Annotated in this window: 94 protein-coding genes and 5 pseudogenes (1 of these 99 running past the window's edge); 62 read left to right on the forward strand and 37 right to left on the reverse strand. The window is 58.0% G+C overall.

Annotation, left to right across the window (positions count from 1 at the left end; genetic code table 11):
* Positions 1-1,110, forward strand: a 1,110-nt coding sequence (locus ATY76_RS31840) for a glycosyltransferase (protein WP_088678624.1), incomplete at its 5' end; no start/stop codon positions are given.
* A 161-nt stretch (positions 1,111-1,271) separates the two neighbouring features.
* A complete protein-coding gene (locus tag ATY76_RS31845) occupies positions 1,272-2,819 on the forward strand; it encodes an aminoacyl--tRNA ligase-related protein (protein WP_088678625.1) in 1,548 nt (515 codons plus the stop codon).
* 171 nt (positions 2,820-2,990) lie between these two features.
* Here ATY76_RS31845 and ATY76_RS34400 read toward each other — a convergent pair.
* Positions 2,991-3,154, reverse strand: a pseudogene (locus ATY76_RS34400) (ISL3 family transposase); the annotation flags it as partial.
* A 472-nt stretch (positions 3,155-3,626) separates the two neighbouring features.
* Here ATY76_RS34400 and ATY76_RS31855 point away from each other — a divergent pair.
* The 9 genes and pseudogenes from ATY76_RS31855 to ATY76_RS31890 form a co-directional block, all read left to right on the forward strand.
* A complete protein-coding gene (locus ATY76_RS31855) occupies positions 3,627-4,838 on the forward strand; it encodes a TIR domain-containing protein (RefSeq protein ID WP_088678626.1) in 1,212 nt (403 codons plus the stop codon).
* Between the two features lie 279 nt (positions 4,839-5,117).
* A complete protein-coding gene (locus tag ATY76_RS31860) occupies positions 5,118-5,519 on the forward strand; it encodes a transposase (protein WP_088678627.1) in 402 nt (133 codons plus the stop codon).
* Between the two features lie 113 nt (positions 5,520-5,632).
* Positions 5,633-5,845: pseudogene (locus ATY76_RS34405) on the forward strand (transposase); the annotation flags it as partial.
* A 169-nt stretch (positions 5,846-6,014) separates the two neighbouring features.
* A complete protein-coding gene (gene tnpB, locus ATY76_RS33500) occupies positions 6,015-6,368 on the forward strand; it encodes an IS66 family insertion sequence element accessory protein TnpB (RefSeq protein WP_141105069.1) in 354 nt (117 codons plus the stop codon).
* A gap of 68 nt (positions 6,369-6,436) precedes the next feature.
* Positions 6,437-7,970: pseudogene (locus ATY76_RS31870) on the forward strand (IS66 family transposase).
* Between the two features lie 351 nt (positions 7,971-8,321).
* Positions 8,322-9,059 carry an SIS domain-containing protein gene (locus ATY76_RS31875; protein ID WP_210199525.1) on the forward strand — a complete coding sequence of 246 codons (738 nt, stop codon included), beginning with the start codon at positions 8,322-8,324 and terminating at the stop codon, positions 9,057-9,059.
* Between the two features lie 208 nt (positions 9,060-9,267).
* Complete coding sequence (locus tag ATY76_RS31880) at positions 9,268-9,471, forward strand: cold-shock protein (protein WP_088678628.1); 204 nt, start codon at positions 9,268-9,270, stop codon at positions 9,469-9,471.
* Between the two features lie 23 nt (positions 9,472-9,494).
* Positions 9,495-9,962, forward strand: coding sequence for a GNAT family N-acetyltransferase (locus tag ATY76_RS31885; protein ID WP_245310210.1), 468 nt, complete (start codon positions 9,495-9,497; stop codon positions 9,960-9,962).
* 182 nt (positions 9,963-10,144) lie between these two features.
* Positions 10,145-10,581 (forward strand): annotated as a pseudogene (locus ATY76_RS31890) (transposase); the annotation flags it as partial.
* Between the two features lie 1,066 nt (positions 10,582-11,647).
* On the opposite strand, the gene ATY76_RS33900 reads toward ATY76_RS31890, so the two are convergent.
* The 21 genes from ATY76_RS33900 to ATY76_RS31995 form a co-directional block, all read right to left on the reverse strand.
* Positions 11,648-11,878 (reverse strand): hypothetical protein, encoded by a 231-nt coding sequence (locus ATY76_RS33900; protein ID WP_190233780.1) that lies wholly within the window; start codon positions 11,876-11,878, stop codon positions 11,648-11,650.
* 352 nt (positions 11,879-12,230) lie between these two features.
* Positions 12,231-12,977 (reverse strand): hypothetical protein, encoded by a 747-nt coding sequence (locus ATY76_RS31900; protein WP_088678630.1) that lies wholly within the window; start codon positions 12,975-12,977, stop codon positions 12,231-12,233.
* Between the two features lie 14 nt (positions 12,978-12,991).
* A complete protein-coding gene (locus tag ATY76_RS31905) occupies positions 12,992-13,483 on the reverse strand; it encodes an OmpA family protein (protein ID WP_210199526.1) in 492 nt (163 codons plus the stop codon).
* On the reverse strand, positions 13,480-17,124 hold the full coding sequence (locus tag ATY76_RS31910; RefSeq protein WP_141105070.1) for a tetratricopeptide repeat protein: 3,645 nt from the start codon (positions 17,122-17,124) through the stop codon (positions 13,480-13,482). The genes ATY76_RS31905 and ATY76_RS31910 overlap by 4 nt, the downstream gene beginning before the upstream one ends.
* A gap of 107 nt (positions 17,125-17,231) precedes the next feature.
* A complete protein-coding gene (locus ATY76_RS31915; protein WP_141105071.1) occupies positions 17,232-21,104 on the reverse strand; it encodes a hypothetical protein in 3,873 nt (1,290 codons plus the stop codon).
* A gap of 861 nt (positions 21,105-21,965) precedes the next feature.
* Complete coding sequence (locus tag ATY76_RS31920; protein WP_165914053.1) at positions 21,966-22,913, reverse strand: TRAP transporter substrate-binding protein; 948 nt, start codon at positions 22,911-22,913, stop codon at positions 21,966-21,968.
* A 124-nt stretch (positions 22,914-23,037) separates the two neighbouring features.
* On the reverse strand, positions 23,038-24,855 hold the full coding sequence (locus tag ATY76_RS31925; protein ID WP_013984654.1) for a TRAP transporter large permease subunit: 1,818 nt from the start codon (positions 24,853-24,855) through the stop codon (positions 23,038-23,040).
* 830 nt (positions 24,856-25,685) lie between these two features.
* Positions 25,686-27,527, reverse strand: a complete 1,842-nt coding sequence (locus tag ATY76_RS31930) for a methyl-accepting chemotaxis protein (RefSeq protein ID WP_245310213.1) — start codon at positions 27,525-27,527, stop codon at positions 25,686-25,688.
* A 438-nt stretch (positions 27,528-27,965) separates the two neighbouring features.
* Complete coding sequence (locus tag ATY76_RS31935) at positions 27,966-29,243, reverse strand: DUF3422 domain-containing protein (RefSeq protein WP_088678635.1); 1,278 nt, start codon at positions 29,241-29,243, stop codon at positions 27,966-27,968.
* Between the two features lie 462 nt (positions 29,244-29,705).
* Complete coding sequence (locus ATY76_RS33985; protein ID WP_210199527.1) at positions 29,706-30,146, reverse strand: NAD(P)-dependent oxidoreductase; 441 nt, start codon at positions 30,144-30,146, stop codon at positions 29,706-29,708.
* A 194-nt stretch (positions 30,147-30,340) separates the two neighbouring features.
* Positions 30,341-30,988 carry a 3-oxo-tetronate 4-phosphate decarboxylase gene (gene otnC / locus ATY76_RS31945; RefSeq protein WP_088678636.1) on the reverse strand — a complete coding sequence of 216 codons (648 nt, stop codon included), beginning with the start codon at positions 30,986-30,988 and terminating at the stop codon, positions 30,341-30,343.
* On the reverse strand, positions 30,985-32,259 hold the full coding sequence (gene otnK, locus ATY76_RS31950) for a 3-oxo-tetronate kinase (protein ID WP_088678637.1): 1,275 nt from the start codon (positions 32,257-32,259) through the stop codon (positions 30,985-30,987). Before otnK ends, otnC begins: the two co-directional genes overlap by 4 nt.
* A gap of 3 nt (positions 32,260-32,262) precedes the next feature.
* A complete protein-coding gene (locus tag ATY76_RS31955; protein WP_013984657.1) occupies positions 32,263-33,741 on the reverse strand; it encodes an aldehyde dehydrogenase in 1,479 nt (492 codons plus the stop codon).
* A gap of 14 nt (positions 33,742-33,755) precedes the next feature.
* Complete coding sequence (locus ATY76_RS31960; protein ID WP_013984658.1) at positions 33,756-34,466, reverse strand: haloacid dehalogenase type II; 711 nt, start codon at positions 34,464-34,466, stop codon at positions 33,756-33,758.
* Positions 34,463-34,792, reverse strand: coding sequence for a putative quinol monooxygenase (locus ATY76_RS31965; protein ID WP_013984659.1), 330 nt, complete (start codon positions 34,790-34,792; stop codon positions 34,463-34,465). Before ATY76_RS31965 ends, ATY76_RS31960 begins: the two co-directional genes overlap by 4 nt.
* Positions 34,789-35,904 (reverse strand): isocitrate/isopropylmalate dehydrogenase family protein, encoded by a 1,116-nt coding sequence (locus ATY76_RS31970; protein ID WP_013984660.1) that lies wholly within the window; start codon positions 35,902-35,904, stop codon positions 34,789-34,791. Before ATY76_RS31970 ends, ATY76_RS31965 begins: the two co-directional genes overlap by 4 nt.
* A 12-nt stretch (positions 35,905-35,916) precedes the next feature.
* The gene (locus tag ATY76_RS31975; protein ID WP_245310214.1) at positions 35,917-36,642 is read right to left on the reverse strand and encodes a GntR family transcriptional regulator; all 726 of its coding nucleotides are present in this window, start codon (positions 36,640-36,642) and stop codon (positions 35,917-35,919) included.
* Positions 36,643-36,655: 13 nt separating this feature from the next.
* The gene (locus ATY76_RS31980; protein WP_088678638.1) at positions 36,656-37,516 is read right to left on the reverse strand and encodes an NAD(P)-dependent oxidoreductase; all 861 of its coding nucleotides are present in this window, start codon (positions 37,514-37,516) and stop codon (positions 36,656-36,658) included.
* A gap of 29 nt (positions 37,517-37,545) precedes the next feature.
* Entirely contained in the window at positions 37,546-38,523 is a 978-nt protein-coding gene (locus ATY76_RS31985; protein WP_088678639.1) for an ABC transporter permease, read from the reverse strand.
* Positions 38,513-40,096 (reverse strand): sugar ABC transporter ATP-binding protein, encoded by a 1,584-nt coding sequence (locus tag ATY76_RS31990; RefSeq protein WP_088678640.1) that lies wholly within the window; start codon positions 40,094-40,096, stop codon positions 38,513-38,515. Before ATY76_RS31990 ends, ATY76_RS31985 begins: the two co-directional genes overlap by 11 nt.
* A 55-nt stretch (positions 40,097-40,151) precedes the next feature.
* On the reverse strand, positions 40,152-41,276 hold the full coding sequence (locus ATY76_RS31995; RefSeq protein WP_245310216.1) for a substrate-binding domain-containing protein: 1,125 nt from the start codon (positions 41,274-41,276) through the stop codon (positions 40,152-40,154).
* A 465-nt stretch (positions 41,277-41,741) separates the two neighbouring features.
* On the opposite strand from ATY76_RS31995, the gene tkt reads away from it, so the two are divergent.
* The 5 genes from tkt to ATY76_RS32020 are packed head-to-tail and all read left to right on the forward strand — an operon-like array spanning position 41,742 to position 47,092.
* Entirely contained in the window at positions 41,742-43,736 is a 1,995-nt protein-coding gene (gene tkt, locus ATY76_RS32000; protein WP_013984666.1) for a transketolase, read from the forward strand.
* Positions 43,733-44,755 carry a class 1 fructose-bisphosphatase gene (locus ATY76_RS32005; protein ID WP_088678641.1) on the forward strand — a complete coding sequence of 341 codons (1,023 nt, stop codon included), beginning with the start codon at positions 43,733-43,735 and terminating at the stop codon, positions 44,753-44,755. Before tkt ends, ATY76_RS32005 begins: the two co-directional genes overlap by 4 nt.
* A gap of 6 nt (positions 44,756-44,761) precedes the next feature.
* On the forward strand, positions 44,762-45,811 hold the full coding sequence (fba, locus tag ATY76_RS32010; RefSeq protein ID WP_088678642.1) for a class II fructose-bisphosphate aldolase: 1,050 nt from the start codon (positions 44,762-44,764) through the stop codon (positions 45,809-45,811).
* 42 nt (positions 45,812-45,853) lie between these two features.
* Positions 45,854-46,624: a triose-phosphate isomerase gene (locus ATY76_RS32015; RefSeq protein WP_088678643.1), complete on the forward strand. Its 771-nt coding sequence runs from the start codon at positions 45,854-45,856 to the stop codon at positions 46,622-46,624.
* A 12-nt stretch (positions 46,625-46,636) separates the two neighbouring features.
* Positions 46,637-47,092 carry an RpiB/LacA/LacB family sugar-phosphate isomerase gene (locus ATY76_RS32020; protein ID WP_088678742.1) on the forward strand — a complete coding sequence of 152 codons (456 nt, stop codon included), beginning with the start codon at positions 46,637-46,639 and terminating at the stop codon, positions 47,090-47,092.
* Positions 47,093-47,306: 214 nt separating this feature from the next.
* Here the strand turns inward: ATY76_RS32020 and ATY76_RS32025 are convergent, their stop codons facing one another.
* Both ATY76_RS32025 and ATY76_RS32030 read right to left on the reverse strand, forming a co-directional pair.
* A complete protein-coding gene (locus tag ATY76_RS32025; protein WP_004129783.1) occupies positions 47,307-48,008 on the reverse strand; it encodes a GntR family transcriptional regulator in 702 nt (233 codons plus the stop codon).
* Between the two features lie 100 nt (positions 48,009-48,108).
* Positions 48,109-48,903 carry a 3-oxoacyl-ACP reductase family protein gene (locus ATY76_RS32030; RefSeq protein ID WP_004129782.1) on the reverse strand — a complete coding sequence of 265 codons (795 nt, stop codon included), beginning with the start codon at positions 48,901-48,903 and terminating at the stop codon, positions 48,109-48,111.
* 152 nt (positions 48,904-49,055) lie between these two features.
* Here ATY76_RS32030 and ATY76_RS32035 point away from each other — a divergent pair, with 152 nt between their 5' ends.
* From ATY76_RS32035 to ATY76_RS32100, 13 genes are all read left to right on the forward strand, one after another.
* A complete protein-coding gene (locus ATY76_RS32035) occupies positions 49,056-50,408 on the forward strand; it encodes a four-carbon acid sugar kinase family protein (protein ID WP_088678743.1) in 1,353 nt (450 codons plus the stop codon).
* Positions 50,409-50,418: 10 nt separating this feature from the next.
* Positions 50,419-51,306 (forward strand): 3-keto-5-aminohexanoate cleavage protein, encoded by an 888-nt coding sequence (locus ATY76_RS32040; RefSeq protein WP_004129780.1) that lies wholly within the window; start codon positions 50,419-50,421, stop codon positions 51,304-51,306.
* A gap of 69 nt (positions 51,307-51,375) precedes the next feature.
* A complete protein-coding gene (locus ATY76_RS32045; protein ID WP_004129779.1) occupies positions 51,376-52,908 on the forward strand; it encodes a sugar ABC transporter ATP-binding protein in 1,533 nt (510 codons plus the stop codon).
* Positions 52,909-52,946: 38 nt separating this feature from the next.
* A complete protein-coding gene (locus ATY76_RS32050; protein WP_004129777.1) occupies positions 52,947-53,909 on the forward strand; it encodes a ribose ABC transporter permease in 963 nt (320 codons plus the stop codon).
* 95 nt (positions 53,910-54,004) lie between these two features.
* Positions 54,005-55,003 (forward strand): substrate-binding domain-containing protein, encoded by a 999-nt coding sequence (locus tag ATY76_RS32055; RefSeq protein ID WP_004129775.1) that lies wholly within the window; start codon positions 54,005-54,007, stop codon positions 55,001-55,003.
* A 64-nt stretch (positions 55,004-55,067) separates the two neighbouring features.
* Entirely contained in the window at positions 55,068-56,102 is a 1,035-nt protein-coding gene (locus ATY76_RS32060; RefSeq protein WP_013984674.1) for an aldo/keto reductase, read from the forward strand.
* Positions 56,103-56,107: 5 nt separating this feature from the next.
* Positions 56,108-57,391: a 3-oxo-isoapionate-4-phosphate decarboxylase OiaX gene (gene oiaX / locus ATY76_RS32065; RefSeq protein ID WP_088678644.1), complete on the forward strand. Its 1,284-nt coding sequence runs from the start codon at positions 56,108-56,110 to the stop codon at positions 57,389-57,391.
* A gap of 3 nt (positions 57,392-57,394) precedes the next feature.
* Positions 57,395-58,375, forward strand: a complete 981-nt coding sequence (locus ATY76_RS32070) for an aldo/keto reductase (protein ID WP_088678645.1) — start codon at positions 57,395-57,397, stop codon at positions 58,373-58,375.
* Between the two features lie 121 nt (positions 58,376-58,496).
* Positions 58,497-59,453 (forward strand): L-threonylcarbamoyladenylate synthase, encoded by a 957-nt coding sequence (locus ATY76_RS32075; RefSeq protein WP_088678646.1) that lies wholly within the window; start codon positions 58,497-58,499, stop codon positions 59,451-59,453.
* Positions 59,454-59,700: 247 nt separating this feature from the next.
* Positions 59,701-60,744 (forward strand): aldo/keto reductase, encoded by a 1,044-nt coding sequence (locus tag ATY76_RS32080; RefSeq protein WP_088678647.1) that lies wholly within the window; start codon positions 59,701-59,703, stop codon positions 60,742-60,744.
* On the forward strand, positions 60,741-61,244 hold the full coding sequence (locus tag ATY76_RS32085) for a hypothetical protein (RefSeq protein ID WP_245306865.1): 504 nt from the start codon (positions 60,741-60,743) through the stop codon (positions 61,242-61,244). Before ATY76_RS32080 ends, ATY76_RS32085 begins: the two co-directional genes overlap by 4 nt.
* Complete coding sequence (locus ATY76_RS32090) at positions 61,216-62,082, forward strand: N-acyl homoserine lactonase family protein (protein ID WP_088678648.1); 867 nt, start codon at positions 61,216-61,218, stop codon at positions 62,080-62,082. Before ATY76_RS32085 ends, ATY76_RS32090 begins: the two co-directional genes overlap by 29 nt.
* A 502-nt stretch (positions 62,083-62,584) precedes the next feature.
* Positions 62,585-63,358, forward strand: a complete 774-nt coding sequence (locus ATY76_RS32100; RefSeq protein ID WP_088678650.1) for a DeoR/GlpR family DNA-binding transcription regulator — start codon at positions 62,585-62,587, stop codon at positions 63,356-63,358.
* A 127-nt stretch (positions 63,359-63,485) separates the two neighbouring features.
* Here ATY76_RS32100 and ATY76_RS32105 read toward each other — a convergent pair whose 3' ends face one another.
* Positions 63,486-64,187 carry a RibD family protein gene (locus ATY76_RS32105; RefSeq protein ID WP_088678651.1) on the reverse strand — a complete coding sequence of 234 codons (702 nt, stop codon included), beginning with the start codon at positions 64,185-64,187 and terminating at the stop codon, positions 63,486-63,488.
* 29 nt (positions 64,188-64,216) lie between these two features.
* Complete coding sequence (locus ATY76_RS32110) at positions 64,217-65,068, reverse strand: SDR family NAD(P)-dependent oxidoreductase (RefSeq protein ID WP_088678652.1); 852 nt, start codon at positions 65,066-65,068, stop codon at positions 64,217-64,219.
* A 449-nt stretch (positions 65,069-65,517) separates the two neighbouring features.
* On the opposite strand from ATY76_RS32110, the gene ATY76_RS32115 reads away from it, so the two are divergent.
* The 22 genes from ATY76_RS32115 (at position 65,518) to ATY76_RS32220 (ending at position 88,346) form a co-directional block, all read left to right on the forward strand.
* Positions 65,518-66,300 (forward strand): SDR family NAD(P)-dependent oxidoreductase, encoded by a 783-nt coding sequence (locus ATY76_RS32115; RefSeq protein ID WP_176439446.1) that lies wholly within the window; start codon positions 65,518-65,520, stop codon positions 66,298-66,300.
* Between the two features lie 11 nt (positions 66,301-66,311).
* Entirely contained in the window at positions 66,312-67,055 is a 744-nt protein-coding gene (locus ATY76_RS32120; protein WP_004129750.1) for an SDR family oxidoreductase, read from the forward strand.
* A 349-nt stretch (positions 67,056-67,404) separates the two neighbouring features.
* Positions 67,405-68,310, forward strand: a complete 906-nt coding sequence (locus ATY76_RS32125; RefSeq protein ID WP_004129742.1) for a LysR family transcriptional regulator — start codon at positions 67,405-67,407, stop codon at positions 68,308-68,310.
* 314 nt (positions 68,311-68,624) lie between these two features.
* A complete protein-coding gene (locus ATY76_RS32130) occupies positions 68,625-70,127 on the forward strand; it encodes an aminoacyl-histidine dipeptidase (RefSeq protein WP_013984685.1) in 1,503 nt (500 codons plus the stop codon).
* A 9-nt stretch (positions 70,128-70,136) separates the two neighbouring features.
* Positions 70,137-70,604 (forward strand): cupin domain-containing protein, encoded by a 468-nt coding sequence (locus ATY76_RS32135; RefSeq protein ID WP_004129736.1) that lies wholly within the window; start codon positions 70,137-70,139, stop codon positions 70,602-70,604.
* Positions 70,604-71,008, forward strand: coding sequence for a cupin domain-containing protein (locus ATY76_RS32140; protein WP_088678653.1), 405 nt, complete (start codon positions 70,604-70,606; stop codon positions 71,006-71,008). Before ATY76_RS32135 ends, ATY76_RS32140 begins: the two co-directional genes overlap by 1 nt.
* A gap of 218 nt (positions 71,009-71,226) precedes the next feature.
* The gene (locus ATY76_RS32145) at positions 71,227-72,177 is read left to right on the forward strand and encodes a sugar ABC transporter substrate-binding protein (protein ID WP_234705230.1); all 951 of its coding nucleotides are present in this window, start codon (positions 71,227-71,229) and stop codon (positions 72,175-72,177) included.
* A gap of 59 nt (positions 72,178-72,236) precedes the next feature.
* Complete coding sequence (locus ATY76_RS32150) at positions 72,237-73,772, forward strand: sugar ABC transporter ATP-binding protein (RefSeq protein ID WP_013984688.1); 1,536 nt, start codon at positions 72,237-72,239, stop codon at positions 73,770-73,772.
* Positions 73,765-74,739, forward strand: coding sequence for a ribose ABC transporter (gene rbsC, locus ATY76_RS32155; protein WP_013984689.1), 975 nt, complete (start codon positions 73,765-73,767; stop codon positions 74,737-74,739). The genes ATY76_RS32150 and rbsC overlap by 8 nt, the downstream gene beginning before the upstream one ends.
* A 10-nt stretch (positions 74,740-74,749) precedes the next feature.
* Positions 74,750-75,454 carry an L-ribulose-5-phosphate 4-epimerase AraD gene (araD, locus tag ATY76_RS32160; protein ID WP_013984690.1) on the forward strand — a complete coding sequence of 235 codons (705 nt, stop codon included), beginning with the start codon at positions 74,750-74,752 and terminating at the stop codon, positions 75,452-75,454.
* Positions 75,455-75,461: 7 nt separating this feature from the next.
* Positions 75,462-77,078, forward strand: a complete 1,617-nt coding sequence (locus ATY76_RS32165; RefSeq protein ID WP_004129717.1) for a ribulokinase — start codon at positions 75,462-75,464, stop codon at positions 77,076-77,078.
* A gap of 43 nt (positions 77,079-77,121) precedes the next feature.
* A complete protein-coding gene (locus tag ATY76_RS32170) occupies positions 77,122-78,039 on the forward strand; it encodes a LysR substrate-binding domain-containing protein (protein WP_013984691.1) in 918 nt (305 codons plus the stop codon).
* A 423-nt stretch (positions 78,040-78,462) separates the two neighbouring features.
* Entirely contained in the window at positions 78,463-79,146 is a 684-nt protein-coding gene (locus ATY76_RS32175) for a GntR family transcriptional regulator (RefSeq protein ID WP_013984692.1), read from the forward strand.
* 88 nt (positions 79,147-79,234) lie between these two features.
* Positions 79,235-80,122, forward strand: coding sequence for an NAD(P)-dependent oxidoreductase (locus ATY76_RS32180; protein ID WP_013984693.1), 888 nt, complete (start codon positions 79,235-79,237; stop codon positions 80,120-80,122).
* A gap of 91 nt (positions 80,123-80,213) precedes the next feature.
* Entirely contained in the window at positions 80,214-80,642 is a 429-nt protein-coding gene (locus ATY76_RS32185) for a carboxymuconolactone decarboxylase family protein (protein WP_004129705.1), read from the forward strand.
* A 79-nt stretch (positions 80,643-80,721) separates the two neighbouring features.
* Positions 80,722-81,105 (forward strand): hypothetical protein, encoded by a 384-nt coding sequence (locus ATY76_RS32190; RefSeq protein WP_004129699.1) that lies wholly within the window; start codon positions 80,722-80,724, stop codon positions 81,103-81,105.
* The gene (locus ATY76_RS32195; protein WP_004129697.1) at positions 81,102-81,998 is read left to right on the forward strand and encodes an alpha/beta hydrolase; all 897 of its coding nucleotides are present in this window, start codon (positions 81,102-81,104) and stop codon (positions 81,996-81,998) included. The genes ATY76_RS32190 and ATY76_RS32195 overlap by 4 nt, the downstream gene beginning before the upstream one ends.
* A gap of 49 nt (positions 81,999-82,047) precedes the next feature.
* Positions 82,048-83,190, forward strand: coding sequence for an ABC transporter substrate-binding protein (locus tag ATY76_RS32200; protein WP_013984694.1), 1,143 nt, complete (start codon positions 82,048-82,050; stop codon positions 83,188-83,190).
* Positions 83,191-83,279: 89 nt separating this feature from the next.
* Positions 83,280-84,833: a sugar ABC transporter ATP-binding protein gene (locus ATY76_RS32205; protein ID WP_088678654.1), complete on the forward strand. Its 1,554-nt coding sequence runs from the start codon at positions 83,280-83,282 to the stop codon at positions 84,831-84,833.
* The gene (locus ATY76_RS32210) at positions 84,830-85,804 is read left to right on the forward strand and encodes an ABC transporter permease (protein WP_050577727.1); all 975 of its coding nucleotides are present in this window, start codon (positions 84,830-84,832) and stop codon (positions 85,802-85,804) included. The genes ATY76_RS32205 and ATY76_RS32210 overlap by 4 nt, the downstream gene beginning before the upstream one ends.
* A gap of 11 nt (positions 85,805-85,815) precedes the next feature.
* Entirely contained in the window at positions 85,816-86,835 is a 1,020-nt protein-coding gene (locus ATY76_RS32215) for an ABC transporter permease (protein WP_013984697.1), read from the forward strand.
* Positions 86,836-86,858: 23 nt separating this feature from the next.
* Complete coding sequence (locus tag ATY76_RS32220) at positions 86,859-88,346, forward strand: NAD-dependent succinate-semialdehyde dehydrogenase (RefSeq protein ID WP_013984698.1); 1,488 nt, start codon at positions 86,859-86,861, stop codon at positions 88,344-88,346.
* Between the two features lie 739 nt (positions 88,347-89,085).
* On the opposite strand, the gene ATY76_RS32230 is transcribed toward ATY76_RS32220, so the two are convergent.
* Positions 89,086-90,192, reverse strand: coding sequence for an NAD(P)-dependent alcohol dehydrogenase (locus tag ATY76_RS32230; RefSeq protein WP_064843739.1), 1,107 nt, complete (start codon positions 90,190-90,192; stop codon positions 89,086-89,088).
* 666 nt (positions 90,193-90,858) lie between these two features.
* On the opposite strand from ATY76_RS32230, the gene ATY76_RS32235 reads away from it, so the two are divergent.
* The 11 genes from ATY76_RS32235 (at position 90,859) to ATY76_RS32285 (ending at position 103,713) form a co-directional block, all read left to right on the forward strand.
* Positions 90,859-91,947, forward strand: coding sequence for a substrate-binding domain-containing protein (locus ATY76_RS32235; protein ID WP_013984701.1), 1,089 nt, complete (start codon positions 90,859-90,861; stop codon positions 91,945-91,947).
* A gap of 56 nt (positions 91,948-92,003) precedes the next feature.
* Positions 92,004-93,530 carry a sugar ABC transporter ATP-binding protein gene (locus ATY76_RS32240; protein WP_170961474.1) on the forward strand — a complete coding sequence of 509 codons (1,527 nt, stop codon included), beginning with the start codon at positions 92,004-92,006 and terminating at the stop codon, positions 93,528-93,530.
* A gap of 9 nt (positions 93,531-93,539) precedes the next feature.
* Complete coding sequence (locus ATY76_RS32245; protein ID WP_013984703.1) at positions 93,540-94,481, forward strand: ABC transporter permease; 942 nt, start codon at positions 93,540-93,542, stop codon at positions 94,479-94,481.
* A gap of 5 nt (positions 94,482-94,486) precedes the next feature.
* On the forward strand, positions 94,487-95,485 hold the full coding sequence (locus ATY76_RS32250; RefSeq protein ID WP_013984704.1) for an ABC transporter permease: 999 nt from the start codon (positions 94,487-94,489) through the stop codon (positions 95,483-95,485).
* Positions 95,486-95,547: 62 nt separating this feature from the next.
* Positions 95,548-96,699, forward strand: coding sequence for an NAD(P)-dependent alcohol dehydrogenase (locus ATY76_RS32255; RefSeq protein WP_013984705.1), 1,152 nt, complete (start codon positions 95,548-95,550; stop codon positions 96,697-96,699).
* Positions 96,659-96,970 (forward strand): putative quinol monooxygenase, encoded by a 312-nt coding sequence (locus ATY76_RS32260; protein ID WP_013984706.1) that lies wholly within the window; start codon positions 96,659-96,661, stop codon positions 96,968-96,970. Before ATY76_RS32255 ends, ATY76_RS32260 begins: the two co-directional genes overlap by 41 nt.
* 77 nt (positions 96,971-97,047) lie before the next feature.
* Complete coding sequence (locus tag ATY76_RS32265) at positions 97,048-98,310, forward strand: NAD(P)/FAD-dependent oxidoreductase (RefSeq protein ID WP_013984707.1); 1,263 nt, start codon at positions 97,048-97,050, stop codon at positions 98,308-98,310.
* Positions 98,311-98,405: 95 nt separating this feature from the next.
* Positions 98,406-98,591, forward strand: a complete 186-nt coding sequence (locus ATY76_RS32270) for a hypothetical protein (protein ID WP_013984708.1) — start codon at positions 98,406-98,408, stop codon at positions 98,589-98,591.
* Positions 98,592-98,967: 376 nt separating this feature from the next.
* Positions 98,968-99,624, forward strand: a complete 657-nt coding sequence (locus ATY76_RS32275; protein WP_183621733.1) for an SDR family oxidoreductase — start codon at positions 98,968-98,970, stop codon at positions 99,622-99,624.
* Positions 99,625-99,807: 183 nt separating this feature from the next.
* Complete coding sequence (locus ATY76_RS32280; protein ID WP_088395853.1) at positions 99,808-102,324, forward strand: HAMP domain-containing methyl-accepting chemotaxis protein; 2,517 nt, start codon at positions 99,808-99,810, stop codon at positions 102,322-102,324.
* Positions 102,325-102,594: 270 nt separating this feature from the next.
* Positions 102,595-103,713: an ABC transporter substrate-binding protein gene (locus ATY76_RS32285; protein WP_088678744.1), complete on the forward strand. Its 1,119-nt coding sequence runs from the start codon at positions 102,595-102,597 to the stop codon at positions 103,711-103,713.
* Positions 103,714-104,176: 463 nt separating this feature from the next.
* Here the strand turns inward: ATY76_RS32285 and ATY76_RS34410 are convergent.
* From ATY76_RS34410 to ATY76_RS32335, 10 genes and pseudogenes are all read right to left on the reverse strand, one after another.
* Positions 104,177-104,488 (reverse strand): annotated as a pseudogene (locus tag ATY76_RS34410) (IS6 family transposase); the annotation flags it as partial.
* Between the two features lie 43 nt (positions 104,489-104,531).
* A complete protein-coding gene (locus tag ATY76_RS32295; protein ID WP_088678745.1) occupies positions 104,532-107,246 on the reverse strand; it encodes a bifunctional diguanylate cyclase/phosphodiesterase in 2,715 nt (904 codons plus the stop codon).
* A 176-nt stretch (positions 107,247-107,422) separates the two neighbouring features.
* Complete coding sequence (locus ATY76_RS32300) at positions 107,423-109,690, reverse strand: methyl-accepting chemotaxis protein (RefSeq protein WP_013984714.1); 2,268 nt, start codon at positions 109,688-109,690, stop codon at positions 107,423-107,425.
* 271 nt (positions 109,691-109,961) lie between these two features.
* On the reverse strand, positions 109,962-110,993 hold the full coding sequence (locus tag ATY76_RS32305; protein ID WP_176536668.1) for a helix-turn-helix domain-containing protein: 1,032 nt from the start codon (positions 110,991-110,993) through the stop codon (positions 109,962-109,964).
* 327 nt (positions 110,994-111,320) lie between these two features.
* Positions 111,321-111,473 (reverse strand): hypothetical protein, encoded by a 153-nt coding sequence (locus ATY76_RS34525; protein ID WP_317853151.1) that lies wholly within the window; start codon positions 111,471-111,473, stop codon positions 111,321-111,323.
* 16 nt (positions 111,474-111,489) lie between these two features.
* Positions 111,490-112,293: a 3,4-dihydroxy-2-butanone-4-phosphate synthase gene (gene ribB / locus ATY76_RS32315; protein ID WP_013984717.1), complete on the reverse strand. Its 804-nt coding sequence runs from the start codon at positions 112,291-112,293 to the stop codon at positions 111,490-111,492.
* Positions 112,294-112,308: 15 nt separating this feature from the next.
* Entirely contained in the window at positions 112,309-112,818 is a 510-nt protein-coding gene (locus tag ATY76_RS32320; protein ID WP_013984718.1) for an NADPH-dependent FMN reductase, read from the reverse strand.
* A gap of 16 nt (positions 112,819-112,834) precedes the next feature.
* A complete protein-coding gene (locus ATY76_RS32325) occupies positions 112,835-113,824 on the reverse strand; it encodes an ABC transporter permease (protein ID WP_234705217.1) in 990 nt (329 codons plus the stop codon).
* Between the two features lie 39 nt (positions 113,825-113,863).
* Positions 113,864-114,832, reverse strand: coding sequence for an ABC transporter permease (locus ATY76_RS32330; protein ID WP_013984720.1), 969 nt, complete (start codon positions 114,830-114,832; stop codon positions 113,864-113,866).
* Positions 114,832-115,343 carry the 3' end of a sugar ABC transporter ATP-binding protein gene (locus ATY76_RS32335; RefSeq protein ID WP_013984721.1) on the reverse strand. 1,048 nt of this gene lie beyond the right edge of the window, so the window shows 512 of its 1,560 coding nt (coding positions 1,049-1,560); the start codon falls outside the window, past its right edge; the stop codon is at positions 114,832-114,834. The genes ATY76_RS32330 and ATY76_RS32335 overlap by 1 nt, the downstream gene beginning before the upstream one ends.

Raw genomic sequence — 115,343 nt, forward strand, 5'->3', positions numbered from 1 at the left:
CTCAATATCCTGATCATTTCGGGTGCCACGATCGCCGGCGCCTTCGACTACCGCGCCCGCGTCGACTTCGTGAAGATCCCGAGCGTCATCAAGCTGCGCAACGGCGAATATACGTCGCTCGCCAGCCACATCGACCTGCACGAAACGCTGAAGATGCGCGAATCCAGCATTCGCCATACCGCCGAGACCTTCCAGCCCGACATCTTCATCGTCGACAAGGAGCCGATGGGGCTGAAGGGCGAGGTCGAGGATACGCTTGCCTATCTGAAGGCCCGCGGCACCGTGCTGGTGCTAGGCCTGCGCGAGATCATGGATGCGCCGCATCTGCTCGAGGCCGAGTGGAAGAAGAACAGCATCATGCAGAAGATCGACCAGTATTACGACAGCGTTTGGGTTTACGGTCCGCCCGACTTCTATGACCCGCTGATCGGTCTCGACGTGCCGGCCAGCCTGCGCCGGAAGATGGATTTCGTCGGCTTCCTTCAGCGCAGCGTCTCCAGGGGCAAGAGCTCGATCAACGCCCGCAAGGATAATTACCTCCTCGTCACCACGGGCGGCGGCGGCGACGGCTCCGATCTCGTCCACGACGTCATGAACGCCTACGAGGCCGACCCGACGCTGACGCAGAAGGCGCTAGTCGTGCTCGGACCCTATATGCCGGCGGCCGAGCGCGCCAAGCTGGTGCAGAAGGGCGAAGCGATCCCCTATATCGAGGTGATCGAGTTCGACAATCACATGGAAGAACTGATCGCCGGTGCCACCGGCGTCGTCGCCATGGGCGGCTACAACACCTATTGCGAGATCCTTTCCTTCGACAAGCCGGCGCTGATCGTACCGCGCGTCAAGCCGCGCGAGGAACAGCTGCTGCGCGCCAAGCGCGCCAGCGAACTCGGCCTCGTCGATATGCTGCTGCCGGAGCAATCGGCCGATCCGACCGTGATGTCCGAGGCGCTGAAGCGTCTGCCCTCCCGCCTGCCGCCGTCGAAGAGCGGCAGCAACATGCATCTCGAGGGGCTGACTCGAATAGCCGGCGCGGTTCATAAGGTGCTTGATGCTCAACGCCGATATCTTTTTGTTTTGAGTTCGGGCGCTACCAGTAAAGTTGATTGAGGAAGGAGCACAAAGAGCATCCGCTCAGCTCAGCTTAAACTCACTTGCCTGGTCACAAACCATGCGGCGTCGGATCTTCGTCGCGCGAATGTTGCAGTTGGCCTGGAGATGGTCTACGTCGGGTGTCCGGATTAAACCAATATCTGCGATGATGAGTATCCATGAAAAAATACGCGCTGTCTGTTAGCCGCTCTGAAAATTTCTCCGCCTGGTATCAGGCTATTGTTCGTGAGGCTGATCTTGCTGAACTTTCGCCGGTTCGCGGATGTATGGTAATTAAACCATGGGGTTACGGGATATGGGAGCTTTTACAGCGCCAGCTGGATGATAGAATAAAAGCTTTTGGTTTTGAGAATTGTTATTTTCCTCTCTTTATCCCCATGAGCTTCTTTGAGAAAGAAGCACAGCACGTGGAGGGATTCGCGAAGGAAATGGCGGTTGTAACGCATCATCGGCTAGCAAACATCGGAGGGAAGCTCCAGATTGATCCTGAGGCCGTGCTCGAAGATCCGCTAATCGTGAGGCCGACGTCCGAGACAATCATTGGTGACTCTTTCCAGAGGTGGATTAAAAGTTATCGCGACTTGCCCGTCCGTATTAACCAATGGGCGAACGTAGTTCGCTGGGAGATGAGGACTCGAATGTTCCTCCGCACCACCGAGTTTTTATGGCAAGAGGGACACTCTGCTCATGAAACCGGCCCTGAAGCTTACGAAAGTACCAAGTTAGCTTTAGGCCTGTATAAAAATTTTGTGGAGGCAGTCCTTGCGATACCCACACTTGCTGGTGAAAAACCTGAGCACGAGCGTTTTCCAGGTGCTGTCAGCACATTATCTGTTGAAGCCATGATGCAGGATGGAAAGGCGCTTCAAGCGGGTACTTCGCATTACTTAGGAACGCATTTCTCTCGGGCTCAGAACGTTCAATTCCAGGGAAGAACAGGTGAACAACATTATTGCCATACGTCGAGCTGGGGCGCATCCACTCGCCTCATAGGCGGGCTCATTATGACGCATGGTGACGATGATGGATTGCGTTGCCCGCCAGCCGTGGCCCCACATCAGGTCGTTCTGGTCCCTATGCTGCGCGGCAAAGCTCAAGACGAAGACATTCTTGAATACTGCAATCTGATTGCAGGCCGTTTGAGAATGGCCAATTATTTCGGCAGTCCAGTTAGAGTGAAAGTCGATACCGGGCTCGAAAACAGCGCTGAAAAAAGGTGGACGTGGATCCGTCGAGGGGCTCCCGTTATTTGCGAGATAGGCTCACGTGATAATTCAGCGAAGACAGTGAGCTTTATCCGCAGAGACAGACTTCGGACGAACGATAGAATAATCATCAACTCAGCCGACATCGAAGATTTCGTCTCGGGCGCTGAGTCTATACTCCGAGATATTCAAGATAATTTGCTTCAGGAGGCCGCAGATAGACTTTACTCTATGACAAGATCTGATATCAAAGACTACACTGGCCTTTCCCAATACTATGGTCAAGGGGGCGATGATGAGCAATTTCATCAAGTGAAAGGCTGGGCGCGATGCTCATGGTCAAAGCCGACTGGAGTAAGACTAACGGCAGTTGAAAATCAGTTGAAAGCGCTCAGGCTAACCATAAGAAATGCACCACTGGATCAGCCTGAGGTTTTCGAACCCTGCGTCTTCACCGGCTTGCCAGGAGTTGAAGAGATCATCATCGGACGGGCCTATTGATGTCAGGATCGTCGCAGGTCGATCAGCACAGGGCAACGAGGCCTGATTGCGGTTTGCCGCGTTCGATGGGCTGTGATGGCATCTCCGCCCTACGTTGGTATCACAGCTTGCAGACGAAGCGTGTGTTTCGGCGTGCAAATTCGGCTCTAACGCGGATCTAGTGTAATTCTCTCATGTCGCGCCAATCAGGCGGGCTTGAAGAAGATCAAGCTGCCCGCGTCCGTACGTCTGGCGCTTTACCAGCTTGAGCTTGGTAATCTGCCCCTCGGTTGTCCATTGGACCATGGTGATACGATCGCTGCTCGGACTGCCTGCATGTCTTTCGCCAAACCATTACCACGGGAGGAAACCATACTGTCGCGGGCGCGCTCGATCCCCGACGCGAATCGGTTTTCCGCCTTGCGCCGGATCATAAGATGGAAGTCGGCGATAATGTCGCGAGCCACCATGAGCAAGAACACCGCTTTCGATTGCGGCGATGGTGACGGTCTCGGATTTCATAGGTTGTCTCTGCTGGTTGTCAAAAGGCGGGCAATCGTTCGGGCGGAAGGAATGCGGTTCAACGCAAGGGGTGTTTTCCTCGCACATTGACCAAGCTCGATTGGCCATTCCGAAAAATGCCGCTCCGACATTGATGGCAAGTACGCGCCAAAAGCGGTCACGGGATGGTTTCAGGGAAACCTAGATTGAGTACGTAGAAACGTCACCTGAACGCATTCGTTGATTGCAATGTAAGTGGCGGAATGTTTTTGATAGCAATCAAACAGCCAGACGAATTTCGTCTGGAGCTGGATTTGGAAAAAATCAATGAACGAACCAATATGCTTCATATCGTACGCGAGCGAGGACTTACAACTCGCCCACGTGTTGTATCGAAGGCTGCGTGAAGCGGGATTGAATGCCTGGATGGACAAGCCCCCTTCTCCGTACAGGCTCGAAGGGCTAAAACCTGGCGAATTATGGGAAGACCGGCTTCGGGAGGTAATCAATAAATCAAAGTACTTTCTGCCCTTGTTTTCGAAAAATTCTGTAAAAAAAGTCGGCTATGTACAATCTGAATTTCGACAAGCGCTTACAAAATTGGCTTTAATTCCGGCTGGACAAACGTATATTTTGCCTGTGCGTACTGAGGATTGCCAAATACCGAAAACCCGCATAGATGGCATTTCGTTCGCTCAGTACCAGTACATTGACTGCTTTAACGCCAATTTTTCTGAACTTGTTACGTATATCTCCTCGTTAGAAGCAATCGTTGCGGAAGCGACTGAATGCCGCGAAGTCAGTGTACATTCCGCGGATGAGTTCTTGAGTTGTATTGGCTCAAATACAAGCATCTCTATACAGCAGAGTTTTTCGCTTTCAGGAATCGAGGTCCCTGATAATCGCCATGTTTACGTCAGGGAAGTGTTCGACGGCGAAGAATTAGTCTTCAGAAATCTAGACAACCTAACAATAAGGGGTGCTGAGGGCATTCGTGTAACCGTTGAGCCTCGATATGCCACCACGATGAATTTTGAAAATTGCCATGGCGTTGTGATTGAAAACATTTCTGCTGGTCATTGGCCTAAGAGCGGCGATTGCGCAGGTGCCGTCATGAGATTCACGCATTGTTCTTCTGTTACCGTTCAAAATTGCAAAATTTTTGGATGTGGAACATACGGGTTTGAAACTGAACACAGTCAATTCATTCGTTTCCAAAACTGCGATATATTTGAATGCTCTTACGGAATATTCAAATCTACAGAGACATCCTCACTGGATATAGTTGAAGTAGATTTCTACGATAACCTATGTTTTGATGCGTTTACTATAGATCGAAGTGATGTTTCGTTTGAAAAATGCAAAGTTCTAAACAATCGGCCTCGCTCCGATAACGCTTCCATGTTCAAAACCTATCGGTCGAAAATATCGTTCACCGCGACTCGTTTAGAAATGGGCGCGTTTACAAGATTGGGCCTTCCAGGCGAACATTCAGGTCTCGAGTTTCTTAATCCAGCGGACGAGAGAACTCAAAGGTAAGAAATAGCCTTTGGTCTATTTAAGAGTTGGTGCCGGAAGATTTGTCCTGTCCGTATCCCGAAATTTGCCGTTTACGGCAAACGGCCGCTTAGAAGGCTCGTTGCCACGTTGTTTAAAGACCGCCTTGGAGGCGCGAAGCGGCCGTCACACAAGCAGACTTTCAATGACAGCTTAGGGCCGACAGCAGACTTCAGCGTAACCGGTGTTGCGTTTCCACATTGTTCGCTGTCGCCTGATCTGTGATCGACGTTCCATGGACAAGCGACAAGGAGTTTCTCCATGGAGTCTACATTGGAGGTTCTCACGACGCAGCGAGGTCGACGTGAGACGCATCGCCATTGGCCTGATGAGGTGAAGGCGCGGATCGTTTCGGAGAGCTTGCGTCCGGGCGTGACGGTGAACGAAGTGGCGGACCGCTACGGGATGAAGGCTAACCGCCTGTCGAGTTGGCGCACGCTGGCGCGGCAGGGCAAGCTGCTTTTGCCGCAGCCGGAAGACGTGGTCGAATTCGCAGCCATGATTGTCGAGCTGCCCGCGCCGATTGACGCGCCGGAGCGGCCATCCACCAAATCAGTCTCCCGCGCGGAGATCGTGGTGGGTCCGGTCACGATCCGTCTTGAGGAAGGTGCTTCGGCTGCCCGGATCGCCGCTATTGCGCGTGCCTTGGCGGCCACGGCATGATCTTTCCATCGAACCGCGTGCGGATCATGGGTAACCGATGTTCCGCTCCCACGTTGTCCTCGCCGCCGTGATCTCTGATCGCCTATCCATGGACGAGCAACGGGAGTTTCTCCATGGAGAGTACTTTGGAGGTTCTCACGACCAGGAAGCCTGGACGTGAGGTTCACCGGCAATGGCCGGACGAGGTCAAGGCGCAGATCGTTTCGGAGAGCCTTAGGCCCGGCGCAATGGTGAATGAGGTCGCAGAGCGGCATGGCTTAAAGCCGAACCATCTGTCCACCTGGCGAACAATGGCCCGGCAGGGCAAGCTGGTGCTGCCCGCACCCGAAGACCCACTGGAGTTCGCAGCGGTGATTGTCGATCCGCCTGCTGTGGAGCCGCATATCAAAGAGGGCCGTCGCCCCGAGATTGTCGTAGGTTCTGTCACGATCCGTATGGAGAAGGGGCGTCTGCCGCGCGAATTGCCGCCGACGCGCGTGCTTGCGCGGTTCAGGCATGATCTTTCCATCGAACCGGGTTCGGATCATGGTGGCAACCAAGCCAGTCGATTTCCGCAAGGGCCACGATGGCCTGGCGGCCCTGGTCAAGAACGAGCTGCACAAAGACCCTTTCACGGGAGCCGTCTTCGTGTTCCGGTCGCGCAAAGCGGACCGACTGAAGCTGATCTACTGGGATGGCAGCGGGCTGGTGATGGCCTATAAGCGGCTGGAAGACCACACGTTCACCTGGCCGGGCATCAAGGATGGTCTGATGACCTTGGGCCATGCTCAGTTCGAGGCGTTGTTTGCAGGCCTCGACTGGCGTCGGGTCCGTTCCGTGGAGGCGAGACCGCCGGACGCCATTGAATAGATGCGGCACGATGACTCGGGCGACAAATTCCAACGACGAAGTGCCGCTGTCTTTGATAGACTTCGAACATGCTGGACGCCGCCGATCTTCCTGACGATGTTGCTGCTCTGAAGGCGATGTTGATCGCGGCGCAAGCGCGTGAAGTTCGCAAGGATGAACGGATCGAGCGACTGGAGAAGTTGGTCGCCGCTTTCAAGCAGGCAGCCTTCGGCCGCAAATCCGAGAAGTCTGATCCGGAGCAATTCGATCTCGCATTGGAGGACCTGGAAACGGCCATTGCGGCCGTCCATGCCGAAGACGAAGCCGATAGCCCCTCTGGGAAGCCGCAACCTAAACCCCGCGCCGCCAATCGCGGTTCTCTGCCCGCGCATCTTCCTCGAATCGAGGAGATCATCGAACCGGCAGGCTTGATCTGCGCCTGTGGCGGCCGCCTGCATTGCATCGGCGAGGACGTCTCCGAGCGGCTCGATGTCATCCCGGCGCAATTTCGCGTCATCGTCACGCGTCGTCCCAAATATGCCTGCCGTACCTGCACCGACGGCGTTGCCCAGGCTCCAGCTCCCGCGCGATTGATCCAGGCTGGATTGCCGACAGAAGCGACCGTCGCCCATGTGCTGGTCTCCAAATATGCCGATCACCTGTCACTTTACCGACAGGCCCAGATCATGAGCCGCCAAGGCGTTGATCTCGACCGTTCGACGCTCGCCGACTGGGTCGGCCGGGCGGCATTTGAACTTCGCCCAGTCTTCGACGCTCTGATCGCCGACCTGAAGCGCTCGACCAAACTGTTCATGGACGAGACGCGTGCGCCAGTCCTCGATCTCGGTTCGCGCAAAACCAAAGCTGGATACTTCTGGGCGCTGGCTCGCGATGACCGACCGTGGGGTGGAGATGCTCCGCCATGCGTCGCCTTCACCTATGCTCCGGGTCGCAGTGGGCAGCATGCCGAGCCGATATTGCAAGGGTTCACAGGCGTCCTTCAGGTGGACGGTTACGCGGGATATAACCGCTTGATCGCCCGGATCGCGTTGGTCCCGACATTCAGCTCGCCTATTGTTGGGCGCATGCACGGCGCAAGTTCGTCGAGATCACCCCCAACGGCTCGGCACCGATTGCGGACGACGGCGTGAAGCGGATCGGCGAACTCTATCGCATCGAAGCAGAACTGCGCGGTCTCGACGCCGACGCTCGCCTCGCTGGGAGGAAAGAACGATCAGCGCCGTTGATCGCAGACATGCGGACTTGGCTGACGCATCATTGTGCCCGCGTGGCTGGCAAGTCGCCTCTCGGCGAAGCGCTCGCCTATATCGCCAAATACTGGGATGGCCTCTGCGTCTTCCTGACCGACGGTCGCATCGAGGTCGACAACGATACCGTCGAGAAACTATCCGGCCTATAGCGCTCAACCGGAAGAATGCTCTTTTCGCCGGACACGATGCCGGAGCCGAGAACTGGGCGACCATCGCCTCGCTCATCGAAACCTGCAAGCTCAACGCTGTCGACCCGCTGGCCTACCTGACCGCGACGCTCACCGCCATCGTGAAGGGCCATAAGCAAAGTCAGATCGAGGGTCTCCTGCCGTGGAATTGTCCCTCAGGCTGATACGTGCCTAGAGGCTCTCCTCGGCCCTTTGCGGACAGACTTGCTCGATGCTAGCCTCAGTCGTCGCAGAGAGGAATCTTCAAACAGCGCTAGGACTAGAATCGTGGAAAATAACCCGCACCTTGAATGGGGGCCATGTTGCCTTTGCGGAGAAGGCATTGAAGCGAGGTCTCCTAATCCTCTTCGTCTTACTGCTGAGACCTCAGAGGGCAAATGGCAGGTTTGGTTTGCGCACGCTGCTTGCTTCAAAGACAAACTGATTGATCCGCCGGACGCGCCAGGTTTTTTCGAACCAGCACATTTCTAAACCGCGTAGCTGGCGCGGACCACCCATGCGTCCTATCGGAAGTCGTGGAAGCTCTCGAAGAATTCTGGTCAATTTTTGACCGGGCCGCCGGTTACCGACCAGATCGCTTTTGCAAAAAATGGTTGTATGGCAGTTTGGGACGGCTACAGCAGATGTTTGAGAGAAAGGCAATTTCATTGGATATAAAGCAACGTATGCGAAAGGTGCTCGAAGCTGAAGCCTCGGCAATCCTTGCAGTAGCAATCGATGAGCATTTTGAGGAGGCCGTCCGCGTCATCCTGGAATGCCAAGGAAAAGTACTCACGACCGGCATCGGCAAGGCCGGGCATATAGCCAACAAGTTTGCGGCGACGTTGTGTTCCACCGGCACGCCCGCTGTTTTTCTTCATCCAGCAGAGGCCGCGCACGGCGATTTGGGAGTCGTAGGTAAGAACGACGTGATGATCGCATTCTCCACCAGTGGAAAATCACGCGAAGTACTAGAGATTATCGAACTTTCCAGCCATCTCGGAGTAGCAAGACACATCGGCGTTACATCTCATCCAGACTCATCCCTTCGGGAATGCTGCGACATTATCATCAATATGGGAGACGTCGAGGAGTCGGGATGTCCGATCGGCATGACGCCCACTTCCAGCATTGCCGTCATGTTGGCGGTCAGCGACGCCGTCGCGATGGCCGTTATGGAAACCAGGGGATTTACTAGAAAACGAGTACGGAGCGCGCCACCATGGCGGTTACCTGGGTCGTCTGGCACGTCTCGACAACCTTTGACGCGATAGCGCGGAGTTGCCGTCTGCCAAAAAGGAAGCGGCAAAAGGCTTCAAAGCTCATTCAAGGTGTAAGCGGGACACCGCTTACACTTAACGGACGGTAAGGCGGGAATTCAGGATGTTTGCGGGCACTATCGGCCACTGGCCGACGCCGTTGCAGAAAAACGGCCGGGAAGCTATCAAAGCACGTCAACAATCTGTGAACCGGAGAAGGTCAGTGGCAAACGGCACCGTGAAATTTTTCAACCAGGACAAGGGCTTCGGCTTCATCGCGCCGGAGAACGGGGGACAGGACGTCTTCGTCCATGTGAGCGCCGTGCAGGGCTCGACGCTGCTACGAGAGGGCCAGTCGGTTTCCTACGACCTTGGCCAGGATCGAAAGACCGGGAAGTCGAAAGCCGAAAACGTCCGGGCGATCTAACCTTCTCCCGAGGACCTTTCCACGTGAAAATTCGTACGGCGACGACGGGCGACGTGAAGGCGATGAGCGAGATGCTTCAAGGGCTCGTCACCGCCGGGAAGCGGACGGCGAGAGCAGACGTTGAATTCGTTCTCGAAAACTACGTCGGCAATCCCGTGGGTATTCGGTGCTCTCTTGCAGAAGACGAACAGGGCGCCCTTCTCGGATTCCAGTCTCTCATCCGTTCCACCGAAGGCAACCGCTACGGCACGCCTGTCGGGTGGGGCATCATAGGAACGCACGTGTCGCCGGACGCCGCGCGGACGGGCGTCGGCACTGCGCTGTTCGCCGCCTCTGGCAAAGCTGCGATCGAGGCAGGGCTGATGAAGATCGAAGCGTTCATCGGAAAGGACAATACGATCGCTCAGTCGTACTACGAACGGATGGGTTTTGAGACCTACCGCCACACCAATACAGCCGTATGCAAAGCCTGGACGTCAGAGGAGAACTAGGGAGGCCAGGCTTCCCTGCTCTGAGCCTCGAACGCCCGCCTCCCGCAGGGCGACCACGCGGCGACATTCTTCTTGGGAGCTCAACTTACCAAAACTTCGGAAAAGCTGCGAAAGCCTCCCCCAAGTTGCGAACGAACGGCCCATCCAGGTCGCTCTCCAGGTGTAAGACCGTATGTCCGTCTTCGCTGCAGACCCTGCGAGGGGTCGATCTGATCGTCGCCGTGACATTCGCCACGGAGGTCGGCGACGTGAGCCGATTTGAGAGCCCTCGCCAACTGATGGGCTATCTCGGCCTGGTCCCTGGTGAGCGATCAACGGGTGAGACAGACGGGGTAGGATCACCAAGGCCGGCAACGGTCGGGTTCGGCACATGCTGGTCGAGAGCGCCTGGACTTATCGGCATCCGCCAAAAGTCGGCGCGAGAAAGCTCTACATCATGAAGCAAGCCCCATCGGAAGTTCGAGAAATTGCATGGAAGGCTCCGAGCCGGCTGACATCTCGATATCGAATGCTCGCCACTCGAGGAAAGCGAACGACGGTGGTTTGCACCGCCATTGCCCGCGAGCTGACCGGCTTCATGTGGGCGGTTGCAAGGGAGGCGCAGGCGATCAAATCATAAGTCGCCGAAGCGAACTTGCACCTCGCGCATGGGCGGAGGCGGGACAACGGCAGGGGAACACCCGTCAGACGCTTTGTGGCCGGCAATTGACCGACGCCCGCAGTAAGATCGGAACAGCCCCGGACGCACAATCGGGAATGCGGTAGCCAACCCGCGCATCAGAGCTTGATCACCGACGTCCTTCAGTTCCGCCTCCACCCATACGCGATCATCATCATGAACAGCGTTCGTTTGGACGGCCGGTTTCTCGCGCCCAAAGCATTGACAACGGACATCAGAGCGGTGTTTTCCTCCCATATTGACCAAGCGGTAGGCCGTTCCGAAAGCTACCGCTGCGGCATTGATGGCAGGAATGCGCCACTTGCGTACATTTCGCAAAACATGACTATTCCTGCCATGACAAAGGGCACACTACGATTCTTCTTTGATTTTGGGGCCGGCGGCTGTTTGTGGGCGGGTGATGAAGCTACCCGATCCAAATTCGGCGTCGGACCGCTTGATGCCGCCATTTATGACCTCCAAGGGCACGTTGTAGTGCCTCCGCGAATTTCATTGCCAAGCAACGTTCACTCGCTCATCAGCCGTCTCGACCAAGAATATCTTAGCTACCTCAATCCATTGTATCCACCTGATCCAAGCCTTTGGCACAAGCCAAGTGCGAGCGCTTCAATAGCGATGTGGACCAGCTTTTGGTTTTGCTCCAGGTCGAGTTGGGCACCAAATTCGCGATTATCGATCAGCAGAAACGCCATGCAGAGGACCCGGCTCTCGGCGAATTCCTCGCAGCGAATCCCAATCAGAAGCCAATGCCCTAGAAATAGTTCGGATGGCCGCAATGGGCCGATAGCAGACTTTAGCCGTCTGTTCGCCCCGAGTAATTCCATGGCATTAGCGCGCCTATTTGACCGCCACGCTCCCCGCCATCATCAACGGCCACAGGCAGTCCCGCATCGATAAGCTTTTACCGTGGAATTATCCGGGCATGGCAAGCAATTTCCACACGTAGTAGCTCCCCCTTTGCGTCCGACCGCCTCTTTCGGAAGGATGGTTCGTGAAGTAAAACACTTCAATGAAAAACGAACTTGTCCACGAAATCTGGCTCGATCCCGAGCCAGACGGTCAACTGCTCCCCGGCCTTTGTCTTGCTGGCCCAATGGGAGACGGCTTCAGAGCGCTCCTTAATAAGGGGGCCGTTAAGGCTGGCGAGATAACTGGGCATAGCCATTTCGATGTCATGACGAAATACTGGAAGCTTCAGGGCTGGGGCGAGTACCAGACGGAGCACCGGCAGGATCACGAGCCATATCCTGACGAATGGGTTCTCACCCAACGCCCCTCTATCGACAGCATGTGAATTTGCGGCGTGACCGCGATCAACGCACACTCGCCTTGGGTCCGGCCGATCTTCAAAACGAACCCCGTCTTGGTGGTCATGTGTGATTGGCACACTGCTTACGATCTAATCATTACAATCCCCTACGAAATAAGGGATTTGCTATTCCTATTGAAATAAGTAGGTAATGCCCGCGACTTAATGAGGAGGTAGCAGGTTCAACTCCCATCAAGACCTTTGGACCGTCCGGTAATTGCTCGGAACGCTGTCCGGATCTTGATTGGAGTCCCGCCCGGATCTCGGCTCTTCGTTTGGTCTACTTTTTAGAGATGTACGTAATCACATATGGCTTGGTGTTGCCGAAGAGATTGAGTTCATAATTGTCGGTTAGACTCACCATGGCCCGGTAACGATCATTGTCGGAGAGTGCCTCCTGCGCGCAGATGTTCTTGACATTGTTGGCGTATTTGACCGCGGAATTCACCAGGAGCAATTTCGGATGCGCCGTGTTGTCCATGGACGCGTTGGGAAGCTGTACTCCAAACACCGTCACGATGTGAGACTGCGGTTTGTAGTCCGAGGATTCGATCCGCGTGAACGACATCATTACCGGCGTCGACACCAACGCAGCTGACAGCACATCGCCCAGGCCTTCGGGATTTGATATCGCCGTCTTTTGCGCAACGAACTGCATGGCCGGATCGAGGTCCTTGAACGACTCGACACTGACCGTGAGAACGTCATTGCTGACAGTTTCGACTGCGACCTTCCAATCCTCTCTGGTTGCCACCGGGTGATTGTTCGCCGCGGCACTGTCCGTAAGTGCCTTTCGAAGGCGCCGTTCGAGCTCGCGGAGTTCGGTCGGGGTCGTCGCCGCGAAAGGTGAACTTGGGTGGAAGGCCATCGCCAGACCCATCGAATAGGACTGGCAGGTGTTGGAAAACTCCTGCGGGCTGGGGTTCAGCACAAGGTCTACCGGATCGGCGCGCGCGGTTGACGCCGCAAACCCGATCAACAACACTGCCGCGACCCATCTGGTGACACGATTCATGGCAACACGCATATCCCGCTCCGTCGTTAGAGTTGACCACAGCTGCGTTCGGTCACGCGTGGTCCTTCGGCGTCACCGACCGGATTTTCTGTTGCCTCGCCATCGTCGATGACCAGGATTTCGGCCCGTCGGGACACGGTCGCGATGGGATTGCCATCCCGTGCCAGCGGGTCATCTTCTCCAAGCCCCTCCGCTTTGCTGATACGGCGCGCTGGAACTCCTGCCGCTACCAGAGCGGCAGCTGCGGCATCCGCCCTGCGCTGGGACAATAGCCTGTTTTCGGCGATCGACCCGCTCCTGTCGGTATAGGCAGTGATTTCGACCCGCCTGTTTGCCGCCGCCTCGGCGCAGACTCTGACGTCTTCGAGTTGGTCGTGATAATGCGCGGCGACCTCATCCTTCCCGACACCGAAGAAGACAATGATAGTAACCAGAACGTTGGATGATGAAGCCAGCGCCGGGGATGGCACCAACGCGAGCGCTATCAGGAAAAAGGTTTGGCGGCAGAGTTCCCTCATGGATCGATGCCCCATCGTTCGAGGACCTCACGCTTGTACGAAACGAGGACCTTGTCGTTCGTCAGGAAGAATGGCAGGCCGTACCGGATGTTTGAAACCGGCTGAATGCTGGCGGCCTCGCCCAGTTTCACCTTTACCCACGGCACGCTCGCCTTATCGCCGACCACCAGAATCCGCTCGAGGCGCGGATCGACCGCGATCCCGGCCATGCCGTATCGAAGGGAAGCATGCGGGAAAAGGGATGTTTTCAGGTTGCCGACCATCGCGACGTTCGGCATTGGGCAGTCCTTGCAGTCGACTTTCCGCAAGGTCCCGTTCTTCATTTCCAGCAAAGCATATGCCTGAACGGGTCTTATCGGATTGTCTGCCGAAGGGGACATTACCAGGAGGCGTGACCCGAAGGTAAGCACCCTTGTCTTGTCGCCAGCGATTTCAGCGACTGTCACAGCCGTACCGATTTCAGTGCTGTCCGCCGATGCCGCAGCCCAATCGGTTCCCCTGGAATAGACCAGGACCGGCGAGCCCTGAGCCTCGCCAAGCAGCGCCCTCGGTTCGGCGTTTGGAGGCAAATGATAGCCGACTGCCTGGCTATCCCGTCTGACGGGAAGTGTCACGACACGCACGGTGAACGATCCGTCTGGCTGCTTTTCACTGAAAAGCAGGGCCTTTGGCCTTCTGTAGGTTGCCGAAGGCGAGGGATTTTCCCATAGCGCGGCCAGGGTGGCCCCGGCGCTCACCCCAGCGAATTGCGCAAGCTCATCGGAGGTACAGATGCCTGTGAAAGTTCCTGTCTCGCCGTCGGGTCCGATGAGCGGACAGGTACCTGGCAGGGATGTAGATGGATCCACGACTACAAAGCGTGTGGGTTCGCCGTCTTCGTTCTCTTCGAGAACCTGCAGGTTCATCCGCTGGGAAGCGGAATCGATCAGATATGTCAACCGCGTACCCACCTCGGCCTGAGGCAGCGATACCGGTTTGAATGCACTGTCATCCGGCAGACTGCTCTCGCGGCCAAGCGGCACGATCTCGTTGCCACTAGCCCTCAAGGCCCAGATGCGGCCGCTCGGGTCGAGCTGGAAGTCAAAATAGTCGCTGGAGTTAACCAACGCGGAGCGCCCGGACATCTGACCGGATCGTAGGACCGCATCAGCTCCGTCGGCGGCACCGGATGGTCTGGCCTCATCACGGACAATTGCCTCCATAACCAGGGATCCCAGAACTCCGCCATGGACGATCCTGACAACGGGAAAGACTGTAGCCGGTGCAGCCGGATCGTTGCCATCGGAATCCGATTTGAACGTCACATCGACGACACGAAATCGCGTCGCAGGCTCTGCCTGAACGCCCTTCGCCTCGCCGCATATCGCGCGCGCACTGTGTTCATTCCCCAGACCCGGATCGATTTCTGCCAGTTCGGTCTCAAAGATCTCCGCGGCATCGGAAGGCCGCACGATGACAAGGCGGGTCGGGGTCTCGTCCGCGTCGGCCCGGACGGCGATCGAGGTGCCGTCGGCGTTCGCCCAGAGGATTTTCGATCGCCGAGCGCTGGCAACGTTCAGGAATCGGTCTTCAAGCCCCTCCAGGGGTTTGAGTGCTACAGCTTCCTGACCTCCTGCCGGTGCAGCAACCGGGAGCTCGCTGGCAGCCAGACAAGACGGACCGATACCAAGCACGTGCACTGCAGTCTCGCTGCGCTCCGCAATCAACAAATCATCCATGGCATCGTTCGTGCCACAGGAAAGCTTCGTTGAAACAAACGCATTCTTATCGTCGGCCCGGCTTCGAATGAGGCTCCATTTGTATGGACCTTGCGCCCTGTCGCTTGTTCCCAGCGCGAAAACACGCCCCGTCGGGTCGGCGCGCAGCACTGCGCTTTTTGCTTCGACCGCCTTCGAAAGGGCGACTGCCGCCTCGATCGCATCGACCCTTGTGCTCGTGATCAGTTGATGACGGTAAACCTCGAATTGGGGTATATCGCCTGAAACCTCGCTCGAAAGATAGGCGACCGCGGACGGTAGCTGTCCGTGTCTGCGAGAAATCGTCAATTGCGTCAGTTCGCGTTCGACGCCCTTGACGGGAGAGTCAATTCCACTGAGCACGAGCGAAGAACGCGGTTTCTCAGCGCTGGACGTGCTGTCACGGACAAGAGACGCGACTTGTTCGCCGCCGAGCAAGGCAGCTTCAATGTGACAGGATCGATCGGGTAGAACAATGTTCGTTGCCGAGCCCGCTTCGATGAAGTCCGAGACCCTCCGTACGTCGAATTCCTCCCCGCGTGAATGGACGATCAACTCGGCTTCCGACGCTCCTGGATCACGGTCGAATGGAACGAGGGTCCAGGTGCTGGGCGTTGGAACACTGATTCTGGCCTCTGTCCAGTTGCGGTTGATGACAATCGGACCAAAGGGATTGACCGTCGTAGTCTCGCCACCCACGACGCTAGCCTCAAGTGGGATGCCAACGGTTTCGACCGGGATACGTCGGAGCGTCTCTTTCAACGTGGAAACCGCATCGTCAATCTTGTCCTCCGTCCCCATCCTTCCCAGGATCTGGGCGAGCCGGAGCGAATAGTCGACGGTCAGCTTGCGGGCGTCATCCGCGCCATTATCAAAAGCAGAGCGTTCCAGCCTTTGAGACAGGCGATCGAGAGCAAGCCTTAGCGAAGCCACCGCTTCGACAGCGCCTCGGGTGGAGTTGCCTGCGGTTTCACGCCAACTTATTTCAGCGAGTGCGGCATAGTTTTTTGCAGCTCCCTCGAAAACCGAGGTCTCGGTGCTGCCGGCTTTGATCAGTTTCTCATAGTTGCCCACCGTTTCGTTGCTGGTAGCGCGCGCCTGAGCATATTGCCCGGTGTCGATGAAGGTCTGGGCGAGGGCGGTCTTGATCTCATTGTTCTCGCCATCGTATTGCAGCGCTGCCTGAAGAATCTTCTGGCGTTCCTGCGAGCTTGATCCGGCGCCCGGTCCATGAAAGAGCACGGCCTGTTTGAACAGGGCTTCGGCGAAGCATGATTTGACGTGGTTGGCGGACTGTCTGAGATTCCTGTTCTGAATCTGCTCGTCCATGAGCTCCGCGTAGGTGTAAGGTTTAGAAGAGAGAGCTTTTCTCAGCAACTGGGCGCGCGGAGCGCTGTCTATCGAAATCGACAAGGTGTATGCGCCAGCACTGCAGGTCTTGGGCTCGCCCTGACAGCCAAGGCGCAGGATCGATTGGCTGTCGCCGATCATTGCCTTTATCGCGATCGAGTCCCGCGGCTGCTCTTTACGGGGCAGGTCGGCATCCTGAAGCGTTTCGACCTTGTTGACCTCGGATAGACGGCGTTCGTTTTGAGGTGCGGTTGTGTCGCCGGCTTTGACCGACCAATATCTGAGAGGCTGGGTGTTCGCTTTTACGAAATTGTTTCGGACCTTTTTCTCATACCAACACGAAATGCCCATGAAACCGCATTTGCGGTCCTCATAGATCTCCCGATTTATGTTAACCGCACCGTCCACCTTCAAGGCGACGGTTTCCCCTGCGTGAATGCTGGGGATGTTCGTTAATGCCTGGGCATTGTCCCAAATCACCTCTACGCCTGCGTCGTATTGGATCGGGCTGGCGACAAGATTCTCGCAACGCTCCTTCTCTTGTGCGACTGCCACGGTAGCCGTGACCGTCAAACAACCGAGCGACAGGACAGCCGATAGCAAAAGCCGACTGCGCCGGCTTACTCGGGCGGGAACCGTCGAATAGCGACGACAGATCATTGTCAGCTCCTTCGGTTCTTTATGGCTTCGCAGAGGCTGAAGGTATTCATCGCACCCGGATCGGCAGGCCCCTGTCCGCTTCGCTGCTCATTGAGAATGGCGAGCGCGGTCATGTACTCCTTGCCAAAGCGCGTCCTGATAATCTGGTCCAGCTCGCGCTCGGCGCGCTGTGGATCGTTCGACGATCCTGGAAGAAGATGCGATGGCAGGCAGCTACGAAGGAGCTGGCGCGCTTCCGTGCGAACAGACCTCCGCGCTTCGGCTGTTGGAATTTTATCGACGCAAAGGCGCTCGGCAAAACTCAAGCCGGCAATGTCGATGGAGGGGTTACAGCTCAGGTCAGTCGCACTTTCTGGCTGGTTCGCCCAGGCCGCCCTGGCGGCCGCATAGTCGTCCGACGTTCCAATCAGGCGGAGCAGTGCATCGGGCACGGGCACCTCGAGGAGGTCTGAGCGGGCCAAGCCGTGCATCGGGATCACGGCTCGGCGGCCAGGATCCTCGCCCCCCGCGCTACCGCGTTGCGAGACAAATGCCTGCTCCATCTCGAAAGTGGACGGCAGGTGATAGGAATAGGCCACCCGCATCAAAATTCCACTCTGAAGGCGGCCGTTGTCGGCGAACTCGCTTCGTCCGATTGCCGTTTCGAGGCCACGCATCGGTTGCGACCAGGACAGGGAGAGGGTCCACGTGGTGAATAGCGCGTACCCTTCGAAATTCCGGCGTGACGGATTGGCCGTCGCGCCCCATCGCACCGCGAGTGCTTCGAGATCCCACGGATTGGGCCAGTCGAAAGTCGCTGTCTCGGCCGGTTCGAGCGCATCGCGCGCATAGGTGCGCGGCGTTCGCACAAATCCGATCCCGGGGTGTCGCAGGATTGCCTGATCAAGCAGCAAGGGATCTCCTTGCTCGGTGTATCCGCCGAGCCGAGCGTCGACGACCCGGACATTGAGACGATCGCCCGGGACGATCCCGCCACCGACATCGAACGAGAGCTGTGTTGTGAATTTGGGGAGTGAACCGCGATCAGCCGCGTTCTTTCCGGCCCGGAGCCAGTTTCTCAGGCGTTGGCATTCGGCTTCGATCATCAGATCACAAACGTCGATGAGTGGCGTTTGCTGTACCTGTGCCAGCCGGCTTCGGCCGGGCAGGCATCCTATCCGCGCACAAACGTCGGTCGCCAACCGAAGCATCTGACGCCAGTGCGTCGTAATCCGATCGATATCGGTTCTGGCACGCTCCTCATCTCGGTCAAGCCACTGGTAGAGATGAATGTCCGTATCCAGCGCCAGCCGCAGGTTCTGCGGATCTGTCTCGACAAGCGTGCGAATCGTATCTCTGATCGTTCCGCCATAGGGACCCCAAAGCGAGATCGAACGCTCCAGAAGGTCGTATTCCTCGCGTAACCGCTCGGCCAGGTAGAAAACCAGAGGTTGGCGTCGGGCGATAAGCTGAAGCCCTTTTAGCTGCTGGTCACCGGCGGTTTGCGTGGCGCGGCTCAACGCGTCATACTGCGCAAGGAATGCGGCGCGTTTTGCATCCGAGACTTCGCCTTCGAGCTTGGACCGTTCCAGGGCAATGCGCGCTGCGTCTATCGTCGCAAGCAACTGCAGTTCCTGCTGCAACAGGCGATTGGACTCGTTCGTCAGATCCTCGATCTGCCGTGCGAGATCCTTTGTCTGCTGTATTCCGGACCAGACACTGAGCGCCAGCCGCGCTGCAGTGCCGTATCCCGGGAAAGCCATCTCCGCGGCTTGCAACATCATCTGCTCTTCCGGCGAACTTGGCTGATTGGACGTCGGCGCTGGTTGTCTGCGCGAAGGCGTCCCCCCTTGTTCGCTTTCCGGATGTCTTACCGCCGCCTCGCGAGCTTCGCTCAGTTCGCGGCTCGCCCGCGCTCCGACCTGCAGATCAACCATCTCGGCCACCGCGCCACCGGTTTCACAGCCTGCCGATGCCTCTGTCTTCTTGATGATGCTGTCCCAAAGGGCAACCTTGCCGTCGATCGACTTCGAAAACTCCTCGGCCTTTGCTTCGATGACGTCGAAGGGAAGCTCACCAAGGACCTTGTCTTTGATGAGAGTGTTCAAGGAGAGGCGTTCGATGGTGGTCTCAAGCTCCCCCTGGATGCGGTTCGCCTCGAGTTCAAATCCGCGAAGTCGCGTAATGGCATTTTTGATCTGCTGCCAGCGGCCTATAACATAGACCTGTTCATCCACGAGGAGAATAATCTGGTCGAGCCGCACTTCGAGCCGCGGAACGGCGAGCACACGGATCTTGTCGATCAGTTCTTCTTCGGTCGCTATGCCCACCCGTCGGCGCAGTTCCGTCAAAAGACGCTCCCGGTGAGGTTGGGAAATCTGCTCGATCATGGTCCGGGGCCACAATCTCAACGCCGCTTCGGCGAGCTCCCGCTTGGCGCGATTTGCCGTCGAATTCTCAATGCCCACAGGATAACTACGATCGAGGAGTTCGATCATCCATGCAGTCCTGCGAGCAGGCGACACCTCGACCAGAATCGACCGGGCATATTGCTTCGCCTGCCCGGAAAAATCAGGAAGACGGCCAATCTGGTCGGTGACGACGGATCGCACTTTCTCGCTCACTGCTCCGGGTTGGCGTGCTCGTTCCACGAGCGCCCGAACCGGTTTGGTCTTCTCGACGAATGTGCAAACATCGGCCCGCAGGGACGCGGCTGCGTCCTCGTCGAGATGCTCCAGCACCTGGGAACCCAGGAGGATGAGGTTGTCGCTCGTCGGTTCACGTACAAGGCGCTTGATATCCTCGAAACGTTGCCGGTACTCATTGAAGCGTGTCTTGGCGTCCTCGACAGTCTTGATCTTGTCCTTGACCTCACCATGGATGCGCTGGACCTCGCGGGCATATTCTGCAGCGCCTTCACCAAGGGCGCCGAATGTCGACAGGATCTCTTTGTCATTCAGGATGGTCTGTGCCTTGGCCCCGACATACTGCTTGAAGCGGTCCTCGAGGGACCCTTGGGACGTGATGAGGTTCAATTCCTCCGGGACGCCGAAATAGCTCGCCGCCGCCGAGGTGATTTGCTTGCTCATGCTCGCAGTGATGCTGTCGATCTGGGACGAAAGCTCTCCCTGCCGAGCCTCGATCTCCTTCTGCCGGGCCTGGACGAGCTCGATCTGTCCTGCGGCCGCACTGACCTGGCGTTCTGCCTCGCCTTTTAGCAACTGCACCTTGTCCGCATCCGGAAGGGTAGCTCTCAATCGACCTTCCGCAGCGGCTGCATCGGCCGCCAGCTCGAGGTTCTTGAGCGATTTGTCGTCAATGCGGGCTTCGAAGTTGGCGATTTCCCCTGACAGGACCTCAAGCTGGGCAAGAAGGTCGCGCATCGTTGCAAGGTGAATTGCGGGTATGGACGGTTTTCCTGCGACGGTCGATCCGCGAAAATCATCTCCAATGCTCAACAGGTAGGTTCGGTATTCGATATCCTTGTCCAACAGCAGACGGCGTTGTTGCAGGTCCGCCGGCAACGCCACGTCGTCGAGCTGGCGCAGCGCAAGAAATGCGTCGAGATATCTAACAAAGGCGCCCACGCGATAGGCTTCGTCCGGCCGCAGGAACCCGCCCCTGAACACGGCCTCGCGCAGGCGAGCACAATTTGCATTGAAGGCGACTGCGGCAGGCGTGGAGTAGCCTTGCGTACGATCGCAGTTCAGCTCGACATCGTTCCTTGCGCGCCGCAAGATAAAGCGCTCGTCGCCCGAGGTTTTGTCATGGTAGGCTAGCTCCAGCGAAACCCGGGCATATTCGTCTTTCGGCTGAGCGATCATTGCGGAGCTAAGCACCATCGCTGTTGCACTGCATGTACGAACTGAAAACCGACAGGCCCATTTCCGCGACATGGACGCCCTCCCCGACCAATACTTCAACGTTGCCGCAACTAGTATTCACGCGAATATGCAAAAGCTTACCTGTTGCCCGCTCACACATGAACGGAGGCAACGGACTATCAAAACTCATATGTCGACAAATTCCCCTGAGGGAAGACTATAATCTACTTTCGGTAGAAGGCAACAATGATATTAAGGGCGAGCCCCGTAGTTAAAATAGTAGGATATTGCTTTTGTTTTACACTTTTCGGCGTATTCAGCGGTTTCAAACTTGGCGCCAGGCGCCGAGTTTGAGTTGACTAGCGATGTAGTCATCTCTCTTCGAACTCACCTTAGGGTCGCAGCCTGGTACTGACGGCGGTCGGCCGACGGCACCCATTTTGCTTGACGGTGACACCAAAGGTGGCGGCGCGCCTATAGGGCGATCAAGGTGGACACGGCCGACAAGGTGTTGGACGGCGCGGGAAATCAACAAAGAGCATATCGCGGCAGGTCTGGGATGTTCTCTTTGTGCTTGAATGCGGACGTGGCATCAGTGCCGCATGGTTGTGCGATAACATGTCGATGCGCATATGGTACCCTGTCGTCAGGGCCCCCTGTGTGGCGACAGCTGCTGACACGTTTCGCACCGAAAGCTGGACGGCTCATGATAAATGGGCCGCAGGTTCAGATCCCTTCAACTGCAATCCGATAGCGGAACAACCGGGTCGGCGGTTCGTATCCCTTCAAGGCGCCCGAGTATGATCCGCCGGCGCCACCCGCTGCACGCGATTGCCACAAAGTCACCAAAAAAGCCGGGTCTCGTGATGTTCTCACGAGACCCGGAAGTCGGCCGGACAGCCGGCCTCTGGGAGAACATATACCTTTTAGGGCCTACGTGAGTTTCCCTACCGTCTTCTCGAGAATTGCCCACAATTCCTCGCCATATTTTTCGCGCCAGCCGGTGTAGAAGCCGCCGTCGCGAAGTTTCTGCCTGAACGCCTCAGTGTCGGGCTGATTGAATACAAGGCCCTGTTTGGCCAGGACGTCTTTGAGGGACTCCGACAACTTGGCCATATCTTGGCGCTCATCAAGCGCGGCTAGGTTGATGTTGCGGCTCACGACCTCCTGCACATCCGCCGGCAGGCTTGCCCAGTTGCGCTTGTTGGCAACGCAGAAAAACGCGTCCCACATGTGCCGGGTTAATGCGCAGTATTTTTGGACCTCGACAATATTTGCGGTCTTGATGTTGGCCAGCGAATTTTCCTGTCCATCGACGACCTTCGTCTGAAGTGCAGAATAGAGTTCGTTGAAATTAATGGACGCCGGAGCTGCCCCAAACGTCTGGAACATGGAGGTCCACAGCGCTCCGACTGGAACGCGGATTTTCATACCGGCGAGATCTGCGGGCGAGTTGACTGGGTGCGTGCTGGTGGTGATGTGCCGGAACCCGTTGTCCCACATCTTTTCCATCGGGAGGAGATTCACCTTTTCGATGAGCTTATGCAGAGCGGCACCGAGTTCACCATCCATCGTCTTCCAAACCGTATCATAGTCCGGGAAAATGAAGCCGAGACCGTAGATCGAGGCCGCCGGGACCATCGTGGACAGTACATTGATACCAGAGTTCAGGAACAGATCGATGCCGCCTGCTCTCACCTGCGACAGCATATCAGTGTCGCTACCAAGCTGGTTGTTCGGGTAGACCTGCAGTTCCACCCGCCCGTTTGTCTCGTGTTGGATGCGTGCTGCCGCCTCCCTTGCGCGCGTGGTGATCGGATGGGTCTCGGCCAGATTGAACGCGAACTTCAGGGAATACTCGGCTGCGGCCGCTCGCTTCATCGAAAACCCGAGCGCCGTGGCGCTGAGACCAAGCGTCGTCGTGGCTGTGAATGCGCGTCTTGTCAGATTTACCATTTCGTTCTCCTCCAAATAAGCTCTGTAATTTTGGTTGGTCGAGGTCGGGCTACAGGAAGCCGATCGAGAGCCACGGAACCGCAGCAACCACAGCAAGACCAATGGCCATGGCGACGATGTAGCCGACGATCGGTTTCATGCCGGCGTCGGGGCTGACTCGGCTGATTGCACAGGCAGCGTAGTAGCCAACACCGAAGGGTGGAGCGAAGAGGCCGATACCCATCGCCAACACGACAACCATGGCGTAATGCACCTGATGGATGCCCAACTGCTGAGCAACCGGGAACAGCAACGGTGCGAACAGTACGATTGCGGGTATCCCCTCGAGCACACTGCCGAGGATGATGAATATGACGATCGAGACGATCATGAACGTTACCGCACCGCCCGGGAGCGTTGAAAGGTTTTGAGCCAGCGCTGTCGAGAAGCCTGATTGCGTCAGGCCCCAAGCCATCGCCGTGGCCGCGCCGATAATCAGAAGGATAGACCCGGACAGGCTCGCCGTCTCGACAAGCATTGGCTTGAGCCGGCGCCAGTCGAACTGACGATAGAACACCAGACCCGCGACAACCGAGTATGCAATGCCGATCGTCGAAACTTCTGTCGCCGTGGCGACACCTTCGATGACGGCTGAACGGATAACGAACGGAAGCGCAAGGGCAGGCAGTGCAGCGAGGAGCAGCTTGCCGATCTGCCGTCGACTTGCCCTCTTGACGTGACTCGGGTCATCGTTGCGGCAGCGCCAGCGCACCAAGAAGCAAAGGGTTACCGCCAGAATAAGGCCGGGGAGAAGACCGCCGGTGAACAGCGCGGCGATCGATACCCCGGTTGCGGATCCCACTGTAATCAAGACGATGCTAGGCGGGATTGTCTCAGTCTGGGCGCCCGTCGCCGAGAGAAGTGCGACAAGATCGCCTTCGTCTGCGCCGCGCTCCTTCATCTCCGGAAACAACACGGGCGCGACGGCGGCCATGTCGGCGGCCTTCGATCCGGATATCCCAGATACAAGATACATCGCAGCCACCAGCACGTAGTGAAGCCCGCCGCGCACATGGCCAAGTAGGCTGGCGAGGAACGCAACCATCGCCCGCGCCATACCCGTCATCTGGATAAGTTGGCCGAGAAACACAAACAGAGGGATCGCAAGAAGGATCAGATGGCTGACACCTTCGTCGATCCTGCCGACAATGATTAGAGGCGGCGTTCTGGTGGTCAATATAAGGTAGCCGAATGTAGCGATCGCGAATGAAAAGGCGATCGGCACGCCGCCGAAAACACACGCCGCAACGCCGCCGACGAAGAAGATGAGAAGATTGAGGTTTCCAAGACCGACGAAGACCGGCTTCAGCGCCCAAAACAGGCAGAAGACCGCTGCAACGGCAGCAATCGCACCGAGCGCTAGACGGAGATTCGAGCTCTGCAGAAGCCGCAACACCGCGAAAACAAGCATCAAAGCGAAGCTCGTCGGCAACGCCGAGGCGCGCCATGAGTTCTGAATATCCATCGCGGGCGTCCAGACGTAGGACTCTTCGGTGGCATATTCCAGAGATGCGGGCAGGATCAGCACGAGGAAGGCAAGTGCCGCCGCGACTGAAACCAGTTCAACGAAGCGGCGTGTATCGCCCTTCAATGCGGTGACCACCGCCGTCATGCGCATGTGTTCCTGCCGCTGAAAAGCGACGGCCGAACCAAGCATGGCAAGCCAGAGAAACAAGATTGACGCCAGTTCGTCCGACCAAACCAGCGGGACGTGGAATACGTAACGAGCGACGACGGCCGAAAACAGCAGAAGAATTTCGCAAAGCACCAGAAGTGCTACCGGTATCTCCAGGCATTTTACCAAGGCATGTTCAATCTTGCGTGCCATTGCAGCCAAGCTCGACGTCCTTGCAACATCTTCGATGACTCCGTGAACAGTCATAGTGGCCTCCCTATTCGGTAAGGCCTGATCGTTTGCGTGCGGGTGCAACGCAGTCGGGTATTTCTCAAAACCTGTCCTCCCACGCTCGCGCGGGCGCACTGCTCCTGCCGGAAAAGCCGGTCAAGGTTCCGGAGTGTTCTCTAAAGTGCGTTCCCACGAATTCCGCGCACTGTGCTCCTCTGCGCGTAGGTATAAGGTATGATGTCATACCCAATATGGCAAGCACTTTTTCTGCCGTTTGGTGGAGTCTTGAAGGGCAAGGAGTACGGCCTCCGTCGAGGCATCGATCGGTCACTGGATTGATCGCAGAGAATTGCCCTCGACCACATCGAGGTTCCACTGCCTTGTGTGCACAAATGTTAGGAGATCTTGGAGCCGACGAGTCCTGTTTGGCGACCAGGGCAAGCCGCATCCTATCATCGCGCCGTCGCAACTCGACTCCCGAAAACGGCAACCGAACGCTTGTGCCGGCTCGATGTCCCTATTCCGTCCCTAGTCCTTCGAGAGCGGCGAACCTGGCGCGTCTTAAGTGGAGAACGTGCCTTGCCGGCTTAAAACGCCGGGCCGCCTTATTGACCTTCCGGTTAATAAAAAGGCGTCTCAAAAATTCCGGCCGCTTACCGCAGGTCAGCGGCCCTCTGAGTTTCCAGCGCCGCCAATCTCCCCTCCGTAGATTGCTGCGTTGTCGGGTTCCGGTCCTCGGCAGATGCTAGTCCCTCTGGGGGAGGGAGATCACACCGGGCATAAAATGAAAGTCCTGCTTTGCATCGGCTTTGCTATGCCACGACTAGATAAAGCGTTGGCTCCTCTGCGCGGTTCGTCTTTGCCGGCCCATCGGCAATTTGGAACCTGGATAGCATCTCGAAAAGCGATGCGGTCTCCTTCGCGAGATTGTTCACGGCAGCAGTCGACTCTTCCACCATAGCTGTGTTCTGCTGTGTCGCTGATTCGATCTTACCGACTGAGAAATTGATTTCCTTGAGCCCGTCGGCTTGAACGCGAGAAACCTGAGCAATGGCGTCGACGTTCTGATTGACGCTCTGCACCTGAACAACGATTTGGCCCAAAGCGTTGCCGGCCTGTTGCACACGCTGGACCCCCTCATTGATATGCAGGTTGGATATTTTGATCAGAGACTTGATTTCTTTCGCCGCCGCCGCAGACCTTTGCGCCAGGTCTCTGACCTCCTGCGCTACTACCGCGAACCCTCGGCCAGTCTCCCCGGCCCGAGCCGCCTCAATGCCTGCGTTCAAAGCCAAAAGGTTTGTCTGAGATGCGATTTCATCGATGACACCGATAATATTGCCTATTTCGACCGAAGAAGACCGAATGTTTGTCATGGCCTCAATAGTCTCGCGCATTATGGTGCCTGACCTCTCGGCATGTTCCTTGGTCTCGCTGACGAGGATCCCTGCTGCGTGAGCTTTATGGCTTGCGTCCACCACCTGCCTTGTCATGTCTGCGAGGACAGAAGCCGTTTGCTCGACGACTATAGCTTGCTGCTCCGTTCTCACCGCGAGTTCGTTCGAGGAAGTACGGATTTCTTCAGCCCCCGCAGCAATCGCCTGCGCATTGTCGTTTACTTCGGACATTGCATCGCGAAGCTGGCTAATCGCTGAATTGAAGTCCAATCTGAGCGGCTCAAGAGCTCCCGTGAAAGGCCGATCAAGCTGAATGTGAAGGTTACCTTTCGATAACTGCCTCAGTGCATCGGCAACTTGTTCGACGGCGGAACTGGTCTGTTCGGCAGCCCGCTGGCGCTCCTCTCCTTCGTTCTCCAAACGCCGCCGCTCGGCATCCTGTCGATGATGCTCGGCGACCGCATCGCGCTCCGCTTTTTCTGAAAGATGATTCTTAAGGCCGGATATCTGCCGCGCGAGCTGACCGATTTCATCCTTCCGTCGCTCGAGTATTTGGTCAATTTCCATGTCGCCGGCGATCATTTGCAGGACTGACTGCTGTAGTTTCGCCAGAGGCACGATGATGGAGCGGATAGTGAGCGATGCCGCGGTTACTCCGAACAAGGCAGCTATGCCGAGCGCAGCTAGCGTCAGAAATTTAAATTCATCAGAAGCTGCTCTAACTTTGCCACCAACGCCTTGGTTTAGAGCTTGCTCGTAATCAATCAACTTGTTCAGAGCACCAATCCATGCCGTCAACTTGGGTCTCAGCTCATTTAAGAGCAGCGGCTTTGCCTCGTCTCTTTTTCCGTCGAGCGTCAACTTGATGACGTCGGCAATCAAAGGCTCGGCGTCATTATGAAAAGCCGTCAGACCCTCAGCGAGGCGACGCTCTGCGGGGGTGCTGGCGACGTCGGAATTAACGGCCTTTTGCAACTCCGCGAAGTTGGAAGCGTAGGATGCCTGCAGCTTTCTCATCATCACGATTGTCGTTGCTTGATCTGTATTCGAGTCAGTCAAAACGATGTCGCGCAATGCTACTGCTCGATCGCGGACCGAGCCCAGCATATCGATGCCATTCCGAAATTTTTGGCTATTACTGCCATTTATGAGGCTGAGCTTACCGTTGATCTCGTCGACCTGGCTGATTGACGAAAGAGACAGAACTCCCATTGCGCACACCAGCAACCCGAATGCGATAGACAAACGTATCGCCACGCCAAATTTCCGAATCCTCCACATTATTTCCCCCTCCGCCCGAGCAAACCTTTTGAACCATGAGGTATAACCTTATACGTAATACCTTAACCGAAATTGAAGGGCGCAAAGGCCAATGCAGGATACGATCGAAAGAACCCTCAGCCGGCTGGCGAGCGGATCAAGGCTCTGGCCGACGACGGCTATTGCGTAGGCCGATCAACCGGATCAAAGCTCCCATCGGAATTTTCGGCAAAGCTAAATGTGCGTCGTCTCTGGCATTATTGATTGTCGCCGACGTCGTGGTGGCGAGAATGCCTGCCAAATCTTAGATTCAAAACGCAGTCCCCGAGCGAGCCATTACCTGAAGAAGAGATGACCGCCTCCGCTGAACCGCCTCGTGGAGATACTCAAGAGCTGCTTGATTGATCGAGCTTGTTGAGGCGAGGTTGCGCGCCGCTAGCTCTCTGCTTTCAGCGCATGCTTGACGCGCAGAATAGTGATCACAACAGATCCCACAACGACCGGAACAGCGACGAGCATGATCATTGGATCAAAATGGAACCCAGCGTGGTCTGCCGTTTCATACACGAACTTCAGCAAGCTCAACAAATAGTAGCTTATTGCAATGATCGAAAAGCCTTCGACCGCGCGCTGGATCTTGACCTGCGTCGCGGCGCGTTCAGCCATGGCCTGGATCTGTGTCGCGTTCTGGAATTCGATCTCGACCTGAATTCGGGTTTGCAACAAGTCGAGCAAGTGCATCGCGGCCCTCGATAGTTGCTCAAGCCTCAAGGCGGTCGCTTCACAGGTACGCACCGCTGGCTTGAACCGCCGCTCCACGAAGGTACCGAAGCGTTGAAAGCCGACGACGTGCGTTTCCCGTAAAAGCGCGATCCTCTCCTCAACGATCTTGGCGTAGGCTGCGGTTGCGCCGAACCTGTTTCTGGTCTCGGCGGTGGCCGAAATGACATGGGATGAGAGAGCGGTAATCTCCTCGAGCAATTGCTTGTGCTGATGTGCGGGCGTACGAAGATTGCGATTGGTCAGTTTAACCAACTCCGTGTCATATCCGCCGAGAAGCGGGGCGAGACGACGCGCTTCCGGCAATCCGAGAAGCGCCATGGATCTGTAGGTTTCGATCTCGAAGATGCGGCGTACCATGCGCCCCAGGCGGTGTGCGTTCAGGTCCTTGTTGAACAGGATAATTCTACTTGAATTGTCCCCTCGAACACGAAAATCGGAGCAAACCTGCGCCGCGCCCCCGCCGATCAATGAGGCGGCGGTATCACCGAAGCCGAAGGTTTCCAGCACCGGTCCCAGCTTGTCAGGAGGGTTCCCGAGGACAAGGATGCTGACGTGACAAACGAGCAGCGGTGAGTTCAATCCTGCGAGCTCGGCAAAATCACTTTCAAGGAGGTCAGATTCCGGCCAGCCCCCTGGCTCGCTGTCAAGTTTCCGGACGCGCGTAACCGTCACGAATTCAGTGTGCCTTTCTACTCTAACCGAAATCGTGCCATCAGCTTCGAGACTGTCGTGGAACTCCTTGATCACACCGTCTATGGGCATGAAAGCAACGTGCTCAACAATTGCCGGACCGGTGAAATAGATCGACGGTCGAGCGTGAAGCTCGGAGTTGAAGTCTGCCGTCTGCTGTTTGAAAGCAGTTGGACGAGAGATCTGTACACAAGGAGACGTCGTTGCCGACGCTGCTTCTTCCGCACCCTTCGAAATCACGTCTGTGTTCCCCATTTTCAGAAGTGCAAACACCGGCGAACCTTATGAAGCGAATGCAAGCAACTTGGAAGCCCGCCCGGATATGATAAATCTGCTGATCCGCGTTCGACCTTCTTTTGAAAGGTCACAGCAGCCTAAGAAGCTAGTAGACCCCCGCTGGTATGTCACGCCAGCTGTACTTCGGGCGATATCATAGAACGTCTCGGGGCCACTAGGCTTGAGACAAGACTGCCATGTTCAGCACGTTGTCCTTGTAGCGGTACATTGGGATAATAAGCAGCCCTAAGGGCACGTGTGGGCCGCGCCAACACGGTATCATCTGCTGCTATCACGAAGTGATGGAAACCATTGAGGCTTGCGTTGAGCGCAAGCGAAATGGCCTGGGCACAGTCCCGTCTGTCAACATAGGACCACAGGTTCCATTTCTGAACGCCGGGATTATCTTCGCAAGCTTTCATTGCATCATATTGGTGGGGCTCTTTTACCCAAAGAAAACCGCGGGCCGATCATTTTGAGCGCGGGATCCCAGCGGCAGAATTCGGCTGCGACGGATTCGTCTACAAGTTTGGAAAGCGCGTAGCTACTCTCAGGCTTCGAGGTCAGCTTGTCATCGACCGGAAAATAGGCAGGTGGATCGTCAAACGGGACGCCCAGCAAGGTCTCACTGCTCGCAGAAACAATGTTCTTTATGCCCGCGATCCTTGCAGATTGGAAAACATTGTAGCTGATGCGGGTATTGGTGTGAAATATGTGCGTGCTCGCAGCGACTTTCGCGCCTACTATCGCAGCAAGATGGACGATGCCATCAATCCCGGATTCGATATCGGCGACCGCATCAAGGACCTGGCCATAGTCCCGCATATCGACGCGGGCGAACGGGCACCTCATGTCGGATGACGGCACCTTGTCGATTCCGATGACCTCGTGCCCCTCTTCGAAAGGCGTTCAATCGCCGCGCGCCCGATTCGTCCGCTGCTTCCAGTGACCAGAAGTTTCATGGCATTTCTCCTTTGACGGGCCGCTCAATAGCACGAACGAGAGTGCAGGTTACGGCACCCAGACCCGCTGGCTTCCTCTTGGCTCGTAACGCACTCTTGTCACCTCGCGAGATTGATCAAGGTGGCCCTTTCCTCGGCGGTGAGCGGCCGGACCTCGTTGTTCTGCAAGAGTAAGAAGAGCTTCGCCGTTTCCTCCAACTCCTCTGTCGCGTACTGGGCGTCCTTTAGGGACTTGCCCGCGACGACAGGTCCATGGTTTGCCATCAACACCGCATGATGGTTCGCGGCGGCGGCTCCCACCGCCGCCGCCAGCGCTTCGTCGCCGGGAGGAAAATACGGCACGAGCGGCAGGAAACCGATACGCATGACATAGTAGGCGGTCAGGGGCGGCAGAACGTCGCGCTCGTTGACCTGCTTCAACAAGCTGACGGCAACCGAATAGGTTGAATGCAGGTGGACGACGGCTCGGCGATTGTCCATACCGCAATACATGCACTTGTGGAGGAACGCCTCCTTGGTGGGCTTGTCACCTCCGACATGCGCGCCTTCCGCCGAAAAGCAGGACAGCCGTGCTGGATCGAGCACGCCCAGCGAAGCGTTGGTGGGCGTCATCAAAATTCGACCGTCCGACAGACGGACGCTGATGTTGCCGGTCGATCCTGCGGTCAGCCCGCGGTCGAAGAGCGAGCGACCGACCTCGACTATCTCGTCGCGGACCTTCGTCTCTTCAGATATGGAGCCTATCATCGTAGCCGGTCCCAAGCGTTCATGAAGAAGTCCCGTTCGCCGAAGTTGCCGGACTTCAACGCGAGCGACAGAGATCGCCCCTGGCTCTTTGCGTGTACCCACGGCACTCCGGGGGCGATTTCGTTGCCAATCGAGAGCTGGTCGACGCCGAGCGACTTCACCACCGCTCCCGACGTCTCGCCGCCGGCGACGATGAGATCGCTCACACCCTTCTCGACGAGCCTTCGCGCGATTGAGGAGAGGGCGGCCTCGACCATCTCGCCGGACTGCGCGGCGCCCAACTTGCGTTGGTTTTCCTTCACCTCGTCGGGCAGAGCCGTTGCATAGATGAGAACAGGCTTGCGGCCCAGACGGGACGAGGCCCACTCGACGGCCTCACCGACGACATCGCCGCCGTCCGCCAGCTTAGAGAGGTCGACGCGGAAACCCTCGTGGTCTGCGAGCATCGCCTCTACCTGTCCGTTGGTTGCGACCGAGCAGCTACCGGAGACGACGGCTCTGTAGCCTTCGGCCAAGTCAGTCGTAACGGCAGCGTCGCGGCTGTTCCCGCCGGCAAGAAGAACACGAGCCAGCCCATATGCCAGGCCCGACGCACCGGTGAACAGCACGAGATCCTTGAATGCCTGGGCAATCTCGACAAGGTCCTCGTCAGCCAGGGCGTCGATGACGACAATACGCGTGCCGTCGCCGTGAATGGGGGCGGCCCATTCGGCGATGGCGGACGCCCCTTGCTTCACCGTCTCGTAATAGCATCCGGTGATTTCGGCCCGCGACTGCGGCCCGAGCACCCGCAGCAGGTTCGCGTCTGTCATCGGCGTCAACGGATGATTGCGCATGCCGGACTCGTCCAGCGGCACGTCGCCGACGAACAGGTTGCCCTTGTAAACCGTCCGGCCGTTGGCAGGGAAGGCGGGGCAGGCGATCGTTATGGATTGGCCAAGCTCCGCAAGCATCGCGTCGGCGACCGGGCCGATGTTGCCCTTCGCCGTGGAATCGAACGTCGAGCAGTACTTGAAGTAGTACTTCTGCGCGCCACAGCCACGCAGCCATCGCAGCGCGGCCAAGGACTCCTCGACCGCCATTTGCGGAGGTGTCGTTCGAGTCTTGAGGGCGACAACGATTACGTCGGCGTCAATGTCCCTGTCGTCTTCAGGAACGCCGATCAGCACCGTCGTTTTGAGGCCGGCGCGCGCGAAGATGTTCGCGACGTCGGTCGCTCCCGTGAAATCGTCGGCGACGCAGCCGACCAGCAACTTTCCGGCGGCCACCATGAATCACCTCATGATGAAGGGGTTGGCGACGTCTTCAGCGGTCGAGATCATCACGCTCTTCGTCTGCATGTAGTTCTGGATCGAGGCGATGCCATTCTCGCGACCGATGCCGGAGTGCTTGTAGCCTCCCAGCGGCGACATATAGCTGATGACGCGGTAAGTGTTGACCCAGATGGTGCCAGCCTGGATAGCGGCCGAAACCTTCAGGATACGACGCATGTCCTGGGTCCAGAAGCCCGCGGCCAGCCCGTAATTGGTGTCATTGGCAATATGCACGGCTTCCTCGTCGCTGTCGAAGGGGATGACCGCCAGAACCGGGCCGAAGACCTCCTCCTGCGCGATGCGCATGTCGTTTCGGACCCCGGAGAAAATCGTAGGTTCGACGAACCAGCCCCTGGAGAGCTCGGCATTGTCCGGCCGCCCCCCACCGAGAACGCATTCGGCGCCCTCGCCTTTTGCGATGTCGATATAGCCGAGGATCTTCTCGAGTTGCGGCGGCGTCGTCACGGGGCCAACCTGCGTCGACGTCAAGAGCGGATCGCCCATTCTCGCCGTTTTTGCGAGGCTGACGATCTTCTCGAGAAACTGGTCGTGGATCTTTCGCTGCACGAGCAACCGTGAGCCCGCGATACATGTCTGACCGGTGGCAGCGAAGATGCCGGAGATCACCCCGTTGACGGCATTGTCGATCTCCGCATCGTCGAAGACGATGTGCGGGCTCTTGCCGCCGAGTTCAAGGGTAACCTTCTTGAAGTTGCGCGCTGCAAGCTCGCCGATCTTGCGCCCGGTGCCTTCACTTCCCGTGAAAGCGATCTTGGCGACGTACTTGTGGGTCGTCAGCGTCTCGCCGACATCCGCGCCGAACCCTGTGACGACGTTGAAGACGCCCGCGGGAAAGCCAGCCTGTTCGACGAGCTTTGCGAACTCAAGGGTCGAAGCAGACGTGAACTCCGAGGGCTTTGCCACGAATGTGTTCCCTGCGGCGAGTGCCGGTGCCAGCTTGTAGGCGAGCAGCAGGAGAGGGGAGTTCCACGGCGTAATCCCCACGCAGACGCCGAGCGGCTCATTACGAGTGAAGTTGAAGGTGTCCGCCTTATCGATCGGGATGACCGCTCCTTCGATCTTGTCCGCCAGCCCGCCGAAGTAGTAGTACCACTGCGGGATGTACTTGAGCTGAAACAGCATCTCGTTGATGAGCTTGCCGTTGTCCGTAACCTCGATGGTCGCGAGATGCTCCGCATTCTCGGCGATCAGGTCGCCAAGACGCCGAAGAAGGTGTCCGCGTGCGCTCGCGGTGAGCTTCGGCCACGGACCGCTCGTGAAGGCGCGGTGCGCAGCCTCGACTGCTCGTTCCGCATCTTCCCTGCCGCCCTTCGGAATAGCGGCCCAGGTCAGCCCGTTGAAAGGGTTCTTCGTCTCGAACGTATCTCCGTTGGCAGAGTCTTCCCACTTGCCGTCGATGAACATCTTGTATGTCTGCATTGTCTTTCTCTCTTCTAGCATCCGAGTTGTCGGGCGAGGTCTTCGAGATCGTCGGCGACGTAATCCCAGCGCTGCTCGGCTGTGAGGTCGGTCGTCTGACCCTCGCCGTATTCGGTGGGTCGTGCGATGAATGCGGTTTTAAGGCCAAGGCTTCGCGCGGCGGCAAGATCGTAGTTGTGGGCAGCGCACATCATGACGGCCCCAGGCTCCAGATAAAGGAGTTTGCAGACCCCGAGGTAGGTCTCCGGATCGGGCTTGTAGTGCTGGAAAAGCTCGCAGGAGAACACGTTGTCCCACGGCAAGTCGGCATGCTTTGCCATGTTGACGAGAATCGCGACATTGGCGTTGGACAGCGGGCCGATTACAAACTTGGACTTCAGCCGGTGTAGCCCGCGCGATGCGTCGGGCCAGCCGTCCAGGCGATGCCAGACCTTGTTGACGTGCATCATCCGGTCGTGGTCTAGTTCGGCCAGCCCCATCTCTGCGAACACTGCCTTCAAGGCATCGAAGTGAAGTTCGTCCAGGTTCGTCCACGGCAACTCGCCGCTGCGCACCCGCGCTTTCTGGGGATTGTAATGGTCTCGCCAGCGGTCGACGAGACCGGTCCAGTCGATCTGCAGGCCTTCCGCCGCGCCCCAGGCGGTGAGATCGCGGATGATTGAACCCCGCCAGTCGACGACAGTGCCGAACGTGTCGAAGACAATCGCCTTGACGCTGCTGGTCATCTCGCGCCCTCCTTCTTGTGGGACGAAATGCGCTCGAACGTTTCCACTCGCTTTTCGGCCACCCAATCTCGAACCATCGCATCAAAGCTCGTGAAGTGCGGCGTCTTCAGGTGGAAGTCGAAATCGGCTCTTGAGCCATAGACTTCATAGAGGTAGATGCGCTCGGGCCGCTCAGGATCGCGGCAGACATCGAACACTTCGCAGTTCGGTTCGTCGCGCAGCGATGTCGCCGCATTCTCGATTATCGCCGCATCGAAATTATCGGCGAACTGTTTTCGAATGACGAACTCTACGACCACGACAAAGCCTGTGGATGCCGAACTCATGCGACCTCCTTGCGGACGGCACGCAGAGCGCCGATCACGCTGCGCGTCATCTCCGCGCAATTGGCGCTTCCGCCGTACTCCATTGGAACCGCGATCTTGGTCGACAAGGTGTGCTCGACCGCGGCCTCGATCAGCCCGGCGGCGTCAGCAAGCCGCTGATCGCCGTGCTTCACCGCCAGCCAGTCGAGCATCATCGCTCCCGACAGGAACATTGCGCCCGGATTGGCGACGCCCTTGCCCGCGATATCGGGAGCGGTCCCGTGTGCCGGCTGGAAGAGGCCGTGGGTATCGCCGATGTCCGCCGAAGGGGCCATACCCATGCCGCCGATCAGACCGGCCGCAAGGTCGGAAAGGATGTCGCCAAACATGTTCTCGGTCACCAGCACGTCAAGCGTCCAAGGCTTCTTCACCATGTTGAGCGCCAGCGCGTCGACATAGGCATAGTCCTTCTGCAACTCGGGGTGCTTGGCGGCGATCTCATCGAAAACCTTCCGGAAGAAAGCCATCGAACTGAAGACATTCGCCTTGTCGACGCAGGTCACCGTGCCGGCCTTGCCGCGACGTTTGCGCTGGGCGGCCAGCTGGAAAGCGAATTCGGTAACGCGCTCGGTGCCGGCCCGCGTGATCTGCATCGTGTCGTAGGCCTCTTGGTCGTTTAGCACTTCGCCACGGCCACGCGCATAAAAGAGTCCTTCTGTCTGCTCGCGGACCAGCACGAAGTCGATTCCTTCGGCGCGAGGATCGGACAGCACTTTCGGAAGGCCGGGAAACCACCGGATCGGACGGACACCTGCAAACAGGCCGAACTCCATGCGCAGGTCGAGCTGCGGAATGATTTCCGTCCCGTCCGGGAAGCGGATGTCGGGCCAGCCCATCGCGCCGAAGAGGATTGCGTCGGATGTCCGGCAGGCCTCGAGCGCGGCGGCGGGCAGGGCCTCGCCGGTCTCCGCGTAGTGCTGCGCACCGGCCTGATGCGTCTCGAACACGAGCGGTGGCGCGCCCGCCTGGCTGACGGCGGCGTCGATCAATTCCAGGCAGGCAGGCATGACTTCCCTGCCGATCCCGTCGCCGGGAAGGACTGCGATCTTGAGAGTGTTGTTCAACGATGACATTTGAAACCTGTCCTAGAGGTGGTTGAGGCCGAGACGCTCGAGAAGGTCGAGCAGTTCCTTGCCTGCCCGCTCGCGGTGCGCCTTGTGAATGTTTCTTGCTTTTTCGCGGTCGCCTTCGCGGATTGCTTGCACGAGTTCTGCATGTTCGCGGGTTGAGTTAACCGGCTTGGGACGCATCTTCAGCGTCACCATCCTGACGCGATGTGCGCGGTCGATGAAATTGAGGACGACCGACTTGAGCATCTGGTTGCCGCCAAGTTCGAGCAGTTGCTCATGAAATCTCGCGTCCGCCTGCGCCCAGCGCTCCAAATTATCTTGCGAAAGCGCATGGTCCATATCGGCTGTCGCCTTTTCGAGACCCCGCAGTTGATCCTCGGAAAGCTGGCGGCTGGCGGCAAGCTCTGCAGCCGTACTCTCCAGCGACGTCAGGATTTCGTAAATTTCCTTCATGTCAGAAATAGAAATCGGCAGAACCCGCATTCCGTGCCTCGGGATCACCGAGACAAGTCCGTCCTGCTGGAGGCGCATGAGCGCCTCCCTTACGGGCGTCCGGCTCATCCCCAACTGGGACGCGACTTCCCGTTCGGTCGCCTGGTAACCGGGCGCCCACTTGTTATCCAGGATGAGCTGGCGCAACCGAAGGTGCGCTGTCGCGGTCATTGTTTTCGCGAAGGCGTCCTCTTTGATCTCTGAGACCGGTGCTGTCTGTTTCCTGGTCGGCATTTTCTTTCCCTTCAAGCTGGCTGACTTCTCAGGAGCCTACATATTTTCGCCAGCTATGTTCAGGCTGGTATCCGAGAACGCTCTTTGCTTTGTCGATGGACAGCAAGGTTTCGTTCTTCCCGATCTGCTTTTTGAACGGGACCCCCGGATACCACCTCCTGACGAGTTCCTCGTTGGAGGTGGTCATGACCCCATCGTCGTTTGCGATGATGAACACCTCGGCACCTTTGCCGCTCCACTCGAGCGAGCGACGGATCGCCTGTGCCCCGTCGCGGGCGTCGATATAGGTCCAAAGGTTGAAGCGTCTGCTAGCCGGGTTCTGCTCGAAGGCCGGGAAGTCCGCATACTCGCTCTCGTCCATAACGTTGGAGAAGCGTAGGCAAACGATCTTGAGCTCGCTGTCCCAGCGGCAATACTGCTTTGCCATCTCCTCGCCGAGATGCTTCGAGAGGGAATAGGAGGTTTCCGGGCGCGACTGATAATTCTCGTCCGCCGGCAGATAGTCAGGCTTGATCTCGTAAGGAATGCCGAGCAGGGTCTCGCTCGACGCCCACACGATGTTCTTGATGCAGAGCAAGCGGCATGACTCGAAAACATTGAACGTCGAAATGGTGTTGACCCGGAAAACATCCGCAGGAGCAACGCGCCCCGGCATCGGCACAGCGGCCAGATGGACGACGGCTTCAGTGTTGCGATTGTGGTCCCAATCAAAGCCACTGATCGCCTCGATCGTGGCGCGCATATCCTCGAAATCGACCTTGACGAAGGGGCAGAGATTTTCTGGCGGAGCGATCGTATCCGCGTTGATGACGTCGTGGCCGCTCTCAACCAGATGCTTGATCGTGGCTCTACCCAGTTTGCCGCTGCCGCCTGTTACTAAAACTCTCATATCGTAATACCTCCGTAGAACCTTCCAGGTTAGCGGCTTCGGCCGACCGCCACAGCCAGGATGATGAGCATTCCGCGCGCGATGAGCTGCTGGCTGTAGTCGAGGCCGCCAAGAATAAGACCGTTGTTGATGACACCGATGAGCAGGGCACCGACGATGGAACCGATCACGGTGCCGCGTCCGCCGAATAGGCTGGTACCGCCGAGAACCACGGCTGCAATGACAGACAGCTCATCGCCTTCGCCAAGCTGGAAGCGTCCAGACTGCAGGCGTCCAGCATAGAGCATGCCAGCGATCGCAGCGGCCATCCCCGTCAGTAGCAGCACCTGGAACTTGATTTTCCGGACATCGACGCCGCTGTAGCGAGCTGCGACCGAGTTTCCGCCTGCCGACATGACCTTGCGGCCGAACGGTGTCTTTCGAAGCGCGATATGGGCGATCGTGCCCAGAACGGCGACCCAGACAACGAGGACAGGAACAGGGCCGATGTTACCGGAACCAAAGACGAAAATGAACGTATCGTTGATAATTGGAACAGGCGAAGTGCCGCTTACCCACATTCCGACCCCTCGCGCGATCCCCATCATGCCGAGCGTCACCAAGAACGACGGGATGTTGAGATAGGCAGTCAGGCCGCCGTTTATGGCGCCTACCAGCAGCCCGAGGGTCAAGCCCGCGAGAATGCCGGGGAATAGACCGTACTTGCTCAGCACCAGGCCAGCGACCACCGACGACAGTCCGGCTATGGCTCCGACCGAGAGGTCGATCTCGCCCGCCGAGAGTACGAACGACATTGCCATGGAAACGATGGCGACGATCGCAGTCTGCCGCAGGATGTTGAGCATGTTGTTTGAAGATAGGAATCCGCGATCCTGCAGCAGGATCGCGAAGACGATGAAGATGACGACGAAGCCGATGTAGACGACGTAGTCGCGCCAGTTGCTGTGCCACGGCCGCATGTGGGTTGCATCCGTCTCTGTGTTCAATGTCTTGGCTTCAGTGGACATTTTGGGTTGCCTTCTGAATCGCGACCTGGAGACCGAGTTCGGTGCGGATCAGCGGAGATTGAGTTTCGTCGCCGGCAATCGTGGCCCAGCTTTCGATTTCGTCGCGCTCGATTTCGCGCGCGAGACGTCCGTTGTTCATGACCAGGATGCGGTCGCTCGTTGCCAGAAGCTCGGCTGGTTCCGACGAGATGACGATGACGGACTTTCCGGAGGAGGCGACGCTCCGAATGAGTTCTACGATCTCGGCCTTTGAACCGATGTCTACGCCTGCTGTCGGTTCGTCGAGAATGACAACCGAAGGATCAATCGCCAGCCATTTGGCAATAACGATCTTCTGCTGGTTGCCACCGGAAAGGTTCCTGACCTTGTTGTCAGCGGACGGCGTCTTGATCCTCAGTTGCTTGATGAGATCGGAGGTCAGTGTTCCCTCGCGTCGACGGTCGATGAAGGGACCGCGGACGAGCTGACCGATCTGCGGCAGTCCAAGATTGTCGCCGACGCTGTGCTCGACAACCAGACCTTCCTCGTGGCGGCTCTCCGGAACAAGCACGATGCCAGCCTTGATCGCATCCGAAGGTGACTTGAACTCAACGGCAGTGTCGCCGAGTTCTACGGTTCCCGCAGTTTTCTTATCGACGCCGAAAAGAAGGCGGGCAAGCTCGCTCCGGCCAGCGCCCATGAGGCCTGCTATTCCCACAATCTCGCCCCTGTGGACGTCGAAGCTGACATCGCTGGGTTTTCCCGAAGGGCCCGAAAGGCCACGTACCCTCAGCGCGGGTTTGCCGCTGCGATCAATGGCGCGCGCCTGGTATTGGAAACCGGTGACACGCTTGCCGACCATGTGCTGCACGATCGAGTCGAGCGTGAATTCGGATGTCTTCCCGGAGGTCACGTTCTGACCGTCGCGGAGAATTGTAATCTCGTCGGCGATCGTCATGATCTCGGTCATGCGATGGGAAACGTAGATCACGGCTGTTCCCGCCGCGGTGAGCTTCTTCAACATGCCGAACAGAGTGTCGGCTTCCTGTGCGCTCAGCGACGAGGTTGGTTCGTCAAGGATAAGGATCCTGGCGTCCTGGTGGATGGCCTTGGCGATCTCGGTCAGCTGGGCCTGGCCGGGGCTGAGTTCAAAAACAGGCGTCCTCGGATCAACCCTGAGGTTGAGCTGGCCGATGATCTCGGCTGCCTGTGCGATTTCCCTGCGTTCGTCGACCAAGATCGACAGGCGGCGGGGCTCCCGGTTCAGGAAAATGTTCTGGGCGACCGAGAGGGTGGGGATCAGGCTGAGGTCCTGGAAGATCATCTCAATGCCGAGCCTGCGGGAATTCTCCGGAGAGCTTGACGACATGTGCTCGCCAAAAACCTCGATGGATCCCTCCGTGGGTGTGACCACGCCCTGCAGGATCTTTAACAGCGTAGACTTGCCGGCGCCATTTTCGCCGACCAGGGCATGGATTGTCCCGGGTTGGATCGTCAGGCTGACACCGCGCAATGCGTGCACGCCGCCAAACGATTTCCTCACGTCGCTCATCCTGACGGCTGCGAGGGTTTCGGTGACTGCTTGAGTGTTCATGGTCGTTGTCCGCCGCTGGGGCACGGGGAGCGGTCGGAGCCGCTCCCGCGCACCGTTAGTTCATTGCGTCGGTGAGAATCTTCGGTGCCTGGTCGCCGTTCGACTGCGGCCACGCCTCGATCAGGTTATCGCGGGTCACCGCAAGGGCCGGGAGCACGACGTAGGGAGGTGCGTCCTTTCCGAGAAGGGCGTATCCGGCAAGGATGCCCTCCGCATAACCGGCGCCGTACGGACGCTGGGATCCGGTTCCCTTGACGTAACCCTTCTTAGCCATGTCGATCGAGATGTTGACGCCAAGGTCGCAAGTGGTGATGACGAGGCTCTTGGACGCGCCCGCTGCGCGCGCCGCTGACAAGACGCCTTCTGTTGGAACGTCCCACACGGCCCAGATGCCATTGAGGTTGGGGTGGGCCGTCAGCATTGCGGAGGCGACGCGCTCGGATTCGCTTGAGAAATCAGGGCCTCCGACACCGGTCTCCTGGACGACCTTGATATCCGGATAATCCTTGATCGCTTCCTTGAAGCCGACCACGCGTTCTTTGGTGGCAAAAAGGTCGGACGCATGCGGGATGAGACCGATTTCGCCCTTGCCGTCGAGCGCCTTGGCCATGAGCAGTGCGGCGACCTTTCCCATCCCGCGGTTGTCGGAAGAGACGAGGCTCACATAGTCTTTGCCAGCCTTCATCCCGGCGCCGGTCTGGTCAAGGAAGATGATCTTAATGCCAGCGGCAGCAGCTTTCTTGTATGCTGCGGCCGTGGCTGACTGCTCGGCGGGAACGGTGATCATGACGTCAGGTTTGAGCGCCATGACGCTTTCGATGTCTGAAACTTGCTGCTCCGCGCGATATCCAGCGTCAGTCGTCGCAACGATTTCGACGCCGAGCTCTTCCAGGGCCTTCTTTTGCCCGGCCATCTGGGCCTTGGCCCAGTCAGACGCCGTGTAGTGCATCACAATGGCCGCTTTGGCATGCTTCGCCTTGATCTTTTCGATCTCTTCGGCGGATAGCTTCAGGTCGCTCGCGAGGGTCGCTTTTTCGCCGTTGGGCCCGCTTGCCGGGTGACTTTCAATATCCTTGATCTGTTTATCGACATCGACCGCGAAGGCGCTAGGCGCATAGGCAGCGCTGCCGCCGAGGGCAGTGGCAAGGGCGATCATCTGTAGGGACTTGCGCATCGTCATAGGCATTTCGGTTCCTCCCTTTAAGGCCTATTGAGTTCCTCGAATCCAATAACGTATACGTTAATGCATTTGTAAAAGCTGTCAACTGAAGAAATGTCGGGAAACATCGGCGAGCCGAATTGAGCATCCCGCATTTGGGATGGTTTCAACCACCGTGAGTGCCCAACGCGGTAGTCATCACGGCGGTCGTCTTGTCCGTTTGCCACCAAACGGATCGAGGCAGACCGCCCCCCGTGAAAGCGACCGGGACGATCCTTACGGCTCCCGATCGACGCGGTAGCCAAATAAAAGCTATTGCGCAAATAGGGAGGTATAAGGTATGAGGTATGACGTCGTGGGCAGACTTTTTGCAGCGGAATGTGATATTGTTATGTCTTTCGTATATGGTGCGTTATTTTGTGTTTAGATATTGTGATATCTAGAAAAGTGCGCCACATTGGTCGCGGTTTATGAGGGAGGGAAGAATTGACAGCAGCAGTTTCGATCCGCGATCTAGCGAACGCTATCCGTGTCCTGTCAATCGACGCGGTTGAGGCCGCAAAGTCCGGGCACCCCGGAATGCCCATGGGCATGGCTGATGCGGCGGCGGTGCTGTTCGGCCGGCACCTCAAGTTCGATTCAAGCGAACCTGGCTGGCCGGACCGCGATCGTTTCGTCCTGTCGAACGGCCATGGCTCGATGCTGCTCTACAGCCTTCTGCACCTCACCGGGTACGAAGACATGACGATTGAGCAGGTTCGCAACTTCCGCCAATGGGGCTCCAAAACGCCAGGTCATCCCGAATACGGGCACACCGCTGGCGTCGAGACGACCACCGGGCCGCTCGGACAGGGGATTGCGTCGGCTGTCGGAATGGCTATCGCGGAGCGGCGCCTATCAGCCGAATTTGGCGCAGCGCTTGTCGATCACCGGACCTACGTTTTCTGTGGAGATGGGTGTCTCATGGAAGGTGTTGGTCAGGAAGCTGCTTCGCTGGCCGGCCACCTGCAGCTCGGCAAGTTGATCGTCCTTTACGACGACAACTCCATCACCATCGACGGCTCGACCGCAATCGCGTTTTCGGAAGATGTGCTCGCGAGGTTCGACGCGTACGGATGGCACACGCAGCGCGTTGACGGTCATGATCCGGATGCGATCGACGCGGCGATCTCGCAGGCGAAGGCGGAAGCATCCAGACCATCCCTCATAGCCCTGAAAACCATCATTGGATACGGCTCTCCGTCAAGGGCAGGAACAAGCTCCGTACATGGTGCACCGCTCGGCGCCAGCGAAGCCGCCGCGACGAAGGCAGTCTATGGCTGGACGGCGGACACTTTCGAGATTCCTGCTCCAATCCTCAAAACTTGGCGCGAAGTCGGCGCGAAGGGCGCCAAGGCGCGCAAGGACTGGCAAGCGCGGCTCGAAGCAGCGGGCGCAGATGTCAGAAGTGAGTTTGAACGCCGCACCGCCGGCTCATTGCCAGCGCGATATGAGGAAGCGGTCAACGCCGCCAAGGCAAAGCTGCTCGACAAGCCGCAATCAGTGGCAACGCGTAAGGCAAGCCAGATCGCACTGGAAGCGCTGACGGAGCTGCTTCCGGAAATGATCGGCGGGTCCGCTGACCTCACCCACTCAAACTTGACCCGGGTTCCGGCCGTCGACAGCGATTTCACCGCCGCTGCAAGCGGGCGGTATGTCAGCTATGGCGTTAGAGAGTTTGCCATGGCCGCCGCGATGAACGGTATGGCGGCTCACGGCGGCGTCATACCCTATGGTGGCACGTTCCTCGTCTTCTCGGATTATTGCCGCAATGCCATTCGTGTGGCGGCTCTGATGGGCGTCCGCTCTATCTTCGTGATGACGCATGACTCGATCGGGCTTGGCGAAGACGGTCCGACGCACCAGCCCGTCGAGCATCTTGCCAGCCTCAGGGCAATGCCGAACTTGCATGTATTCCGGCCCGCCGACACCATCGAGACGCTGGAATGCTGGGATCTTGCAATAACCAGCAAGAACACGCCGTCGGTTTTGGCGCTCTCGCGGCAGAATGTCCCGCAACTGCGCGCCCAGCGTGACGGCATCAATCGCTGCGCACGGGGAGCCTATGTGCTGCGGGAAGCGAGCAGCGAACGTGCCGTCACAATCATCGCCACCGGAACGGAAGTCGCGCTTGCGATCCAGGCTGCCGACGAGCTTGAGGCGAGAAACATTCCCGCCGCTGTCGTCTCGATGCCGAGCTGGGATCTCTTCGAACAGCAGCCCAAGGATTACCGCAGCTCGGTCCTCGGCAACGCGCCGCGCATTGCCGTGGAAGCGCTCTCGAAGTTCGGCTGGACTAGGTATGTCGACAGCGAAGACGACGTGATCGGGATGTCCGGCTTCGGAGCGTCTGCGCCGGCCGAGACGCTGTACGAGCAATTTGGGATCACGCGGGACGCAATCGTCACGCGCGCCCTAGCAAGGATAAGGGGCAAGCAATGAGCGCGCCGGCGACACCCGGAAATGACGAAGCGGGCGTCCAGTATGGTTCTGTCGATGAGTACCTCTCGACCTGGGCTGGTGAAGATTTGTCCCGTCAGGGGGTGGCAGCTCTAATAAACGGTGTGTTGGATGCCGCCTGTCTTTTATCCGCACGCATCGCAGCCGGTTCCCTGGAGGGCGATCTGGCCCACCTTGTCGGATCAAATACCGACGGTGATGCGCAAAAGGCAATCGACATCGCGTCGCACGAGTTGTTCATCGAAATACTCGCACGCGCAGGCGCTGCCAGGGTCCTGTCCGAGGAGGCCGACGCGCCAGTTATGCTCAATGGCCAGCATTTTGCGGTCGCAATCGATCCGATCGACGGTTCAGGCAATGTCGGGCTGGGCACTCCCGTCGGCACGATCTTCTCGATCATGCCTTTCTGCGAAGCTGAAGATCCCTTTTTAACCCCGGGAAAGCGCCAGGCCGCGGCCGGTTATGTCTCATTCGGCAACACGGTCGATTTGGGATTTTCGGTCGGTGAGGGTGTGCTGCTGGCGACGATGCATCCCCAAACCGGCGAGTTCCTGATCGTCAAAAGGCAGGTTCAGATACCTCGCGACACGTCCGATCTTGCATATAACGCTTCCAACCACCGTCACCTTCACCCTGCCATGGGCCTGTATCTTCAGGATTGTCTGGCTGGCAAGGAGGGAACGCGCGGCCGCGATTTCAACATGCGTTGGCTCGGATCGGCAGTCGGGGAGCTCCACCGGATCCTGATCAGGGGCGGTGTGTTCTTCTACGCCGGCGACAAGCGACCCGGCTTTGAAAATGGGCGCCTTCGCCTGGTGTATGAAGCGAACCCGATCGCGTTCCTGATGGAGCAGGCCGGGGGGCGGGCCACCGACGGCACGACCGCGATCCTGGACAAGATCCCGACCTCTCACCATTGCCGCACGCCGCTGGTCTTCGGTTCGGCGACGGAGGTCGACCTGATCGCAAGCTATCTCAATTCCAATCCAACCAGCGAGTAACACGTCATGGCCAGGATTACTCTCCGCCAGCTGCTGGATGATGCCGCCGAACACGGCTACGGCGTCCCGGCGTTCAACATTAACAACATGGAACAGGCGCTTGCCATCATGGAAGCGGCCGACGGAACGGATTCGCCTGTGATTCTCCAGGCGAGCCGTGGGGCCCGAGCCTATGTCAACGACATCATGCTCAAGCACATGATGGAGGCGGTGACGGAAATCTATCCGCATATCCCCGTTTGCGTCCATCTTGACCACGGAAACGAGCCGAGCACCTGCGTCACCGCGATCCAGCATGGTTTTACGTCCGTCATGATGGACGGATCGATCCTTGCTGACGGGAAAACCGCGGCGGATTGGGACTACAACGTCAAGGTCACGAGAAGCGTCAGCGACACGGCCCATTGGGCAGGGGTTTCGGTGGAAGGGGAGCTTGGCGTTCTGGGCTCGCTTGAGACCGGTACGGGCGAGGCGGAAGACGGTCACGGCGTCGAAGGCAAGCTCGATCCGCATCAGCTTCTGACCGATCCGGAGGAGGCGTCGAAATTTGTCGCGGAGACCAAGGTGGATGCGCTTGCCGTCGCAATGGGCACCAGCCATGGCGCCTACAAGTTCTCACGCCGGCCGGACGGTGACGTGCTGGCAATGGATGTTATCGAGGCGATCCACCGGAAACTTCCGAATACCCATCTCGTCATGCACGGTTCGTCAAGCGTGCCGGAGGAGTTGCAGGAAATTTTCAATCGCTTCGGCGGGCGGATGAAGCCCACCTGGGGCGTGCCGCTCGAGGAAATCCTGCGCGGCATTCGGCATGGTGTGCGAAAGGTCAACATCGACACTGATTGCCGGATGGCAATGACCGGGCAGGTGCGCCGAGTGCTGTCCGAAGATCCGACAGAATTCGACCCTCGCAAATATTTGAAGCCTGCAATGACGGCGCTTTCAAAGCTGTGCCGCGAGAGATTTGAAGCTTTCGGAACGGCAGGGCGCGCAAGCTCCATTCACGTTGTGCCGCTCGCGGAAATGGCGAAGCGGTATCGAGCCGGCTCGCTCTAGGTCGGCCAACATCCATTTGAACGCAAACGTGGTGAAGCGGCGATGACCGAGAAGAAAACCCTCTGGATTGGCACCAGCTGGAAGATGAACAAGACGCTTGCCGATGCCGCGCAGTTTGCGCACCGTCTCAGGGCCGCAGACATCACGTCCCATCCGCGCATCCAGCGCTTTGTCATCCCTCCTTTCACTGTTGTCCGGGAAGTGAAGACCACGTTGGCGGGCACGTCGGTGAAGGTCGGCGCGCAGAACATGCACTGGGACGAGGAGGGCGCCTGGACGGGCGAGATTTCACCCTTGATGCTCAAGGACTGCAACCTCGACATCGTCGAGCTTGGTCACTCCGAGAGGCGTGAACATTTCGGTGAGACGGACGTGACGGTAGGACTGAAAGTCGAGGCGGCGGTTCGCCACGGCTTGATCCCGCTCATCTGCATAGGGGAGACACTTTCCGAACGCGAGGCCGGGCGAGCCCGCGACGTCCTAGAGCGCCAGGTTCGCGGCGCGTTGGGAAGCCTTTCTACCGACCAGAAGCACAAACCGATACTGCTTGCCTACGAGCCTGTTTGGGCCATTGGCGTCGATGGGATCCCCGCGACAGCGGACTACGCCGACGCCCGCCAGGCCGAGATCATCGCGTTCGCGGAAGCCGTGCTCGGCCGGCGCATTCCCTGCCTCTACGGCGGTTCGGTCAATGCGGACAACTGCCAAGAGCTCATATCCTGCCCCCATGTCGATGGGCTGTTCATCGGCCGCTCGGCCTGGAAGATCGGGGGCTACCTCGACATCCTCGAAAAGTGCGCGGCCAAAATCTGAGGAGTGATGAAGATGAAAATTGCAGTAGCAGGCGACAGCGCGGGCGAAGGCCTCGCCAAGGTCCTCGCCGATTATCTCAAGGACCGTTTCGAGGTGTTCGAGGTCTCCCGGACGGACGCCGGTCTCGACGATTTCTATGCGAACCTCTCCGACAGGGTCGCCAACGGCGTGCTCGACGGCACCTATGACAAGGCCATCCTGGTGTGCGGCACCGGGATCGGCGTCTGCATTTCAGCAAACAAGGTGCCGGGTATTAGGGCAGCCCTCACACACGATACTTATTCCGCCGAGCGGGCGGCGTTGTCGAACAACGCCCAGATCATTACCATGGGCGCCCGCGTCATTGGATCGGAACTTGCGAAGACGATCGTCGACTCCTTCCTCGCCCAGAGGTTCGACGAGAACGGTCGCTCGGCCCGCAATGTTGCCGCCATCGACGAGGTCGATACGAAATACCACGTCCGCTAGTTGGAAGGCTGGGCAAGCATTGCTCGCGGTCGACGCGCCAGGCGCAATCAGCCTGGCGCATTATCGTTTTCTGGTAATTTTCAGAACCCGGCGAATAGACCGGGCGGCTTGCGGTCCGGGCTTCGCGTCCGCCTTCAGATGCCGCCGGTGATGATCGCAGTGCGACCTGCGGGAAATGCAAGATGCGCCACGCCTTGACGTGATGCCCTGGCTGTCATTTCAGCAGGGATGTGCGGAAGTGTTCCATGTTTTCCTCGACGCTCTCACGGCTGAGGTCACCGGTCTTTCTGTCCCGGATCATCTGAAACATGTGTTCGTGGAGATCGACTGCGCGCCATTTGCCACTGACCTCTAGCGATTTTTGCACCCAAGGCGCGACCATCGTCAGCACGAAGTCGGCGATTACGACGATCAACGGGTTTCCGGCAGCTTTGTATATTGCTCGGTGGAAATCGAGGTCGGCCTTGAGGAGATCTTCGATCGCGGAGTTCGCATCCTCCGACAGCCTTTTTAGTCGGTCGATGCACTCTCTCATCGTGGCGAGGTCTTCGTCCGTACGCCGCAGCGACGCGAGTTCTGAACAGTTGCGGTCGAAAATGTATCGCAGTTCCATCAGCATCTCAGGCGTCGAGCTCTGAAGATAGAGCTGAAACATCGCGAGCGGCATCGCCGGAAGGCCTTCGTCCTTACGGATGTAATTTCCAAAGCCATGACGCGTCTCGACAAGACCCGAGACCGCGAGCGTTTTGATCGCCTCTCTGATTGGAGTGCGACTGATCCCGAGAAGCTGGGCCAGCTCTTTTTCATTGGGAAGTTTGTCACCAGGCCCGAGGTTGCCTTTGGCAATTTCGCCCGTAATGTAGTCGAGCGCTATGTCCAGCCGGCTTGGGATTTTCTTTGGGTCAACAGACAGCATTCCTGGTCACGCTCCAATCAAAAATCGAAAAGGTACGAGGTCATACCGCGTTTTACCGCTTGCGACAAATGCCGAACGTCGAACTGGCCACTTCTCCAGGTTATTCGCTGATTTGTCCCAGCCGCTTCGAGGCTTTTGGATCGAATGGGAACATGAGGCCAGCGGCCAGGAAGCCGCCGTCGACGTTCAGGGTGTGCCCCGTAATATAGGCAGCATCGTCGCTCGCCAGGAACACCGCGGCATCAGCGATTTCCGATGGTTCGCCATAACGGCGTTGCGGAACGAGCCGATGATAGGCGTCACGCGTTTCGACCGTGTGCATGACTTTCGAGACCTCGGTCAATATCGGGCCCGGTGCGATGTTATTCACGTTGATTCCCGATTCCGCGAGTTCGACCGCCATAACCTTCGTGAGGAGTTCGACGCCGGCCTTTGAGGCTCCATAGGCCGAACGTCCGACACCGCCCTTCTGACCGGACAGCGAAGCGATATTGATGATCCGCCCATAGCCTTTGGCGGCCATGATCCGAGCAAAGGCTTGCGCCACGAGGAATGTTCCGGTCAGATTGATCCGGACGACGCGTTCGAATTCCTCCCTTGAGCTTTCGAGAAACAGAGTGGTTGCGCCCACGCCCGCGTTGTTCACGAGTATGTCGACCGTGCCGAACCGGCCAATCGTTTCCTTAACGATCGTCTCAACGTCTTCGTTGACGGAAATATCGGCGCGGACGGCCAAAGCCCGCTCCCCAAGCCGCTCGGCGGCTTCGTTCGCCACTTCCAGATCGCGGTCGACGATAACGACATTCGCGCCTTCGCGAACATAGGCTTCAGCGATTGCCAGTCCGATGCCCCGGCCAGCGCCCGTCACCACGGCAGTGCGTCCAGAAAGTCTCATCTCGTTGTCCTCCAATTTTCTCGATATGAGGTATAAGGTATAAGGTATGACCTTGACAGAGTTATGAGCTGCTTCTATGAGTATTGTCAAGAGTGAAGCCCGGCTGATGTATGGAGGAAGATATCCTCGGCCGGGATAATTGGGAGGATCCGATGACATCAGCTGGCAAGCTCAAGGCCGTGTTTTACGGCGACGACTTCACGGGTTCTTCCGAAAACCTGGCGCAGTTCCATCGCAGTGGTGTGAAGGGAAAACTCTATCTCGCACGCCCTTCAGCACAGACGGCGTCAACAGATGCTCTGTCTTATGATGTGCTTGGTTTCGCCGGTACCGCAAGGGCGTTGTCCGGCGTCGAGCTCGACGAGGAGCTTGACAGCGCGTTTTCGATCATGCGCACCCTCAACAGTCCGCTTATCCAATACAAGATCTGTTCGACGTTCGACTCGTCGCCCACCGTTGGAAGCTATGGTGCTGTCCTAGCGCGCGCTGCGGCTCACTTCGGCAAGAGGGACGTTCCAGTCCTCGCCGCGACCCCGGACTTCGGGCGCTACACCTGTTTCGGAAATCATTTCGCGCGCTTTGCCGACAGGATTGAGCGGCTCGACCGGCACCCGAGCATGTCGCGCCACCCCAGGACGCCGATGCACGAGGCGGATCTGGGCATGCATCTGGCTGGGCAGACAGATAAGGAATTCGTCAACGTCACGCTTCCCGCAATCCGGAACCGCTCGGCAATGGAGGAGCGTGTCTTCAAGGCCTTCCAAGAGGGGGCAGGGGTCATTTTCGATGGGCTCGAAAATGCGGATCTTGCGGCTGTCGCCGATCTGCTCTGGGCGCGGTATCCGACACGTCCGATGTTCGCGCTTGCAGCTCAAGGCTTGGCGCAACAACTCGGCGCTCTTTGGGCCCGCGTGGGCCTGCTATCGTCGGCGGAGCCCGTCAAGACGGAGATTGCCGGCGTCGAAAATCTACTTGTCTTATCAGGTAGTTGCGCCCTGCAAACCGGGCGCCAGATTGCGGTGGCCGAAGCTTCCGGGTGGAACCTTGTCCACTTGGATGTCTCGACAATCCGGTCCGATGATGATGCTGAGGCAGTTGCACGGGAGGCTGCTTTGAAGGCGATCGAGAGCCTTGTGCGCGGTCGACCTACAATCATCTACACGGCTCGCGGGGAAACCGGCCGTCTGGCCGGCGGCGATGTTCCCGCGGAACTCTTGGGCGCCATCTACTGTGACGTTGCGCGTGCCGTGCGCCGCGCGGTTTCCTTGCCGCGGATCGTGTTTTCGGGCGGTGACAGTTCGAGCTATGCGGTGCGGACAATCGGCGCCGAAGCGCTCGAGATCGCCGTTTTTGACGAAGTTCAAAACTGCCATGTCTGCCGCCTGGATGCGCCGGGCGACGCCGAAGTCGATGGCCTCGAAGTCATGCTGAAGGGCGGGCAGATTGGTGCCGATGACTTCTTCCTGCGGGCAAAGGCGGGCACCTCGGGCTATCTGGCGGCGTAAGGAGCAAAAGATGCAAAAGAAAATCATCCTCGAAGCCAGGGTCAACGAGTACGCGCCGCGCACATCCAACCCTAATATCCCATACACCGCCGACGAGATCGTTGAGGCCGCCGTTGCAGCCCGCAAGGCGGGAGCGGCGATTCTGCACTATCATGCCAGGACAGCCGACGGCGGTGCGACAAACACCGTTGAGGCAAACGCCGAAATCATCCGCGAAGTCAGGCAGGCGACCGATCTACTCATCCTTCCCACGCTCGGCTTTATCTCGAATGATGCCGACGCCATGAAGCGCATCGACACGGTCGCAACCCTGGCATTGGACCCTGCTACGAAGCCCGATATTGCGCCCATCGATACCGGTTCGGCCAATCTCGAGCTTTGGGATGCCGAGACGCGCAGGTTCGAAAATCCAGAACGTTTGTATCTCAACACGACCGAAAGTCTCGCGCACTACGCGCGTACCTTGGCCGAAAAGGGCGTAAAGCCGAAGCTAGTTTCCTGGTCTGTTGGGTTCACGCGCCGCGCGATCGCCCTGATGGACGCGGGCCTTGTGAGGGGGCCCGCCTACTTTCTCCTGCACCTAACGGGAGGGCGATACATTACCGGGCATCCGCCGACCGAGGCGGGTCTCATGGCGCATCTTGCATTTCTGCCCGACGACCGGCCGATCGAATGGACGGTCAATTGCCTTGGGGGCAATCTGTTGAACATTGCTCCTGCGATCTGCCGTCTGGGCGGCCACATGGCTATTGGAATAGGCGACTATCCCTATCGCGAGTTCGGCACACCCACGAACGCGGAAGTCATATCGCGCGCTGTTGAGATTGCCCAAAAGGTCGGACGTGAGCCGGCTACACCCCAGGAGGCACGCGCGATCCTCGAACTGGACGGCGCGTAGAACCAATACGGCATGCGATCCGCACACACGCGGCATAGATTTCGATTTTACGAGGTATGACGTCATATCATGGTCAACGCCACTGAGAAGATAACAGTTCAGGGAACCGCGCAGTCGTTTTCGGCACGCGTGCTTCTGCGGGCCGAGGGCGTGGAAAAGTCGTTCAACGGCGTCCCAGCGCTCGTTGATGGCCGACTAACTCTAAAGGCCGGGACCGTCCATGCCTTGTGCGGCGGTAATGGCGCCGGCAAGTCGACATTCCTCAACATCACGATGGGACTGCTCCGCCGCGATGGAGGGATAGTGGAGATCGATGGCGAGCAGGTCGACTTCAAAAGCGCCGCTGACGCCTTGCGTCACGGCATCGCGATCATCACGCAGGAGCTTTCCCCCGTCCCCGAGATGACCGTCGCCGAGAACCTTTACCTTGGCCGCGAGCCGAAGCGACTTGGCGTGCTCGTCGATTTTAGCCAGATGCGCAGGGACGCCCAGGCATTCCTCGATGAACTCGGCTTTGAAGTCGACGCTGCCAAGAAGATGGGGGAGCTGAGCCTCGCCCAGATTCAGCTCGTCGAAATTGCGAAGGCTCTCAGCTATCGGGCACATATCGTCATCATGGACGAGCCGACATCTGCTATCGGCGAACACGAAGTCCATGTCTTGTTCAACGCGCTCCGCAAGATCACCGCGCGCGGTTCCGCAATTATCTACGTGTCTCACAAACTCACCGAAATCTTCGAGATCGCGGATGAGTACACAGTCTTCCGCGACGGCCGTTTCATCGAGACTGGAAACATCAAAGATATCGACCGCCGCCATCTTGTGACACAGATCGTCGGCCGTGAAGTCAAGCTGGTCGAGAAGGGTAAGCCTCTCGAAGACGCGCCAATCCTGCTTTCGGTCTCGAACTTGGCGCGCGGGCCTCATTTCCGAGACATCTCGCTAGACGTGGCGTCCGGCGAAGTGGTCGGGATCTACGGGCTGCTTGGGTCCGGGCGGACCGAGTTCCTCGAGACAATATTCGGGCTGCACTCACCAACGGGAGGCGAAGTTGTCTTCAACGGCGGTAAGGTCAAGCCAGGCAGTCCTAAGGACGCAATTCAACGTGGAATGGCGATGGTGACCGAGGATCGCAAGGACAGTGGTCTCGTGCTCTCGGCATCGATCGCCCACAACATCACGCTTTCATCGCTGGCCTTGATGGCCATCAGCGGTTTCATCCGCGGGGACAAAGAGCGCAGCGCAGTTCAAGACATGATCGTCTCGCAGAGGATCAAGTCGGCGTCGCCAGATGTTGCCGTCGAAACTCTGTCAGGGGGCAACCAACAAAAAGTCGTGCTGGCCCGGTGCCTTCTGACAAATCCAAAGCTTCTCATTTGCGACGAACCGACGCGTGGCATCGACGAAGGTTCCAAGCAGGAGATCTACGCGTTCCTGCGAGACTTCGCGGCGAAGGGCAACGGCGTCCTCGTGGTCTCCTCGGAGGCACCGGAGATCATGCAGCTCAGCGACAGGATCGCGATTTTCAAACAGGGGCAGCTCCTCAACATCATCGCCGGTGCCGAAGCAACGCAACAGACGCTTATGGACATGGCGAGCTGATGAGCGGTCATAGCCCCATTCACGGGAGGACTAGAGTAATGAATACCATCGCTGCGGCGAAGCCCGGAAACTTCCGCGCCGGGGAAATGATCAGGCAGTTCAGCATCGTTCTTGTGTTTTTCCTGATCGTCGCGTTCTTCGCGTTCGCGAACCAGTACTTCATGACATGGTTGAATTGGCTGAATCTCGTTCGCCAGTCGTCGATCAACGGCATTCTGGCGATCGGAGTGACCTTCGTCATCCTTACTAAAGGCATCGACCTATCGGTCGGCTCCGTAATGGCGCTCGCGGGCATGATCGCCGCCAGCCTCGTAACGGAGACCAACGAGCAGTTCGTGCTTTTCGGTATCTTTGCGGGCCTCGCGGCGGGAGCCGGCCTCGGCTTGGTGAACGGAGTGCTTGTTGCCGCGGTCAAGGTCCCGCCGTTCGTAGTGACGCTTGGCATGTTGAGCGTGGCCCGCGGGCTCACCTTGATCTTTTCGGAAGGACGCCCCATCCCGAATCTGTCGGATCCCTTCAAGTGGATCGGCTCCGGGCAGATCATGTATATCCCGGTACCGATCGTCATCCTGTTCGTCGTCTTCCTGATTGGATGGACCGTTCTAAACTATACGACTTTCGGCCGTTATGTGTACGCAGTTGGCGGCAACGAGAAGGCGGCTCGCACGAGCGGCATTTCCACCAAGGTGATCGTCGGTGCGACCTATGTGATCTCGGGCCTCCTGGCTGGTCTTGCGGGGCTTGTCCTGACGGCTCGCACTACCGCTGCGCTGCCGCAAGCGGGCATCGGTTATGAACTCGATGCGATCGCCGCCGTCGTGATCGGCGGGACGAGCCTTGCGGGCGGCCGCGGATCGCTGCTCGGCACACTGATCGGCGCGCTCATCATCGGCACGATCAACAACGGCATGGACCTCATGGGCGTGTCTTCATACTACCAGCAGGTCCTCAAGGGCACGATCATCGTGGTCGCGGTCATCGCCGACCAAATCCGCAAATAAGACCAATCCCGAAATTGCCGCCGGGGAAGGCCGGCGACAATGTCCGGCCCAGCGTGTCGCGTCCGGACGTATCTTAAACCAGAGGAGAATATGAAATGCAGATGTCTAGGAGGAACCTGCTCAATGCGGGTGTGGGTATGGCAATCGCCGTAGCGACGTTGGCTGGCGGGAACTTCGCCTTCGCGCAGGACAAAATTCGGATCGCGGCTCTCTCGTTCGGTGAGTCCGGCGAGTACATGAAGGCTTGGTCGACGGAAATCCAGAACCATCCCGCCGTCAAATCGGGCGAGGTCGAGATCACCGTTTTCGACGGCAAGTATGATCCACTGACACAGGCGAACCAGATCGACACAGCGATCACCCAACAATTCAACGCGATCATCATGTCACCGTTCGACCTCGAGGCCTCGGCACCGCCGATCGAAAAGGCCGCCGAAGCGAAAATCCCGCTTATCGTGTCGGCGCTCAAGACCAAGTCGACGAAATACACCGCGTCCATCATCGTTAACGATACCGAAGGCGGCCGGATCATCGCTGAGGAACTCGCCAAGCGCCTTCCGAACGGCGGCAACGTCGTCCTCATGGAGGGTCCGATCGGCCAGTCGGCCCAGATCGAGCGCCGCGCAGGCATCGACGCTGGTCTCGCCAAGTTCCCGAACCTCAAGCTCATCGAAGACAAGACAGGCAACTGGAGCCGCGCCGAGGGTCAGGCGCTCATGGAGAACTGGTTGCTCGCGCACCCGGGTGAGATCAACGGCGTCCTTGCGGAAAACGACGAGATGGCGCTTGGCGCGATCGAAGCCATGAAGAGCGCCGGCATCGATCTCAAGACCGTTCCCGTTCTTGCGATCGACGGCATCCCGGACGCAAAGCGCGCCGTGAAGAAGGGCGAGATGGCGGTCAGCCTCTACAAGTACGCCCGCGCCGAAGGCCAGGGCGCGGTCGACCTCGCACTGCGGGCGATCAAGGGCGAGAGCTACAAGCCACAGTCCGAAATCTGGGGCTCGCTGATGGAATGGAAGGGCGGCACCGAGAAGGACTACGTCGTGCCGTGGCTCGTGCTCGATTCCACCAATGTCGAGAAGTACATGTAATCGGACAACGGCGGACGGCCCATACGGCCGTCCGCCTTACACCAGGGAAATAGGATCGACCATCATGTTGAAGAGAAAAGTTGGAAAGACCGATGTGACGCTGACCTCGCTAGGGCTGGGTACCTCGCCGCTCGGCGGGTGCAATGTCGATGTGAGCTTCCAGACTTTCGAGGCGGTCGTCCTCAAGGCATACGACTTGGGTGTCCGCTATTTCGACACCGCGCCCCTTTACGGCCTTGGAAAGTCCGAGCATTCCCTCGGCCATGTCCTTCGCAACAACGATCTCATCGGCAAGGTCGTGGTCAGCACCAAGGCGGGGCGGATACTCAAGCCGGAAAGCCGCGCAAAGCGCGCCGAGAGCCTTTATGGCATCGACTGGGTGAAGGCGCTGCCATTCGTCGATGACTACGACTATTCCTATGACGGCATCATGCGCGCTTTCGAAGATAGCCAGCAGCGCCTGGGTATGGACCACATTGACATCCTCTATCTCCACGACGTGAGCGGCGAATGGCACCGCGAGGCGTATAGCACCCACCTTTCGGCGCTGAGATCGAGCGGTTACAAGGCGTGTGACGAGCTGCGCAGCACGGGCTCCGTTAAGGCCATCGGCCTCGGCGTCAATGAAACGGCGTCGGTCCTGCAGGTGGCGGAGGAATTTGATCTCGACTGCTCCATGGTCGCCGGGCGCTACACCCTGCTCAACCACGGCGCTCTCGACCATTTCTATCCAGAAATGCAGCGTCGGGGCATCGGTATCATTGCGGCTGGCATCTACAACTCCGGCATCCTCGCCGAGGGTAGCAAGTCGATGACAACCACCCGCACCTACGATTGCCAGCCCGCGCCTGAAGCGATCGTCCGCAAGGTCGAGGCGCTCGAAGCCGTCTGCGAGCGCCATGGCGTCTCGCTTGCGACTGCAGCAACACAATTTGTCTACGCACATCCTGCAGTGACCGCGGTGGTACAGGGAGCGCTGGCGCCCGAACACGTCGCCGCAAACGTCGCCGCGATCTCGACGCCGGTTCCGGCTGCGTTCTGGGCCGACCTGAAGTCGTCCGGCCTCATCCCTGAAGCCGCGCCAGTTCCGGAGGCATGAGAGCGATGGATCTGGCTCAGCGCAGGCCCTCGGACATTCTGGTCACCTATCGGATTGAGACCGCCGGGAGCGCTGAGGCCTTGGCGGTCAAGATCGGAAGCGACCAGTCGACGGGTACATTTGTTGACCTGCCCGGAGAGACGCCGCAACTGAAGGCGCGCGCGGCCGCGCGCGTGGTCGCTTTCGAGAAACTGGACTCTGTCGAGGTTCCCTCGCTCCCTGCAGCGGGCGAAGTCTTCAACCGAGCGGAGACAACAATCGCCTATCCCCTGGAGGCCGTCGGAACTGACCTCGCGGCAGTCACCACGGTTGCATTGGGCGGGGTCTGGTCGATCAAGGAATTCACCGGGCTGAGGGTCACCGGCCTGCAGCTGCCTCCAGAGTTTGAAGGCGTCTACCCGGGGCCTCAATTTGGGATCGAAGGCTCCCGGCGTCTGACCGGCGTCTACAATAGGCCAATCATCGGCACAATCATCAAGCCCGCGCTCGGCCTCACCCCGGACGAAACGGCGCAGGTGGTTGCTGAACTCGTCGCGTCCGGTGTCGACTTCATCAAGGACGACGAGAAACTGATGTCGCCACCGTACTCCTCGTTGGAGGCGCGGGTGAAAGCGATCATGCCGATCATCCGGGATCAGGAGCAGCGCACCGGCAAGAAGGTGATGTATGCCTTCGGCATTTCCGACGTCGATCCTGACGAGATGGTTCGCAAGCACGACCTGGTCGTGCGCGAGGGTGGAAACGCCGCCGTCGTCAACATCAATTCGATCGGCATGGGCGCTTTTCTGTTCCTGCGCCGGCGGTCGTCCCTTGTCTTGCACGCCCATCGCAACGGCTGGGATCTTCTCACCCGACATCCAGGTCTTGGGTTCGATTTCTCGGTCTACCAACAGCTTTGGCGACTTCTCGGCGTCGACCAATTCCAGATCAACGGCATCGCCGCCAAATACTGGGAGCCGGACGCCTCTTTCGTTCAGTCGTTCCATGATCTCCAGAAACCGATCTTCAGTAATGCCGACCGCCCGCTACCGGTCGTTTGTTCGGGTCAATGGGGTGGACAGGCACCTGAGACCTATCGAAGGACGGAGCAGACGCTTGACCACCTTTACCTTTGCGGTGGTGGCGTCGTCAGCCATCCCGGCGGGCCGTCGGCTGGTGTCAGAGCGGTCCGTGCGGCCTGGGATGCCGCGGTCGCCGGAATCGATCTCCATGAATATGCCAAATCTCATCCAGAGCTGGCGCAGTCGCTCGCCAAGTTCGGCTCTAAAACGGTATCAGAAGGAAGATGACAGATGGAATATCGTCAGCTTGGCCGGTCAGGTCTGAAAATTTCGCAACTGGTTCTTGGTTGCATGAGTTTCGGCGTCGCCGATCGCGGCAACCATGCTTGGACCTTGTCCGAAGACGACAGTAGGCCCTTTATCAAAGAGGCGCTCGAACACGGCATAAACTGCTTCGACACGGCCAATGCCTACTCGGACGGCACCAGCGAGGAGATCATCGGCAAGCTGCTCAGGGAGATGGTGCAGCGTGATGAGGTTGTCATTGCCACCAAGGTCTACGGCAAGATGCGCAATGGAGCGAATGCGGTCGGACTTTCCCGCAAGGCAATCATCGCGGAGGCTGAGGCCAGCCTCAAGCGGCTAGCGACCGACTACATCGACCTCTACCAAATTCATTTCTGGGACAATTCGACCCCGATCGAAGAGACGCTGGAAGCGCTGACCGATCTCGTTCGAAGCGGCAAGGTTCGCTACATCGGAGCCAGCAATTGTTACGCATGGCAATTTGCGCGCGCGCTCTACAAGTCGGACGCTGCCGGATGGTCGCGTTTCGTTTCGATGCAAGCTCAGATGAACCTCCTTTATCGCGAGGAAGAGCGGGAGATGTTGCCGCTCTGTAAAGCTGAAGGGGTCGGGATCATCGCGTTCAGTCCGCTGGCTCGCGGGCGCCTCAGCCGGCCTTGGGATGAAAGCAGTTTGAGGTCCGAGACCGACAATGTCACCGCTCGGTTCTACGGTCACGCGGACGAGGCGGATCGCCGCGTCGTAGACGTCGTCGCAAAGATTGCAGACGACAAGAACGTCCCGCGATCCCTCGTTGCGATGGCGTGGCTTAACACAAAGGCGGGCGTGACGGCTCCTATAATCGGCGCAACGAAGCTACAGCATCTGAAGGATGCCGTCGCTTCCTTGGCCGTCAAGCTAAGCGACGACGAGGTCCGCGAACTCGAGGAGCCATACGTGCCGCATAGCGTAGTCGGCTTGAACTGAGTTTGGCTCAGCGGGGACGACGTTGAGGCTGTCAGGAGGCACGCCGAACCGGGCCTCCTGAGCCAATGCCTTTGGGCTTATCGATCTCTGCTCCCTTCCAGAACCAGCGCGAGGAAAAAAGATGACCACCACCCGTCATTTTGACGTCAGCGACAGCGCGATTGAAGCTGCCGCCCGGCTCATGCGAAATGGCGAAGTTGTCGCGTTTCCGACGGAGACGGTTTACGGGCTCGGCGCGGACGCCAGCAGCCCCGCCGGTATCGAGCGTATCTATGAAGCCAAAGGACGCCCGCGGCATAATCCCCTGATTATCCACGTTTCGGACGTGGAAATGGCGCGCAGGATGGCACATTTCAATCCGAAAGCAGAGCTGGTTGCTGCCAGCTTTTGGCCAGGACCTCTGACATTGCTTCTGCCGATGCGGGCAGATGCGGGGCTCGCAGCCGCGGTTACTGCGGGCATGGAAAATGTCGCAATCCGCTTTCCCTCGTCGAGTGTCGCCCAACGGCTGATCCGGGCCGTCGGATTTCCGGTGGCAGCGCCTTCGGCCAATCGCTCCGGGAAGGTCACCTCGACCCGCTTCTTGGAAGTTGTCCGCCAGTTGGACGGACGGATTTCGGGAATCGTGGACGAAGACATATGCGATCACGGCCTGGAATCGACTATTCTGTCTTTGGTCGGATCTCCAATCATTCTACGCCACGGGTCGGTTCCGCGGGAGGCACTGGAAGCTTTACTCGGCCCGATTGACGAGGACACCGGGCCTCAAAAAGTCTCGGCACCAGGCCAGCTAAAGAGCCATTATGCTCCGGATGCCGCCGTTCAGATGAATGTCGACAGTCCTACCGCCAATATGGTCTGGGTCGGTTTCGGACCGGAGTGCGAGGGCTGTCAATTGACGCTGTCTTCTTCCGGTGACCTTCAGGAAGCTGCCCGCAACCTCTACACCGCCATGAGTGAAGCCGACGCCTTGGCCGGCGCGAGTGACGTGATTGCATTCGCCCCTGTGCCTCTGATTGGCCTTGGCAGGGCGATCAACGATCGGCTGAGACGAGCTGCCGCGCCCCGTTGCGCATAGGCGGCATTTTTAAGCAATTCTATGGCGGCATGCAAAAAACGCTTGCCTCTATAGGTATGACCTTATACCTTACACCTTGCTGATTGAGGAGTCAGGCCACGGAGGTCCATTAAGCATTTCTGGTGAGGTTGGCGGCAGACGCCGGCGCGACCTGGCACGCATTGGGGCACGGGCTTTAATCAAACAATGACGGCATGGCGGAAGCTACATCGCTTCGACGCCTCCTACCGACATCTAGGATGATCACATGACCGAACTTGAAACTAGACCGCTCGGAAAAAGCAAAGTGCGGGTAACTTCGCTGGGGCTAGGCACGGTGCCGCTCTCTGGCTTCAACGCCGATGTCTCCTACGGCGACTTCGAAGCGACGATCCTCGCTGGCTACGAGGCCGGAATCCGCTACTTCGATTGCGCGCCAATGTATGGCTTTGGGAAATCGGAGCATTATCTTGGCCATGCCCTCAGGGCGAACAAGCTGCGCGAAAACGTGGTGGTGAGCACCAAGGTTGGTCGTGTATTGAAGCCCGCCAGCAGGACAAAGAAGCTTGAAACCGTCTACGGCATCGAGTGGATCGACCCGCTTCCGTTTCTCGATACCTACGATTACACCTATGATGGCGTGATGCGCGCATTCGAAGACAGCCAGCAGCGCCTCGGATTGGACTATATCGACGTTCTTCTCGTGCATGACGTTGGTCGGGCATGGCACGGCGACCAGAGCGAGTTCTATTGGAATCAGCTGCGGGCCTCGGGTTATAAGGCACTGGACGAGCTTCGCTCCAGCGGAGCCGTCTCAGCCATCGGCTTGGGGGTCAACGAAACCGACTCCGTGGTCGGTGTTGCTCGTGAATTTCCGATCGACTGCTCGTTGATCGCCGGCCGCTACACCCTTTTGAATCATGCCCCGCTTGAGGCCGCGTTCGACGAGTTGCTCCAGCGGAACGTCTCCGTGATCGCCGGCGGGATCTTCAATTCCGGAATTCTGGCGACAGGCGTCGGCGGTCCCGCGGCCACTTACGATTACGGCAAGGTTCCTGCGGCCGTCGTCGACAAGGTCAAGGCCATCGAGAGCATTTGCTCGAGATTTGCGGTGAGCTTGCCTGCAGCGGCGATGCAATTCGTTTATGCGCATCCGGCAGTGGCCACGCTGGTCATGGGTGCAAAGAGCGCATTGGAAGTCGAGCAGAACGTCAAGGCGATCAACGAGACAATACCCCCTGCATTTTGGGACGCTTTGACTGAAGCGAGCCTTCTTCCGTCAAACGCTCCGCTGCCGACGGCTGTACGATGATGGCCCGCGGAGGCACCGTTTTCGGCGGCTTCCGCTGCGAAGCGCTCGTGGGTTCGGTTCCATCGCCGGAGGCGCGCGCATGCCTCGAGGCGCTCGTCAGGACTTATGGCGAGCTTCTCGCGATCTACTCCTTCATGCATATGGCATTGAGGGAGAAGAGCATGCGCCTCTTGATTGGAGAACTCGCCGATCGCGCCACAGAGATAAAGCGATCCGTCCGTTCCTCGCTTGCGGGCTCGCGCTTTCTCGCAGGACAGGGCCACGCACTCTACCATCTTGGACGGGCAGATGGCCTGCTTGTCGAGGCGGAGGAGCACCTGCAGCGCGGTGTCCTGGTTTCAGATGCATCCCTGCTGGGGCTGCTTTCAAATGCGGCGATCCAGCTGAAACGCTCGGCCGCCATCTTAGGCACGTCGACCTTCGACACGACAGCATGCTGTGGAGGGTCCCTTGGACATGGGGAGGAAGACCATGGGAACGCATTCGATCTGGGTGCTTGAATACTCTCGAAGCCCGGTGCACCCGGTCAGCGGGGTTTTTTACGGCGCCCATAATCAGGGCACGATGAACCTGCCGTTCGCATACATTCTCATCAAGACAGGAGATGCAGTCGTTCTGGTTGATGCCGGTCACGACGCCGCCGATTTCGGAGGCCAGATCGCCAATTCGATTGGCGTTACCGGTTGGACGCCTCCGGAAATCATTCTCGGGGAATGCGGGATCAGGCCCCAGGACGTCACGCATGTCATCCTCACGCACGCGCACTTCGATCACATTGGCGGCCTAAAGTTCTTCCCAAATGCTAAGATTTTCATTCAGAAGAAAGAATTGGAATCCTGGATGTGGATTCTGGCAAAGGGTCGGCGCTTCCGTTCATTGCAGGCCGGACTGAATCCGGCGGATATCCTCTATCTGACCCAGGCAAATATCGAAGGCCGCCTGGAGCTGGTGGAGGGAGAGCGGGAAAACCTGGTGCCAGGCGTTCATGTCTATCCGGCATTCGACACCCATACCGCAGGATCGCAATATGTGGTGGTGGAGACCGGCGGTGGAGACGGCAAGTTTATCCTGTCCGGCGACGTCATCTACACCTACAGCAACCTCACGGGTGAGGACGCCACCGATCCCTGCTTTGTGCCGCCGGGCCTTGCCAATGGCAGCCAGACACGTCTGATCGAGTCCGCCGAGGAGATGCTCAAAATCGTTGGTATGGACGAACGACGAATTGTTCCCATGCACGAGGAGCAGCTGTCAAAAATCTATCCGTCGCGTCTGACGGCTCGCCAGCTCATGCTCGTCGAGATTTGTGTGGCCGACGGAGACGTATCAAGAGTTTGATCGATTTGAAGCAGCGCGAACGCCAAGCTGCATCGTTCACAATCGTCCTCCCAAGGCGATAAGCAGAGAAAAGGCCGGGTGTCAGTTCACAGTGACTCCGGCCTTTTCCAAACACCTTGCCGGCTGCGGTGTCTGCCCGGTGAAGGAGCCCTATATTCGCGCCCGCTTTGATGACGGCCCGGTAGTCCGCGATGTTTGCCATGGAGGACAAGGCCTCCATCTTCCGTGCGCGGCTGACGCGCGGGACCATTCTCCATGGCGATGACATTTGCGCTTGAACCTCCAAACCATCCTTGTTTCGTTAGAAAATGAGCGCCTTCGGCCATGCATGGAGCGGTGCAATCGCACCATCATGCGTCTTCACGTGTCCCATCATGCCAGCAGCGTCAGGGGCGTTGTCGAATAGAGCAACACAAACTAACGAAAAATGATGTTTGCATGTGATTTGTAGCGTCGGATCTTGATGTTAAAGGATCGGATTAGTGCGCCGGAGGACTAGAATATGAAGAGAGATGATCGGAGGCAGGCCATTATGGACCTGTTGGTCGCGCAGAGGGTGGTGGATCTGGACGACCTATCTGATCGGTTCGCTGTATCCAAGATGACCATCCACCGGGATCTGGATGATCTTGAGCAGGCAGGGATGCTTCGCAAGGTCCGTGGCGGGGCAACGATCGAGGCAGGAGGCCATTTCGAAAGCGATTTCCGGTTTCGCCAGCAGCAGGAGGGCGAGGCCAAGCGCCGGATGGCAGAGGCCGCCCTTGAACTCGTCGAGCCCGGCATGACGGTGATGGTCAACGACGGATCTATGGCGTCGGTGCTCGGGGAATTGCTGCCACAGAGGAGGCCGCTGACGGTGATCACCAACAATGCGGCGGTCATCGATCGGCTCAAGACGGAATCAGGGATCAACCTGATTGCGGTCGGTGGACGCTATTCGATGAAGTTCAATGGTTTTTTCGGCGTCGTCGCCGAACAGGCATTGTCGCGTCTCAGCGCCGACATCGCCTTTATCTCAACGCCGGCAGTTTCTGGATTGCGCGTCTACCATATGGATGATGACGTTGTCCGCTCGAAGCGAGCGATGATTGCAAGCGCCGCGCGTCGCTGCTTGCTCTTAAACCATAAGCGCTTCAATCATACTGCTCTTCATGTCCTGGCCACCATTGACGAGTTCGAAGTTATCATCACCGACCAGGAACCGACAATCGAGGTCCGCGCGGCTTTGGAAGGATCCAATGTGCAGCTTAGAGTGGCATCGCAGGAGAGGAAGTGAATATGGCCAACGATCCTTCGGGTAGATGCCGCGCAAGGCGGCACCTGTCCCCGAATCTCAAGTTCGGCCCTTGATGGGGGGAGCCCTTCCACAATCTTCTCCTGTGGGCTTCTCCTATGGGCGTCTCCTATGGATGTTCAACGCGATATCTCAGATGGACGGAGCCGAGGCCAGCGGCTTCGGCGCTCATAAACGTGAGCCTCGCCCCGCCGGCAAGCCCATCCTCGCCGCCCTCAAATATGGCCGGTGTATTCGACTTGCCTCCGATCGCAGGGAAGATGACTAGGCTGACCTCGTCAACAAGACCCTCATTCAAGAAATGGCCATTGGTTTGCGCCCCGCCTTCCAGCATCAAGCGCTTAACACCGAATTCGGTGCCGAGAACATCGAGCGCGTTTTTCAGATCGACGCCATCTTTCTCCGATACGATATAGGAAACGCCAGCCTGGGTGAGGCCCGCCAGGTAAGCATCATCCACGTCAGATCCTGTCAGGACGATAAGTTGAGCACCCTCAATGTCGTTCTTGTCCCAGCGTAGCCGACCGTCCTTATCAACGATAACAGCGAACTCGTTGGCATCCGGGTTGGCGTTATGGATCGGCCGCGGTGCTGTGCCGGTTGTTTCATAGGGACGGTCGACGGCGTCTGCGAATTCCTCGCCTGTCGCTCTTCCCGAAAGCCAGGCGTCGGCACCAATCTTCTCATGCAGGTCGTCATAGACCTTCACGAGTTCCTCCACCGAATGGCCGGTCGCCTCGGCCCAATCATTGACGATCAATCGACCGTCCAGTGGCGACATCATGTGACAGATTACATGGGGTCTGGGCATTGGATTACTCCTCTACAAACATTCCACCGTCAGTGGTCTGCCTTCAACCAGGCTGCGAATTTATCCATCCAGTCGGGGTGCCAGCGTGAAAGCGCCGGCCGGTTCAGGATCATGTCGTCGGCCGCCCAGCGGATCCGTCTGGCATCGATCGCAGACGTGACCGCGTTATCAGGACAAATGATGTAAAAGTCCTCGTCGAGCAGACGGGCCAGGAAGTATTCCACCAGCTGCTCTGCGGTCCATGCCTCATCGGGCATGGCAGCGCCCTTCGGCTTGAGTGCGATGTTCATGGGTGTCCACGTGTAGCCAGGGACGAGGAGATGAGCCGATACACGACCTCCCGTCTCCTTCAAAAGCTCGTGCGACAGCTGTTCGGTCAGCACCTTGACAGCTGCCTTTGCCACCGAATAGGCGGCATTGCCTGGAGGAGTTGTAATTCCTTCCTTGGAGCCGAGGTTGACGACCGCCGATGGTCGGGCTGCCTTGATCAGGTAGGGCACGAAGACGTGTTGTGCGGCTAGAACACCTCCGAAGTTTACATCGATCTGGCGTCGCCACTTTACAGGATCATCCCAGGGGCCGGCTCCTTGCGTAATGCCCGCGTTGTTTACAAGGATGGCCACGTCGCCAAACCGAGAGAGCGTTTCGTCCTGCAACCTCGTCAGTGTCGATAGATCCGAGACGTCGCCGCTCACAACCAGAGTGTCCGTATCGAGTGTCGAGGTAACATCATCAAGTGCGTGGGTGTCGAGATCCAACAATGCGAGCTTCATGCCGCGGGCCGCGAGAGCCCTTGCGATTGCCAAGCCGATGCCCTTCGCAGCTCCCGTGATGACCGCAACGCGGCCAGGAGCAACGATACTGTTCATTCTCTCGCTCATCTTTGTCTTTCCCGTCATTGGACGTCACCGCTGGAAGGTGTGCCGGACACGCCGTCGCGGTGGATTTTCTCAGCCGAAGGCACCAGCGCAAGAAGCGCACCAGCGCTACGCGGGCGCTTGTGTGGTCGGACCATATCTGCTGGCTGCGAACGACAGCTCATCCTCCTAACAACATAGGCCACTCCGCCGACCACTTGAAGTGAGCTGGATCGCACGCACCGATGAGGGGTGTTCACTCTTGGGTGCCTTCGTGACGTCGGGAATGCCTCGTCAATTTGGCTGCGGACGCGACCAAAAGGTCCCTCACTCCTGGTATCTGCCAGATCGGTGGTTGATTTTTGCTCACCGCCCCGATCGATTTTGCTCATGTAACCAACCGGCTCCACGGGCATTAGGTCACCGGCGCCTCGAGGCGATCGTGGTGCTGATAAAACCAAAGGAGTGAAATCATGACTGGTAATAAACCACTCGCAATGGTCACGGGCGGCTCATCTGGAATAGGCTTCGAGCTTGCCAAACAATTCGCCAAGAATGGATTTGACGTTGCTATTTCAGGCTCAAGCGACAAGGTAAACGAGGCCGCCGATGCGCTACGAAGCCTTGACGCCGAAGCGTATCCGTTCAAAGCGGATGCCTCGACATACGATGGCGTTGAGGGGTTCTGGACCTTCACGGAGGGGCTGGGGCGCCCACTGGAAGCCGCGGCTCTGAACGTGGGTATCGGTATCGGCGGCGCCTTCGTCGATAACGATCTCGAGGATGAGTTTCGCCTGCTTGCAATCAATGTCACTGGGACCGTCCATATGGCCAAACGCGTCGTCCAACATATGGTCAAGAACGGCCGCGGCAGGATCCTCATCACCTCCTCGGTTTCGGCGACCCTGCCCACGCCATACGAAACCGTCTACGGCCCGTCGAAGGCATTCGGTTACATGTTCGCGGAATCTCTGCGCGAGGAGTTGCGCTCGACCGGGGTCACGGTGACGGCACTCCTTCCGGGCGCCACCAACAGCGACTTCCACGCGAACGCTGGGATGGGCGATACGAAGCTCGGTGGCCAGCAGAAAAACGACAAGACGCTCGTCGCCAAGCAGGGCTTCGAGGCCCTCATGAACGACATCGACCATGTCGTCGGCGGAGACCAGAAAACCAAGCGGCAGGTGTTGGAAAACCGGACAACCCCAGAGCCTGTTAAAGCCGCCCGGCAAGCCGAACTGACCCAACCGCAGTGAAGGAGCACATCATGGCACATCTGAAAGACAAGGTCGCAATCGTCACGGGAGCTTCCTCGGGCATTGGAGCAGCGACCGCCAGAGGATTGGCGGAAAAAGGTGCGCGCGTCGTCCTTGCCGGCCGCAATGAGGAACGCCTCAGTCAGATTGTCGAAGACATCGCCGGTTCCGGAGGTATTGCCAGCTACAAGGTTGCCGATGCCACGGATTTTGAGAGTACCAAGGCCCTCGTCCCGTTCGCCACGACGACGTACGGCCCGGTCGATATATTGGTCAACAATGCGGGCCTCATGCTCTTTTCCTATTGGAAGGATGCCGCGGTCGGCGATTGGAACAAGATGATCGATACCAACCTGCGTGGCTATCTACATGCGATTGCCGCCGTGCTGCCGTCGATGTTGGAGCGCCGGTCCGGCCGCATCCTGAATATGAGCTCTATCGCCGGCGTTCATGTCGGCGAGGCGGCAGGCGTTTATGGAGCCACGAAGTTCTTTATACGCGGTATCACCGAAAGCCTCAGAAAGGAGGTGGGCGTGGGAAGTGGGATCCAGGTGTCTATGATCAGCCCTGGCGTGATCGATACCGGCTGGGCCGACAAGGTTCATGACGAGACGGGCAGAAAGATCGCCGGAGAGCTCAACAAGCAAGGTATTCCGCCGTCGTCGGTGGCTGAAGCCGTGGTCTATGCCCTAGATCAGCCCCCGGAGATCACGATCAACGACATTGTCGTCCATCCAACCCGGCAGGACTGGTAGCCGGCGTTTTCGAAAGCTCAGAACTTGAACCTCCGGGACCGTCAGGCCGCCCGCGCGGAGGTGGTATCCGTTCCAACCGGTGCCGTCTCTCGTGGCTGTGGACAAGATGATCTTCATTGCATGACGATTAATCCCGGAGGTGCTATTATTCAACGACCCGGCCCATCTCCCGTCGTAGCTCCCCGAATCCGACATGGATCAACTAATGTCAAATTTTTGACTGCTTCCGTGGTCATCACATACCAAAGCCAGGTTAGTTGAATAAGGATTGAAGATACCAGCCGTCTGAAGCAAGGTCGGCGTCGGCCAGGACGATCTTATTCAGTCGAAGTGGGAGTATCCATAACTCATGGTATCCACGCGGGCCGATCTGGCCGACCTTGAAACTTTCGTCGCGATCGCGAGGGCGGGGGGGTTCCGAAAGGCGGCCGCGCTTCGCGGCGTTTCCGGCTCCGCTCTCAGCCACTCGATCAGGGGTTTGGAGGCCCGTCTCGGCGTCCGTCTGTTTCATCGGACAAGCAGGAGCATCAGTCTCACCGCCGCCGGCGAAGTACTGCTTGCCGAACTAGAGCCCCGTTTCCTCGGCATCCAGGCTGCGATGGATCTCCTGGACAGTTTCAGGAGCGGTCCTACGGGCAGGGTGAGAGTGACCACGCTGCGTGACGCCGCCGAGCTGTTGATCGCTCCTCGACTGCACAGTTTTCGCAGCAACTACCCCGATGTCGAGATCGAAGTCAGCGTCGAGGATCGCTTTATCGATATGGTCGCCGAGGGTTTCGACGCGGGCATCCGCTATGGAGGAACAGTTCCCGAGGGGATGATCGCGTCGCGTCTGACTGCCGAACTTGAATGGATCGTCGTCGGCTCTCCAACCTATCTCAACGAACGAGGGCGGCCGGAGCGGCCGGAAGATCTCTTGACGCACGAGTGCATCCGGATCCGAACCGGTACAGACCACGTCTGCAAATGGGAACTTGGCGACGGAGACCGCATGGTTACCCTAGACGTCCCTGGACTGCTCACGCTCGGGGATTCAGAACTGTCCATCCGCATGGCGCAGGAGGGGGGCGGTCTCTTTTACTGCCTGCGCGCACGCGTCGAGGACAAACTGGCGGCTGGTCTGCTCGAAGTGGTGCTGCCGGACTGGTCGTCTACTGGGCCGGGTTTTCATGCATACTACGTTTCGCACCGACAGGTGCCGTCCGCGCTCCGGACCTTTCTCGACCACCTTAAGGCGCCGCTTCCGGACGATTGAAGGGACCTCGCGAGCCAGCTCCAAATTACGCAGATGCCTACATGGTATCCGAAACTCGTAGAGGTCTCGGCCTGCGCTTCAATGGATGCGTTAGCTTATACTATACGAATTCAGATGAAAAAAGCTCATCTATTTTATGAAATATTGCGTTTGAAATAGGAGCTGAAAGCAGAGATGGTTCGATGCGTGGAGGGCATCTGAACCTGGATCGCCTTAGCGTGTAAGATGAGATGCAATACGGTTTACGAGGTCGCCGGACTATGTTCGGCGAGGGAAGAAGTATTGCGCAGATGCCGTATTAGGAGGAGGGCCGAATGAGTTTCCCCGCTGGAAAAACTGTAGATAAACGCGACAATTCTATTCTTGCTGGTCTCGAACCGGCGATCTTCTTTGGCTTTTTCGAAGAGCTGAGTGCGATCCCGCGCGGTTCTTACAACGAGAAGCAGGTCAGCGATCACATCGCCGATTTTGCCCGGGCACGCGGCTTCGAGGTTTACCAGGACGAGATCTACAATCTCCTCATCAAGAAGCCGGGCACACCCGGCTACGAAAACTCGCCGACCGTCATTCTTCATGGGCATACCGACATCGTCTGCGAGAGCGACGAGGGTGTTGACCACGACTTTGAGAACGAAGGCATCAAACTTCAGGTTATCGGCGATTTCATCCATGGGACGGGGACAACCCTTGGGGCGGACAACACCGTTGGTGTGGCTTTCGCAATGTCGTTGCTGGCATCCGACGATATCCCGCATCCGCCGCTTGAAGTCGTCCTGACGGTTCAAGAAGAAGTCGGCAAGGGCGGCGCACAACACTTCGACGGCACAAAGCTTAGCGGTAAGCGCCTTCTCGACATGAACTGGCACGATCCCAAGTCGCTTTTCGCAGGCTGCGCTGGCGATATTTCAGTGCGCTTCAAGATTCCGGTTCAGTGGGAACCGCGCGTTTCGGGGCAGGCCGCCCTTTCGCTGCGGATCTCCGGCCTGAGCAGCGGTCATTCCGAATTCGACATCCATCTTGAACGCGCTAACGCGATCGTCCAGCTCGGACGGCTGCTCCGGATTGCCATCCGGGATGCTGGGGCCAGCGTAGCCGAAGTCAAGGGTGGCGTGAACCGTTACGTTATCCCGGGTGAGGCGGAGGCGATCATTTCGATCGATGCCTCGCGGATTGTCGATCTCAGACAGAGAATTGAAGCGGAAGCGGCTTCGATTGCGCTTGAGTACAAAGCAAGCGATCCCAACCTCAAGGTCACCGTCAGCGAGTCAGGGAGGCAGATTACTGAAGTCTTCTCGGCTCAGTCCGCCCGGGCGCTGGTCGATGCCCTGAACCTACTTCCCAACGGCGTCCAGAGCAAAAGCCTTCAAGTCGAGGGCCTCGTCGAGAGCTCCAACACCGTGGCATTGCTTTCAAGCGATGAAGAGGCCATCGAAATCGTCAATACGGTCCCAAGCGCCGTCAGCTCCCGTCGCTACAACATCGTCGACAAAATCCGGCAGCTGTCAGAACTCATCGGCAACGGCGCGAGCGTGGAGACATTCGCGGATTGCCCGGAATGGCCATACAATCCTCATTCGCGAATGCTCAACGCTGCCAAAGCCGCTTACGAGCGCGAGTTCGGCGAGCAGCCACATGTGGAAGTCTCTCACTCCAGTCTCGAGCTCGGCCTTTTTCGAAAGAAGGTTCCTGACATTGACATGCTGTCGATCGGACCGGAAGCGTTCGACGTCCACACCACGCGCGAGCGCCTCAACCACACGACAGTCGATCCGACCTGGCGGCTTCTCAAGTCGCTGCTCCGCGAACTCCGGACCTAAGGTACTAAAATGCCAAAACTGCCAAGCTACTTCGGCAATTTCCCACATCCGCCCAGCGAAAAGAAGCCGGTCCATCTGACGCGCGATAGCTACAAGATGTTCATCTATACGGGGACGAAGCCGTACTCGAGCGACCTCAACTACCTGCTCGCCAGCACGGACCAGCAGACCACTGGCATCTATCAGCTCGCGCCGGGAAGCAACTTCGACCCGGCCGACATTCACGCGGGTGACGAGGTGTACTATGTCCTCGAAGGTGTTGTGCATCTCCTAAACCCCGAAACCGGGCAGACAGAGGAACTCGGACCCGGTGACGCGGTGCTTATCCCCAAGGGCGCTCCGCATCGCGGCTATAACTTCAGCGACAAGGCTGCAGTTATCCTGTTTTGCATCGCACCGCGTATCTGGGACGAGAATGGCCCTCCGACCGGCTATGACGGGCCGACGCGCCTCTATAAGCACGAAGGGAGAGCGTGATGAGCCTTGAGAAACTCGGAGCCTATCCAGTAGACGGCGCTCAGGCGCGCAAGAGGGGCGACCTGGTGAAGGTCGCAAAAAGCGATCGTCTGAACATCGTCTCCGGCCGCGATCATCCCGTTCTCATCCAGTTCTGCGTCAGCAACGATTGCATGCACGTCGGAGAGCTGACTATCCCTGTGGGTGGCGTTGGACCGCGCGCGAGCGAACCCGACAGCCATGGAGGGGACGCAGTCTTCTACGTTCTGCAAGGCCCCGCAACCTTCTATTTGGCGGATACCGACGAAACCTTTCACATCCGTGACGGCGAGTCTTTCTTCCTGCCCGGCGGCATCAGCTACCAGTGCCTAAACTACGGCTCCAACCCGATCCGGATGGTCTTCACGATCGCACCGGGACTGTAAGCCGAAGCCGAAGATTTGAATCTCAGATTGCCAAGCTTCGCCGCGGACCCGTTCCGCGGTTGGGAAAACTTTGTCTTGTCACCACCAGGGAGGATCATGTGACAATTTTCAGACGGACGTCAATCTTCGGTGCTGCTCTCGGGCTCACCGCTTCGCTTTCCTTCAGCCCAGCGCTTGCACAGCAGTTGGATTATTCGAAGGTGTTTCCTGGCATCTTGATGGACAAGGACATCAAGCCCACAGGCCAGGAAGTCAAACCCGCTAAGAAGGATAACCGCCCGCTCAAGGTCGGCTTCCTGCCGACGGCGATGGACACCTACTATCAGCGTGTTCTGGCTGGCGTGAAAGAAGAAATCGACAAGCGCGGTGGCGACGGCACTATCCAGCTTCTCGTGCAAGCTCCGAGCAGCCAGTCTGCCACGGACGACCAGATCAGGACCATGGAAGCCTGGATTAACGACGGTGTGGATGCGATCGCGGTTGCCTTATACAACGAAGGCGCGTTGCTGCCCTCCATCCGGCGCGCCACCGAGGCGGGCATTCCGATCTTCCTCTTCAATTCACCCGTCGCCGACAACCCATATTATGTCAGCGATATCGGCTACGACCAGAGTGACGGTGGTCGTGCGCAGGCGCAATGGCTGGTTGACACCTATGGCGACAAGGAAGTCAAGCTCGGGATCCTGGAGGGCCTGCCCGGTCCGCATACGAGCCAGCGCATGAAGGGTTTCAACGAGGTCATCTCGAAGCACCCCAACTTCAAAATCGTCGCTCAGCAGCCGGCTGGCTGGGTGCGTGCCCAAGGCCTGTCGGTGACTGAAAACATGTTCACCGCCAACCCCGATATCGAAGTCCTCGTCGCGCTCTACGACGAGATGGCCCTTGGCGGTCTGCAGGCTCTCAAGGCTAAGGGGCTGAACGGCAAGGTGGCAATCGTCGGCTACGAAAATATGAAGGAAGCCAACGACGCGATCCTCACCGGCGACTTTGCAGCAACGGTCGACACCGGGGCCAAGGAAGAAGGTCGCAACATCATTCGAGCGGTGGATGAGTTCGTGATGAAGGGCACCGCCCTGCCGAAGAAGATCTTCGTGGCGCCCAAAACCTACGATGCGAAGAACATCAAGACCTTCGATCAGAACGACTACGTCTACGTCCAGCAGAAGTAGATGTGACAGTACGCGGCCCCGCCTCGCGCGGGGCCGCCCACTCAAAAAGGGCGACCTGAATGACAAACGCTCCGCTGCTCGAGATGAAAGGCATTGCCAAACGCTTCGGCAACACGAAGGCGCTTGATGGCATCGAGCTCGTACTCAATCCCGGCGAGGTTCTCGGCCTGGTCGGTGAGAACGGCGCAGGCAAGTCGACGCTCATGAAAATCCTCTCTGGTGCATATGCACGCGACGAAGGCACCATTGCTGTCAGAGGTAAGGTGGTCGATCTGAACAATCCCAAAGACGGGTCCAGGGCCGGCATCGCGATCATCTACCAGGAGCTGAGCCTGTTTCCGGACTTTGACGCCGCCGAAAATATATTCGCGGGCAGGGAGCTGCGCCACGGGCGTGCAAGTGCATCACCGCTTGACCATTCGGCCATGCGGGCAGCCGCCTCGCGTATCCTGAAGGGCGAGTTAGGCGTCGACGTACCTCTCGACAGGCCAGTTCGAGAGCTTAGCCTCTCGCATCGGCAGATGATCGAGATCGCCAAAGCCATTAGCAGCAACGCCGACATCATCATCATGGACGAGCCGACCGAAGCGCTCGAGGAGGTCGAACGCAAACAGCTGTTCGCCATCATCAAGAAGCTTCAGCAGGCCGGTAAAGCTCTCATATATGTGTCTCACCGGATCCAGGAACTCCTCGGCATCGTCAGCCGCGTGATGGTCTTGCGCGATGGCAGCGCGGTCGCAGACCTGCCGGTATCGGAGCTCGACGTAGACAAGGTCGTCAGTGCGATGATCGGCGGCTCTCTCGCAAAACAGTTTCCTCCCCGCGTCCCGGCAAGGTCCGAACCCTCGTTGGACGTTCGCGGTTTGACAAAAAGGGGTGTCTTCGAAGACATCACCTTCTCGGTAGCCCAGGGTGAAATCCTCGGCGTCACGGGTCTCGAAGGATCAGGCAAGAGCGCGCTCCTGCGGGCGATCTTCGGGCAGATCCCGCATGAGACCGGCTCGATTCTGATCGACGGAAAGCAAGCGGCGATTTCGGACCCGACGGACGCTATTCGTCAACACGTCGCCTTCTTGCCCGCCGAACGTAAAACCGAGGGGATTTTTCCACAACACAATGTCGGCTGGAACCTCTCTATCGCCAACCTTCGAACGCTCGGCAAAATCACGTTGATGCCGAAAAAGGAGCGCGAGATTGCCTCCGGCTACATCGCCAAGCTCGGCGTGAAATGCGACGGCCCCGGTGCCGACATCACATCGCTGAGCGGCGGTAACCAGCAAAAAGTCATGCTTGCTCGCTGGCTGCTCACCCGGCCAAAGGTGCTCATGCTTGAGGAGCCAACGCGTGGCGTCGACGTGCGTGCCAAGGCCGAGGTCTACACCCTCATCCAGGCTGCTGCGAAAGACGGCTGTGCTGTCATCGTGGTGTCCGCCGACAACGCGGAACTTCTTGGACTGTGTCACCGGGTCGCGGTCATGTTCGAAGGACGGATCTCGGCGGTCGTCGATGCGGCGACCTCCAAGGAAGAAACACTCGCTCTTCATTCGGTGAGGCCGCCGCAAGGCCATCATCTTCAGGGAGGTATCCATGGCTGATATTGCAGCTACACGCCCGCGCTCGCCCCTTACGCTCGCACGCAGCGGCGGCAATGCCGGCGTTTATCTGGCCTTCGTCGTTCTTCTGGTGGCGCTCGGCTTTGCCGCTCCGCGGTTTTTCACCTTCGGCAACTTGACTGACGTTCTTCGTCAGGCGGTCCCTATTGCCGTAATCGCGTTTGGAGCGACCTTTGTGATCGGGATGCGGGGCATCGACCTCTCCGTCGGTTCGACACTCGCGCTGAGCGGTCTTGTGACCGCAAACCTGATTGTGCTTGGCTATCCCGTTCCTCTGGCATGCGCAGGCGGGATTGCGGTCGGTGCGGTGATCGGACTGGTGAACGGCATCCTGATCACCAAGGTCGGGATCACGGACTTTATCGCCACAATGGCCATCATGGTCATCAGCCGCGGTATCGTGATGGTCTACACTCAGGGTATTCCGATCGTCGGAGCCTCCGACCCCGCCTTCCGAATGATCGGCCAGAGCTATGCCGGCGGTGTTCCTGTTCCGGTCATTCTGACCGCCATCGTCTTCGCGATCGCCTTCTACCTTCTCTATTACACGCGTTTCGGCCGTTTCGTTCTCTCGATCGGCAGCAATCCGGACGCTGCCCGGCTGGTCGGCATCCCCACGGACAAGGTCAAGATCGCCGTTTACGTGCTGGTCGGGGTCCTCTCGGCCTTCGCGGGCGTTCTGCTCACCTCGCGCCTTGAAGCCGCCATGCCTGAAGCCGGCCAGGGGTACGAGCTGGATGTCATAGCTGCCGTGGTTATCGGCGGAACGGGTTTGTCCGGCGGGCGCGCCACTCTTTTTGGAACCGCCGTAGGTGCCGTTTTGATGGCGGTCGTCCGCAACGCGCTCAACCTGCTCAACGTGAACACCTTCTGGCACCAGGTCGTCATCGGCACGATCATCCTGATCGCCGTGGCAGCCGATCGTTTCAGTCGCCGCCAAAAGGTCTGAGGAGACGATGATGAAATATTCCGAGCTCCGCAAGTCCGTTCTTGATGCAAATGCCGCCCTCTACGATAGCGGCCTTGTCATCTCGACGTTCGGTAACGTCAGCGCTATCGACCGCGAGAAGCGTGTTGTCGCCATCAAACCGAGTGGCGTTTCCTATAAGGCAATGCAGGTCGCAGATATCGTTGTAACCGACCTCGATGGCAATATCCTAGAGGGCACGCTGCGACCATCGTCTGATCTCGATACGCACCTGGAACTCTACAAAAGCTTCAAGTCTATCGGTGCAGTGGTCCACACGCACTCGTTCTTCGCGACGGTGTGGGCCCAATCCGGCCGGGGTATCCCTGCCATGGGAACGACCCATGCCGACTATTTCAACGGAACGATCCCCGTTACTCGCAAGCTGCGCGACGACGAAATCATAGACGGTTACGTCCGCAACACCGGCAAGGTCATCGTCGAGGCACTCGGAAACAATGCGCCGCTCTCCGTCCCCGCAGCCCTGGTTAACGATCACGGTCCCTTCTGCTGGGGCAAGGACGCAGCCGACGCCGTTCATAACGCGGAGATGCTCGAGGCTGTCGCCAAGATTGCCTTCCACGCCCGGCAACTGAACCAGGACGATCCAGAAATTTCCGACGCTTTGCTGGACCTCCACTATCAACGCAAGCACGGCCAGTCGGCGACCTACGGCCAGGCAGACAGTTCCAAGTAGGATTATCATGTCGATTGTAGCAGGAGTTGATTTCGGAACTTTGAGCGTGCGGGTAACGCTGGCTGATTCCGAGAAGGGTTCCCTTGGAACCTGCGTCGCGGAATATCCTCTCGAGCGGCGTCGTTCCGATCCCGACCTGGCAACGCAGTCCCACGTAGATCATATGGAAGCGCTTGTGCTGGCGATGCATCGAGTGATCGACGAATGCGGCGTAGATTCCAAGGAGATCCGTGCGATTGCGGTCGACACGACGGGGTCCTCGGTGTTGCCTGTCGACAAAAATATGCAGCCTTTGGGAGACTACTACCTCTGGTGTGATCACCGCGCCAAAGCGGAAGCCGAAGAGATAACGGCGATGGCGCACGACATGCACATTGAAGCAATTGAATGGTGCGGCGGAACCTATTCCCACGAGTGGGGCTTTGCCAAGCTTCTCCACTGGATGCGCCACAATCCCGACCAGCGCGAGCGCTTTGGGACCGCCGTGGAACATTGCGACATGGCGGCCGCGGTCCTCACCGGAGTGACCGACACGGCTCGCATGGTGCGCAGCGTCTGCGCCATGGGACACAAGTGGATGTGGAACCCGAAATGGGGTGGCTTGCCCTCGCAGGCTTTCTTGTCCCGCGTCGATCCGCTTTTCGACGGCGTGCGCGAGAAGATTGGCGGAACATATCAGACCTCTGCTTCGATCGCAGGTGGGCTCAGCACATACTGGGGCGAACGACTCGGCCTGACCCCCGGGATACCAGTTCCCACGGGTGCGTTTGATGCCCATTGGGATGCAATTGGCGCTGGCTGCCGCCTGGGGGACGTCGTCAATGTGATCGGTACGTCGACCTGTATCATTGCCGTTAGTGAACGTGTGAAGCTAATCCCCGGTGTTTGCGGCGTCGTCCCAGGGAGTGCACATCCAGACCTTGTGGGAGTTGAGGCAGGCCTGTCTGCGACAGGCGACCTGTTCGATGCAATAGCACGACGTGCCGGCACGACGGTGTCCAGGCTCGCTGAAGGCCTGGAAAGCATCGAAGGCGGAAAGACCGGTCTGATGCGTCTCCCCTGGGACAACGGGGACCGGACGGTTCTCGTCCGCTCCGACCTTGGTGGAATGACGCTTGGCTGGCATCTCGGCCATACAGCGCAGGACGAACTGTATGCCGCGATTGAAGGTACGGCTTTCCACACACGGGTTGTCCTGGAGCGGATGGAGCAGCACGGCGTTCCAGTCAACCGCGTCATTAATGGGGGAGGTATCCCGCAAAGGAACGACATCCTCAACCAGATCTACGCCAATGTTATAGGCAAGCCCATATTGGTCCCCGACGGTATTCCGACCGGTCTCGGTTCGGGAATATTCGCCGCTCTTGCATCCAAAGATCATGGATCAATCGAGAGCGCTCAGGCAGCCATGTGCGTGGGCTACAGAAAGTTTGAGCCTGATCCGAGCACGCGCGGACGTTATGAGACCCTCTATCAGCTGTTCAAGCAGGTCTATATGGGCTTTGGCACCTCGAGCCTCGCAAACTTCTCGCAAGTTCTCGGAGACATCAAGCGGATTGCTGCAGGTGAGAGTATTCGGTCCGAGTTTGGCCACCGTGCCGCGCGCAAGGTAGCATTGCTATGACCCGCTGTGCTCTTAGATCAGATGTCTATGGATCGAGAACGTGATGACGTCACTTCCATCCATTCGTGCAATACAGTCGTTCGTCGCAGCCGGCAGAAAGGGTTCATTTCTCGAGGCTGCTGCTCAGCTGCAGCTTACTCCGTCGGCGATCAGCCACCAAATCAGGCTGATGGAAGACGACCTTGGGGAAAAACTCTTTCACCGCATTGGAAGGAACGTGTCGCTCACCGAGATTGGCGAGCGATACCACCGTGATCTTTCAGAAGCGCTTTCGATGATTGAGCAGGCGACCGATGAGGTGTGCCGGCGCAACAGCGTCGACGTCCTGAGCGTCGGCTGTGCTTCAAGTCTGGCTTCGCTATGGCTTATGCCAAGATTGCCTCGGTTCGAAGAATTGTATCCCTCGATCGAAATCAGGCTTCTGTCTACATCGGATCCTGCAAAATTGTCCGATGGCTCGGTCGATGTCGATATCTGCTACGGCAGCGCTCCTCGACTGGGCTCTATCGCGGCGGAGGAGTTCCCCCTTGAGACAATCGTCGTAGCCTGCTCTCCCGAGGTGGCGAATGGCGAGCGGCCCATACGCAAGCCATCGGATCTGGTGGGCCACACCTTAATCAAGTCGGAGCAGACGCTTTACAGCTGGCAACAATGGGCGAAGGACCACGGCTTGGCGATTGACGTCAATCGCGGCGCTCGATTTCGCGATGCGTTTATGGCGATCGCGACCGCTGTCGAAGGACGCGGCGTGTGCCTGGAGAGCTACCGGCTTCTTGAACGGGATGTGGAAAGAGGTAACCTCGTCCTTCCGTTCGGGATGACAGGCCCCAACCTTCGTTGCCACACGCTCACATATGTCCGCTCGCGGCTCAGATCAGAAAAGGTCAACGCGTTCAAGCAATGGCTCGAAAACGTATGGCTTGAAGACACTGCCTCGGCTGAAATGCGGGCGCGAGGCTGATCGAACCTCTGACGGGCAGCAAGATCGTCCGGCGTTCTTTGAAACGCCGAGACAGCAATATGCGTGATGCCCAACCTTCTCTTAGCCATGCCTCGAGATTTTTTGAAGTTTTTGCGATTGCGAGGCGAGCGGCCACCGAGCACGATATGCGCCGTCTACTGTCCTTCTCACCAGTCTCTGCGCTGACGACTTCAAGGCCATAGCTGTAGGACCGTGTCAGATCGCGCTCCCGGCGGCGCTATCCGCGAGTTAAGAGCCCGCAAGTCTATGGCTGTCAGACACGACGAGCAGGCAAAGCTGTGGCGAAGAGATCAACTGAGACTGGCAGCTCTCAGACAATCTGGATTGATATTAAGAGCGAATGCCTCCATATGTAGAGAATGATTTAGCGCGGCGTGAGCCGATTACAGGTGTTGGCGGGCGATGCAGACGGACCTACAGATATCCAGACAAAGTGCGACTTTGCGCGTAAAAGTTGAGGAGACTCTGCGTCAGGCGATAGCCAGTGGGCGATTTAAGCCCGGCCAGCGACTGGTAGAGCGAGAACTTTGCGAAATGCTGGGCGTCGGCAGGACCTCGGTTCGCGAGGCAATGCGACAGCTCGAAGCTGAAGGCATCATCACAAGCTATCCCCATAAGGGGCCGGTCGTCAGTACGATCACTTACGAGGAAGCGCAGCAACTCTATACTGTTCGGGCTCTTCTTGAAGGATTCGCGGGTCAGCAGTTCGCTGAGCATGGCACTGCCGCCGACATAGCGAAACTTCAAGCCGCAGTGGTCGAATTCGAAGCCGCTGCCGAAAGTGGCGTCGGTGCGCGCCTCATAGATGCGAAAAACGCGTTTTACAACTGTTTGATGGACGGCAGCAAAAACGTGTTCGTAAGGCAAATGCTGACAGCTCTGCATAATCGGATAAATCTCCTTCGAATGACAACCATGACGCAACCGGGACGGCTTGCGCATAGCATTGCCGAAATTAGGGATATTGCGAACGCAATCCAGAATCGCAACGGGCCGTTGGCGGCGGCGGCCTGCAAATTCCATATCGACCAGGCTGCCAAGGTCGCACTTGAATACCTCCGGAAGAACGCAGCGCCAGAAACTTAAAATTTCGATTGACAGATTGTCTGATAATCTTTTTAATCCTCTCTGAAGGAAGGCGGGTTTCATTGCTCGCATGCGTCCGGAGGAAAAAATGCCATCGACACTCAACGCAACGCGCGTGGCCTTTATAGGGCTGGGCGCGATGGGCCAACCTATGGCTCAACATCTCATTTCGGCGGGCTTCGATGTCGTCGGTTTCGACCTCTCGGAAGACGCCAAGATAAAGCTCGCTGATGCGGGCGGGCGAGCCGCCGAAACGATTTCTGACGCCATGGTCGGGGCCAGTTTCGTGATCACCATGCTTCCGAACGGCAAGATCGTGCGCGAGGCGCTGCTGGGCGAAAACGCCTGTGGCGGCCTGAAGCAGAATGCCGTCGTCATAGACATGAGTTCGTCTGCTCCAAACGACACAAGGGAACTCGGTCTCGAACTTGCTTCTCGTGGCCTTCGGCTGGTTGACGCCCCGGTCTCCGGAGGCGTCAAGCGCGCCGTTTCCGGCACCTTGACAATCATGGCCGGTGGGGAGGATGCTGATATCGAGGAGGCCGAGCCGCTGCTGAAGGCAGTGGGACAACAGGTGTTCCGGACGGGGCCAGTTGGCTCGGGTCACGCGATGAAAGCGATTAACAACTTCGTATCCGGTGCAGGTGTGCTGGCGGCGATCGAGGGTGTCCTTCTTGGACGTGCCTTCGGCCTGGAGCCGGCGACGATCGTCGATATTCTCAACTCGTCGTCTGGAAAGAACAACGCCACCGAAGTGAAGATGAAGCAGTTCATCCTCTCTGAGACGTTCGGGTCGGGATTTGCCATTGGCCTGATGGCCAAGGATATCCGCATCGCCGCCGATCTCGCCAAGACGCTTGGTCTTCGCCTCGATGCTCTCGCCAGCACGGCAGACGCCTGGGATGCTGCACAGAAGGCGCTAGGCCCATCCGAGGACCACACCCGCATCATCCGATACGTCGAAGATCACAATTAGCCCCGGAAACTCGCGAATTCGGGCGAAACAGACAGATTGTCGGACAATCAGTTGATCTTGTCATAGACAGTAAAGCTAGGAGCGTTGTCGAATGACCGCCACGAAAGAAACGAAAGTGAAAACACACGGCAAGGAGCGGCCTGTCCCTTCGAAACAGTTCGCTCAAGGGCTGGCGACGCGTCGTGAAGTCATGGGCGATGCCTATGTCGACGCAGCACTCGGTAAGGCGACCGACTTCACCTGGCCTATGCAGCAGCTCGTCACTGAGTATTGCTGGAACGAGATCTGGAATCGACCAGGCCTCGACAGGCGCGCGCGGTCCATTCTGAACCTTGGCATGATCTCCGTTCTCAATCGTCCGCATGAGCTCAAGGGGCACGTGCGCGGCGCGATCAACAACGGCCTCACCAAGGAGGAAATCCAGGAGATTTTCCTGCAGGTCGCGATCTACGCCGGCGTACCGGCGGGCATCGACAGCTTCCGAAACGCCCAGGAGGTCTTCAACGAAATGGGCATCTGAAGCCGCCGCCGCTGGGCGTGGCGGAAAATTTTGAAAGGCGTGGATCGGCCGCGCCGTTTTAACCAGGGAGGAGCCGAACTTGGCCATCGATCTCGAGAAGTTCAAAAAACTGGCGCTGGAGGACTTCGAGTTCAAGCGCGAAACCCGTTATCTCAACGGCATTATCAAATGCGATTTTCCTAGCCGCAGCGTCGCACTCCACTTCGAAGACGGCAAGATGGTGAAGGTCGAAGAAGCCGCCTACGACGACGAGAAGTGCAAGATCGTCATCCGGGGCACGGGTGAACAGTGGGACGCGCTTCTCCAGAAGAAGCCGCGGCCGTTTTATCAGTGCCTGCAGTCGTCAAACATCAAACACGGTCTGTTCCTTAGCAACAATAACGAAACCTTCGCGTATCTCCCTGCGCTCAATCGCATGACGAACCTGATGCGCGAAGCCCGCCCGGAAGGAGTAGCAGCATGACCAGGCATGATCCAATCACGGGCCGTTACGTCTACCTGACGATCGAAGGCATCGAATATCGCGTCTATTACGAGGAAGCCGGAGAGGGCATTCCCTTGCTTGTCGGTCATACGGCGGGCTCCGACGGCCGCCAGTACCGCCACACGCTCTGCGACGAAGACGTGACCAAGAACTTCCGCGTCATCGCGTTCGACTTGCCCTATCACGGGAAGTCTCTTCCTCCACACGGCGTTCGCTGGTGGGAGAAAGAGTACAACATGACCAAGAAGTTCATGATGGATTTCCAACTGGAACTCTCTAAAGCCCTTGGTCTGGACCGCCCCGTTTATATGGGTAGCTCGATGGGCGGACATCTTGCTATCGATCTGGCGTCGAATTACCCCGACAACTTCCGCGCTACCATCTCCGTCGAAGGGGCACTGCGCTCGGCTGCCGAATATGTCGATGTCGGCATGGCAGGCATTCGGAAAGAATTCGACAACCCAAACGTGAACCGCACCTCCATCGGCGCGGCCATGATGCTCAATATCTCGCCCTACTCACCAGAAGCCAATGTCCGCGAAATCCAGTGGGAATATAGCTGCGGCGGTCCGGGCGTCTTCGCAGGTGACCTCTATTACTACTACTACGACCACAATGTCTCACCCGAAGAGGCGAGCAAGATCGATACGTCGAAGTGCATGCTGTACTTCCTGACGGGCGAATACGATCCGAATACCTCCCCGGCCGACACCAAGATCGCCGCCGATCTCGTCAAGGGCAGCAAGTTCTGGACGATGGAGAAGCTCGGTCATTTCCCGGTCACCGAAGACTACACCGAGTTCAGAAAATACCTGCTGCCGATCCTCGAGGAAATCCGGCAGGCATCCGCAACCAGGGCGAAAGTCGCCTGAAACAATCTCTTGGGAGGAGCATCCAATGAGACGGAGTTTAACCGGAACCATGGGGGCGCTGATCGCGGTCAGCGCCCTGACGACCACGGCCTGGGCTGACGGCGTCGACCAGCTCCCCGCCAACGAGAAGAAAATCTACGAGGTCGTCGACCCGCAGGTTCCGCTCGGAGCGAGTGCCTACAAGGACTTCAAACCGAAGAAGGGACCGCCCTGGAAGATCGGCTACGCCAGTAGCTATGCCGGCAATACGTGGCGCGCAGCGGCCCTCGATGCCGTCATGAATGACCTCTTGCCGCGCTCCAAAAAAGCGGGGCTCGTATCTGAAGTCGTGGTCACCCAGTCCGACCTCAAGGACGCCGTCCAGATCCAGCAGATGCGCCAGATGGTTGATGATGGTGTTGATGCCATCATCATCTGCTGCTCGAACGTCACCGCTCTCAACCAGACGATTGAGTACGCCTATAAGGCAGGCGTTCCTGTCTTCTCGTTTTCGGGATACGTGACGTCGCCTTACGCGATCAACGGCGCTGCCAATCACGCGCAGGGCGGCGGCGAGATGGCGACCTGGCTCGCAGACAAGATCGGTAAGAAAGGCAACGTGCTTCTCGTGTCGGGCATCCCTGGCTTCGCCTCATCCGACAGCTTCGACAAGGCCGCCAAAGAAGCGCTGGCAAAGTATCCCGACATCAAGATTGTCGGCGAAGTGGCTGGCAAGTGGACCGACCAGGTAGCACAGGTCGAGGTGCAGAAATTTCTGGCGACGAACCCCATTCAGATTGACGGTATCCTGACACAGGGCGCGCAGGAGAACGGCGTGTTGAATGCCATGCTCCAGTCGGGTCGTGACATGGTGCCCATTACGCTGGGCGGCGAGGCTTCGGCGGCATGTTACTGGCGCCAGAATCCAGAATGGGTCGATGCTGGCTTCCATATCTGGCCGCCGCGCCGCGAGATGCAGCAGATGTGGGAGATCATGCTTCGCACGCTCGAAGGGCAGGGGCCGAAGGTACAGTCCTTCCTGCGCCCTGTCCTGCCGTTCACCATCGATGACGTTCGCGCTTCGATCCCCGAGGATTGCGATGTGAACTCGACGGATTTCGTCGAACCGAAGGCGGACGGATGGTTCCCAAGTGCGATTGCCGACCAGTACTTCGAGCGTCCTGCCGATCCCTGGAAGCCGGTAGCCAAGTAAGCCGGATCCGCCCGGTGGCTTAACTGCCGGGCGACCGTTGGAAGATCGTAAAAGCCGCCTTGGCGGACGTTGCGGGTGGGAGGTCTGCGATGGGCAGCGAGATAACAGTCAGAATGGTAGATGTCGCCAAGGCGTTCGGGGAGACGAAGGCACTCAAGAAGTGCGACTTCGAGGCCCGCGCCGGGGAGGTGCACGCCATCGTTGGCGAAAACGGCAGCGGCAAGAGCACGATGGCCAAGATCATGTCGGGCGTTTTGCACCCGGACGCAGGCAAGGTCACGATCCTGGGTGAAAAGGTTGCCTCGCCCGTCGACGCCAAGCGGGTCGGCCTGACCACCATCTTCCAAGAAGTCCTGGTTGCTGACGAGGCTAGCGTATTCGAGAACCTCTATGTCGGTCGTGACGGTGTCTTTCGTTCGCAGTCGACCGGCGATCGGCGGAGCGAAGCAGCTGAAATCCTGGCGCGGCTCGTTGGAAAATCCGTAGACCTCGATCAACTGGCAGGCAGCCTGCCGCTCAGCATCAAACAGTGGATCGTCATCGCACGGGCTATTCTTCGCAGGCCGCAGGTGCTGATCCTCGACGAATCTTCGGCCGCGCTCGACCTCGACTCGACCCTCCGGCTCCACGCGGAAATCGACCGCCTTCGTGCCGAGGGCGCGACGATCCTCATCGTAACCCACCGGATCGCGGAACTCGTGCGTATCGCCGACCGTGCGACGATCCTGCGTGATGGGATAACTGTCGGTACGCTCGGAAAGGATGAGATTACCGAGGAAAACCTGCTGTCCATGATGACGCCGGCAGATCGGCGCGCCAGCGATGCGACAGAATACGCCTCCCGAAAGAAGGCGCTATCGGCCCCTCTCATACTAACCGCGACGGGTCTCGCCGCGCACAGGTCGGCGCGCCTATTCGATTTCGACCTTCCCAATGGGAGCATCGTCGGCGTAGCCGGGCTTGATGGGCAGGGGCAGGACGCTTTTATCCGCGTCTTGGCCGGCATCATCCAGCCGTTCGGTGGCGAGGTGAAGGTCCGCTCGGTTGATACGGACAAGATGATCGCGCTGCAATCGCTCGACGATGCGGCGAAGCTCGGTGTTTCCTACGTCTCCGGGGATCGCAAGCGCGAGGGTATCTTCCCGCAACAAAGCATCTTCGAAAACCTCGCCATCGGTGTCTACAGGAAGACGCTCGGACCCCTGGGCGTGATCCGCAAGCCCACGCTGAAATCCATGTTTAAGCGCGAAGTGGATCGTCTGCGCATCAAGATCGGCAGCCCGTCGAACAGGATCACCTCACTGTCGGGCGGCAACCAGCAGAAGGTGCTTATCGGGCGCGCCTTCGCAAACGATCCCCAAGTCATCCTCCTGAATGACCCCGCGCGCGGTGTCGATCTCGGCACTAAGCGTGACCTCTACCGGGAGTTACGTCTGTTCGCTGAAAAAGGCGGCAGTGTCATCTACGTCTCGAGTGAGATCGAGGAGTTCATCGGGTTTGCCGATCGCGTCGACGTGTTCTTCGGGGGAACGTTGTTTCGATCCCTGACCGGCGAGGAAATCGCCGAGGCACCAATCCTCGCCGCTATGTTCGGGAAAGCCCGGGACGCTTCCGTTGATTTCGATCTGGAAAGGACCGCATGATGTCCGTAACCGCTTTCCGTCAAGTCACGCAGGACCGCTCGTTGTTCGTTCCGGCCGGGCTTTTCCTCGTCCTCCTTTGCGCTGTCGCCTTCCGGGGCCAGGGTCTGTTCACGAACAATGGTCTGGCCGGAGCCATTCTGGTTGCAACGCCGCTGATCCTGACCACGCTCGCGATAACACCGATCGTCATGGCGGGCCGCGGAGCGGTGGACCTTTCCGTGGGCCCGCTCATGGGCTTCGTCAACGTCACGCTCATTACGTGGCTGGTCGGCAACGGCATCACGCACCCGTTGGCCATCATTGCCTGGGCGGTGGGATTGGGAGCAGCGTTCCAGCTGGTGCAAGCACTTGTGATCATCTATGTGCGCGTCGCGCCCATCATCGTCACGCTCTCCGGTTTCCTCGTTCTGTCGGGCGTCAACCTGATGGTCATGTCGCGTCCCGGCGGTGTCGCTCCAGACTGGATGCTAAGCTGGGGCGCGGGAACGAGCATATTTTCGCCTGTCCTGTTGCTTCTGCTCGGCGCTTTCGCAATCTGGGGCGTCCTGAGGGGCACGATGTTTTACCGCAACCTGCGGATGACAGGCGCTGACGAGCGGATGGCCTATACCAGCGGTGTGCAGGTCGACGTCGTGCGCATCATCGCCCATACGGTCGGCGGCGTTTTTGCCGGGCTGGCCGCATTGAGCTACACCGCGCTGATCTCATCCGGCGACCCGACCCAGGGCAGCACCTACACGCTGCAAGCGGTGACGGCGCTGGTCCTTGGCGGAGCTAGTCTCTCCGGGGGCCGCGGCGGTGCGCTCGGCTCGACGCTCGGCGCGATCAACATGTTCCTCATCTCGTATCTTCTGTCCACTTTCAACTTCGGGACGGTTTCCGGCTTCGTCACGCAAATGGCCTTTGGCCTGATCCTCGTTGGGTCACTTCTCGTGAACGTCTTCGTCATCAGCCGCCGCACTGTCGCGTGAGGAGTAAGGAAATGATCTCCACTGTCTTGAACACAGAAATCGGCGCGACCCGTGGCGCCAGCCCTTTGCGCAAGCACAAGAGTATTTCGATCGGCTTCTGTCTCCTTGCGTGTCTGCTCATTCTTGGAGCCCTGCTCGTGCCGGGCTTCGTGTCGCCGCAGAACGCGCGATCGATCCTCCTTCTCGCCGCCTTCCTTGGGCTGGCGTCTGTTGGGCAGACGCTCTGCGCGCTCGTTGGAGCGCTGGATCTTTCCATCCCATACATCATCGGTGGCGCCAATATCCTGCTTCCAAGCCTCATGGTGGCGGGTCTTCCCGCCCCCGTCGCCATGATCGTCGTGCTTCTCCTTGGCATTTTGGTCGGGGCTTGCAACGGCGCCCTCAGCTTCCGGCTGCAGGGTCAGGCGCTGATCATGTCGCTCGGTCTTGGTTTTGCCGCCGTCGGGGCGGTCCAGATCTACACCTCGCTCGGATCGCAGTTCGGCGGTACCGTCTTTGCGCCCGTCCCCGGATGGCTTCGCAACCTTTCGGCGTTCAATGGCAGGTTCTTCGGTCTGCCGTTTCCACCGGTTATCGTCATATGGGCTTTCATCGCCGTCGCTCTGGGCTGGATAATGCACAACACCTGGTTTGGCCGGAGCCTCTATGCTGTTGGCGGGAGCCGCACGGCCGCCGCCCGCCTCGGAATCTCGGAATTCAAGATCTGGACAGTGATTCACAGCGTCAGCGGGGCGATGTCGGCACTCACCGGAATGCTGCTCCTCGGTTTCTCCGGCGGCGGTTTTGTCGGGGTCGGTGATCCCTATCTGTTCACCACCGTGGCGGCGGTCGTTATCGGCGGAACGTCTCTTCTAGGCGGTGCCGGCGGGTATGGAGCGACGGTCCTCGGCGTCCTCGTCCTTACTGTCCTGACCTCGCTTCTCGTCGGCCTGGGGCTCAGTTTCCCGGCACAACAGGCCGTCGTAGGGCTGCTGATCGTCCCCATGGTCGCGATCTATGCCCGCTCACCACACATCCGTAATCAGATTTGAACGTTGCATCGAAAGGAATACCAATGGCTATCTCCACCGCTCTACTGGATCGCCTGAAAGACCCCTCCCTGGTACGCGAGGAAATGCTGGTAGGAGGCGACTGGCGAAAAGAGGGCGCGAGCGGCAAGACGATCCAGGTCCACAATCCCTCGACCGGGGACGTGATTGCGAGCCTCCCGAGCGCAGGACTCCAGGACGTCCGCGAAGCCATCGACGTCGCCAAACTCGCCCAGAAAAAGTGGGCCGCACGATCGGGCAAGGAACGTGCCGGCGTCATGCGGAAGTTCTTCGACCTCGTCACGGCCAACACCGAGGACCTCGCGATCATCCTGACGTCCGAGATGGGCAAGCCTCTAGCCGAGGCACGCGGAGAGGTCGCCTACGGCGCTTCCTACATTGAATGGTTCGGGGAAGAAGCCAAGCGCGTTTACGGCGACACCATTCCGGGGCATCAGGCCGACAAGCGCCTGATAGTCATCAAACAGCCCGTCGGCGTGGTGGCGGCCATCGCGCCCTGGAACTTTCCTTCCGCCATGGTCTGCCGCAAGATCGCCCCGGCGCTGGCATCCGGCTGCGCCATCATCTTCAAGCCGGCCGCCGAAACCCCATTGTCGGCCCTTGCTCTTGCCATACTCGCTGAGCGCGCGGGAATACCCGGCGGCCTGTTCAGCGTCCTGCCGACAGACAACGCCCGGATGTTCGGTGAAGAAGTCTGCTCGAACCCCGTCGTCAAGAAGCTGACCTTCACAGGGTCTACCGAGGTCGGCCGCATCCTGATGGCGCAGGGCGCACAAAAGATCATGAAGCTCAGCCTCGAACTCGGCGGCAACGCTCCCTTCATCGTCTTCGACGATGCCGACCTCGACGAGGCCGTGGAAGGAGCGATGCTGTCCAAGTTCCGCAATGCCGGCCAGACCTGCGTTTGCGCCAACCGTCTCTACGTCCAGAGCGGGGTCTACGACCGCTTCATAGAGAAACTCGCGGCGCGGGTTTCCGCGCTCAAGGTCCTTGACGGGTTCGAGGATGGAGCCACCATCGGTCCGCTGATCAACGACGATGCGGTGGCGAAGCTCTATAGTCACATCGATGACGCGGTCGGTAAGGGTGCGAAGATCGTTGTGGGCGGCGCAAGGGACGAGCGTGGTGGCACCTTCGTCCAGCCGACGCTTCTCTCGGAAGCCACGAAGGAAATGAAGGTCGCACGAGAGGAGACCTTTGCGCCGCTCGCTCCTGTCTTCAGGTTCAAAACGACGGAAGAGGTCATTGAACTGGCCAACGACACAGAGTTCGGTCTCGCCGCCTACTTCTACGCCAACGACCTTCGAAACGTCTGGAAGGTTACGGAGGCCCTGGAGTACGGGATGGTCGGCGTCAACACGGGCCTGATCTCCACGGAGGTTGCACCGTTCGGCGGCGTCAAGCAGTCGGGGTTCGGCCGCGAGGGCTCGAAATACGGCATGGATGACTTCCTTTCCATGAAATACGTCTGCATGGGCGGCATACAGTCATAGTCCAACGGCTGGTGGTGGGTCTTAAGGCTCGCCACCAGCAAGGTTTGAGCTCGTCACGGAAGCCCGATGACACATTCTGCAGAAGGCGGGGAGAGTCTTGGTCAAGACCGCGCCGACAGCCTTCAAAACGAGGCGGCCGACCGCGAGCAGGACCCGGCCGATCACGCTGCCCAGGCGAACGTCGAGGGCAGAACGGCAATGGAACGTCGGAACGTGCGGAGAGAGGCAGGGGCGAGACTCGCCTTTGTCGTGGGTCTGTCTGCTTAAGGCTTCCGTTGGCCCAACGCCTGATGACCCATCTCGAAAGTTTCGTTGGTATTTTTCGACGGGACGGAGAAAGCGCGCCACTGGCCACTCGCTGGCAAGATCATCGCCGATTGTCTGGCATTTTGCTGGTGGCACGTCGACGCAAGGCGCACGTGTCGGGGGACGCTCGGCCTGCCGGCCCGAGTGCTCTTATGGCCCAAGGGCAGCATCAGTTGAATGACGTGCGGTCGTCAACTGCCGCAAGGCCTTGATGAGGGGGTCACGGATCGCCGAGAAATTGCGCCGTCGCAGACTAATATTTTGACCTGGAAGAGCCCACTACCGTTACCGCGACCTGGTCGCGTTGCAATGATGAAACGGGGTTGCGCCTCACACCTGCGTTCCAGAGTGTCCGGGCGAGACCGTGACGACCACGGCCCCGCCGGACGTTGCCTTGGGAGGCTGACTTCTGGACAATGTTCGTGACGAGAGCTTAGTGCTTCATGCGCAGGATTGGCTTGATGACCTTGCCGCTCTCGGAATCGGCCATTGCCTCGTTGATCTGGTTGAGATCGTAGAACTGGACGAGCTTGTCGAACGGGAACCGTCCCTGCTGCCAGTATTCGATGAGCTCGGGTATGAATTTGGAGGGAATGCTCTGGCCTTCGACCACACCGACGAGCGTACGGCCGAACAGAAAGTTGCCGATATCGACGATCCCTTCCGTTCCGAGCGCGGACGATCCGACCAGTCCACAGGTTCCTGGGGTGCCGAGGCAATCGACCGCCTGGCGAAACACCTTCGGCGAGCTCGTGCATTCGAGACTGAAGTCTGCGCCTTCGGGAATGATTTCCCTGATCGCCTTGACGCTATCCCTATTGCGGGCGTTTATGATGTGGGTTGCACCCAGTTCAATCGCCAGTTCGAGACGTTCATCGTTAAGGTCGATCACGATAATGGTCGAGCATCCGGCAATCTTCGCCGCCATGACGGCTGCCATGCCGACCGCACCCGCGCCGAACACTGCAATGGAAGATCCCGGTTGGGGCTTGAGGCAGTTGAGAACCGCTCCGGCGCCAGTTTGCAGCCCGCAGCCCAGCGGTCCCATGAGTTCGAGGGGAACATCTTTGGAAACCCTGACCGCATTGCGCTCGCTGGCGATGGCATAGGTGGCGAAAGAAGACTGCTCGAAGAAGCACCCGCTGATCTGGGTACCGTGTGAATCATGTAGCGGGCAACTGCCATCCGGCCGGGTGCCACGGAAATTTCTGCCGAAAAAGTCTTCACAATAATAAGGCGTGCCTCCCCGGCACTTCTCGCATTTCCCGCAATATGCGTAGCTTAGAGCCACGTGGTCGCCGGGCGAAAGCTCTTTTACATCGGCCCCGACCACTTCCACGACGCCGGAGCCTTCATGGCCGAGAACCACGGGCTGCGGTACGTCATATCCTTGGTCGCGAACAACCATGTCGGTGTGGCAGACACCGCTCGCCACGATCCGGACGAGGATTTCGTCGGGGCGAGGTTGATCGATACCGATGCACTCCAGAACAAGAGGCTTTGCCTTTTCGCGCGAAATTGCAGCGTATGCTTCTTTCATAAAATGACTCCATCAGTGCGCGCTCGGCCGGTAGGTGACACTTGTAGGCGTTCGCAGACAATCAGTCAATTATCTTCAGTGAACCAAAATGCTCGCTGAGGCCATCCCAGCGCGCTACACGGACATGTAAAGAGAAAAATCGATGTAATATCAATTACTTCCTCAGGGCATTCGGCCGATCTAGATCTTGGTCCGAATTGTTGGCTGTCTTAAAACTGGAATTCGCTTGACAGATTGACTGATTCAGAAGTGGCATTCATCGAACGCGCCGGCTGACGGTGGTGCCCGTATTTCCTGCCTCGCGGCCTCGCTTTCCGGGTGATGGTAGCGATTATGGCTCCCAACTTCCTTTTTATGAACCTCGCCGGCGAGGCGCGGTCTCCTCTGGTTCCTGTTGGCGTGCTCGTGGGTGAGGTGACGGGCGGCTGCTTTGTCTTATTGCTATATCGAACCAAGCATCAATAAAAGAATAAAAAAATCAGTATGATAACACAGAAGACACGTCCAAAAGCTGAAATTCAATATAGTTTATTGACAGATTGTCTGCTTATTCATAATGATGCGATCTGCCGTTTGTGGGGAGAATTCAGCGATGTCTGGAGGATAGCGGCGCTCCAGATCGCAGACAAAATGGCCACGTTGGGTGGCAAGAGGAGGAGAATTTCGATGAAAAGACGTACATTCCTACAGACGGGCAGTGCCTTGATTGCAGCTGGCGCGTTCGGAATACCGGGCATCCTGCGGGCAGAGGATACGATCACCCTGCTGCCCGACACTTGGCCGTCCGAAGGGGAAAACCCCGTCGTCGACGCTGGTAAGTTTGCCAAGTCAGGTCCCTGGAAGATTGGTCACAGCCACTATGGCCTGGCCGGTTCGACGCACACCTATCAAACCGCATTCGAGGCCGAATACGAAATCAGCAGGAACAAGGCCCGTGTCGGCGACTATCAATTCCGAAGCGCCGACCTCAACGCCTCAAAACAGGTCGCCGACATCGAGGATCTGATCGCACAAAAGGTAGATGCAATCATCATTGCGCCGCTTACGACAGGCTCGGCCGTGGAAGGCATCAGGAAGGCGAAGGCTGCCGGCATTCCGACGGTCGTCTATCTCGGTCGCGTCGACACAGACGAATTCACGGTGCAGGTCCAAGGCGACGACTTCTACTTTGGCCGGGTGATGGCGCAGTTCCTGGTCGATAAGCTCGGCAACAAGGGAAAAGTGTGGGTGCTGCGTGGCGTCGCCGGACATCCGATCGATGCTGATCGTTACGCCGGGGCGATCGAAGTCTTCAGCAAGTCCGGTCTCCAAATCACCTCAACCCAGCACGGCAGCTGGTCCTACGAGGACTCAAAGAAGATAGCCGAAAGCCTCTATCTGTCTGATCCGGATGTCGCCGGGGTCTGGACTGACGGCGCGAACATGTCGCTCGGGGTCTTGGACGCGCTGCAGGAAGCCGGGGCTTCCACCATTCCACCGATCACGGGAGAAGCGCTCAACGGTTGGATGCGTCGTTGGAATGACGAAAAGCTCTCTTCGATTGGGCCCATTTGCCCTCCGGCTCTTTCGACGGCAGCCCTGCGTGCGGCCTTCGCGCTTCTCGAAGGCAAGCCGATCCAGCGCAACTGGACCAACCGGCCCAAGCCGATCGTCGACGACAATCTTGCACAGTTTTACCGCTCCGATCTCACGGACGCTTACTGGGCTCCGACAGAAATGCCGAATGAGAAGCTCCTCGAGTACTTCAAGGCCTGACGCATGGAGGGCGCGGACAAAGCGCGCCCTCTTCACCCTCGCAGATGGAAGTGTTCATGAGTATGCTTGTCGAGATGGTCGGCATAAACAAGTCCTTTGGTGCGGCCAAAGTCCTGTCGAATGTTCAATTTTCGCTTGAACGCGGCTCCGTCCACGCATTGATGGGCGAGAACGGGGCGGGAAAATCCACGCTGATGCGAATTCTGGCCGGCGTCTATCAACAGACCGCTGGACGCATCCGTCTGCGAGGAGAAGAGGTGACCTTCCGTTCCCCCAAGGAAGCGCGTCTCGCCGGGGTGTCGACAGTGTTTCAGGAGTTCACCCTCATCCCCAATCTCACGGTCGCCGAAAACATGTTTCTTGGACACGAACCGCGGCGTGCCGATGGGTCGATAGACACCGCCGAGGTCGTCGAGCGATCCCGCAAGCTGCTTGTCGACGTTTTCCCTCAACTGGACGCCACGGCGATTGTGGAAACGCTGACGGTTGCCCAGCAGCAGGCAGTGGAAATCGCCAAAGGTCTGACATCCAATGCCGATGTCTTCATTTTCGATGAACCGACCGCGGCACTAAACTCGACGGACGTCGCTCATCTCTTCAAGGTCATCCGCGATCTGAAGGCGCAAGGGAAGGCTGTCGTCTACATCTCGCATCGGATGAACGAGGTGTTCGAACTGTGCGACACCATCACCGTCATGAAGGATGGGGCTTGGGTAAAGACAGCCAGGGCAGAAGACTTCAATCTCCAAACGCTTGTGGCAAACATGGTTGGACGCGAGCTTCAGAATTTCTTTCCGCCGAGGGCGCAGACCATTGGGTCGCCGATGCTCGACGTGGCAGGGCTTCGTCTCAATGACCATGGCCCGCCAGTCGGTTTTTCCGTACGCACGGGCGAGATCATCGGACTGGCCGGGCTGGAAGGCCAGGGGCAGCGCGAAATCATGCGTGCGGTCGTCGGGGTCGAAACCGCCGCAGTTGTGACCGTCCGGCGTCGCCGCGACGATAGCATGATCGGTGTGAACGTATCCTCCGGCTTTTCGAGTGCGATCTCAGCCGGCATTGGTTTCATTCCTGAAGACCGCAAGCAGGAAGGCTTATTTCTTCGGCTTCCGATCTACGATAACATCGCACTTGGCAAGCAGTTGAACCGGAACATGGCGAGCGTTGCATGGCGTTCCATCTCCAGGGTTCACGATGTCATAAAGTCGCTCCGTGTTGCGGCTGCCGACCCAGCCTCGCCCGTCGGCAAACTTTCGGGCGGAAACCAGCAAAAGGTCCTTCTTGGCCGCTGGCTGCTTTCGGGGGTTGATATCCTTGTCATCGAGGAGCCGACACGTGGCGTCGATGTCGGCGCTAAAGCGGAAATCTATAAGCTGCTTCGCGATTTTGCCGATCGTGGCGGTGCAGTGATCGTCTCGTCACGCGAGCACCCCGAACTGATCGGGCTCTGTGACAACATCCTGGTCGTTCACGACAAAAAGATCGTCGGACAGATGCCCGCGCTTGATGCCACAGAGGAAACCATCCTGGGAACCGCACTCGGTTCGAACTCCGCGCACGATCCGCGCGCCGCTGTTCATTGAGGAGGATACATGAATACCGTCGCAAAGTTCCTGAAGGCACCCTATAGGGCGGGTGCGATCCGGCTGTCGATCGGGACGCTATTCGTGCTGGTGGTCGCCTCGGTTATCCTGCTTCCACAATTTCTGGCGCCGGAGAATCTGTCGAACCTGCTGGCCCAATCCACTGTTCTTGTCATTTCTGCGCTAGGCCAGACCTTTGTGATCCTGACGGGCGGCCTAGACGTTTCCGTTGGTTCGATCATCAGCGTGACGACTACGATCATGACACTCGACATGCCCGAGGTTGTCCGTGTCATGCTTTGCATTGCGGTTGCGATCGCATTCGGATTGTCGAATGGCTACGGCGTAGCCAGGCTCAACGTCCATCCGATCATCATGACCCTGGCAACCATGGGTATCGGCCAGGGATTGGCGCTTATCATTCTTCCTATCCCCGGCGGGAAGGTGCCCGAATGGCTTTCGGCGTCAGTCGCGGGTTCCGTTGGGCCCGTGCCAAACTCGCTGCTCTGGCTGATCGTCGCCACGTTCGTTGCTGCCTGGTTGCTTTATCGCAGACCGTTTGGCCTTTACCTGTTCGCTTCGGGTGGTAACGACTTCAATGCCCGCATGAATGGCGTCCCGGTCGAGCGCACAGTCATCAAGGCCTACATCCTGTCGGCGCTATTTGCTTGCGCTGCCGGGATGTTCCTCGCAGGTCGCCTTGCCTCGGGCGATCCCAAGGGGGGCGCCACATTCGGAATTGAATCCGTTACCGCAGCAGCGCTCGGGGGTGTTCACCTGGCTGGCGGTATCGGCAGCATCCTCGGCACTGTAGCCGGCGCGGCTATCCTCGGCATCGTCAACAACGTGATGAACCTCGCTAACGTCTCGGCATTCCTCCAGTCGGTCGTGAAGGGCCTTCTGCTGCTAGCACTCGTCGTCTCACAGCGTCGCAAAACGATCGGACTTTGAAAGAGATGGACCTCTCGATGACCACAACGGATGCGAAAATTGAGACGCCATCGCGCACTCTCACCGCCAGGCGCATACTTTCCTGGGTGCTCGGTTTGCCCCCGGCATATTACGTGCTCGCAATCCTGATCGCTGTGGCCCCCGCTGTAAGCGCGACGCTGATCAATCCAAACTATTGGTTCGTGATCCTGAAACAGTCAGCGCCGCTTGGGATCGCGGTGCTGGCGCAATCTCTTGTCATGCGGGTGCGTTCTATTGATCTCTCGGTCAGTGGCGTGTTTGCTTTTTCGATCTATCTCGCCAGCTCCGGGCTCCTCAACAGTTACCCGCCCTTCGTCACGGTCCTGATGCCGATCGTCATCGGCCTTGCCGTCGGTCTGATCAACGGCGCCCTCGTGGCCTATGTCCGCGCCTCCGCGGTCATCGCGACGCTGAGCGTATCGGCGATCCTCATCGGGATCATCCAATTCATGAGTTCGGGCCGTGCACCGGGTTCGACACCAAGCTGGCTTCGCGTCCTGACGAGCGGGAACATCTACGGCCTGTCTTACTCCGTGATCGTCTGGATCGGGATTTCCGTTCTCGTCGCATTAGCGTTCCGCTTCTTGATCCTCGGGCGCTACTTCCGCGCTGTCGGCGACAATCCGAGGGCGGCGGAGATAACAGGCATACCTCTGGCCCGCACGATTTTTGTCTCCCATACACTTGCGGGCACGCTGACAGGCATCGCCGCCCTGGTTCAGGTGTCGGCTCTGGCCGTTGGCACGATCAAGCCCGGCTTCGACACCTTCATGAACGCTCTCGCCGCGACGATCCTCGGTGGGGTGACGTTCGGCGTCGACCGCGGTGGCGTCGCGGGGCCTTTCGTGGCGGTCGTCGCCTTCAGTTTCCTCTTCGCGATGTTGACGGTGTTCGGCATCCAGGAGCCCGGCAAGCTGATCGTCCAGGGCGGGATCATCGCGCTTGCTGCGATCATTTACGGAGCACGCGTCGGTCGCGTCTAGCCGCAAGGATCTGCCAAACAGGTCATTCCCGGTGTCAACGCGGGAGAATGCAGGAGATAAGAATGGTGAAGATAACGGCGGCCGTGGCCGCAAAACCGAAAGCTCCGCTTGAGTTTCGTGAACTTGAGCTGGCGGATCCAGAAGGCAATGAAATTCTCGTGCGGACGGTCGCCACGGGGATCTGCCATACCGACCTGTTGCTCCGTGATGGGATATTTGGACCTCCCGCCCCGGTCATACCAGGACATGAAGGTGTTGGTATCGTCGAGGCCATCGGGGCGGACGTCCAAGGTTTAAGGGTGGGCGACCACGTTGCGCTCAGCCAGAGTTCATGTGGCTTCTGCGGCGATTGCCGGCGCTCTCACCCGATGAACTGCCAGAACTACACCCAGTACAATCTGACGGGGCTTCGTCCGAACGGCAAGAAGGCCTTGCTGTGTGATGAAGTCGGCATCGGCAGCAACTTTGTCGGCCAGTCATCCTTCGCGACCCACATCCTGGCGACTGAAAACAACGCCGCGCAGCTTCCCAAGGATTTCGACCTGACGAATGCGGCCCCGCTCGGTTGCGGCATGGCAACGGGAGCAGGTACCGTCATCAACGCCATGAAGCCGGAGATCGGTCAAACCATTGCCGTGTTCGGCGCGGGAGCGGTCGGCATGGCTGCGGTGATGGCCGCCAAGGTCCGGCGGTGCAGCAAGATCATCATCATCGACCTGAACGAGCAGCGTTTGGCCATGGCTGAGACGTTGGGCGCGACCCACGCTATCAACGGCAGGGACCCAGACGTCGTGGAGCAGATCCACGCCTTGACGGGCGGCGGTGCCGATTTTGCGATCGACGCCGTGGGTATCGTTCCCGTCATCCTGAACACGATCAAATGCACGCGGGCAGGGGGTCATGTCGTCCTCCTCGGGCTCGACGCGCTCGGTAAGGATATTCCAATCCCGCTGGACCTCATGGTCTTCAACCGGAAAATTCAGGGTGCCATCCTCGGGGATCAGATCCCGCAGCTCTTCATCCCCCAACTGGTCGAACTAAACCAGGCCGGCCTGTTTCCGTTCCAGAAGCTGATCACAAAGTACCCGTTCGAGAAAATCAACGAGGCCATCGCCGATGCTGAAGCTGGCCGCGTGATCAAGCCCGTCATCGTCTTCAATAGGAGCTTCCCACATGCCATCGAGCAAGTCCGACGAACAGCATCTCATCGTTGAGTTTAAAACATCGACGCGTAACCGGGACCGTGTCAACACACTGCTCCAGGAGTTTGTCGGCCCTGCCCGCGAGGAAGAGGGCTGCCTTTACTACAATCTCTACCAGCGCTCCGACGAGCCGAATACGTTCTTCATTCTCGATGGTTGGGCAAACGAGGAGGCAGCCGCGCGTCACGGAGAATCTGCGAACGTCAAGCGTGTTCTCGAACCGCTGCTTCCGTTGCTGGTAAGCCCCCCTTCCATCATTGTGAGCAGTCGCATCAGCGACTGAGCTTGCGATCGTGCAACACCGAAGGACGCGCTTCGATCCGAGGCGGGTTTTTTTCCAAAGGCTCGCGGGAGGACTAAATGGAGCATCGAGTTGTCATCGTGGGAGGCGGTTTCGCCGGCCTCCAATTGGCCAAGGATCTCAAATGTCCAAACCTTTCGATCACGATCGTCGACAGACGCAATCATCACCTGTTCCAGCCGCTGCTCTATCAGGTCGCAACGACCGTCCTGGCAACCTCCGAGATTGCCTGGCCCATTCGCGCGGTCTTCCGTGGAAGGAAAGATGTCACAACGCTTCTTGGCGAGGTCGTGGGCGTCGATGTCGAGAAGCGGCTTGTCTCGCTCAAGGGCGGTCATGCCATTCCCTACGATACCCTTGTTCTCGCAACAGGGGCCCGTCACGCGTATTTCGGCCGGGATGAATGGGAGCCTTTCGCGCCCGGACTGAAGGCGTTGGAAGACGCCACCACCATCCGCCGTCGTCTTCTCCTGGCGTTCGAAAAGGCGGAGCTGGAAACCGATCCCCAAGCGCGGGCCGCAATGCTGACCTTCTCGATAATCGGCGCCGGACCGACAGGCGTCGAGATGGCCGGGATCATCGCCGAACTGGCTCAAAGGACGCTTGTCGAGGAATTCAGAAACATCGATACGACTTTGGCGCGTATTCTTCTTGTAGAGGCAGGACCGCGTGTTCTGCCTGTTTTCCACGAGGCGTTATCGCAATACGCCGAGCGATCCCTTGCGTCGATGGGCGTCGAGGTTCGCACGGGACGGCCGGTAACCGACTGCACCGAGGAAGGTATATCGATCGGGGACGAGTTCGTCCCGAGCCGTACGGTCATATGGGCGGCGGGCGTGCAGGCATCCAAGGCCGCCGTATGGGTCGGGGCGGAGACAGATCGAGCAGGGCGGGCTATCGTGCAGCCCGACCTCACGATCTCAGAACACCCGGAGATCTTCGTTGTCGGCGATACCGCGAGCGTTAAGACCGGCGAGGGAATGCCGGTTCCTGGTATCGCTCCTGCCGCAAAGCAGCAGGGAAAATACGTCGCCCAGGTGATCAAGGCCCGCCTTAAGCAGCGCTCAGCGCCGCCTCCCTTCAAGTACAGGCATCTTGGTAATCTTGCCACCATAGGGCCAAGCTCCGCGGTGATCGATTTCGGCAGGCTTCGGCTCAAGGGCTCCATCGCCTGGTGGATCTGGGGCTTTGCCCACATCTACTTTTTGATCGGAACACGGAGCCGCATGGCGGTCGCGCTGAGCTGGCTTTGGGCATTTACCTCCGGACACCACTCTGCCCGCCTTATTACCCAGAAGGAGACGCTGAAGGACGAGGTCTAGCAGGGATTTATCAGTGACGTGGCGGAAGCACGCCACGCTTTCGTGGGCATTGCGCGGAACGACCTTGTCACCTGCAGCTATTGAAGGAACGAAACATGAGCGAGTTTTTGAAAGACAGCATTATCATTCCACCGACCTCGACCGTGGAACGCGAGAATGGCGAGTGCCTATCTGAAGGCCAGTCTGCAATAGACGTTGACGCGCTCGACGATGCTGCGCGTGCAAGCGTTGAGGGCCAAACGAATGCCATACGCGTCAGAGAGCCGCGTGTGAAAGCGTAGGACTTTCCGGAAAGATGCCGTTCCCCAGAGACATCCATGGGCTGTTCCATGGAAGGTCCAACTGTGGCACGGCGAGACCAAACCGGCGCGCGCCAAAGACCTCGTGAAACCGGATCGATGGATTGTCCGTCGATCATCTTCCATGTCCTCTTGGCTTGGGGTCGGAGAGGCGGGAGACAACGTAATTTGGAGATAAGTGTGTGGTGGTCTCCCTGTTGAGATACGAACGAGTTGCTAGATCTCACGGTTTCACACATGGACCGTTTTCCGCGTGAAACCAGGATCTAAGACTCACAACGCTTGCCGGACACCGCCGACGGAAGGGTTTATCGAAGGAGGACAAACCGATGCCGGCTCTCATGCAGGCAAAGTATGCGTGTTGGTGGGCGCGTCAAACCCGGTCGGTTTCTGTCTTGCGCAGTCTTTCCTCGAAACTGGCTACCGTGTCGCCGTAGGTGACCTCGACCCTTCAGACTTCAGTTCATTAACCGCAGTCTCGGGGACGAATTTGTTTCCGGTTAAGGTCAATTTGAATAGGGACGTGTATGTCAATTCAATGGTCGATCAGGTCTACCTACGCTGGAGCCGGGTCGATATTCTGGTGAACATAGCCTTCCGTCGCCGTGAATGCGCCGAACCGCTTTCCGCTACGGATCTTGGGCTTGATGCCGTCTCCAACCTGATAAGGGTGACAAGTGCTTTCGGCTCCCGCCTCCAGGGAGAGGAACTCGCTGTTGTGAATATCGCCTGGTTCGACGAGAAGTCGCTGCTAGAGGCCGACCGCGAAGCTGTGCTCCAAGCGGCCTTACGAACTACGACGAGTGCGATGGCGAAGAAGTATTTCGACTCGGGGCTTCGGATAAACGCTGTTCATACCAGAAATGCGCGTTCTACATCTTACGTTCAAAGTGAGACGCTTAGGACACTTGTTCAAGCTGTCCAATTCCTCGCAAATCCAGAACTGTCTGGAAAGCTCACGGGGAACGTCCTGCACATCGACCTGAAACCTGACGATAGTCCTTTCCGACGATAATTCGAGAAGACATTAACCTGTCGTTAAGGTTGATAGTTTGAGCGTCAATTCGACGTGGAAATCCTAACAAGATGTAAAGCACTTTGCATTTCCGCAGTCGAACTTTCTTCCTCTTCGTTTAGGTCGAATAACTAAAACTCCAGAAATGGGTGGCAGTGCCCGCTTTAGTCATCTGGAGGTTTTATGTTCGTCGATCGCTTGCTATCCGCTTTCAGCATCAGAGCGAAAGTCTTATTAGTACTGGTGCCGCTGGTCATGATCCTGGCGGCCGTCGGTGTCGTGAGCCTACAGGCGACCGGATTGCTGCAATCTCGCCTTCGGCTATCGAGCGAAGTTCTCGAGACTTTGAGCGGATTTCGGGACGTCTCTGAGAGCATGAACCGGTTTTTGGCGCAGAGTTCTACGGAGAACCGTGATGAGGCCCTGGCAAGTCTAAGGGGGCAGGGCGCCACGATGCTGTCGCTTCAGGAAGTCGCCACTGACGTTGGTAGTGACACTCGTGCTCTTGAAAGCAGTGAGTCCGCGATGTCCGCGATTTCTGACAGCATGGACCGCATGTGGTCCCTGCACAACGATGAGCTGTCCATTCGTCGTGACGTTGCCGCAAGCTTGACCGAGATCAAGCAGGTCGCGGCCGACCTGAAGCTGGCCGCGGTTAAAGTCCGTGCGCAGGTCCGCAACCAGGAAAACTCTGGCAAAACGATGCTCAGAGAGGCTACCCGCTCAATCGACACGGCGGCAATTATGCAGCGGTTGTCGGAAAATTTGGTGAATCTGCCGGCCAGCGCGATGCAAACCCCCGAGGCACAGCAACAGGCGCTCATGATCAAAAAGGCGATGAAAACCGTCAAGCGCGTCGTTGCAACGGGCGATGGTGGACAAGCAGTCGCAAACTTGGAACAGGCAATCTCCAGCGTCGTCGCCAATTCCGGGCTGGATAGCGCTTTCCTTCACAGCCTAGGGATCGACCTTAGTGCGTTTGCCCCGCGACTGCGAGATGACGCCATACAGCATATGATCGAGGGAACCCACGCAGTTCGAGCCTTGGATAAGCCATTGGCGGAATCGGAGACGCTCATTGCGGCAGTGGCATCGGTAGGCCAGGATGCCGATTCGATAGAAATTGAGATAAACAACCTGTTGCGGGCGGCCAGCACTGAAAACCAGGAGCGACTCATTGAGCAGCTTACGAAACTGACTCGTGACACCGTAGCGGTTGGAGGCGTAGCCGGTTCATTGCCAGACTTCCCCAAAATGGAGGAGGTCCTCTACTTACAGGGGGATGCCATCGAACAGAATACCGAGAAGTTGGTCAAGATCGCGGAAGGGCGGCAGGCGCAATACGCAGAGGCGGATAAAACCGTCCAGTCGATATGGAAAAATCTCGTGTCGTTCGCGTCGACTCAGGAACATGACGCTCACCGGGAAAGTGATTTCGCCCGACTATTGTCCGCAGCTGCTACCGTCTCCGGTGTTTTGGTCGCCCTCTTGGCCGGAGCCGGCCTGATGGTGACATTGCGCGCTCCAATCGAACGGATCGCAAGGCGCATGCAGGGGCTAGCGACCGGTGATCTTCAATCAGACATCGTTGGCTGCCAGCGGAAAGACGAAATTGGCGATATGGCTCGCGCGCTTGAAGTTTTTCGCGGAAATGCGGTCTCGAAGCTCGAGGTTGAAGCCCGCGCGCAAGACGACCGTAAAACGGCTGATCAGGAGCGAACGGATCGTGAGTTTGAACGTGCTCAGCTTGAGAAAGAAGTGTCCAGCGCTGTACAAACACTCGGGGAGGCACTCTCTAGATTGGCGCGAGGAGACATCTCGCAGACCATCGACCGCCACTTCCATCCCAATCTCGAGCAACTGCGGCGTGACTTCAACCACTCACTGTGCGTCCTCAGGGAAACCGTGTCCCATATCGACGAAAACACCCAACAAATCAAATGGGGAACCGACGAACTTTTCAAAGCCTCTGATGATTTGTCACGACGGACTGAACGACAAGCTGCTTCTCTCGAAGAAACCGCAGCAGCCGTTGAGCAGGTGACTGCGACGGTGAGGAACTCCTCGGAGAATGCCTGCGAGACACAAGCGTTTGTTTCTGCAGTCAAGGAACATGCAGAGGGCGCGGCCATCATTGTAACTGATGCTATAAGCGCCATGGCACGAATTCAGGATGCATCTTACAAGATCGGTCAGATCATAGGATTGATCGATACGATTGCATTCCAGACGAACTTGCTTGCGCTGAATGCCGGCGTTGAAGCAGCTCGTGCCGGCGATGCTGGAAAAGGCTTCGCGGTCGTTGCACAAGAAGTACGCGAGCTTGCCCAAAGATCGTCAGCCGCAGCGCTCGAGATCCGGCAGTTGATTTCAGAATCTTCGTCAGAGGTGGCCGTCGGTTCGGATTACGTCGGCAGGACCGGGGAGGCTCTGCACAGTATAGCGGCATCAATCGTGCAGATTTCTGATCGCATCGACCAGATTGTGAGTTCCAGCCGCGAACAAGCGAGTTCGCTGGCTGAGATCAATAACAACGTCAATGTTCTTGATCAGGGGACGCAACAGAATGCAGCCATGGCTGAGCAGACAAACGCTGCAACGAAGACGCTTTCTGATCAGACTATCGAACTCAGCGAACGGCTTGCTGGGTTCAAGTTGACAGATGATAGGCCGGCTCATCGGGTAAGTCTCGCTGCATAAGGCAGCCGTAGTTAGATTCGAAGCATTCCGATGGCGCGCCATGCGGCCATCCAATCGAATGAAGGTCACATAACCGAGCGCACGATTTTGGTTCGATGCGCCGGTCTCTCTCCTGGTAGCTCTTTGTCGCTCTCCGTCGCGCAGGATTCAGTACGGCCGGGTCAACCTAAAGACAAAGAAGCTATCTTCCAGTGCTCAGACTTTGAAAGGTGTCTATCCGTGTGCGTACGTGAGTTGATTATTGGATTTTTTCTCGCCGCAACGCTGGCCATGCCGCTGACGGTGAAGGCTGGTGGGCTTAGTGAACTGCCACGGGAAGAGCGGAAGACCTACGAGTTATTGGACCCGCGGTTGCCCACGGGAGAATCTGTATTTCGGAATTTCAGAGCAAAGCGAGCGCCACCGTGGAAAATTGGTTACGCCTCGAGCTACGCTGACAACACATGGCGTGCGAACGTCCTTGATGAGTTTACAAATGAGCTTCTGCCGACTTTTAAGAAGGCTGGGCTGGTATCCGAGCTCGTCGTTACACAGTCCAATCTCGATGATAACGCCCAGATCAGCCAAATGCGGCAGATGGTAGATGATGGTGTCGACGCCATAATCATATGCTGCTCCAACCTTACAGCGCTCAACCCGACAATAGAGTACGCCTATTCGAAAGGCGTGCCTGTTATCTCATACTCCGGTTATGTGACGTCGCCGTTCGCAATCAATGCGACAGAGAATAACATGCAAGGCGGTTTTGAGGCGTCAAAGTGGTTGGCGGAAGAGATCGAAGGCAGCGGCAATGTGTTGCTTGTGTCCGGAATCACTGGCTTCGCCTCCTCAGACAGCTTCCAGGTCGGCGCCACAAAAGCCTTGGAGTACTATCCCGAGATCAACGTAGTCGGACAGGTTGACGGGAAATGGACAGACAGCGTCGCACAATCAGAATTGCAGAAATTTCTCGCCGCTAACCCTGGCCGAATTGACGGTATTATTGTTCAGTCGGGAGCTGAGTCTGGTGTGATCAACGCCGTCCGCCAGTCCGGGCGCGAGATAGTGCCGATCGTGCTTGGCGGAGAGGCTTCGGCATCATGCTTCTGGAGTAAGAATCCTGAATTTGTAAGCAGGAGCTTTCACTTCTGGCCGCCGCGCTCCGAGGCTCGTTTCGTATGGGACGTGATGATGCGCACTCTGGAGGGCCAAGGTCCGAAAATACAGTCCATTCTGCGACCGGCAATTCCTTACACGATCGATGATGTAAAAGCGGATTTGCCAGCCGATTGCGATCTCAATAGTGAAGACTGGCTCGAACCGAAGGATGCAGCTTGGTGGACTGATGACGCTGCCGCTAAATATTTCGACAATCCAGCAGATCCGCTTTCTTGGAGGCCAACAAACTGATCTTGCACGCTGTATAGGCTGCGAAACGCTACCCCGCCCGGCCTGGGGCGGGGTTGACGACATGGGGGATGCCGCTGGTCGCGTCAGCAGGAATTCTAGAAACAATCCGGTTCCGAAGGAACGACGATGTGCCCGGCCTGGGCACTCTCGCCCCGGATGCTGGGCATATTCTACTGGGCTATCACTGATCCTGTTCCATAATGTTGATTACCTGATTTTCGCTAAGCCTCTAGAATCATTGTATAAAGGGCACTTTCCTGCGCCCCCATTGGCGTGAAAATGACGGTCCGCCCTAGTCCCTCACATCGGAACATCAAATTCCGTGACGTTTATGCTTCGGCCTCGAGCGCATGCTTCACGCGCACAATCAGCAGCGCCACGGCAACAATCACGATTGGAATGGAAACAAGCATCAGCAGCAGGCTGATGTGCGGCCCCCATGGCCGACGGTATAGCGGTGGCTTTGTATGAGCACATCCAGAACAAATCCGTCCTGATCTAGGGTTCGCCAGAGCCAGTGCTTCTTGTCACGGAAACGGCCTCATCCAGATGCCACTTGTGGCCGAGCCGACCGGAACTGCGGCGGCGAATGTCGTTGGCGAAGGTACGACCAAATTTACCTGCCCGCAGGCGGATCGTCTGGTGCGAGACAATGATTCCACGAGCGGCCGGCATGTCCTCGACCATCCCAAGGCTCAAAAAGGGAAACGGAGATAAAGCCACACTGCGTGGGCAACAATTCAGCAGGAAAGCTGTGGCGGCGATAAGTGGTCACGGTCTGTCATGCTCAATCATCGCACAGCGAATCCCAAGGTCCGTTAACATTTCAATGCCTCGGGGCGTGCGTTTGCGACGAGAAGTTCGGACTTCGGGACGGGCTTACTATAGTAGAACCCTTGTGCCACAGCGCAGCCGCTTTCAACCAAGAATTTTTCTTGATCGACCGTCTCCACGCCCTCAGCGACCACATTTTGCCCTAGGCAGCGCGCGATCGAGAGAATTGCCTTCACCAGTTCTCTACTTCGCTTGTCTGATCGATTGATGAATGACCGATCAATCTTGAGGGTATCAATGGGAAAGTTAGCCAAATAGCTCAGAGATGAGTAGCCGGTGCCGAAATCATCGATCGCTATGGAAATTCCGCTCGCATGCAATTGAGAGAGTGTCGTCGAAACGCCCTCGCAGTTGTGGAGCAGGAGACTCTCAGTTATTTCGACCTCGATCCACTCCGCACGACAACCGGTTTCCTGCAATACGTCCGCCACCGTTTGCGACAGATGCGGGCATTGAAACTGCTTAGGAGACAAATTTATCGCGATCTTGTGCGGGGGCAGTCCATCTGCATTCATGATGGCAGCCGTGCGACACGCCTCATGCAGCACCCATCGTCCGAGATCGATGATCAGTCCGGTTTCCTCGGCGACACCTATAAATTCTCCCGGAGGGATCATTCCCATCTTCGGATGATGCCATCGAAGCAGTGCTTCTGAACCGATCACCTTTCCGTTGTCTAATAGGACCTTTGGCTGATAATGGAGTTCAAGTTGCCCACGTTTCACAGCCAGGCGTAGGTCTGATTCTAGCGCCAGGCGCTTTTCAGCCCCAATCGTGAGATCCCTTGAGTAGAAGCGGAACTTGCTACGCCCCGAGCGCTTCGCTAAATACATCGCAGAATCTGCATATTTCACCAAATCGTCGGGAGCGTCACCGTCATTTGGGAATACCGATATCCCGATGCTGCAGGATACAAAGATCTCCCTGTCGGAAAGCATGAAGCGTTCGCCAAATGCGGCGAGCATTCTGCTGGCAATTTGAGCCAAATCGTCATTGTCCTGAACATTCGGCAGCAAGACTGCAAATTCATCGCCACCGAGTCTCGCCACGGTGTCGCTGGCGCGGACGCCTTCTTTCATGCGTGTCGCCACCTGCCGCAGCAACTCGTCACCGACGGGATGTCCCATAGTGTCATTGATCGCTTTGAAATGGTCCATGTCGATCAGCATCACCCCGGCTCGCTGGCCCGCCGAAGCCGCGTCCCTGATCATCTCGCGTAGCCGTTCATTGAAAAGTGTCCGGTTAGGCAGGCCGGTCAGAGAATCGTAGAATGCCATCTGATGGATTTTCTTACGGGACGTGTCCAGTTCGGTGATATCGCGGGCGACGCCGAGAATCCCCATCAGCTTTCCCCCCGTGAATACCGGAACCTTACGTGTTTCCAAAAGCGTTGATCGACCATCCTCGTGCGCGGTGAACCGTTCCTCATTGATGAGAATACGGCCGGCTTGCATGGCCTCCTCATCCTTGTCACGAAAAAACTGGGCGAGTTCGGGCGTAAACAGATCATAGTCCGTTTTCCCAACGATTTCCGCTTCTGCCTTGCCGACCAACCCTTCGAAGGCATGATTGCACAACAGATATTTGCCTGTTACGTCTTTCAGCCATACCATATCCGGAATGGTCTGCAGGACACTTAGGAGGCGAGCCCGAGCTTCAATAGTTGTGCCCTCGGCGTGCTTCCGTTCGGTAATATCGCGAGATAGCACCAGAAAAGTGATGGTTGAGTGGTCACTGCTTGGTCGCTTTGCCACCGACAGTTCAAACCAACGGGATTCGCCGTTTGGTAGGGCAATACGGACACAACGACCGTAGGAGGCGCCGGTTTCATCGGCTTCTTCAAGAGCCAGCATAGCGATGTCGGCCTGATCTGGAGGGAGCACATCGCGGACAAGCTTACCGAGCAGCACTTCTTCTCGCTGCGCCAGGAGCTCCTGATTCCTTGCCCAGACCTGCAGGTAGCGACCGTCGGCATCTACCTCGAACAGAACGTCAGGAATGGCGGCAATAATTCCCTCTGCGAATTCAAGAGCCTCTTTGAGATCATGCTCCGCACGTTTTCGCTCTGTGATGTCCAACATCGCGCCAACCAAGCCGATCCTGTTACCGGCGATATCAGTGATCGCTGTTTTGCTGAGTAAAAGATCAACGATACCACCATCTTCGGCGGTGGCCTTTGCTTCATATTGCTGAACACCGCCATTTGCAAAAAGCGCCTCGTCCAAGGCTGCATACGTCTCGGCTATGGGTGCGGGTACCAAATCGAAGACGGTTTTTCCGATGATATCTTCCTTTGAACGGCCGGAGAAGCTTTCGAAGGCCCTGTTGCAACCAAGGTGTATCCCATCTCTGTTTTTGAAGAAGACGGGTAACGGGATCGCGTCGAGTACGACGGCACTGGACATCTCTTCGGCGTTGAATGGCAAGTCGACGTTTGTCGTAGGATGCCGGGGATTCGCCCGAAAAGCCTTCTCAAACGGTTGCTTTAGACTTGCGACATCTGCGTTGTGACCGTGCGAGCGCCGGACGACGGAGGCTTCCGAAAATGGCGGTGCCGTGCCCGTGGCAAGCGGAGGGCTGGCATTGACCGCGTTGCGGAAGGGGCCACGCCCCTGGTTGATTTGAGCATCAGTCGCCATCTCGGCTTCCACAGGCTGTTCGGGGCGGGATGTGCGTTCCGATTGACGTACGTGTTTCATGTGCCTGTCCTGCTTTGTCACGTGGCTGAGCAATCATGCGTCAAGCCAGCTTTTTGTTAGGACCGCACAAGTCATTTGGCGGGAGTACCATACCGCTACCCCACCGGGATATCGCTCTCATTTAGAATCATCAAAGATGCGTATTTGACTGTCGTCGGCGACGCCGCCCATGCGATTTAGAACGCTTGCCAATCATCGTTCGAAGGCGCGAGTGCCAGGTTACCGCGGCGCATCGGATAGATTCCGCGGTCAACCCTTGTCTGACCGGCCGGGGACATTTTTCCAAGTTCGCCCGTCACCGTCTGTGGCTGGAAATCCGCGCTCTTTTCTTCGAAGTGGAAATGTCTCAACAACGCGGCGAGGCTTTGGCTCTCTTGGGCGAGATGTGATCCTGCAGAATTCATCTCCGCGACCATGTTCGCATTTTCTTGAGTGGCATGGTCCATATGATTAACCGCGCCGTTGATCTCGCGCAGGCCCGACGATTGTTCCTGGGAGGCTGTTGCGATTGCGTCCATATGAAGATTTACATCCTGCACAAGCTCTTCAATCGTTCTCAGGCCCGATCCGGTTTCGCTCACGAGCCTTACGCCCTCGTCGACGGCTAGAGCTGAATTGCCGATGAGATCCTTGATTTCTTTCGCCGCTGTCGCTGAGCGCTGTGCAAGCTCCCTGACCTCCTGGGCAACAACCGCAAAGCCTTTTCCCGCGTCGCCAGCACGCGCTGCTTCGACGCCGGCGTTCAGCGCCAGGAGGTTCGTTTGGAAGGCGATCGCGTCGATGACGCTAATGATCTGCGCAATCTGTTTAGAGGAGCTTTCAATGCGGTTCATGGCTCCGATAGCATTGCGCACAACGCGACCGGACATTTCCGCATGATCTCGCATCTGTCGGACGGCTCCGCGCGCCTCAGCCGTCCTCTTTGTCGTCGATACAACGTTGGCGGTTATTTCCTCCAGCGCGGCTGCAGTTTCCTCGAGCGAAGCCGCCTGCTGCTCCGTGCGTCTTGAAAGATTTTCAGATGCGGCCGAGACGCCCGAGCTGCCATTCGTGACCGTTTCGACTGAATGACCGACGGTAACAAGCGCGTCCCGGAGCTGACGAATGGAAGCGTTGAAATCCCTGCGCAAACTTTCAAACTGTGGCGCTAACGGCTCCTCAATCTCATAAATCAAGTCTCCATCCGCCATCCGCTTCAACCCGGTTGCCAATGCCGTCGTCGCTCGGACGAGGCGCTCTTCTGCTTCTTTTTCCGCCCTTACCTGAATATCCCGCTTCTCTTGGTCAGAACGAATGCGCTCAGCTTCCGCGGATGTCTCCAGGTTATTTTTCTGTATGGCCGCGCCGCGGAAAAACTCAAGGCAACGCGCCATGTCCCCGATCTCGTCGCGTCGGATCGTCAAGGGTACCGGCGCCGACGTATCGCCTTCTGCGAGTGCCTTCATTCGGCTTGTCAGAGTCCGAATGGAATTTGAAATTCTCCGAACGACCGAAATGCACAGAACGAGTACCGTAGACATGATCAGAAGTGTGGAGCCGGTGTAGCCGATAAAGGCATTGCGAAGATCGGCGTACCGCTGAAATGCCATCTCGTCCAGTTTGTCGCCGGTGCGCATTATGAGCTCGGTCAACAAAGCAGCCCGTTGTTGAGTAAATTCATTCCATCGATCCAACGTCTCGGGGGGGAAGGAAACGCCCGGCTGGTTCGCATACATCTGATCGCGAACGCCCGCGATGAACTTGCCTGCGGCGCTGGCCTCGAAGTCGTCATAAGATTTGACGAGATCGGCAGGGAGAAATTCGTGCATCGTAGGCACATAAAGCTGCTTTAGATTTTTTGATTGTAAGAGGGACGAAAATAGATCGAAGGACATCGCTGAATTTTTGATGAAGGCTCGGCCGGGCCTGATCTCCAGCAAACTAGCCTCCGTGATCTGCATCAGCGCGTGAAAACCAGTAATTTGGCGTGCCAAATCCAAATTATTGACAGTCGCCCCAGTGCGACGGACGAGCTCCAAACCCGCAACGGCAGCTGGGCGCAAGGCAACGGCTCCCTCCGCCTCGCCCGCCGTTCCGTCATCGATGCGCCGGCGGAAGCTATCGATATTGTCCCGCCTTTCACGAATGATCTGCACTGCCCGTTCTATGGCCGGATCGTCAAATGCCTTTTTCCAAGAGTCGTAAGCGGAAAAGACCGCTGTAAAAGCCCTGTCCGATGCGGCTCGCTTTGCCCGACGGACGTCGGCGCCTGCAAACGCTTCCGCCGCTATAGCCTGGGCGAGGAATCCGCCTTCCCGCCCAAGTTGCTGCGTTGTTTGTGCGCTTCGGAACATAGAATATTCGTGGTAATATCCCAGTGATGTTGATACTCCGATGAGTACGAACGCCGTCAACGGAATAATTGCCAAAATCATTAAAAGTAGGGATAGCGGCAGTCTGGACATACGTTCCTCATGGACTATAAATTACACCGGATTCCATTAGCGACGCGGTCAAGAACATTGTGAAATCGACCGCTACATATGAGATGAGCTCGGCAGACTTACCATATGATTAACCCCTGTACTGATTTGAAACTGCGTTGCGCAGATCGGAACATCGTTGCGTTCAGGGGATCATCTGCAAGACAGATCTTGGGCCGAGCCAGTCGGTTTGCTGGAGAGTTCTGTTGCTATCAAGCCTCGAAGACGGTCGAGCGCGCTGACTGATCGTAGATCAGTCGGCGCAATCCGCCTCCGATATACGCAATGTTTCAGAGGGATATACTCCATAGCGCTTGCGATAGTCCGCAGAAAATCTGCCTCTATGAATGAAGCCCCATTTCAGAGCGACCTGCTTGACCGAGATGCCAGGCTCACCTGTCATCAGTTCCTGATGCACTGATTCCAACCGTAGGTGCTGCAGAAATGCCAGAGGGGTCGTATTTCGGAAGTTGCGAAAACCGCTCTGAAGAGTGCGTCGGCTCACGCCACAAGCAGTTGCGATTTCCTCAAGAGATAGCGGCCGAGCAATATTGGCACGCATATAGTCGACCGCCCGCTTAACGGCCTTGGGTAAGGGTGGTTCAGCAACGCGGCATAACTCAGGTGAGTAGCGATGCTGCGCAGCTTCGATCAAAAGCTCTATCGTCGTTTCGGTGAGGTGATTAAGTGCTATCGGCGATTGAAGGAGGGTTCCGTCTCGTAATCCAGCATAAAGCACTGGTACCAGTTGCACCAAAAGGGAGCCGAACCCGACCGATAGGTCGATTTCTGGCGAAAAATCGAGGCTGCCTCTTATTGGCGTATTGAGCCGACGTGCTAAACGGCGCGTCAGCTCATCATGGGAGATCCTAAGACCCAAATGTTTCCTGGGCCCAATGAATTGGGTTGTACTCGCCGACATACTGTTCACGAAAACGCCACGCCTTCCCTCTGACAGGATTTGTCTGCCGTCCACGGTAACGACCGATCGCCCATATAGTGGAAGCATGATAATGTTTGCCTCCGCCGGTCCCTGGTGCTGGACCGTTAGGTCGCCCTCGTAATGCGCGGCAATAACTGCAATCGGGCCATTGGTAATCGCATGTATATCGTAGGCGATCGTCTTGTCGCCCTGTACATGCGCTGGAGATTGCGGGGAAAGCCTGGAAAGCGCTTCCGCGAGTTCCTCGCTGCAAGTGCCTTTGAGCGAGAAATGGTCAATCTTGGAGGGGACACTCTCAACTCTCCACATCATCACTTCCTTCCCGAAACGGTTTCCAAGCATGAGGTCGGCCTTTCGCCATCGACGGGCGAACAGGGCAATTGAGGGTTTGCAGCCGGTCCTTCGCCGTCACTTCGACGGGAATCTTAGACTTAAGGGCAAAGAGTCGAGCCCATGACGCCGGTCGATTTTGTCAGTGATGCGCGAGCAATTTGGGCCCATAGGTTCATCGCTTCTACTCCCAGTTCGCGACGATGGCTCGTGGTGAGGTCATGGGGTGGGGTGTGGAACAGGGTGGAGCCGAAGCGCTACATCCGGCATGAACTCTCGTTTTACAGCGTGGTAGGATCGAAGCTTGTTGTTGGCGGAGGTATGACCAAATTACTCTGCCTACAGGCGGATCGTCTGGTGCGAGACAATGATCCCAAGACCGGCCAGCATGGCCTCGATCACCCGCAGGCGCAAAAGCAAAGCGGAAAGAAAGCCACACCGCGTGCGCAATAATTTCAGCAGGAAAGCGGCGGGGGCGATAAAGCGGGTCACGGTTTGTCATGCCCAATCATCGCACAGCGAACCCAAGGTCCGTTCCCCCCGTTGGCACCTGGGAAACGCACTTTTCTTGTGCTGTATCAGAGACTGCGAACGCAGTAGTTCCGCTCTCCCGCTGGGGGCATGTAGTACGTCTGCTTGCCAGATACGAAACATTCGACAGCGCCGCCGCCGCGCCCGCGTCCTCTAAACGAGGGCCGCGTTCATCGATCTCGCGGCAATAATCGATCAGGGCTTCGATGGTCACCATGAGAAGGTTGTGGCGCGCGGCGAATTCGCTGAGTTCGGGAAGACGCGCCATAGTGCCGTCGTCGTTGGCGATTTCGCAGATAACACCCGCTGGCTCGAGCCCGGCGAGCCGAGCGAAATCCACCGCGGCTTCCGTATGGCCGGGGCGTCCGAGAACACCGGACGGGTTTGCCCGCAGGGGGAATATGTGGCCTGGCCGGGAGAGGTCCTCCGGCATCGTCGATGCGTCGGCAAGCGCCCTGATGGTCTTGGCGCGGTCTTCTGCGGAAATACCGGTTGATACGCCTTCTATCAGGTCCACCGAGACCGTGAACGCCGTCTGCATGGAATCCGAGTTGCGCTCCACCATGAGCGGGATATCCAGTTCGTCTAACCGGTCCCCGTTCATCGGCACGCAGATCAGGCCGCGCGCATAACGCATCATGAAAGCAACATGATCATTCGTCACCTTGTCCGCGGCAACGAGGATGTCGCCTTCGTTTTCCCGGTCTTCATCGTCCACGACGATGATCATCTCTCCGGCGGCGATTGCTTTAACCGCGCTCTCGATGGAAGCAAAATTCATGTTCTTCTCCTTGAACTAAACATGGCCCAGAGTGCGTGCGAGTTGGCGGTCGACCCGCTCCCGAAGTTCCGCAGACGGTGCCGAATCCGGGAAGTCGCTGTCAATCGCATAGATGAAGTCACCGCGAATCTCGGCTTTGAAGAAGCCCATCAATGAACGCAAGTGAGCCTCGACATGCTCGCCATGGGCCTCGGCCTTACCCGTTGCGAATATCGAAACGGGTTTCCCCTGCAGAGCTGTCATTTCGAAGAGGTCGAAAAGATGCTTGAGAAGACCGGTCATCGAGGACTTGAAGACCGGTGTCCCCACAACGAGGACGTCTGAAGACTGGATTGCGTCAAGAACGTTCGCAAGTTCAGCAGGAGCCTCCGAACGCCACAGGGTGGTTCCTAACACCGGGAGCACATCGACCAGGTCAAACAGATATCGGGCGTAGCCGGGAGGGGCGCTCGAGAGTGCATATTCCCCGAGCGCCCGCGTCTTGGAGGGGCGCGAGACATTGCCGGTTATCGCGACAATCTTCATTTTGCCGGCCCTCCGATCAGATCTGGTTGCGGATATGCGGGGTACGCGCATAGACGGCCACCATCGGCACGATCAGCAGACCCACGATCGCCTGTTGCGCGGCAAAGCTGAGGCCGAGCCCAACCAGCAGAGACGTCAATATCGTCAATACGAGTACCCCGAGAACGGTTGCCCCGTATCCGCCTGCGCCACCGAGCAGCGAGGTGCCGCCGATCACAACGGCCGCAACGGTGGTGAAGAGGTATGGATCTCCGACGCCAACGAAGCCGCCGCCGGAAAACCCGAGCAGCAATACGCCCGTCAGTGCCGACATCGACCCACTGATACCGTGAATGCTGGTCCAGACCTTGGTTTCGGAAATGCCAAGCCGTGCCGCTGCAGTCCTGCTGCCGCCGACGGCGTAGATGGAGCGGCCGAACCATGTGTTATACAGAGCCCAGATGGTGACGAGCGCCACGAGGAGCCACACCAGCACCACGGGCGGCAGGGGCAGCCCGAAGGTCTTCCCGTTGAACGCTGCGATATTCCGGAGCCAGTCCGGTACGGGGGCGAAAACCGTTCCGCCGTAGTCGGAACCGATGGAGGTGTAGAGTTGTACCGCGCCGACAAATGCGAAGCCGACCCCTAGGGACATGATGAGAGCCTGGCCCTGCAGCCTGAAGCTCAAAAAGCCGTTCGCAAGCCCGATTGCTGCTCCCAGGAGAACGACCACGATCACGGCCAGCCAGGCAGGCATCCCGGTGACCAACAGGCTTGGGAAGAGAATATTCGCTCCCCCGATGACATAGGGAATGGAGAGATCAAGCGCGCCGACCATGGCACATAGCGTCTGTCCCAACGATGCAAGCCCCAGGAAAGCGGCAAGCAGCAATATCGAACGCGCGTTACGGGGCGAGATAAACCCCGGAACAAGGATCGTACCCAGCACGAGAAGTGCGACAAGCAGACCAAAGCCAATTACGATACTGCGCTGCAGCTTTACCGATCGTCCTTTGATTTGGCTCATCGTCTGTTCCGTTGCGAGTGAAGTCATTACCAGTCCTTTCTAGAAAGCCGTGCGCCGGGCCGTCATGAATACGTTGACGAGGAGCGATGCCACGAGGATCAGGCCGAAAGCCATTTGCGTCACGAACCCCGTCACGCTTCCGAAGCTGAAGGCGGATAGCAGGTACGAGATGAGAAACATGTTCAGCGCACCAAGCGTGGACCCCAAAGCTCCCCCTCTCCCGCCAGCCAGGTTTGCGCCACCGAGCACCAGGGCGGTAACCGCCTGGAGCGTGTAGCTGCTTCCCTGAGTAGGATCGCCCGAAGAGATCAATGCCGTATAGCTGAGCGCGGCAAGGCCGACGAAGACGCCGCCGAGGAGATGGGCGCAGATGCGTACGGTGTCGACTTTCACCCCGCTCGTGTAGGCCATCCGTTCGTCAGCGCCTGTCATGCGGAGGTGAGAGTAAAAGGTGGTCCGGCGCATAACGGCCCAAAGAGCCAACGCCGCCAAGACGATGATCAGCACCGGAGATAAGATCGTCGTTCCTGCTCCCCACGTCATCATCCAGTCCGGCGCAACACCGCCCGGCCTTGACATGACCATGAGGTTCAAGCCTGAAAGGACGAGGAAGCTGGAGAGCGTGACGATGATGGGGGCGACCCGGACGTAGATGATGATGAGCGCCTGCAGCAACTGGTACAGTGCGCCGACTGCCACCACCCAGCAAATCACCGCGAGCGGAGACGTGTAACCACTTGCCGAGAGCCAGCCGATCAGGGTGACGTTCACGAAACCCATCAGCGGGCCAACGGAAAGGTCGACCGAACCGCGGCCTGCCATCACGATCGGTGTCAGGGCCAGCGTCGTGAGGATCAAAGGTGCTGCGACGATGATTGCTCCGCCCATTCCGGTTGCGGTGAACAGCCGCGGCGAGAGCACGGCTGCGGCGGCGAGCAACACTCCGAAAAGAACGAGCGGTACGGTCAGCGACCTGTCGAGCGCAGGAAATCCAAAACGTTGCGACATCAGTGTGCCTTTCTCTCTTTGGAGAATTCCATGGTGTCGGCAACCGAGCGACCGAACATTGCAGCGAGAATGGTTTCTTCGTTGATGTCAGGGCCGTCGAGGGAACGATGGATGCTCCCTTTGTGAAAGACATCAACGCGATCGGCGAAACCGAGAAACTCCTCGATCTCGCTCGAAAGGTAGATTACCGAGCCGCCACCTTCGGCAAACAGCCGAAGCTCGCGATACAGGTCGCGTTTGGTGTTGAGGTCCACGCCTCGAGCAGGGTCGTTAAGAACGATCACTCTGGGATCATTGGCGAAGGCACGACCGATCAGGACCTTCTGCTGGTTACCCCCCGAAAGAGACGTAATCCGGTTGTCCGGGTGTCCGATCTTGACGCGGAGCCGCTCGACCTCCCGGGCAAACGTCTGCTTCAGCTTTTTCCGCCTGATGACACCGAACGGCCCCAGGTTCTTTTGGTAGATACCGATGGCGAGGTTCTCGAAAATGCTCTGCTGCGGGAAAATTC

Origin of the sequence: Rhizobium sp. R339, assembly GCF_002211395.1 — a bacterium.
In the GTDB taxonomy this organism is placed as follows: Bacteria; Pseudomonadota; Alphaproteobacteria; order Rhizobiales; family Rhizobiaceae; genus Rhizobium.

Excerpts from the sequence above, each read along its gene's own strand:
- otnC (WP_088678636.1), bottom strand. The coding sequence starts at position 30,988 with ATGATAGGCTCCATATCTGAAGAGACGAAGGTCCGCGACGAGATAGTC.
- ATY76_RS32080 (WP_088678647.1), top strand. The coding sequence starts at position 59,701 with ATGACCGAACTTGAAACTAGACCGCTCGGAAAAAGCAAAGTGCGGGTA.
- ATY76_RS32030 (WP_004129782.1), bottom strand. The coding sequence starts at position 48,903 with ATGAGACTTTCTGGACGCACTGCCGTGGTGACGGGCGCTGGCCGGGGC.
- ATY76_RS32300 (WP_013984714.1), bottom strand. The coding sequence starts at position 109,690 with ATGTCCAGACTGCCGCTATCCCTACTTTTAATGATTTTGGCAATTATT.
- fba (WP_088678642.1), top strand. The coding sequence starts at position 44,762 with ATGGCCAGGATTACTCTCCGCCAGCTGCTGGATGATGCCGCCGAACAC.
- ATY76_RS32135 (WP_004129736.1), top strand. The coding sequence starts at position 70,137 with ATGCCAAAACTGCCAAGCTACTTCGGCAATTTCCCACATCCGCCCAGC.
- ATY76_RS32040 (WP_004129780.1), top strand. The coding sequence starts at position 50,419 with ATGCAAAAGAAAATCATCCTCGAAGCCAGGGTCAACGAGTACGCGCCG.
- ATY76_RS31925 (WP_013984654.1), bottom strand. The coding sequence starts at position 24,855 with ATGGCACGCAAGATTGAACATGCCTTGGTAAAATGCCTGGAGATACCG.
- ATY76_RS32205 (WP_088678654.1), top strand. The coding sequence starts at position 83,280 with ATGGGCAGCGAGATAACAGTCAGAATGGTAGATGTCGCCAAGGCGTTC.
- ATY76_RS31990 (WP_088678640.1), bottom strand. The coding sequence starts at position 40,096 with ATGAACACTCAAGCAGTCACCGAAACCCTCGCAGCCGTCAGGATGAGC.
- ribB (WP_013984717.1), bottom strand. The coding sequence starts at position 112,293 with ATGAATTTTGCTTCCATCGAGAGCGCGGTTAAAGCAATCGCCGCCGGA.
- ATY76_RS32140 (WP_088678653.1), top strand. The coding sequence starts at position 70,604 with ATGAGCCTTGAGAAACTCGGAGCCTATCCAGTAGACGGCGCTCAGGCG.
- ATY76_RS32175 (WP_013984692.1), top strand. The coding sequence starts at position 78,463 with ATGCAGACGGACCTACAGATATCCAGACAAAGTGCGACTTTGCGCGTA.
- ATY76_RS31860 (WP_088678627.1), top strand. The coding sequence starts at position 5,118 with ATGGAGTCTACATTGGAGGTTCTCACGACGCAGCGAGGTCGACGTGAG.
- ATY76_RS31905 (WP_210199526.1), bottom strand. The coding sequence starts at position 13,483 with ATGAGGGAACTCTGCCGCCAAACCTTTTTCCTGATAGCGCTCGCGTTG.
- ATY76_RS32320 (WP_013984718.1), bottom strand. The coding sequence starts at position 112,818 with ATGAAGATTGTCGCGATAACCGGCAATGTCTCGCGCCCCTCCAAGACG.
- ATY76_RS32255 (WP_013984705.1), top strand. The coding sequence starts at position 95,548 with ATGGTGAAGATAACGGCGGCCGTGGCCGCAAAACCGAAAGCTCCGCTT.
- ATY76_RS32060 (WP_013984674.1), top strand. The coding sequence starts at position 55,068 with ATGTTGAAGAGAAAAGTTGGAAAGACCGATGTGACGCTGACCTCGCTA.
- ATY76_RS32100 (WP_088678650.1), top strand. The coding sequence starts at position 62,585 with ATGAAGAGAGATGATCGGAGGCAGGCCATTATGGACCTGTTGGTCGCG.
- ATY76_RS32305 (WP_176536668.1), bottom strand. The coding sequence starts at position 110,993 with ATGCTTGGAAACCGTTTCGGGAAGGAAGTGATGATGTGGAGAGTTGAG.
- ATY76_RS32240 (WP_170961474.1), top strand. The coding sequence starts at position 92,004 with ATGAGTATGCTTGTCGAGATGGTCGGCATAAACAAGTCCTTTGGTGCG.
- ATY76_RS32195 (WP_004129697.1), top strand. The coding sequence starts at position 81,102 with ATGACCAGGCATGATCCAATCACGGGCCGTTACGTCTACCTGACGATC.
- ATY76_RS32025 (WP_004129783.1), bottom strand. The coding sequence starts at position 48,008 with ATGCTGTCTGTTGACCCAAAGAAAATCCCAAGCCGGCTGGACATAGCG.
- ATY76_RS32150 (WP_013984688.1), top strand. The coding sequence starts at position 72,237 with ATGACAAACGCTCCGCTGCTCGAGATGAAAGGCATTGCCAAACGCTTC.
- ATY76_RS31900 (WP_088678630.1), bottom strand. The coding sequence starts at position 12,977 with ATGCGTGTTGCCATGAATCGTGTCACCAGATGGGTCGCGGCAGTGTTG.
- ATY76_RS32180 (WP_013984693.1), top strand. The coding sequence starts at position 79,235 with ATGCCATCGACACTCAACGCAACGCGCGTGGCCTTTATAGGGCTGGGC.
- ATY76_RS32085 (WP_245306865.1), top strand. The coding sequence starts at position 60,741 with ATGATGGCCCGCGGAGGCACCGTTTTCGGCGGCTTCCGCTGCGAAGCG.
- oiaX (WP_088678644.1), top strand. The coding sequence starts at position 56,108 with ATGGATCTGGCTCAGCGCAGGCCCTCGGACATTCTGGTCACCTATCGG.
- araD (WP_013984690.1), top strand. The coding sequence starts at position 74,750 with ATGAAATATTCCGAGCTCCGCAAGTCCGTTCTTGATGCAAATGCCGCC.
- ATY76_RS32210 (WP_050577727.1), top strand. The coding sequence starts at position 84,830 with ATGATGTCCGTAACCGCTTTCCGTCAAGTCACGCAGGACCGCTCGTTG.
- ATY76_RS32090 (WP_088678648.1), top strand. The coding sequence starts at position 61,216 with ATGGGAACGCATTCGATCTGGGTGCTTGAATACTCTCGAAGCCCGGTG.
- ATY76_RS31995 (WP_245310216.1), bottom strand. The coding sequence starts at position 41,276 with ATGACGATGCGCAAGTCCCTACAGATGATCGCCCTTGCCACTGCCCTC.
- ATY76_RS32230 (WP_064843739.1), bottom strand. The coding sequence starts at position 90,192 with ATGAAAGAAGCATACGCTGCAATTTCGCGCGAAAAGGCAAAGCCTCTT.
- rbsC (WP_013984689.1), top strand. The coding sequence starts at position 73,765 with ATGGCTGATATTGCAGCTACACGCCCGCGCTCGCCCCTTACGCTCGCA.
- ATY76_RS32115 (WP_176439446.1), top strand. The coding sequence starts at position 65,518 with ATGACTGGTAATAAACCACTCGCAATGGTCACGGGCGGCTCATCTGGA.
- ATY76_RS31970 (WP_013984660.1), bottom strand. The coding sequence starts at position 35,904 with ATGTCATCGTTGAACAACACTCTCAAGATCGCAGTCCTTCCCGGCGAC.
- ATY76_RS32215 (WP_013984697.1), top strand. The coding sequence starts at position 85,816 with ATGATCTCCACTGTCTTGAACACAGAAATCGGCGCGACCCGTGGCGCC.
- ATY76_RS32260 (WP_013984706.1), top strand. The coding sequence starts at position 96,659 with ATGCCATCGAGCAAGTCCGACGAACAGCATCTCATCGTTGAGTTTAAA.
- ATY76_RS32170 (WP_013984691.1), top strand. The coding sequence starts at position 77,122 with ATGACGTCACTTCCATCCATTCGTGCAATACAGTCGTTCGTCGCAGCC.
- ATY76_RS31915 (WP_141105071.1), bottom strand. The coding sequence starts at position 21,104 with ATGTCGCGGAAATGGGCCTGTCGGTTTTCAGTTCGTACATGCAGTGCA.
- ATY76_RS32035 (WP_088678743.1), top strand. The coding sequence starts at position 49,056 with ATGACATCAGCTGGCAAGCTCAAGGCCGTGTTTTACGGCGACGACTTC.
- ATY76_RS32265 (WP_013984707.1), top strand. The coding sequence starts at position 97,048 with ATGGAGCATCGAGTTGTCATCGTGGGAGGCGGTTTCGCCGGCCTCCAA.
- ATY76_RS32120 (WP_004129750.1), top strand. The coding sequence starts at position 66,312 with ATGGCACATCTGAAAGACAAGGTCGCAATCGTCACGGGAGCTTCCTCG.
- ATY76_RS32200 (WP_013984694.1), top strand. The coding sequence starts at position 82,048 with ATGGGGGCGCTGATCGCGGTCAGCGCCCTGACGACCACGGCCTGGGCT.
- ATY76_RS32105 (WP_088678651.1), bottom strand. The coding sequence starts at position 64,187 with ATGCCCAGACCCCATGTAATCTGTCACATGATGTCGCCACTGGACGGT.
- otnK (WP_088678637.1), bottom strand. The coding sequence starts at position 32,259 with ATGGTGGCCGCCGGAAAGTTGCTGGTCGGCTGCGTCGCCGACGATTTC.
- ATY76_RS32015 (WP_088678643.1), top strand. The coding sequence starts at position 45,854 with ATGACCGAGAAGAAAACCCTCTGGATTGGCACCAGCTGGAAGATGAAC.
- ATY76_RS31965 (WP_013984659.1), bottom strand. The coding sequence starts at position 34,792 with ATGAGTTCGGCATCCACAGGCTTTGTCGTGGTCGTAGAGTTCGTCATT.
- ATY76_RS32075 (WP_088678646.1), top strand. The coding sequence starts at position 58,497 with ATGACCACCACCCGTCATTTTGACGTCAGCGACAGCGCGATTGAAGCT.
- ATY76_RS32020 (WP_088678742.1), top strand. The coding sequence starts at position 46,637 with ATGAAAATTGCAGTAGCAGGCGACAGCGCGGGCGAAGGCCTCGCCAAG.
- ATY76_RS32220 (WP_013984698.1), top strand. The coding sequence starts at position 86,859 with ATGGCTATCTCCACCGCTCTACTGGATCGCCTGAAAGACCCCTCCCTG.
- ATY76_RS31855 (WP_088678626.1), top strand. The coding sequence starts at position 3,627 with ATGAACGAACCAATATGCTTCATATCGTACGCGAGCGAGGACTTACAA.
- ATY76_RS31845 (WP_088678625.1), top strand. The coding sequence starts at position 1,272 with ATGAAAAAATACGCGCTGTCTGTTAGCCGCTCTGAAAATTTCTCCGCC.
- ATY76_RS32045 (WP_004129779.1), top strand. The coding sequence starts at position 51,376 with ATGGTCAACGCCACTGAGAAGATAACAGTTCAGGGAACCGCGCAGTCG.
- ATY76_RS32145 (WP_234705230.1), top strand. The coding sequence starts at position 71,227 with ATGGACAAGGACATCAAGCCCACAGGCCAGGAAGTCAAACCCGCTAAG.
- ATY76_RS31955 (WP_013984657.1), bottom strand. The coding sequence starts at position 33,741 with ATGCAGACATACAAGATGTTCATCGACGGCAAGTGGGAAGACTCTGCC.
- ATY76_RS32165 (WP_004129717.1), top strand. The coding sequence starts at position 75,462 with ATGTCGATTGTAGCAGGAGTTGATTTCGGAACTTTGAGCGTGCGGGTA.
- ATY76_RS32330 (WP_013984720.1), bottom strand. The coding sequence starts at position 114,832 with ATGTCGCAACGTTTTGGATTTCCTGCGCTCGACAGGTCGCTGACCGTA.
- ATY76_RS32235 (WP_013984701.1), top strand. The coding sequence starts at position 90,859 with ATGAAAAGACGTACATTCCTACAGACGGGCAGTGCCTTGATTGCAGCT.
- ATY76_RS32055 (WP_004129775.1), top strand. The coding sequence starts at position 54,005 with ATGCAGATGTCTAGGAGGAACCTGCTCAATGCGGGTGTGGGTATGGCA.
- ATY76_RS32250 (WP_013984704.1), top strand. The coding sequence starts at position 94,487 with ATGGACCTCTCGATGACCACAACGGATGCGAAAATTGAGACGCCATCG.
- ATY76_RS31960 (WP_013984658.1), bottom strand. The coding sequence starts at position 34,466 with ATGACCAGCAGCGTCAAGGCGATTGTCTTCGACACGTTCGGCACTGTC.
- ATY76_RS32110 (WP_088678652.1), bottom strand. The coding sequence starts at position 65,068 with ATGAGCGAGAGAATGAACAGTATCGTTGCTCCTGGCCGCGTTGCGGTC.
- ATY76_RS31980 (WP_088678638.1), bottom strand. The coding sequence starts at position 37,516 with ATGAGAGTTTTAGTAACAGGCGGCAGCGGCAAACTGGGTAGAGCCACG.
- ATY76_RS32130 (WP_013984685.1), top strand. The coding sequence starts at position 68,625 with ATGAGTTTCCCCGCTGGAAAAACTGTAGATAAACGCGACAATTCTATT.
- ATY76_RS32325 (WP_234705217.1), bottom strand. The coding sequence starts at position 113,824 with ATGAGCCAAATCAAAGGACGATCGGTAAAGCTGCAGCGCAGTATCGTA.
- ATY76_RS32050 (WP_004129777.1), top strand. The coding sequence starts at position 52,947 with ATGAATACCATCGCTGCGGCGAAGCCCGGAAACTTCCGCGCCGGGGAA.
- ATY76_RS31920 (WP_165914053.1), bottom strand. The coding sequence starts at position 22,913 with ATGAAGCGAGCGGCCGCAGCCGAGTATTCCCTGAAGTTCGCGTTCAAT.
- ATY76_RS32005 (WP_088678641.1), top strand. The coding sequence starts at position 43,733 with ATGAGCGCGCCGGCGACACCCGGAAATGACGAAGCGGGCGTCCAGTAT.
- ATY76_RS32185 (WP_004129705.1), top strand. The coding sequence starts at position 80,214 with ATGACCGCCACGAAAGAAACGAAAGTGAAAACACACGGCAAGGAGCGG.
- ATY76_RS32295 (WP_088678745.1), bottom strand. The coding sequence starts at position 107,246 with ATGAAACACGTACGTCAATCGGAACGCACATCCCGCCCCGAACAGCCT.
- tnpB (WP_141105069.1), top strand. The coding sequence starts at position 6,015 with ATGATCTTTCCATCGAACCGGGTTCGGATCATGGTGGCAACCAAGCCA.
- ATY76_RS32270 (WP_013984708.1), top strand. The coding sequence starts at position 98,406 with ATGAGCGAGTTTTTGAAAGACAGCATTATCATTCCACCGACCTCGACC.
- ATY76_RS32070 (WP_088678645.1), top strand. The coding sequence starts at position 57,395 with ATGGAATATCGTCAGCTTGGCCGGTCAGGTCTGAAAATTTCGCAACTG.
- ATY76_RS32125 (WP_004129742.1), top strand. The coding sequence starts at position 67,405 with ATGGTATCCACGCGGGCCGATCTGGCCGACCTTGAAACTTTCGTCGCG.
- ATY76_RS31985 (WP_088678639.1), bottom strand. The coding sequence starts at position 38,523 with ATGTCCACTGAAGCCAAGACATTGAACACAGAGACGGATGCAACCCAC.
- ATY76_RS32285 (WP_088678744.1), top strand. The coding sequence starts at position 102,595 with ATGCCGCTGACGGTGAAGGCTGGTGGGCTTAGTGAACTGCCACGGGAA.
- ATY76_RS32280 (WP_088395853.1), top strand. The coding sequence starts at position 99,808 with ATGTTCGTCGATCGCTTGCTATCCGCTTTCAGCATCAGAGCGAAAGTC.
- ATY76_RS32245 (WP_013984703.1), top strand. The coding sequence starts at position 93,540 with ATGAATACCGTCGCAAAGTTCCTGAAGGCACCCTATAGGGCGGGTGCG.